We start from the raw sequence: 111,934 nt of genomic DNA on the forward strand, positions 1-111,934 counted from the left end.
AGCCGTGACCGAGGCGCTGGACCGGCTCGAAGCCACCGACAGCGATGGTCTGGCCGCCGAGATGTTTCGCGAATTCTGGACCTATCCGGCGGCACTGGGCGGCCTACTGCTGCTCTGGATCGCCTGGCGGGGACATGGGTGATGGAGATCGCGTTGCTCAGACCTCTCTGGCTGCTGGCCTTGCCGGGTCTGGCCGCCGTGGTTCTGGCTCTGTACCGCCGCCGCGCCCGGCTGGGCGATTGGGAGCAGGTCATTGATGCGCAGATGCTGGTAGCGTTGCGGGTTCTGGGCCGTGTGGAACAGACCGGCACCGCAGCGCGCGGCATGATGGCAATTGCGGCGGCGGGGATTGTGGCGCTGGCCCTTTCCGGCCCCGCATTCGAACGGCGCGACGCGGCGGCCTATCGCAATCTGGATGGCGTGGTGTTTGTACTTGATGCCTCGCTCTCCGCCACCGAGAGCGCGGATTGGCCTGAGCTTCAGACGATGGGGCGCTTCGGCGTTGCCGCCCTGCAAACCCGGCCCGCCGCGCTCATCGTCTATGCGGGGGATGCCTATGTCGCGACCGACATGACGGCGGATACCCTGCAACTGGGCCTGACGATGTCGCTGATCGGGGCGGACACGGTTCCCGACCCCGGCAGCCGCCCCGAGCTTGGCCTCGCGCTGGCCGACCAGGTGCTGCAAGAGGCGCAGGTTCTGGCCGGGGATGTCCTGTTGATCGGTGATGGCGCGGGTATCGGACCCGCCGCACTGTCCACCGCCGCCCGCATCGCCGCGCGCGGCGCGCGGGTATCCGTGGTGATCCCGCAAATCTCGGCGCAGGCCGAAGCCCTCGCACGCACCGGCAACGGCCGGGTCTTTGCCGCCGGGCAAAGCGGGGCGTTGTCGGAATTCCTCGCCGGCTCGGCCCGCGAGCGGCTTGAAAAGCAAGATTACCCGCTGCTCTTCTGGGCCGATTGGGGCCGTTACCTATTGCTGCCCGCACTGCTCATGATGTTGCCGCTGTTTGCGCGGCGCGCCGCATGAGCCCGCCGCGCCTGATAGCCATTGCCGCGCTGGCCGCGCTGATCGGGTCGGCGCTGTTGGGCGGGGGCGCGCCGCTTGGGCGGGTCTTGCTGTCACTCGGGTTGCCCGCGCTCGCGGCCCCGTTGTTGCAGGATCCGGCATGGAAAGGCGTGGCCTTCTATCGCGTGGGGGCCTTCGCGCAGGCGGCGGGCGAATTCCGCACAAGCGGCGACATGCTCAATCTCGGCAATGCCGAAGCCCACGCCGCGCAATATGCCCGCGCGCTCGAAGCCTTTGACACCGCGCGCATGGCCGGAGACCCCGACGCGGACGCCAATTTCGACCTGCTCGCCGCATTTTACGCCGGGCTGGCGCTGGACCCCGAAGCGCCGATTGCCTGGTTCAGCGAAAAGGACGGCGGCGAAGGAGCCGTTGTCAAGTCGTCCATCGCCCAGGGCGGTGCCCGTGCGGCGGGTGCCGGGGACGAGACAACCAATACCGGCGCGCTGCTTGGCCTGCCCGAACTGGCCAGCCATGGCCGCCGGGCGGTGCGCAAGCAATTTGACGACAAGTTCATGGTCGCCAATACCCGCTGGCTGGCGACCTTGCCGGATGTGCCCGGCAAATACCTTGCCGCCCGCATCCGGCACGAGCGCAAGCGGCGCGCCCGGCTGGGGCTGGCGCAACCGGAACCGGAGGACCCGAGATGAGGGCGCTGATCCTCTGCCTGACCCTGATTGCCGGGATGGCACAGGCGCAAACCCGCGCGGTGAACCCCGCAGACCTGCAATTGACCGTGACGATCGAAAACGCCGAGATCACCCCGTATCAGGGCGAAATGGTGCTGCTGACCATTCACGGTGTCTATCGCCGCCATATCACGCTGGAGAACCTCACCCAGCCCGATCTGGACGGTTTCAACTGGATGCAGCTGGGGCAGGATCACTGGTACGAAACCCAGGTCCGGGGCAAGAAGGTCAAGAATTTCAGGCGGCGCATGGCGCTGTTTCCCGAAGCCGCCGGCAAGCTGACCATCGGCCCCTTTGTGCATCACCTGACCCTGACGGACGAGGGCGACGACTGGTTCGACCATGACATTCGTTCAGAGCCGCTGACCCTTGAGGTCAACCCCGCCCCGCCGGTCGAGGGTTGGTGGTTCCCGGTGCGGCGGCTGGAAATCTCGGACCAGTGGTCGAACGCGCCTGACCAGCTGAAGCAGGGCGAAGGGGTCTTGCGGGTGATCCGTGTCACGGCGGTCGGCGCCTCGCCCGACATGATCCCGCCGATGCCTGACCTGATCTCGCCCAGCGCGATGATCTTTGCCCATCCCGAACAGCGATTTGTCGAACTGTCACCGGACGGGCCGGTGTCGATGGCGTTCTGGCGCTGGACCATCCGCCCCGGACATACACGCTCGGCCATTCTCGAACCGCTGACATTCGACTATTTCGATACCACGACGCGCCAGGCCCATAAGGCAATCATAACCGCGCAACGGGTGGCGATGGACGAGGCGGACCTGCCCGAACCGGTACCCCCGCCGCCCCCGGCGCGGCAGCATCCCGCCCTGATGGCCGGCACCGGTGCGCTGACGCTGGTGGCGGGGCTGGCCGCGCTGGTGGTCGGGCGGAGATTTTCCGGGCGCGCATCGCTGTCGGCGGTGGCGCTTTTCAATCCGCTCCATCGCGGGCTGAAACGCGCGGCGCGCCGCCGCGACCTGGCCATGACACGGCGCATGGCCGCCGCCATCCTGCGCGCCGACGGGCCGAACCCGGAGGCATCTCAACTGCTCGGCCGGTTCGACAGTGCCGTGTTCGGTACCGGCCCCCACCCGCCGGATACGACCCGCTTTGCCCGCGAATTCCTGACAACCATGAAAGGCCGATCTCGAACTTCTCCGGGTTGATGCCCGCCACGCCCCATACCTGCGCTGTACGAAGGCCAAGAGCCCCCCAGCGCGCCGCCTGATTGCCGTTTTCTGCTCCCGTCGAGTTGAAGACCGGGACGGTTTGTGTTGTTGCCTAGTCGCAAACAACTTTGCTACGCTCGGTCCGGGGAGGACTATTCGATGAAACATGTTGCAATGGGGCATGACCCTTGCCACATCCAATCCGTGCTGGTGATCGACGATCACCCGCTCTATTGCGATGCGCTGGTGGTTGCGCTGGCGCATGTCTTCGAGGGCTGTCGCATCGAAACCGCCACGACGCTGGGCGACGGGCTCAAGCACCTGAAACCCGGCTTCGAACCCGATCTGGTATTGCTGGACCTCAAGCTGCCCGATGTGACCGGGCTGAGCGGCTTCCTGCGGCTGCGCGAAAAGCTCGCCGATACCCCGATCCTGGTCATCTCGGCGCTGACCTCGGCCGAGATCGTCTATACGCTGATGGATGCCGGGGCCGCCGGGTTCATCCAGAAAGACGTATCGGCACAGGTGCTGCGCGATGCGCTGATCGAAGTGCGCTCGGGGCGCAAATACCTGCCTCCGGAACACCGGCAAACCTATCGTCCGTCCTCGCGCCCCGCCGAAGTTCAGGACATCACCAGCAAGATCGCCGAATTGACGCCGCAGCAGACCAAGATCATGAAACTGATCTGTGCCGGCAAGCCGAACAAGCAGATCGCCTATGAGCTGTCGCTTGCCGAAGCCACGGTCAAGGCGCATATCACCGCTTTGCTGCGCCGGCTCGGGGTGCAGAACCGCACCCAGGCCGCCGTTCTGGTGGAAAGCGCCAGCCTGGGCGGGGCAGATGCGAATGGCGAGGCCGACGCCAGGACCTTTCTGAGCCAGTAGACAGGATCGCCATATGCTTCAGGTGCCCGCGAAGCCAGCCTTTGTCGACACAGCGGTCTCTTACGAAAAGGACGCCGAAACCGCGGTCAGGGACATAGCCGCCCAGCTTGAAACATCGGGTACCTGTTTCCTGCTGGTCTTTGTCCCCGACGGGCTCAGCCTCGACAGGCTCGCGGCGGCGCTGAACGCGCAATTTGCCGGGTTGCCGGTGTTCGGCTGTACCACCGCCGGCCAGATCACGCCGCAGGGATACGAGACCGACGCGCTGCTGGTGCTGTCCTTTCCCAAGGCGCATTTCCGTTGTGCCACGCATCTGGTTTCACCGCTCAAGCCGCTGTCGATCAAGGAAGTGGCCGCGGATGCGCGCCGGCTCTCGGCCCAGTTCCAGAGAACCGCCAATTGGAGCCGGCTGGCCCTGACCCTGTCGGACGGGCTGTCCAAGCAGGAAGACATGCTGGTGGCGGCGCTGCAATCGGGGCTCGAAGACATGCCGGTCTTTGGCGGATCGGCGGGCAACGGGTTGAACTTTCGGGAAACCTCGGTCTTGCACATGGGACGATTTCACAGCAACGCCGCACTTGTGCTGCTGCTGGAAACCGATCTTCAGTTTACCGGCCTCGGGTTCGATCATTTCCTGCCGACCGACAAGCAGATGGTCGTGACCGAGGCCGTACCCGAAGAGCGGCTGGCGCTCGAAATCAACGGCTCGCCTGCCGCCGAGGAATACGCGCGGCTCGTGGGGCTGCGGGTCGATGAGCTGTCTCCACAGGTCTTTGCCGAGAACCCGGTGCTGGTGCGCAATCACGAACTCTATCACGTGCGCGCCATTCAGGGGGTGCAGGATGGCAATGCGCTGTCCTTCCTGTCGGCCATTGACGTGGGCCTGTTGCTGACCCTCGGGCATGGGCAGGAAATCCTGCGCACACTGCATGACGAGCTTGCCCTGGGTGGGTCACAGGGCAAACCGCCCGATTTCATCCTCGGCTTTGACTGTTTCCTGCGCAAGCTCGAGATCGAGCAGAAAGACCTGACCGGACCGGCTTCTGGCATCCTCAAGCGCCACCGGGTGCTTGGCTTCAACACCTATGGCGAGCAGCATTGCGGTGTCCATGTGAACCAGACATTTGTGGGCGTCGCCTTTTACGAACCCAAGAGGCGGGCCCTGCATTGATCAACCCCGATGATCCGCTCGAGGTTCAGGTCGCCAAACAGACCAAGATCATCGACGCGCTGGTGCGCCGCGCCGGTCGCCAGAACGACGTCGGCAATTCCGCCTATTCCGCGTTCCAATCCGCCATTGCGCTGCAGGGGCAGATCTGGGCCAAGACCCGCGACCTGGAACGCGCCTCCAACGAGCTGGAACTGCTGCGCTTTGATCGCGAACAGACGCAAAAGAACCTGTCCGATGCGCTGTCCGCGATGGAGGGCGGATTTGCGCTCTTTACCGATGGCAAGCTCCAGGTCTGCAACGATCTCTTCAAATCGCTGATCCCCGACGTCACCGACCGCATCCTGCCCGGTCTTGACCTGGCCAGCTATTACGACGCGCTCCGCTCGAGCCGATACCTGGCCGATGATGACGAACGCATGCAACAGGTGCTGTCCGAAGCAACCAGCAGTGGCGGCGAGCCGGAGCTGTCGTCCTTCGTGCTGGAATTGCGGGCCGATCGTTGGTTCCAGATCAGCCAGCAGCACACCAACCTCGATAACGTGATCATCCTGCAAACCGAGATCACCGACATCGTGCGCAAGAACCGGCTGGAGAAAGACCAGCTGATCGACATGCAGGCGCATTACCTTCAATCCGCCTTTGACCACATGAATATCGGCATCTGCACCTTTTCGCGCGCCGGCACGGTGATGATCTTCAACGACCGGTTCCGCGACCTGCTGGGCCTGCCGTTTACGCTGGTGCAGAACGGCACGCGGTTTTCGCAGATCCTCGATTTCATCAGCGACAGCTTTCCCGGCGTGGCCGACGAACTGGTCAGCACCGATCGCTGGCTGCGGGGGCTGCGCGAAGACGGGTGCCTGCGCGAACGGTTGCGCCACGCGACGGGCCGGGTGCTTGATCTGCATGTACATCAATTGCCCGACCGGGGTTTTATAGCAGACATCAAGGACGTGACCCTGGAATCCCGCACCACCGAACTGCTTGAAAAACGGGTCGAAGAGCGCACCTCGGAACTGACACAGGCCAATCTTCTGCTGACGGAACAATCCGAGCAACAGGCCAAGGTCGAAGAGCAACTGCGCCTTGCCAAGGAAGAGGCCGAAGCCGCCGTCTCATCCAAGACCCGGTTCCTGGCCGCCGCCAGCCATGACCTGTTGCAACCGATCAATGCCGCCAAGCTGCTGATTTCGACCCTGCGCGACATGGCGCAAGAGACCCGGCTGAACGCCATGGTCGAGCGGCTGGAAGGGTCTTTCAGCTCGATGGAGACGCTGCTGCACGCGCTGCTGGACATTTCGCGCCTCGAAAGCACCGGCTCCGAGCTGAGCCCCAGCGAGTTCTGCCTTGGCACCCTGATCCAGTCGGTCATCGAAGACCAGCAACCCATCGCCGCGAAAAAGGGCGTGCGGCTGGACATGGTGCCCTGCACCGCCTGGGTGCGCAGCGATCAGCGGTATCTGCTCCGGTCAATCCAGAACCTCGTGGTCAACGCGATTCAATACACCGATCAGGGCCGGGTACTGGTCGGCTGCCGGCGGCGGGGCGATCGTGTCGTGCTCGAGGTCTGGGACACCGGCATCGGCATCGCGCACAAGGATCAGAAACGCGTATTCGAAGAATTCACCCGCGCCGAAAACGTACCCGCCGGGTCGGGCATGGGGCTTGGCCTGTCAATCGTGGACCGCACCTGCCGCCATCTCGGGCACAAGGTCGGGGTGCGCTCGAAACCCGGCGTGGGGTCGGTCTTCTCCATCGAGATGGAAGTGGTACTGCATGAACCAAGCCCGCCCCTGCCCGCGCTGAACGGCCATTACGAGCCCGACAGCGCGATGGACCTGATCGCGCTGGTGGTCGAGAACGACCCCGACGTGCTGTTTGCCACCACCCGCAAGCTCGAAAGCTGGGGGGCCAGCGTGCTGGGCGCGCGTTCGACGCAGGATGCCATGCAACTGGTCAGAGATATCGGCGTCGCCCCGGATATCATCCTGGCGGACTACCAGCTTGACGGGGACGACACCGGCGTCGCCACGATCCGCAACATACGTGCCCAGACATCGGCCGATGTACCGGCCATCATGATCACCGCCGAACGCGCCGTGCCGCTGGCGCGGATGGGGGCCGAGGACGATTTCTCGGTGCTGACCAAACCGGTCGACCTGTCGCGACTGCGCCGGATGATCAGCGCCCGAACCCGTTTCGGACCGCCGGACATTTCCGAAGTCACCGACAAAAGTCTCGCATGACAGCGGCAACCGGTAGGTTAGGGTCAGGCGGGGAGGATGCTGTTTATGCGTAAATTCTTGATGATGGCGGCGGCGCTCGTGTCGATCGGAGGGCCGATGACCGCGACCGAAACCGCCGGGCCGGAAACCTATGATCTGCTGTTCAAGACCGGAACGCTGGATGATTTTTCCCGCGATCATCGGCTGGTCTATGACCGCACGGTCCGGAACCGCCTGAAGCCGGAAACCGAAGAGCGCGACACCGGCCAGATCGTTCTGTCGCTTGTCGATGGCCAGGTGCCCGAGGCGCATCTGAAATTCACCCATGACGACAAGTATCGCAATCTCGGCAGTTTTCCCGCCAGCGTCGGCAATCCGATCATCATGTATTTCGTCGAAACCGTGGTACGCGACATGGCGGAATCCGCGGGCGGCAGCCCTTTTTACATCCGCAACCGGGTCAAGGAGGCGCTGGTGCAACCCGCCGAGATCCGCGCGGATCAGGCGATCATCGCCGGCGAAACCGTCGATACGGTCGATGTCACCATGCACCCGTTTCGCGACGACCCGAACGCGGCGCGGATGCAGGGGTTTGACCGGCTGGCAATGACCGTCAGCATGTCCGAGGACGCCCCCGGTTGGTATCTGTCGCTCAGCGCGCAGGTGCCCGGTGCCGATGGCGGCGACCCGGTCTATTCCTCGGTGATGACCTTCGATCATACGGAGCCCGCGCAATGAGGCGCTGCGCGATCCTGCTGGCGGCGGCAATACTGGCGGCACCGCATGTGTCGGCCCAGTCGGTGCAGGAACGGCTGAACGATTACCCCACCGCGGCGCGGGCCGATTATGTCTTTGGCTGCATGGCAACCAACGGGCAGAGCCGCGACGCGCTCTTGAAATGCGCGTGCTCGATCGACGTGATCGCGTCGATCCTGCCCTATTCGAAATATGTCGAGGCCGAAACCGTCCTGTCCCTGCGGCTGACCGGAGGCGAACGCATGTCGATCTTTCGCACCGCCGCCATGGCCAACGCCATCGTTGCTGACCTGCGCCGCGCACAGGCCGAAGCCGAGATCATCTGTTTCTGAAACCGTCGCTCAGGTGTGGCCGGATTTGATCAGCGTCTGCTCGAACACGTTCCCCTCGGTATCGGTGGCGCGGATCCGCAAGGCGGGGGTGCCATTGTCGGCATAGCTGAACCTGAAGACCGGGTTTTCGCTGATCGAGATGCCGCCCTCCATGGTAAACAGCATGTCATCCCCCTGGAACACTTCGAGCGTGTCGATGAAATGCGCCGCGATGAACAGCTGGGTCACCTGGTCGCGCTGCAGGCCCGAGTAGTTCGGATGCCGGATCATGATCTGCGCCTCGCGGCGGACCGGGGACATCAGGGGCGCGTCCTCGAAATACTTCAGCCGCATCTGCCCCATCGAGGCCAGCGCCAGCTCCGGGTCTTTGGTCGCCGGGGCCGAACAGCCGCCGGACGCCTTGACAAAACGGCCATTCATCGCAAGCCCGGCATCGGTCCGGGCGATGACCCGGACGTTGGAATACATGTTCACCCGCACCCGCACCTCCATGTCCAGCGGAGCCATCGACGGGCCGAAACTCAACTCTGCCGCCAGCGGTGCAGGGTTTTCATCGATCACGATGACCGCGCTCTCGATGGCGGCACTGTCGTCAAGCTGCCGGATATGGATCGGAACGGTGGCCGCGTCATGCGCCCGGTACGGGGCATCGACCTCGAACAGTGCGGTGCCGTCGGCGATCGTCTCGTCCCCCACGATATCACCGCGCAGATCCGCCCAGGTCTCGCCATCGTTCAGCGGGTTGCGCGGGGTCGGGGTTTCGGCGAATGCGGGCAAGCTCAGGCTTGCGGCCAGCATCGCGGCACATGCGAATTTCATGGCATCGCTCCTTTCGGATCACGGCAATCGCCAGATGCTATGCCATAAAAACAGGCAAAAATATATAGATCATTGGTCTGTCTGGTTCACAGTTGCGTTCCCCGCCAAGCTGGCAGCGTCGCGAAACAGGGGCTTGGGGGCTGGGCATGTTCGAAGCGATTCTGACGATCTGTCTGCTGGCGGCCGGGACCGACTGCCGGGACGCGCTGTTGCCGGGCTATGAAGCCGCAACACGCGAAGCATGTGACATGGCCCTCGCCGCGACCCCGCCTGACCCGCTTCCCGCGGGGCATGCGCCATCCAGCCCTGCCTGCAAACCCGTCGGTGCGGCGCTGGATTTCACTGAGGTGGCACCGGGTATCTTTGTGCATCTGGGGCAGATTGCCGAACCTGACCGCGGCAATCGCGGCGACATGTCCAATATCGGCTTTATCATCGGGCAGCGCTCGGTTGCGGTCATCGACACCGGGTCGGCCCGATGGGTCGGCGAGGCGATCTGGCGTGCGATACGGGCGCACACCAACCTGCCGGTCAGCCATGTGATCCTGACCCATATGCATCCCGACCATGTGTTCGGTGCCTCCGCCTTTGCCGGGACCGGCGCGCGTATCGTTGGCCATGCCACCCTGAACCGGGCACTGGCGGACCGGCAGGAGAACTACCGGCAAAGCCTTGCCGCGCTGCTTGGCCCCGCATTCCTGGGCACCGCGTCGGTGGTGCCCGACATCACCGTTCAGGACAGCCTTCATATCGATCTGGGCAACCGGGTGCTTGACCTGCGGGCCTGGCCGATCGGGCATACGGGCACGGACCTGACCGTGCTGGATCGCGAAACCGCGATCCTGTTCACCGGCGACCTGATCTTTGAACGCCACTTGCCCGCGCTCGACGGATCGCTGCGCGGCTGGCAATCGGTGCTGACAGAGCTGGCCACCCTGCCCGCGACCCGGATCGTACCGGGCCATGGCGGGCCGGTCCTCGACTGGCCGGACGGGGTGGCGGGGATGCAGCGCTACCTGGGAGTGTTGGAACGGGACACGCGCGCGGCAATCGATAACGGACAGCGGCTTGGCGATGCGGTGCATGATATCGCCGCCTCAGAGGCCCCGCATTGGCAATTGTTCGAAGCGTTCAATCCGCGCAACGCCACCGTCGCCTATACCGAGCTGGAATGGGAGTGAGGTGCCCCCTCCTGCCCGCGCCGGAACCGCTGCGGATCAACCCTCTGCCGCGCTCAGCAACATCTGCGCGATCGCGAACAGCCGCTTTTCCAACAGCACCGGCGTTTCGCAGACATAGGTGAGCGATTGCTTGCGGTCGGTATAGATGCGCTCGTCCCAGTCAAGCTGCGCCTCGAGCGCGTCGATGCGGTCGTAATCCGGGGTCTCGGCAACCAGCAGCGCGTCCATCTCGCTGCGGATTTCACCGATGGTTTCCGACAGGGCGATCTGCGACAACGAATATTTCTCGATCCCTTTCATGATCGTGGTCCGGGTTGCGGCCAGCCGGTCAAAGCTCTGGGAGAACACCGCGCCGAGCAACGCCGGATCAGCCCCGTGCGCGGCAACGAACCCGTCAAGCGCCGGTGCGATCTCGTCCAGCTCAAGCCGGCGCAACGCAAACCGCCCTGCAAGCTCGTCAACCGCGGCGAGGGTGTCCTGCGGCAGCGCACGGTCGTCAATCGGGTGCGGCCACATCAACCCGACCGAAAGACGCTCGACCTTGCGCTGCACGCAAGGCCATGTGGGATCGGAAAAATCCGCCGTGATTCCCGGCGCGCCCAGACAGATGGCGGCACAGGCGATGGACAGGAACCGCTTTGATCGCATCGGCAATCCTCCTCTCCTGCCAGACTAGCGGCGGCGCCATTGCCAAGTCCACCACCCCATACACCAACCAAGGTATGCGTTGTCGGTTTGCCGGGGCTCGCTCATATTCTTATGAGATTCTTATTTGGCGTCTTCGGGCGCAAACTGCTGACGAAGGAAAAATTGATGCGTACGCGAGCTGCGGTGGCAATGGAAGCGGGCAAGCCGCTGGAAGTTATGGAGGTCAATCTCGAAGGGCCGCGCGCCGGCGAGGTTCTGGTCGAGGTCAAAGCGACCGGCCTGTGCCATACTGACGAGTTCACCCGCTCGGGCGCGGATCCCGAGGGGCTGTTCCCGGCGATCCTCGGCCATGAGGGTGCGGGCGTGGTGCTCGAAGTCGGCGAAGGCGTCACCAGCGTTGAGCCCGGCGATCACGTGATCCCGCTCTATACGCCCGAATGCCGCGAGTGCGAATACTGCCTGAACCCGAAAACCAACCTGTGCCAGTCGATCCGCGTGACCCAGGGCCAGGGCCTGATGCCGGACGGCTCCAGCCGGTTCTCGATGCTCGATGGCACGCCGATCCTGCATTACATGGGCTGTTCGACCTTTGCCAATCACACGGTCCTGCCCGAGATCGCGCTGGCCAAGGTGCGCAAGGACGCGCCTTTTGAAAAGATCTGCTATATCGGCTGTGGCGTCACCACCGGCATCGGCGCGGTGATCAACACCGCCAAGGTCGAAATCGGCAGCCGCGCCATCGTCTTTGGCCTCGGAGGCATTGGACTCAACGTGATCCAGGGGCTGCGGCTTGCCGGGGCCGACCAGATCGTCGGCGTCGACCTGAACGCCGGCAAGGTCGAGATGGCCACGCGGTTCGGCATGACCGATTTCGTCAACCCGTCCGAAGTGTCGGGCGATCTGGTGGCGCATCTGGTGGAATTGACCCGGGGCGGGGCGGATTACACGTTCGACGCAACCGGCAATGTCGGCGTGATGCGCACCGCGCTCGAAGCGGCGCACAAGGGCTGGGGCGAGAGCATCATCATCGGCGTCGCCCCCGCCGGTGCCGAGATCAGCACCCGCCCGTTCCAGCTGGTCACCGGCCGTTCGTGGCGCGGCACCGCCTTTGGCGGCGCGCGTGGCCGCACCGACGTGCCGAAAATCGTCGACTGGTACATGGACGGCAAGATCGAGATCGACCCGATGATCACCCACACCATGGGGCTTGAGGACATCAACAAGGGCTTTGACCTCATGCACGAAGGCAAATCGATCCGGGCCGTCGTCGAGTTCTGAGGAGAACATCATGAAGGTCATTTCGGAAAACAGGTGTTTCGGAGGTGTGCAGACCGTCAGCACCCACGCCTCTGACAGCTGTGGCACCGAAATGACCTTTGCGATCTACCTGCCACCACAGGCCGCGACCGCTCCGGTCCCGGTGCTGTGGTACTTGTCCGGGCTGACCTGCACCCATGAAAACGCCATGACCAAGGGCGGATTTCAGGCCCACGCGGCGCAACACGGGGTCGCCCTGGTCTTTCCCGACACCTCGCCGCGTGGCGACGGCGTAGCCGATGACCAGGCCTATGACCTGGGACAGGGCGCCGGGTTCTATGTGAATGCCACCCGCGATCCCTGGCGGGCGAATTACCGGATGTATGATTACGTCCTGTCGGAACTGCGCGGCATCATCACCGACAATTTCCCCGTCATCGACCGCCACGGCGTCACCGGGCATTCCATGGGCGGGCACGGCGCGCTGACGCTGGCCCTGCGCAATCCCGACCTGTTCGACTCGGTCTCGGCATTCGCCCCGATCGCCAACCCGACCCGCTCGGACTGGGGCCGCAAACAGCTGAGCGAATATCTCGGCGATGACGAATCCACGTGGTCCTGCCACGATTCCTCGATCCTGCTGGAAGAACATGGATGGAAGGGCGACATCCTGATCGACCAGGGGGCCAGCGACCAGTTTCTCGACCTGCTCCGCCCCGAAGCGCTGGCGCAGGTGATGGCCAAACGCCGCCAGCCCGGCCTGTTCCGCATGCAATCGGGATACGACCACAGCTATTACTTCGTTTCGACCTTTGCGGGCGATCATGTCGATTGGCACGCAACCCGGTTGAACGCATCCGGAAACTGCCCCGGCTGAAACCGCAAGGGCGCGGCGACCGCGTCATCGCCCTGCGCATCCGAGGCTGACGACAGAAGACCGCCCCGCCAACCGGCGGCAGGCGCGCGAACAGAGGAGGTGACGACACGCAGACATTCCGTCCCGGTAGGAGGTGGACACGAACAGGAACCGGGCAAATACCGCATGTCACGCAGCCATTGGCAATCCCGATGCCGCCGACAACATGCGGAAACCATCATCAAGGGAGTTGAACATGAAAAAGCTATTCGCTTTGACATCGACCATCGCGCTTTGCACAGCCACGCTGGCCAGTGCAAATGACGGGCTGGTGGCCGAGATCGATAATCCAAACCATTGGGCGATCCAGACTGGCGACTACAAGAACCAGCGTTACTCGACCCTGGACGAAATCAACAAGGACAACGTGGGCGACCTGCAGGTCGCGTGGACCTTCTCGACCGGCGTTCTGCGCGGTCACGAAGGCTCGCCGCTGGTGATCGGCGACATGATGTACCTGCACACGCCGTTCCCAAATATCGTCTACGCGCTGGATCTCGCCAACGAGGGCCGGATCAAGTGGAAGTATGAACCCAAGCAGGACCCGGATGTCATTCCGGTGATGTGCTGTGACACGGTGAACCGCGGCGTGGCCTATGCCGAGGGCAAGATCTTCCTGCACCAGGCCGATACCACGGTTGTCGCGCTGAATGCCGAGACCGGCGAAGTCGAATGGTCGGTGGTCAATGGCGACCCGGCCAAGGGCGAAACCAACACCGCCACCGTTCTCCCGGTCAAGGACAAGGTGATCGTCGGCATTTCCGGTGGTGAATTCGGCGTGCGCGGATCGGTAACCGCCTATAACATCGCGGATGGTTCGCTGGCCTGGCGCGCCTATTCGATGGGCCCGGACGCAGACATCCTGGTCGATCCCGAGAACACCACTCATCTGGGCAAGCCCGTGGGCGCGGATTCCGGCACCAACACCTGGGAAGGTGACCAGTGGATGATCGGCGGCGGCACCACCTGGGGCTGGTACTCGGCGGATCTCGAAGAGAACCTGATGTATTACGGCACCGGCAACCCGTCGACCTGGAACCCGGCACAGCGCCCGGGCGACAACCGCTGGTCGATGACCATCATGGCGCGGGACATCGATACCGGCGTCGCCAAGTGGTTCTACCAGATGACGCCGCATGACGAATGGGATTACGACGGCATCAACGAGATGATCCTGACAGAACAGGAGATCGACGGCGAAACCCGCAAACTGCTGACCCATTTCGACCGCAACGGCCTGGCCTATACGATGGACCGCGTGTCGGGCGAATTGCTGGTGGCGGAAAAATATGACCCGGTGGTCAACTGGACAACCGGCGTCGATATGGACCCCGACAGCGACACCTATGGCCGTCCGGCCGTCGTGGCGCAGTATTCCACCGAGCAGAACGGCGAAGACGTGAACTCGACCGGCATCTGCCCGGCGGCTCTCGGCACCAAGGACCAGCAGCCCGCGGCCTACAGCCCCAAGACCCAGCTGATGTATGTGCCGACCAACCACGTCTGCATGGATTACGAACCGTTCCGCGTCAGCTATACCGCCGGTCAGCCTTATGTCGGCGCAACCCTGGCCATGTACCCCGCCCCCGACAGCCATGGCGGCATGGGCAACTTCATCGCCTGGGATAACATCGCCGGCGAAATCAAGTGGTCCCTGCCCGAGCAGTTCTCGGTCTGGTCCGGTGCCCTGGCGACGGCTGGCGACATCGTGTTCTACGGCACGCTCGAAGGTTATCTCAAGGCGATCGATGCCGAAACCGGCGACGAACTCTACAAGTTCCGCACCCCGTCGGGGATCATCGGCAACGTGATGACCTATACCCATGAGGGCAAGCAATATATCGGCATCCTCTCCGGTGTCGGCGGCTGGGCCGGGATCGGCCTGGCGGCGGGCCTGACCAACCCGAATGACGGTCTCGGCGCCGTGGGCGGTTACGCCGCACTCAGCGACTACACCGCGCTTGGCGGTCAACTGACCGTGTTCGCGTTGCCCGACTGATAGATCGGCACGAAACACTGGCTGGCGCGGTTGCCTCGGACGGTCGCGCCAGCCGACAGTTTTGATGGGGAAAAATATGAGAATCGCTAAACGTTTCATCGCTTCGGGCCTGATGGCGGCCCTTCCGCTAGCGGCAATTGCCGCAAACTGGAGCGATCAACCGGTGGACCCGGCCGCCGACTATCCCGAGGTGCCCGTCGCCTATGACGAAGACGGTCGCTATTACACCGATGACGACATTCCCACATTCAACATCGCCGAGGACGGCACGGTCGACTGGCTGACCTTCTCGGGCTTCCGCCGGTACCATGCCGAATGCCATGTCTGCCACGGCCCCGATGGCGAAGGCTCGACCTATGCCCCCAAGATCAAGAATTCCGCCGTCCACATGGGCTATTACGACTTCTACGACGTGGTAGTGAATGGCCGCACGGTCGGCAATTCGGTGATGCCGCATTTCGGCGACAACCCCAACGTGATGTGTTATCTCGACGACATCTACGTCTATCTCAAGGCACGCGGCATGGATGTCATCGCCCGCGGACGACCGGCCAAGAAAGAGGCCAAGTCCGACATGATCCGCGAGGCCGAAGATGCCTGCATGGGCTGACCGGTTCGCCGCCGGAGCCGTTCTGATCGCGGGGCTTGTCCTCGCCGGGACGGCCACGGCGCAAACCTCTGATCTGGTGTCGAAAACCGCGCTGCGGGTCTGTGCCGATCCGGCCAATTACCCGATGTCGGACAAGGACGGCACCGGTTTCGAAAACAAGCTGGCCGACCTGATCGCCGACCGCCTGGGTGTACCGGTGCAATACACCTGGTATCCCATGGCAACCGGTTTTGTGCGCAACACCCTGCGCGCCAACCGCTGCGACATCGTGATGGGCTATGCGCAGGGCCACGAACTGGTGCTGAACACCAATCACTACTACACCTCGTCCTACACGCTGGTGGTGCCCGCCGACGGCCCGCTCGCCGGCGTCACCACGCTGTCCGACCCCACCCTGCAGGACAAGGTGATCGGCATCATCGCCGGCAGCCCGCCCGCAACCCATATGGCCCGCAATGGGCTGATGCTCAACGCCAGGGCCTATAACCTGGTGGTCGACCGCCGCCACGAATCCCCGGCCATCGACATGCTCGACGATCTGGCCGCCAATACCACCGATGCCGCGATCCTCTGGGGCCCGCTTGCCGGACCGCTGGTGAAACGGCAATATCCCGGCCTGACGGTCATCCCCCTGACCTCAGAAACCCTGCCGCCGCGGCTGTTCTTCCGGATCACCATGGGCGTGCGCCAGGGCGAAAAGGTCTGGCAACGCAAACTGAACTCGCTGATCCGCCGCAACCAGTCCGAGATCAATGCCCTGCTCGCCACTGCCGGCGTCCCGCTGCTCAACGACATGGGAACCGAGGCGCTGGACCTGTCACAATGATCCGCATCGCGGCGCTTCTCGGCCTGCTTCTCGCACCGTTTGCGGCCGTCGCACAGGTGGCCGAACCCGACAGCTACCGCATGGATCACTATCGCGCACCGGTGCCCTCCACGCTCGCTGGCGCCACCGTGGTCGATACCGAAACCGCCCACGCCCTCTGGACCGGCGGAACCGTCGCCTTCATCGACGTGCTGCCCCGCGCACCGAAACCCGCGAACCTGCCCGAGGGCACCATCTGGCGGGAAAAACCGCGCCACTCCATCCCCGGCGCAACCTGGTTGCCCAATGTCGGCTACGGCGCGCTCGCGGGGGAAACCCATCGCTATTTCCGCGCCGGGCTCGATGCCGCGACAGGGGGCAACCGCACTCACCCGGTGCTGTTCTTCTGCCTGCAGGATTGCTGGATGTCATGGAACGCCGCGAAACGGGCGCTCGACTATGGCTATGACACCGTCTACTGGATGCCCGACGGCACCGATGGCTGGCTGTTCTTCGACCACCCGACCAAGGAAATCCACCCGCATCCCTGACCCCACCCCTTCATCTTTGGGAAAATACTCCGGGGAGTTTGAGGGGCAGCGCCCCTCATGGGGTCAATAACCGGCCAACGACCTGTGCGCCTTGCTCACCGTCCCATCCGTGTCCGTCATTGTCACATCGATGGTCCGGGTCCGGGCCGGCACCGACAGGCTCACGCGGGGGTTTTCCGACAAGGAAATGCTACCGGTCAGATCGACATAGCCCGCCCCGTCAAGATCGATCCCCACCGTCTCCACATAACGCATGGGGATGAACAGCAACGAGATCTGGTCCATCTGCATCCCCGAATGGCTGGGATGGCTGATATCCACATCCACCTGCCGGTCCCGCAGGGCCGGATCGCCCATCAGGTCCAGCGATGTCCCCGTCCCCTGCAGGGCATCGATTCCGATCCTCATATTCCCCAGCGTCGCCAGAGCCTCCTTGGGATCGGTCCCGGGCGGCGCGGCGCAAGCTCCCTGCCCCGAGGTCTTCACAAAACTCCCGGCCACGAACAACTGCCCATCCGTGGTCTCGGCGACCACATGCAGCGGCGTTGGCCCGTTGATCCGCATCGTCGTCTGGAAATAGAACCGCGGCAGCGGCTGATCGAAACTGAACACCGCCGATACCGGCATCGGGTTCTCGTCCAGAACCAATGTCACCTTGCCCAGCAACCGCCCACGGGGCGCCTCGATCTGCGCGGCGATCAGCGTACGCGCATCGTCGGAGCTGCGATAGGGGCTGTCAATCGCGATGTAATCCGAGCCGTCATGCAATGGGCGCGCGTCGAAAATGCTGGCCGAAAGATCGGGCCAGCCCGGCGCGTCCACCGCTCCGGCGGGCGCGGCCGTGGCCAAACACAACACTGTCGCAACAACCGCATGTTTCATTCTCTCACTCCCTTTCCCACGAACCGGCCAAAGGCGCGCGGCCCGTCCCCGGTCGTGATCTCGTCGGTGACCTGCAACAGCGTCGCATCGATCACGCTGACCGAGTTCGAAAACCAGTTTGCCACCACGACACGGCTTCCGTCTGTCGTGCTGTCGATGCCTTCAGGGTATTCCCCGACGCCAATCGTGGCAACCGCCGCCAATGTGCCAAGGTCGATCACGCTGACCGTATCGGCATATTGATTGCTGACAAAGGCGCGACCGGCGGCGAAAGCGACCCCGTAAGGGCGCGCGCCCACCGGAACCGTCGCCAGCACAGCGCCCGCAGACACGTCCACCACCGACACGTCATCGCTTCCCACATTGCCTACGAACAGCCGCCCATCCGGGGCAAAGCCCAAGCCGAAGGGCCGCGATCCGACCTGCACCCGCCGTGCGAGGGCCAATGTCGCGGTTTCAAAGATCGAGACCGCGTCTGCATCCCGCTCGGCACAGGCCAGCAACCGGCCATCCGGCGAAAGCGCAAGCCCCGCCGGCGCGCTGCCGGTCGCAAGCGTTGCGATCTGTTCCAGTGTGTCCGCGTTCAGAACCCAGACCCGCGCATTATACCAGTCCGAGACAAAGACATGCCGCCGCGCACCGTCCAGCGCGATACCGATGGGGCCGCCATCCAGCACGGTCTCGGCGATCACCCTGTCGGTTGCCGCATCGAACCGTCGGACGGTTTTGCTGTCGGGGGATACGGTATAGAAACGACCCTGCCCGTCCACCACCACCCCGGCGGGCTTGCCCGCAACCGGAATGCGCCGCAATTCGCTGCCGGTCTCCAGGTCCAGCACGCTGACATTGTCGCTGTTCTGGTTGGTCACATAGGCAAAATCCCCCGCTGCCACGCCGGTGGCAACGAGGGAGGGGAGAGCCCAGATAAGGGCCAGGTATCTAGTTGCTGCCGCCAAACCGGGCAGCCAGGGCATCGAGACCGGCCTGATAGACACCGGTTACGGCGGCGATCGCGGCCTCGTCGTTCAATTCGGGCGGCGGATCGTTGTTCGGGTATCCACGATAGAACGCCCCGCGCCATTCGATCTTTGACCCGCCGCCATCCAGCGGGATCACCGTCAGATGCGAGGAATAGTTGGTCACCGGCAGAACTTCGACCAGAACCTCGGTGATCCGGTAGGAATAGCTCATCTTCTCGTCGCTGTACTTGTAGAGGATTTCCGAGATTGTCGGCCCACCCTCTTCGCCCAGCGTCAACACACGGGTTGCATCGATCTCGTTGCCGCCTTCGCCATTGGTGGCGTGGACGGCGGGGTGCCAGCTCATGTCCTGGAAATTGCCGATCACGTCCCAGACCTCTGCCGGGCTGGCCGCGACATCGGTGGTCACGGTGATCTTTTGCCGGGTCGGGCCATGGGCCAGCGCCATGGCCGGGAGCAGCACCCCGATCATCACCACCAGGAATTTCAGATAGCGCATAAGTTCCGTGTCCCTCCCGTTGCGCGGCCCAGGCTCTGTCACCGCCTGCCTCGGCAACCTGCGCGCCGGGTGTTCCATGTTCTTTGCAGGGGTCATGGTAAGTTCCCGCCCGGTTCCCGCAATGAGCCAAAAGTATCGGTTGGGCTGATCCAAGCATCTGGCACTATGTCCCGCAACCCGGCAAAGTGATCGAAAGGGGGGATCGGTTTGCGTTACCTTACAATCCTGATGGCCTGCGTCCTGATGATCGGCGCGTCCACGGCACGGGCGGTCGAGGTCCGCGCCGCCGTCTTTCGCATCGACTATCCGCAGGTTGCGCCGATTTCGCGTTTTGACCTTGCACCTGACGACCTTGGCTTTGCCGGTGCCCTGCTCGCCACCGAAGACAACGCCACCACCGGCGGGTTCCTTGGACATACCTATGCGCTTGAAACCGTCTCGATCGCCCCAAAGGACGCCGATGCGGCGTTTGACGCGGTGCTTGCACAGGGGTTCGACATCCTCGTGCTCATGGCGTCGGCAGAGGATCTGTTGCGGCTGGCGGACAGGGCCGGCCCCGAGCGGCTGGTGGTCAATGCCCTCGCGCGCAACACGGCGCTGCGCGATGACCAATGCCGCGCCAACCTGCTGCATGTGGCCCCCTCCGATGCAATGCTGGCCGACGCCATCACCCAGTTCACCACCTGGAAAAAATGGCCGCGCTGGTATCTGATCCACGGCTCGAACCCGGCGGATCGGGCGCTTGGCGAAGCCTATCGCCGCTCGGCGGCAAAATTCGGTGCCCGGATTGTCGAGGACCGGGAGTTCGAGGATACCGGCGGATCGCGCCGCACCGATACCGGCCATGTCCTGGTCCAGCGTCAACTCCCGGTCTTTACCCAGGATGCCGACGATCATGACGTGGTGATCGCCGCCGATGCCTCGGACGTGTTTGCGCCCTACCTGCCCTTTCATCTGTGGGATCCGCGCCCGGTCATGGGATCGGCGGGGTTGCGCCCGGTGACATTTCACGCCGCGCATGAAGCCTGGGGCGCGACCCAGTTCCAGCGCCGGTTCGAGAAACTGACCGGCCGCTATGTGCGCGAGGAAGACTATCAGGCCTGGCTTGCCCTGCGCGTGATCGGCGAAGCCGTCACCCGCACCGGTGCCGCCGATACCGCCGCCCTGCGCGACTATGTGCTGGGCGACAGTTTCGAACTGGCCGCGTTCAAGGGCCAGAAGGTCACGTTCCGGCCCTGGAACGGACAGATGCGGCAGCCCATCCTGCTCTTTGACGGGCGCATCACCGTCAGCGTTTCACCGCAAGAGGGCTATCTGCACCAGAGATCGCCGCTGGATACGCTCGGACTTGACGCACCCGAATCCGCCTGCACCGCCTTCAACTGATACGGGAGACCCTGGGATGAAGCTTGCCCTTGCCACCTGCCTTGCCGCGCTGATCGCCACCGGCGCCACCGCCAACAACGTCTTTGTCAGCAATGAAAAAGGCAATACCGTCACGGTGATCGACAGCGACACATGGGAGGTTGTCACCGAGTTCCCCGCCGGCAACCGTCCGCGCGGCATCACCATCAGCCCGGATGGCAGCCTGCTATATGTCTGTGCGTCCGACGACGACACCGTGCGGGTCTTTGACACCACGACCTTCGAAGAGCTCTATACCCTGCCCTCGGGGCCGGATCCCGAGCTTTTCGTGCTGCACCCTTCGGGCAACCCGCTTTATATCGCGAACGAGGATGACAACCTCGTTACCGTCGTCGATACCGAGAGCCATACGGTGCTGGCCGAGGTGCCCGTGGGTGTCGAGCCCGAGGGCATGGGCATCAGCCCGAATGCCGCCTTTGTGGTGAACACGTCGGAAACCACCAATATGGCGCATTTCATCGACACTTCGGATTACGTGATCAAGCACAACATCCTTGTCGATCAGCGCCCGCGATATGCGCAATACACTGCGGACGGCACCAAGCTCTATGTCACCTCCGAGATCGGCGGAACGGTCAGCGTCATCGACATCGCCGAGGACGGCACGCCGACCCTGCGCAAGAAGATCACCTTCGAGGTGCCCGGAGTCTTGCCGGAATGGCTGCAACCGGTGGGGGCCAAGGTCACATCGGACGGCAAATGGCTGTTCGTCGCACTCGGCCCCGCCAACCGGATCGCCGTTGTCGACGCCGAGACCGACGAGGTGGTCGATTACATCATCGTCGGCCAGCGGGTCTGGCAGCTGGCCTTTACCCCGGATGAAAAATACCTGATCACCACCAACGGCAATTCCAACGATGTCACGATCATCGATGTCGCCAGTCAAAAGGCACTGAAATCGGTGCAGGTCGGCGAACAACCCTGGGGTGTTGTGGTCACACCGGATCGGGGCGGCTGATCCGCGCGGGGGAACAGATCAGGCAATGCCAGCCCCGTCGAACCGCGCGAGGATCGCCGCGAGACCGGGGTTTTGCACCATTGCGGCGGCCTCTTGCGGAGACACCCATCGGCGCAGACGATGGCGCTCGGGCCAATCCTGCGGCGCGTAAATCCGGGTGACCTGCATCGGGAAAACGTCGACACGACAGGTCGCCCCCCATTTTTCCTGGTGAAACCGGCCGATTGACACACCATCGATCCGGCCATTGATCCCGGCCTCTTCCCAGGCCTCCTTGGCCGCGGAATCCGCTGCGCTCAGGCCGGGTTCGCATATCCCCTTGGGCAGAACCCAGTGGTTTTTCCTGCTCGACGAAATGATCAGAACCTCAAGCCGCCCCGCTTCGCGGCGATAGGGCAAAGCTGCGGATTGCCGGTAATAATAGGCCGGGCGCGCGCGCCGTTCGGACCCGTGAATGTCGGGATAGGGAAAATCCGCCGCCAGCGCCGCCGGGCGGATATGTGCGACAAACCGGCCCGCGCCGCGCCCGGGCGGAAACGCCGTATCCGCAACGCGCAGGTGCAACATATCCCCCGCCGCCATGGTGACCCGTTCCGCGCCCAGATGCCGGGCGATGTTGCGCATCGCGCTCTTGCTGCCGACACAAAGCAGCGGTGCAGAGCCGGTGCCCCCCTTGGCCAGCGCCGCGAGATTGTCGTCTAGCCGTGCTGCCGCCAGCCGGTCATCGGCAATGATACGGTTGGCACTTTGCCCTGCGGCCTTGAGCAGTTTCTCTGCACAGACCATCGCGTCGGCACGTGTCGCCGCCATGACATCGGCCCGGTGCAAGCCCCGCTCGCACAACCATATGCCCAGCTTTTGCGCCCCCCGCTTGCCGACATCTTTCAACTCGCGCGAAACCTGCGAGCCCTGCGCGATCCTGCGTGACGCTCCGGCCCGAACCAACAGCAGATCCCGGGGCATCACCCCCCCCCTTTCAGCTTTGGATGACACTGGCCTTATACCAGCGACAACAGCGCCTCGCACACCTTTTGCGGATCATAGCGGTCGGGCCGGTCCTTTTGCGCAAGGTCAAGGCAGACACAGGGAATGTCATGCGCCTTGCGCAGCCGTTTGATCTCGTCCGCGTCAACCGCGGCGCGGTCGCAGATGACCGCCGTCATCAATGCGCCATTGGCACAGGTCCCGCCGGTATCGGCGCGCAAGGCCCCGAGCAGCACGCCAACCCGGTCAGACAGGTCCATGCCCGGGCATTCCGGATCGGTCCCGAGGCTGGGCAGATAGACCTTGGGCACCCCCCGCTCGGCGATGGAAATCCCGACCTCGCGCGGCATCAGGTTGGCGATCACGCTGGTATATAGGCTGCCCGGCGGGTAACAGATCAGGTCGGCACGTTCGATGAGCCTGCGGTTGCGCTTGGGCAGGACAACCTTGTCGCGCGGCAGGCGTTTCGTCCCCCTGGCAAAAAACAGCTCGCGTATCGGTGCCGGGATCGGCGGTACTTCCTTGCCGGTGATCTGGCGCTGGCCGAGAACGGTGCTGCCATCCTCCAGCGTCGCGCCGATGGCGAGGTTCTTGTCCACGACCGCCCGCACCGTGCCCAGAACCGCAACCATCTTGGACATCAGGAACAGCACCGGCTCCAGCGCCCGGTCATTGGCCAAGTATCCCCCCGCAAGGATCAGGTTCCCCAGACTGGCCCCGGCAAAGGAAAAATCCTCTGGCCGATGGTTCTGGAATACCCGCAACTGTGTCAGGATCAGGCTGCGCATTGGCTGTGAAATCGCCCGCATCAACTCGTGCTGACCGGACAGAACGGTTGCAAACTCGGCCCGCAGAGCAGCGGGTTTGGCATCGGTTGCAAAGCGATAGGTGAACAACCGGTAAATGTCGGGCTGCCCCAGGTCGGTTTCATCCGCCAGCGCCATCAATCGCGACCGCAAATCGCCCACGGCGGGCATATCGAACGCCTCGCGCAGCACCTGCGAACTGCCGCCGCTGTCAAAGGGCGTGATCAGGTGACAGGAATTATGCGTGTAGCGTTTCAGCCGGCGCGCGATGTCATTCAGCGCGCTGCCACCGCTGAAAAACAGCATCCTCGGCCCAAGGCTCGGCAAGCTGGTCGCGCGCGAGATGCGCAACGTGTCCGGGAATTGGACGTTGCGGGTAATCTGTAGCTCTGGCACGTTAAGGATGTCGCCTCTGCTCGACATTGACACATTACTGTTCTCTTGAAGCTATAGTACCGGATGGACAAGACAATGACTAACTTTCTCCGGTCGATACGTCCGACGGCGCGGGCGGTCATTCGGAGAGAAGGGAAACTGCTCGTGCAGATCAAGGAAAAACCCGGCCGGGGCCGGTATCTGACGCTCCCGGGTGGGCGGCAAGACCCCGGCGAAACGCTGCATGACTGTGTCAGGCGCGAATGTGCCGAAGAGATCGGATGCAAGGTACAGGTCGGCCGGTTGCTGCATGTCGCCGAGGTCTTCAAAACGCGTGCGGACGGCCCACGGCATCTGTTGGAACATCTGTTTGAATGCACCGTGCCCGACGGGTATCGCCCGATCATGGGGCCGCATCCGGACAAATCACAGACCGGCACCGCATGGGTAAACCCGGTTGCCGGCGGCGACCGGTTCAGACCGGCCTATGACAAACCCCTGTGCGACCGGGCTGCACCGGTTTACCTGGGGCGTCTGCATGGCTGATCTGCCGCGCGCGGTGGCGGAGAACCTCCGCTTTCTCTGCGCTGAACTCGAAGGACAGCTGAGCAATCTGCAAGCCTATTTCGAAGCGCCCGACGCGGCGCTGGCGCAAAAGGTGATCCTGCGCGCGGGCTATTCCTACAACCTGCTGACGCGGGTTCAGAATGCCGGCCTGCAGGCCCTGTCGCGCAAGCGGGTCAAGGCCAACCGCCGCCTGCTGTTGCAAAACAGCGCCCTGGTCGCGCGCAATCTCGAACTGATCGCCCGCATGGCCCGGCGCAGCCTGGAACATGCCGAAAAGATCGAGCACAAGGAGCTGCTGCGCCCCGAAGCCTATCCCAAGGTCATCAAGTCGGTGCGTAAGAACCTGGGCGAAATCCTGCCCGCCTTTGACGCGCTGGACAGTTCCCGCGCGGTGCGGATCGGTCAGGGCCGCGCCAGGCTGGACGATCTGTATGACCGGCTGTTTCGCACCTACACGCGCGACATGGGCAGATCGAAACACACCTGTGACCTGGCCAACGCCTTGCTGGCCGCGAACGAGATCCACCGTATCGGCGACGCCCTGCAAGGCATCAGCGAAGCGATCCTGTCGGTCAATATCGGCCATCCCGTTCAATTCGAACGCTATTTCGCCTTGCAGGACATTCTATCCGACGGCGATCTGGATGCCAGCCAACTGGAGCTTGAACCGCTGGCCGAGACCCGCTCGGGCAGCGCGATTTCCAGCGTGCGCGGGCTGTCGGACAATGGCGATGAATTCGCCGCCGTATTCAAGGATGGCGAGTTGGACAAGGTGCGCGAAGAGCGGGCCGGCGTCAAAAGCTGGCATTCGATCTATCCCGGCCTTGCGCCCAAGATCCTGTCTTACAAGAAAAGCGGCCAATCCGCCGCGCTGCTGATCGAATACCTGCCCGGCGAGACCTTTGAACATGTGTTGCTGAATGACAGCGACGCGCTGCTGGACGAAGCGTTGGCGGCATTGTCGCGCACCCTGCGCGATGTCTGGAAACGGACGCTGAACCCCGAATCCGCCGAGATGGCATCGATGAAGCAACTCTCGGCGCGGATGCCGGATATCTGGCGCGTGCATCCCGAATTCCGCTCGCGCGCCTCGCGGATCGGCACGCTTGAACTGCCCGGATTTGTCGATCTGGTCGAACGGGCCAAGGCGCGCGAAGCCACGCTTGCCGCGCCGTTCTCGGTGCATATCCACGGCGATTTCAACCTCGACAACGTGATCTATGACGCCTCGGAAAAACAGGTCCATTTCATCGACCTGCACCGCTCGCGTTATATGGACTATGTCCAGGATGTCTCGGTGTTCATGGTGTCGAACTATCGTTTGCAGATTCAGGACCCGGTGATCCGGCGCCGGGTGGCGCGCGTGGCAACGGAATTTCACGCCATGGCGCGAAAATTCGCGAAATCGCGGGACGATGGCTATTTCGAATATCGCCTGGCCCTCGGGCTTGCCCGCTCGTTTGCCACCTCGACGCGGTTTGTTCTGGACAAGGCCCATGCCAACCGGATGTTCGAACGTACACGCTATCTGCTCGAAACCGCGCTGGCCTGCCCCAAGGGCAAGGAACACCGGCTGAAACTGCCCATCAAGGAATTGTTCAATGGATGACATTCGAATCGGCGTGATCGGGATACCCGGCAAGTGGTCGACCGAAGCGCTCGCCGATGCGGTCGCGGCCCGCACCGGCCAGCGCCACGTGATCGATATGGCGCGGGTGTCGCTGGATACCGAAACCGGCGCGCTGATGCATGAGGGGCAGGACCTGTGCGGCTTTGATGCCCTGATCATCAAGAAGATCAGCGAAATCTACAGCCCCCATGCACTCGACCGCCTGGAATTGCTGCGCGTGGCCGAGAACCGGGGCGTGCGGATCTTCAGCCGGCCCGAAGCGGTTCTGCGGCTGATGGACCGGCTGGCCTGTACCGTGTCGCTGCAACTCGCCGGGGCGCCGATGCCGGCAACCGTCGTGACCGAAGATCCCGAGGTCGCGCGCGCCACGGTTCGGCGTTATGGCAAGGCGGTGTTCAAGCCGCTGTTTTCGACCAAGGCACGCGGCATGATGGTGATCGGGGATGATGCCGGGGCCGAGGCGCAGATCTCCGGCTTTGCCGCCGCCAACCCGGTCATGTACATCCAGCGGATGCTGAACCTGTCGGGGCAGGATCTGGGCATGGTCTTTCTGGACGGGGAATACCTGTGTACCTATGCCCGCGTTTCCGCCGGCGACACATGGAACACCACCATTCACAGCGGCGGAAAATACGCGCCCTATACGCCCTCTGCCGAGTTGATCGAGATCGCCCGGCGCGCCCAGGACCCCTTTGGCCTGACCTTTACCACCGTGGACGTGGCCCTGACCGATGACGGCCCCATCGTCTTTGAAGTGTCCGCATTCGGCGGCTTCCGGGGTGTCAGGGACGGCTGCGGGCTGGATGCGGCGGCGCTGTTGGCGGACAGGGTGATCGCGAAGGTGTCGGCATGAGCCTTGTCAGTTGCAACGATGTGCTGGCACAGCTTGACCGAAGCCGCATCGCGGATGCCGCCCCGATCTGGCTGGGGCTTGGCGGGATGCGGATCAGGCTTGTCTGCACCGATCCCCTGAACATGGAACTGCGCCGGTATTTCAGACATGTGATCGCCGAGCCCGGCCCGGTCGATGCCACGGTCGAAGTGCTCGAAGGCCAGACGCTGGCAACTGCCCCCGACTGGGTGGACTGGGCGCGCGAACCGGGAAAATCCGGGCGCAAGGACGTGATATGCGACCTTCAGGATGGGCGTTTGGTGGGCAAGGTGCGCACCGGCGTCACCTTTCTGCAATCGCCCGGCGCGATTATTGCCTTTGGCCCCTGCGCGCGAAATCCGAACCAGATCGTGAACTTCGTCAACACCCAGTTTCTCAACATGTCCCTGCGCGACGGCTGGCAAATCTGCCATGCGGCGGCAGTCACCGACCACACGCGGACGCTGGCGATCGCCGGCATGTCCGGGGGCGGCAAATCCACGTCGGTCCTGCGCCTGATGGACCTGCCCACGCTGGCGTTTGTAACCAATGACAGGCTGCTGGCCCGTGCCGGCCGGCCGGTCCCGGCGGCCCTGGGCATCCCCAAGGAACCCCGCATCAACCCCGGTACGATCCTGCACAATCCGCGCCTGCACGGGATGCTGGATGCGCACAGGTTGACGGCGCTGTCCGAGTTGCCGACAGAAGAGCTTTGGCAACTCGAGGAAAAGCACGACCTGATCGTCGCCGATTTTTACGGTGCCGACCGAGTGAGCCACGCGGCGGCGCTGACCGATTTCTGGGTGCTGAACTGGCACCGGAACAGCGCCGACCCAACCCGTTTGAACGATGTCGACCTTGCCGCGCGCCCCGACCTTTTGGGGGCCATCATGAAGAGCCCCGGCCCGTTCTATCAGAAACCCGGCGGCGCGTTTCTTGCCGATGACGAGCCCTGCTCTGCGGCCGGATATCTTGAGGCCCTGCAAGGGGTCAGGGTGCGTGAAATCACCGGCGGTGTCGATTTCGACCGGGTGTTCGCCGAAGGGGTTGCGCTGTTTGGGGCCGCGCAATGAGCCCGCGCTATGTCGCCCTGATCCGGCACGGGGCCTATCACCAGCGCCCGGCCACGCCGTCAGCGCTGCAACCCTATCCGCTCACCGAAGCGGGGCGTGCGCAGGCGCGGCAATGCGGCGCAACGATTGCGGAACTCCTGCAACGCAACGGCTGGTCACTGGACAAGGTCGCGCATTGTTCAACCGAATTGCGGGCATGGGAAACCGCGCAGCGCGCCGGGCAGGAGCTGGCCACGCGAGGCCATGCGATGGAAACCACCCAGACGCCGTTGCTGTCAGAGCGATCCGTCGGCAGCGCGGCCAACCTGAGCGTCGAAGAGATCGAAGCGGCGCTCGCCGCCGATCCGCGCCACCCCGAACCGCCGGAAAACTGGAAATCCGACAGCGCCTATTGCCTGCCCTATCCGGGTGCCGAATCCCTGATGATGGCCGGGCTTCGCGTCGCGGGTTACCTGCGGGCGGTCGTCGCGGACAAACCGGAGCCGCCCAAGGCGCAGCTGACGCTGATTTTCGGCCATGGCGCGTCGTTTCGGCACGCGGCGTTCCACCTTGGCCTTCTCGGACGCGATGAAATCGCCGGGCTGAGCATGTATCACGCCCGCCCGTTACTCCTCTGTTACAACGCTGCATCAGGATGGGAACACTTTGGCGGAGACTGGAAACACCGGTCCCGCTCCAGTTTGGAACCAGACTAGAGGACCGGGCAGTTGGTCGATTTGGCAGTACAGCAAGGGGACAGGGCACCCCTGCTCCCGACGGTTTTCGATGATTTGTCCCAACTGGCCCGCCTGCCCACCGATTGCGCCAGATGGCCGCTTGACCAGGCGCATTCCGCCGGCGGCACACATGCCAGCCTGCAAGACCTGCAACACAGCCTGCGCCGCGCCGCCACCCACGGCCCGTGGGAATGGCCCCGTCGTCCGCTAGTCTTTGTCTCGGACCCCCATGCGGATGCCGAAGGTTTTCTGCGGTCTCTGGTGGCCGCCGGCACCATCCGGCGACGGGGCCCCGGCACGCAAGATTTCGAACTGACCGATTTCGGACGGGGGTGCGAGATCATCATCGGCGGCGATTGCCTGGACAAGGGGCCAAGCAATCTCGACCTGCTGGATGCGATCGCGGCGCTTTATGACGCGGGGGCCGATCTGCACCTGCTGGCCGGCAATCACGACCTGCGGCTGGTTGTTGCGCTGGCGGCGCTGCGCAACCCGCGCGACCCGCTGGCCGGGCACCTGTTCGTGCGGATGGCGCGCAAGGCCGTGCCGCTGTTTCGCGAGATCTGCGAGCGCTATGACGTGTTTGACACCGATACCCCGATCCCGGACAAGGCCGAATGCCGCGCGCGGCTCTATCCCGGTGCCGATTGGGCAGCGCAGTTTCCCAAGGCCGCCGCGCCCTATCTGTCGTCCGACGCCATCGACAGCGAATGCCGCAAGCTGCGCGCCAAGATGGCGGGTTTCGACGCCGAGATCGCCAGGTCCGGCCTGACCCTGCGCCAGGTCTATGCCGCCGCGACCTATTGCGAGCGCCTGTTCTTTGCGCCGGACGGGGCGTATCGCTGGTTCTATGACCGCATGGATGTGCTGAAACGCAGCGGTTCGATCCTGTTCATCCATGCCGGGCTGTGTGACGCGCTGTGCGACGTGGTCTCGCGCGGTGATTGGGAAAGGGTGAATGCCGGGTTCCTGAACGACGCGCGGCGCGCCCCCTTTGCATTCTATTTCGGCAAGATCGCCAACCTCGTGCGGACCAAGTACCGGGCGACCGATGGCGCGCTTACCGATGCCGGCGTCATGAACCTGCATCGCGCGGGGGTGAAAATGGTCGTTCAGGGTCATGTCAACAACCACGCCGGCCAGCGGTTGCTTGCCAAGCGCGGATTGCTACACTTGGAAGGCGACGTGACTCTTGATCGCGCCTCGCGCAGCCTTGAAGGGCTTTCCGGGATTGGCGTCGGTGCGACTTTGATCTATCCAACCGGGGACGTCGTCGGGCTGAGCGCGGACTTTCCCAAGGCCAAGCTGTTTCAGCCCGACAACATTCGCTGGGAAAACGCGTAGATCATGGCCAATTCTGACGGAAAGTTCCTGCACGAGTCGTTGCAAGACCGCAAATCCGTGAAATCATTGCTCGAAGCCCTGACCAAAGCCATAGGCAAGGGCGAAATCACCCTGAGCGATGGCGATGATGATCTTGGCTTGCCGCTCGATGATTTGCTGACCCTGCGCATCAAGGCCAATCGCTCGGACGGGAATTGCGTGGTGAATATCAGGCTGTCCTGGTCCGAAGACAGCCAGGCCCCGCGAGACAGGGGCAAGCCCTCGATCCAATAGCCCTGCCGCGCCGCAACCCGCGCTATAGCCAGTCGCGCAGGATCGGGATCAGCGGGATGTCGGCGGGCGGCATGGGATAATCCCGCAACTTTTCCGGCCGCACCCACGCCAGCGCCTGCCCTTCCACCGATCGCGGGATGCCCTCCCATTTGCGACAGGCAAAGAGCGGCATGAGCAGGTGAAAATCGTCATAGCTGTGGCTGGCAAAGGTCAGCGGTGCAAGGCACGAAGCCCAAGTGTTGATCCCGATCTCTTCCTCAAGCTCGCGGATCAACGCGGCCTCCGGCGTTTCGCCCGGCTCGACCTTGCCGCCGGGAAATTCCCATAGCCCGGCCATCGACTTGCCTTCGGGGCGCTGGCCCAGCAGCACCCGCCCGTCAACATCGATCAGCGCAACGGCAGATACCAGAACGGTTTTCACGAGCGGTAATCCGCGTTGATGTCGATATAGCCATGCGTCAGATCACAGGTCCACACGGTCGCCGCCCCATCGCCAAGCCCCAGGTCAACCGCAATCAAGAGCGACTGGCCCTTCATATGCGCCGCGGCGTCCTCTTCGCGATAATCGGGGCTGACCCAGCCTTTTTCCGCTACAAGCGTGTCGCCAAACCGGATGCTCAGCAGGTCGCGATCGGCGGCGGCTCCGGATTTTCCGATCGCCATGACCACCCTGCCCCAGTTCGGATCTTCGCCCGCAATGGCCGTCTTGACCAGCGGCGAATTGGCGATGGCCATGCCGTGCACCTTGGCATCGGCATCCGACGCGGCACCGGTCACGCGGATTTCCACGAACTTGGTCGCCCCCTCGCCATCGCGCACAACCTGATGCGCAAGGTCCAGCATCACCCGGTGCAGTGCCGTTTCAAAACCGGCATCGTCGCCAGCCTCGACCCCCGACGCACCGGTGGCGCAAAGCATCAGGCTGTCGCTGGTCGAGGTATCGCTGTCCACCGTGATGCAGTTGAAGGTCAGATCGTTCAGCCCGGACAACAGGGCCTGCAAACGGTCCTGTCCGACCATCGCATCGGTAAAGATGTAAACCAGCATCGTCGCCATGTCCGGGGCGATCATCCCCGAGCCCTTGGCGATGCCGGCGATGCTGACCGCTTGCCCGTCGATCTCGACCTGCGCGCTGGCCCCCTTGGCAAAGGTATCCGTGGTCATGATCGCCTTCGCCGCATCCTCGATGCGGTTGGCATCCAGCCCGTCATTCAATTCGCTCAGCTTGTCGACGATCCGCGCATGCGGCAGCGGCTCCCCGATGACGCCGGTTGAGGCCGTGAACACACGTTCGGTCGCAACGCCGCTGATGCGGGCCACGGCATCGGCGATTTCCCGCACCGAGGTCTGGCCATAATGCCCTGTAAACGCGTTTGAATTTCCCGAATTTACCAGGATCGCCGCAGGTCCGTCCGAGGCACCGCCAAGCTTGGACTGGCAATCGAGAACCGGGGCCGAACGCGTCGCGGAGCGGGTAAACACCCCCGCCACCGAGGTTCCGGGATCAAGAAGCGCCAGCATCACATCGGTGCGGCCCTGGTATCGGACCCCCGCGGCGACGGTCGCAAACCGCACGCCGTCGATCACGGGCAATTCGGGAAAATGCGCGGGCGCCAACGGAGAGCGAGAGGTGATATTGGCCATGCGATCAGTTTCCGATCAGCCCGAGATCCTTGATCATCTCGGGTTTCAAACCGTCAACGACCGGGCGCTCGATCTTGGCCTTGCTTGTGAGGTCCTCGATCCGGTCCTCCAGCGCGTTCTGGCGCAGTTCGGCGAGCAGCTCGTCGGCCACGGCGTCAAGCTCGGGCGCTTCCTTGTCACGCTTGTCGTTCAGGATGATGACGTGCCAGCCAAACTGTGTCTGCACCGGCTCCGACACCTGCCCCACGTCAAGCGTGCTCACCGCCGCCTGGAATTCCGGCACCATCTGGCCATCGCTGAACCAGCCCAGCTCGCCGCCATTCGGGCCGGACGGACCGGTCGACTTGGCCTTGGCGGTCTCGGAAAAATCCGCGCCGCCGTCCAGCTCGGCCTTGATCGCATCGGCATCCTCCCTGGTTTCCACCAGGATATGCGACGCGTTGAATTCGGCATCGCCCTTGCCGTCGGCATATTTCGCATCATAAGCGGCGCGAATGTCGTCTTCGCCGCCCACATCGGCCATCGCGGCTTCGATCGCATCCGCTGCCAACAGCGACCGGCGCTCGTTCTCCAGCGACAGCGTCACCACCGGCGGCTCATCGCCAACGCGGGATTGGACAAGCGCGGTCTGCTGGATCAGCTGGTCGAGAATGGCATTGTAAAGCACATCCGCCGGAACCTGTTGATATTGCTCGGGCAACGTCGCGCCCGCCATGATCACATGCCCCAGCGTGATCGCTTCGCCATTGACACTGGCGACAACCGTTTCCGCATTCGGCCCCGAGTCGGCCACCGCCGCGGTCGAAATCGCGGCGCTCAGGGCCAGAACCGGCAGAAATGTGAGGTGTTTGGGCATGAAATCTTCCTATTCATGGGCCACGGCGGGGCGCGGCGTTGACACTGTTTCACCCGACCCTTACATCGCCTTGTGGCCTATGCAGCGCCGTCTTTCTGCCGTGTATCTATGGGTTGCAGGCATGACGGGCAAGACTGCACCAAAGAGTAAAAGTCAGATCGGCTGGAGTGATCATGCTGGGATTCGGAACAATCGCCAAAAAGGTGTTCGGCACACCGAACGACCGCAAAGTCAAGGCGACACGCCCCTTGATCGAACGCATCAACGCGCTGGAAGCGGAATTCGAGAACCTGTCCGATGACGGTCTTAGGGACAAGACCCAGGAGCTGTCCAAGCGCGCCCGGGACGGCGAGAGCCTGGACGATCTGCTGCCCGAAGCCTTTGCCAATTGCCGCGAGGCCGCCAAACGGGCCCTGGGCCTGCGCGCCTTTGACGTGCAGTTGATGGGCGGGGTGTTCCTGCACCAGGGCAATATCGCGGAAATGAAGACCGGCGAAGGCAAGACGCTGGTTGCCACCTTTCCCGCCTATCTGAACGCGCTGACCGGCAAGGGTGTGCATGTGGTCACCGTCAACGACTATCTTGCCAAGCGGGACGCGGAATGGATGGGCAAGGTGTTTACCGCGCTTGGCCTGACCTGTGGTGTCGTCTATCCCCAGCAGCCCGAGGCCGAGAAAAAGGCCGCCTATGCCGCCGATGTCACCTATGCCACCAATAACGAGCTGGGCTTTGACTACCTGCGCGACAACATGAAGTCCGACCTGGGTGAAGTGTTCCAGAAGCAGCACAATTTCGCCATCGTCGACGAGGTCGACAGCATCCTGATCGACGAGGCCCGCACCCCGCTGATCATCTCGGGACCGGCCGAGGACCGCTCGGAACTCTACGTGACCATCGATGCGGTGATCCCGTCGCTGACCGACGATCACTTTACCATCGACGAAAAGACCCGCAACGTGACCTTCACCGACGAAGGCAACGAATTTCTCGAACAGCAGCTGCACAGCCGCGGTCTGCTCGAACCGGAACAATCGCTCTATGACCCCGAGAGCACGACCATCGTGCACCACGTCAATCAGGGTCTGCGCGCGCACAAGCTGTTCCAGAAAGACAAGGATTACATCGTCCGCGACAACCAGGTGGTCCTGATCGACGAATTCACCGGTCGCATGATGGTTGGCCGCCGCCTTTCGGAGGGTCTGCACCAGGCCATCGAAGCCAAGGAAGGGGTCAAGATCCAGCCGGAAAACGTGACCCTGGCCAGCGTCACGTTCCAGAACTATTTCCGCCTCTATGACAATCTGTCCGGCATGACCGGGACCGCCGTCACCGAGGCCGAGGAATTCCAGGAAATCTATGGGCTCGGCGTGCTCGAAGTGCCCACCAACAAGCCGATCGCCCGCGTCGATGAAGACGATCAGGTCTATCGCACCGCCCGCGAAAAGCACGAAGCGATCATCAAGGAAATCGAAAAGGCCAATGCAAACGGCCAGCCGGTTCTGGTCGGGACCACGTCGATTGAAAAATCTGAGATGCTGGCGCAACTGCTGAGCAAGGCCGGGATCAAGCATAACGTTCTGAACGCGCGCCAGCACGAACAGGAAGCCCAGATCGTTGCCGATGCGGGGCGGCTGGGTGCGGTGACCATCGCCACCAACATGGCCGGTCGCGGGACCGACATTCAGCTCGGCGGCAATGTCGAATTGAAGGTGCTCGCCGCGCTGGAAGAGAACCCCGATGCCGATCCGGTCGAACTGCGCAGCGCCGAAGAGGCCCGCCATGCCGAGGAAAAACAGAAGGTGCTGGATGCGGGCGGCCTTTTTGTGATGGCTTCCGAGCGCCACGAAAGCCGCCGTATCGACAACCAGCTGCGCGGTCGCTCGGGTCGTCAGGGGGATCCGGGGCGCACGGTGTTCTATCTCAGCCTCGAAGACGACCTGATGCGGATCTTTGGGTCTGACCGGTTGGACAAGGTCCTCTCGACGCTGGGCATGAAGGAAGGCGAGGCGATTGTTCACCCCTGGGTCAACAAGTCGCTCGAACGGGCGCAGGCCAAGGTCGAAGGCCGCAACTTTGACATGCGCAAGAACGTGCTGAAGTTCGACGACGTGATGAACGACCAGCGCAAGGTGATCTTTGGCCAGCGCCGCGAAATCATGGCCGCCAAGGACCTGTCGGAAATCACCGCCGACATGAGATACCAGGTCATCGACGATCTGATCGACACCTATATGCCGCCAAAGTCCTATGCAGATCAGTGGGATACCGAACGGCTTTATGCGCAGGTCATCGAAAAGCTGGGCGTTGACGTACCGGTCATGGAATGGGCCGCCGAAGAAGGCGTGGATGACGATGTGATCCGCGAACGCCTGGTCAAGGCCACCGACGAGCTGATGGCGAAGAAGGCCGTCGATTTTGGCCCGGACTCGATGCGCAACATCGAGAAACAGATCCTGCTGCAAACCATCGACACCAAGTGGCGCGAGCACCTGCTGACGCTGGAGCACCTGCGCTCGGTTGTGGGGTTCCGGGGCTATGCGCAGCGCGATCCGCTCAACGAATACAAGACCGAGGCGTTCCAATTGTTCGAGGGCCTGCTCGACGGGCTACGTGAAACGGTGACGGAAAACCTCGCCAAGATCCGGCCGCTGACCGAAGAAGAGCAGCAGCAGATGATGGCACAGATCGCCGCGCAGCAGGCACAGCTGAACCGGGCCGCGCCGACGCCGGAGGAGCCGGTACAGGAGGACGCGGCGGTTGAACCGGGCGAACCGCTGCCCGGGTTTGACGAAAACGACCCGACGACCTGGGGCAATCCCGGCCGCAATTCGAAATGCCCCTGTGGCAGCGGCAAGAAGTTCAAGCATTGCCACGGCAGGGTGCTCTGACACCACGCGGTCAGAGATAGCCCTGCGCGCGGAAACTCAGCTCGCTGGATTTGCCGATGATCAGGTGGTCGTGCAATGTCAGGCCAAGCGCGTCACCCGCGGCCTGGATTTGCCGCGTCATGTCGATATCCGCCTGCGACGGTGACGGATCGCCCGACGGGTGGTTATGCACCAGGATGAGCGCCGACGCGTTCAGTTCCAGTGCGCGCTTGGCCACCTCGCGCGGATAGACCGGCACGTGATCCACCGTGCCGGTGGCCTGTTCTTCATCCGCGATCAAGACGTTCTTGCGATCAAGGAACAGCACGCGAAACTGCTCGGTCTCGCGATGGGCCATCGTGGTATGGCAATAGTCCAGAATGGCGTCCCAGCTTGAGATCACATGCCGTTGCAAAACCCGCGCGCGCGCCATCCTGTGCGCCGCGGCTTCGACGATCTTGAGATCGGTGATCACCGCCTCGCCCACGCCTCTGACCTCTGCCAGGCGTTCGGGTGGCGCGGACAGAACCCGGTTGAAATCCCCGAATTGCGCGAGCAGCGCATGCGCCAGCGGCTTCACGTCGCGGCGCGGGATCGAACGGAACAACACCAGTTCCAACAGCTCGTAATCGGGCATCGCCGCCGCCCCACCCTCAAGGAAACGGGCGCGCAGGCGCTTGCGATGGTCCGCGATATATGACGGCAACTTGCCCGCAGGCAGGGGCTGAACCGGGGCCTCGTCGCCCTCAAACAGCGATCGGGTTTCATGAAATGCGCGCCGCTGGGTCATGCCGCAAGCCTGGGCCTGCCAGGTGAACATTCCGTTAACCCCATCCGATGCAGCAGAACGAAAAAGGACGCCAACCGCGGGGCTGGCGTCCGATTGCACGTCATTGGCCGCGCAACAGGGGTTGCTCAGCCCTTCATGCCGTCCCAAAAGGATTTCACCGAGGAAAAGAACGAGTTGGACTCCGGGTTGTTGTCCTCGCCCAGCTCTTCAAACTCGCGCAGCAATTCCTTCTGACGGCTGGTCAGGTTCACCGGCGTTTCCACCGCCAGCTCGATGAACATGTCGCCAGTGCCGCCGCCGCGCAGCGCCGGCATGCCCTTGCCCCGCAGGCGCATCTGGCGGCCCGACTGGCTGCCCGAGGGGATCTGGACGCGGCCGCGACCGCCATCGATGGTGGGCACCTCGATCGCACCGCCAAGCGCCGCCTTGGCCATGCTGACCGGCACTCGGCAATAGAGATTGGTGCCGTCACGTTCGAACAATTCGTGCGCCTGAACCTCGACAAAGATATAGAGATCGCCCGGCGGTCCGCCGCGCATGCCCGCCTCGCCCTCGCCAGCCAGGCGAATGCGGGTGCCGGTCTCGACGCCTGCGGGGATGTTGACATTCAGCGCCCGGTCCTTTTCGACCCGCCCCTGGCCACCGCAAACCTTGCAGGGATTCTTGATGATCTGCCCAAGACCGGAACAGGTCGGACAGGTGCGCTCAACGGTAAAGAACCCTTGCTGTGCGCGCACCTTGCCCATGCCCGAGCAGGTCGGGCAAGTGGTGGGCTCGGCACCGCCTTCTGAGCCATTGCCGTCACAGGCCGAACAGGCCACCGCAGTGGGCACGTTGATGGTCTTCTGAATGCCGGCAAAGGCATCTTCCATGGTAACGCGCAGGTTATAGCGCAGGTCGGCACCGCGCGCGGCGCGACGACCGCCGCCGCCCCGCTGACCGCCCATGAAGTCGCCGAACAGGTCGTCGAACACGTCAGAGAAAGCAGAGGAGAAATCGCCGCCCCCAAAGCCCTGACCGGGATGGCCACCGCGTCCGCCACCCATGCCGCCCTCGAACGCGGCGTGACCGAACCGGTCATAGGCGGCTTTCTTGTCCGCGTCCTTGAGAACTTCGTAAGCCTCGTTGGCCTCTTTGAACTGGCTCTCGGCATCGGGATTGTCGGCATTCCGATCCGGGTGCAGTTCCTTGGCCTTCTTGCGATAGGCCTTTTTGATTTCGTCGGACGAAGCGCCCTTGGTCACGCCAAGCACGTCATAGAAGTCGCGTTTTGACATTCTGTTGTCCTCCTGTCTGAACGTCAGAGGGCCGGCGCCGCGTTCGGGCCGGCCCATCCAGTTTCAAACAAGCGCCTTATGCACGCTTGTTATCGTCCAGATCCTCGAACTCGGCATCGACGATGTCATCCTCGCCCGGACCCGCGTCGGCGGCTGCCGGCTCTTCTTCCGAGTCCTGGCTGGCCTTGTAGATGGCTTCGCCAAGTTTCATCGCCGCTTCGGTCACGTTCTGGATGCCGGATTTGATCTTTTCGGCATTCTCGCTTTCCAGCTCGTCCTTGAGCGCGGCAATCGCCAGTTCGATCGCTTCGATGGTGGTCGGGTCGACCTTGTCGGAATGCTCTTCCATCGACTTTTCGGTCGAGTGGATGAGGCTCTCGGCCTGGTTCTTGGCATCCACCAGCTCGCGGCGGGCCTTGTCTGCCTCGGCGTTTTCCTCGGCGTCCTTGACCATCTTTTCGATGTCGTCATCCGACAGGCCGCCCGAGGCCTGAATGGTGATCTTCTGTTCCTTGCCGGTGCCCTTGTCCATCGCGCCCACCGACACGATGCCGTTGGCATCAATGTCAAAGGTCACTTCGATCTGGGGCATGCCGCGCGGGGCCGGCGGAATGTTCTCAAGGTTGAACTGGCCAAGGATCTTGTTGTCGGCGGCCATTTCGCGTTCGCCCTGGAACACCCGGATGGTCACGGCATTCTGGTTGTCTTCGGCGGTCGAGAAGATCTGCGACTTCTTGGTCGGGATCGTGGTGTTGCGATCGATCAGGCGGGTGAACACGCCACCCAGCGTCTCGATACCCAGCGACAGCGGGGTCACGTCGAGCAGCACCACGTCCTTGACGTCACCCTGCAGAACGCCGGCCTGAATGGCGGCACCCATGGCAACCACTTCGTCCGGGTTCACACCCTTGTGCGGCTCTTTGCCAAAGAACTTGGTGACTTCTTCCACGACCTTGGGCATGCGGGTCATGCCGCCGACCAGAACGATCTCGTCCACGTCCGAGGCGGACAGCCCGGCATCCTTCAGTGCCGCCTGGCAGGGCTTGAGCGAAGCCTTGATCAGGTCGCCGACAAGGCTCTCCAGCTTGGCACGGGTCAGCTTCATCACCATGTGCAGCGGCTGGCCGCCCTTCGGGTCCATCGAGATGAACGGCTGGTTGATCTCGGTCTGCGAGCTGCTGGACAGTTCGATCTTGGCCTTTTCAGCGGCTTCCTTGAGACGCTGAAGGGCCATTTTGTCCTGGGTCAGGTCGACGCCGTTTTCCTTTTTGAATTCACCCGCCAGATAGTTGACGATGCGCATGTCAAAATCTTCACCACCCAGGAACGTGTCGCCATTGGTGGATTTCACCTCGAACAGACCGTCATCGATTTCCAGAATGGTCACGTCGAAGGTACCGCCGCCAAGGTCATAGACCGCGATGGTGTGGGTGTTTTCCTTGTCCAGACCATAGGCCAGCGCGGCCGCGGTCGGTTCGTTGATGATGCGCAGCACTTCGAGGCCGGCAATCTTGCCCGCGTCCTTGGTGGCCTGACGCTGGGCGTCGTTGAAATAGGCCGGAACCGTGATGACCGCCTGGCTGACCTCTTCGCCAAGGTAGGATTCCGCGGTTTCCTTCATCTTGCCCAGAATGAAGGCCGAGATCTGGCTCGGCGAATATTTTTCGCCCTTGGCCTCGACCCAAGCGTCACCATTGCCGCCGTCGATCACCGAGAAGGGCAGGTTTTTCTTGTCCTTGGCCAGGTCCGCATCGTCGTTGCGACGGCCAATCAGACGCTTGACGCCGAAAATGGTATTGTCGGGGTTGGTGACGGCCTGGCGTTTTGCCGGCTGGCCAACCAGGCGTTCGTCATCCGTGAAGGCGACGATCGAGGGGGTGGTCCGGGCGCCCTCGGCGTTTTCGATCACGCGGGGCTGGCTTCCGTCCATGAGGGCAACACAGCTGTTGGTGGTGCCCAGGTCGATTCCGATTACTTTGCTCATCTTGGTTTTGATCCCTAGCTGTTTCAAGGCGATGACCCGAGGCCTGAACCCGTTATGGCATCCCGACCCCGATTGTTTTGCGCGACAGCGGGTCCCGCCATGGCGCGTCCCGGCGTATATAGGGAGCAGAAATGCGGCCTGCAACCGTCGTTGCGCGCCTGTATTCACGAATCTTGGCAGAATTTTGAACCGGTTTGTCAAGGAAGGGAGAACGGGTGGTGAGCTGTCTTGAAATGCGCGGCTTTGAGATATGGAAAGGCATGTTGCGACAGGCCGAGCAGGAGGCGGTCGTGGCCGCGGTGCGCGAGGTGGTCAAAGCCGCGCCGTTGTTTCAACCGCAAACACCCTATGGGCGGCCGATGTCGGTGCGGATGACATCGGCGGGGCGTTTCGGATGGCACTCTGACCGAAGCGGCTATCGCTATGCGCCGCGCCATCCCAGCGGCGTGACATGGCCACCGGTTCCCGAAGAGATCCTGGCGATCTGGCGACAGGTCACCGGGCTCGAACGCCAGCCGGATTGCTGTTTGATCAACTGGTATGGCGAAGGGGCACGCATGGGGTTGCACCAGGATCGCGACGAGGCCGATTTTTCCTGGCCGGTGGTTTCCGTGTCGCTGGGAGATGACGGGCTGTTTCGCATCGGCAACCGGACGCGGGGCGGCTCGACCGAGTCGGTGTGGCTGACATCGGGGGATGTCGTGGTGATGGGCGGCGATGCGCGGCTGACCTATCACGGCATCGACCGCATCCGGTACCGCTCGTCCCGGTTGTTGCCGAAAGGGGGACGGCTGAACCTGACGTTGCGGGTTGTGACCTGAGCGGGTGCGGATCGGCGCGGGCGGATGATGAGGGGCGCAGCCCCTCAAACTCCCCGGAGTATTTGCCCAAAGATGAAAGGGCGGCCGGTCAGCGGCGGGCCGACCAGCTGATCGAGACGTGACGGCGGGTGTAGAATTCGCCCATGAGACCGATCACGATGAAGACAACGCCGAGCCACCAGGCATAATGCCAATTGCTGAAATGCGGATTGTAATTGATGAAGACGAAGCCGCGCGCCTGATCGATGGCGTGAAACAGCGGGTTCCAGTCGAACATGGCCAGCATGTAGCCCGGCAGCGTGTTGGCGAGAAACATCTTGCCCGAGGCGATCATGTTGGCGCGTTGGTAGATCGTGACCATGATGCCGACCGCCAACGGGAACCACGGCCTGAGCACCAGGAAGATGAGACCGACCCCGCATCCCGTGAACCAGGCGAGCAGCAGCATTCCGAAGGCGGCGGCGGGCTGATCGATTTCGATCGGGGTGAAGCCGATATGGTAGACGAGGAGGATGAGGAACATCGACAGTGTCTGGACATAGAGCGATGCCAGCGCCGCCGCCGATATGGAGACAATCGTGTTCATCGGGGCATGTTGCATCAGCGCCGAGTTCGGCCCCTCGGCCCCGGCCACCGCGCCCACCGCCTTGGTATGACAGATGAACAGGAAGATGCCGGACATGACATAGAGCAGGAAATCGCCGCGCACCGCCGAGCCGCGCAGGCCCAGGACCACGAACAGAAAATAGAAGACCAGCACGAAGACCACGATCTGCAACATGTTCAGCAGGATCGCCACCAACGCGTTGTTGTGGCGTTTGCGCACGTTCCTGGCCACCGCGTGATAGATCAGCGCGGCGATCTGCGCGGCGCCGGCCAGCCGGGATTTGCCTCTGGATTGAACGAACATTGACCTGTGATCCTGTGACGCCGGCAAACTTGCCACGGAAATCTTGCCGAACCGTTGCGCTGCGATCATAAGGGGCGCAGACGTGCTTATCAACAAACCGCATCGGAGTAACCCGAGTGACCCATGAAGAGCTGATCCCGGTCATCCGCCGCCTGTCCATCGAGGCAGGGGCCAAGATCATGGAGATTTACAATTCGGATGATTTCGACGTGAAGGTCAAATCCGATGACAGCCCGGTGACCGAGGCCGACGAAGCGGCGGATGCGCTCATTTCGGCAGGGCTGCGCGCCGCGTTTCCCGACGTGATGCTGGTGACCGAAGAGCAAGCCGCCAGCCACAGCGCCAAGGGCGATACCTTTCTGATTGTCGATCCGCTGGACGGCACCAAGGAATTCATCCACCGCCGCGGTGATTTCACGGTGAACATCGCGCTGGTCGAGAATGGTGTGCCGACGCGCGGCGTGGTCTATGCCCCGGCCAAGGGGCGTATGTTCTATACCCAGGCGGATGGGCAATCGGTCGAAGAGACCGGCGCGCTGGACCCCGGAACCGTCGGCCCGCTCAGCCCGATCACGGTCGCGACGCCCGATAATGACGCGCTGATGGTGGTGGCGAGCAAGTCGCATCGCGATCAGGCGACGGACGACTATATCGGCAAATATGGCGTGAAAGACATGAAGAGCGCGGGATCGTCGCTGAAGTTCTGCCTTGTCGCCACCGGTGAGGCCGATCTCTATCCCCGCGTGGGGCGCACGATGGAATGGGACACCGCCGCCGGCCACGCGGTGTTGCAGGGGGCGGGTGGCAAGGTCGTGCGCTTTGACGATCACAGCCCGCTGACCTATGGCAAGGATGGCTATGCCAATCCGTTCTTCATCGCCCATGCCCCCGGCGTCACGCTGAAGAGCGCCTGATGGGGGTACTGGTTGCCATTCCCGCGCGCTATGCGTCGTCGCGGTATCCGGGCAAGCCGCTGGTGGGGTTGACCGGGGCAAGCGGCACGTCCCGGACATTGATCGAACGGTCCTGGCGGGCGGCGCAAGCGGTCTCTGGGGTCGATCGGGTGGTGGTTGCCACCGATGACGATCGCATTCGCGCCGCCTGCGAAGGATTCGGCGCCGAGGTGGTGATGACTTCATCGGATTGTGTCAACGGAACCGAACGCTGTGCCGACGCGCATGCAGCGCTTGGCGGTGGCTATGAGATTGTCGTCAACCTGCAGGGTGATGCCCCGCTGACCCCCCACTGGTTCATAGAAGACCTTATCCGGGGATTGCGCGCCGCTCCGGATGCGGGCGTTGCAACGCCAGTTCTGCGGTGTGACGGGGCGGCCCTGAACGGGTTTCTCGCCGATCGCAGGGCCGGGCGCGTGGGCGGCACCACGGCGGTGTTTTCCGCCGACAAAAGCGCGATGTATTTTTCCAAGGAAGTCATCCCTTTTACCGCCCAAACCTATGCCGATGACGCCGAGACCCCGGTGTTCCATCATGTCGGTGTCTATGCCTATCGGCCCGAGGCGCTGGCCGCATACCCGGCCTGGCCGGTCGGCCCGCTGGAACGGCTGGAAGGGCTTGAGCAACTGCGCTTCATGGAGAACGGCGGCAAGGTGCTCTGTGTCGAGGTCGAGGCGCGGGGCCGGCAGTTCTGGGAGCTGAACAATCCCGAGGACGTGCCACGCCTTGAGACCATGATGAAACAGATGGGGCTCGACTGACGGATCGGGCCGGCGTTGGGCATGATTGAGATTGCGGATAAAACACCCTAGAGTTGCATCGATAATCCGCCGAACCAGACCCGAAAGCAGCGGATTTATGCAAAATGACGGCATATGGTGAGATTTCCCCTTTTGACGCCCTATCGTTTCATGTGTTTTGTATCAGCGAGCGCTTCGGGGCTTGCATTGGCGGGCATCGCTGCAATGTATATCCGCGATGACCCGGCGGATATATTGGCCGGGCGGAAACCTGGGGCATGTGACGACCGCAAGCGGATCGTGTATAACAAGGCCGACGCTGTCCAAGTGTAGAAATTATTGAGCTGAGAGACATCCATGGGCAAGAAAGTAACGAAAGCAATTTTTCCGGTTGCAGGCATGGGCACGCGGTTCCTGCCGGCGACCAAATCGGTGCCAAAAGAGATCATGACGCTGGTTGACCGTCCCCTGGTTCAATATGCCATCGACGAAGCGCGCGCCGCCGGGATCAAGGAATTCATCTTTGTCACTTCCAAGGGGAAGGGCGCGCTGGAAGATTACTTTGACCACTCTCCGGTGCTCGAACAGGAGCTGCGCCGCAAGGGCAAGAGTGAGCTTCTGGATATTCTCAAGGCCACCAACATGGAAAGCGGCGCAATCGCCTATATCCGCCAGCACCGGGCCCTTGGGTTGGGCCATGCGGTGTGGTGTGCGCGCCGGCTGATTGCCAATGAACCCTTTGCGGTCATCCTGCCCGATGACGTCATCGCCGCCGAGACCCCCTGCCTGCAACAGATGGTCGAAGCCTACGAGGAAACCGGCGGCAACATGGTTGCGGCAATGGAAGTCCCGCCCGAGGCCGCGTCGGCCTATGGTGTGCTTGATCTCGAGGAAGATCAGGGGTCGATCGTCAAGGTCAAGGGCATGGTCGAGAAACCCAAGCCCGCCGAAGCACCGTCGAACCTTGCGGTGATCGGCCGCTATATCCTCAGCCCGTCGATCCTGCGCAACCTCAACAAGATGAAGGAAGGTGCCGGCGGCGAGATCCAGCTGACCGACGCAATTGCCCAGGATATCGGCTCCAGCAACTCGGTCTATGGTTTCCGGTTCAGGGGCCAGCGGTTCGATTGCGGCTCCAAGGCGGGCTTCTTGCAGGCCACCGTGGCCTTTGCATTGGCGCGCGATGATCTGCGCGACGATCTCTCGCGTTACCTGCGCGATATCGTTCAACTGGACAAGGCGGCCGAATAGGCCCTGCGAGGATCGAAAATGAACACCGTTCTGGTGACTGGTGGCGCCGGTTATATCGGGTCACATGCCTGCAAGGCATTGAAAGCCGCGGGCTATGTTCCCGTGACCTATGACAATCTCGAGACCGGCTGGCAGGATGCGGTCAGGTTTGGCCCGTTCGAGCGCGGCGACCTGCTGGACCGGGCGCGGCTGGACGAGGTGTTTGCCACCCACAAGCCCATCGCCGTCATGCATTTTGCCGCGCTCAGCCAGGTGGGCGAAGCGATGAGCCAACCGGGCCGCTATTGGCGCAACAATGTCGAGGGGTCGCTGACCCTGATCGAGGCGGCGGTCGCGGCGGGATGCCTGGATTTCGTGTTTTCCTCGACCTGTGCCACCTATGGCGAACATGACAACGTGGTGCTGGATGAAAACACGCCACAGGTGCCGCTCAATGCCTATGGGGCATCCAAGCGGGCCATCGAGGATATCCTGCGCGATTTCGAGGCCGCCCATGGGCTGCGCCACGTGATCTTTCGCTATTTCAACGTGGCGGGGGCGGATCCCGAGGCCGAAATTGGCGAACATCACCGCCCCGAGACCCATCTCATCCCGATCATGCTCGAGGCGATTGACGGCAAGCGCGATGCGCTGACCGTGTTCGGAACCGACTATGACACGCCGGACGGCACCTGCATTCGCGACTATGTGCATGTCAGCGACCTGGTGGATGCCCATGTTCTGGGCCTGCAATGGCTTGGGGATGGCAAGGGCAGCAAGGTGTTCAACCTCGGAACCGGCAGCGGGTTTTCCGTGCGCGAGGTGATCGATCATTCCCGCTCGGTGACCAATCGCGAGGTGCCCTATGTCATCGGTCCGCGCCGGGCCGGCGATGCGACCAAGCTGGTTTCGGGCTCAGTGCGGGCCGAGCAGGAGCTGGGCTGGACCCCCTCGCGCTCTGACCTGCGCACCATGATCGCCGACGCCTGGCGCTGGCACGAATCGGGGCATTACGACAAGTGACACCATGAGCGGCGGCAACGCCCGGATCGGTCCCGGTGCAGCCTATCGCCTGCGCTGGCGGCGGCGTGGCCTGTTGTGGCGGTCGTTTCGCAGCCGCCATCAACTTCGCCCGGTCCATGACCGCACGGCCCGGATCACCCCCGCCGCGATCCTGGCCATCAGCACCATCCGGAATGAGATCGACCGCCTGCCGTGGTTTCTTGACCATCATCGCAAGCTGGGCGTCGATCACTTTCTGATCGTGGACAATGCCAGCGATGACGGCTCTGGCGAATTTCTCGCCGCGCAGCCGGATGTCTCGCTCTGGAGCACCGATCACAGCTATCGTGACGCGCGTTTCGGGCTGGACTGGATGACATGGCTTCAGATGCGCCATGCGGATGGCCATTGGTGCCTGATGCTCGACGCGGACGAGCTGTTTGTCTACGCCCATCACCAAAGCTGCGGCCTGCATGAGCTGACCCGCTGGCTCGCGGCGCAGGGGCATGACGTGTTCGGCGCGCTGATGCTCGACCTTTATCCCAGGGGGCCGCTTGCGGGGCACACCTATCGCGCCGGTGACGATCCGCTTGCCACCCTGTCCTGGTTCGATCCCGCCCCCTACCGGGCGCAGCGCCAGCAGCCGCTTGGCAACCTCTGGGTCCAGGGCGGTATGCGCGAGCGGGTGTTCTTTGCCGACTCCCCGCGCCGGTCGCCGACGCTGAACAAACTGCCGTTGGTGCGCTGGTCGCGGCGCTATGCCTATGTCAATTCCTGTCACGCGATCCTGCCCCGCCGCCTGAACTTTGGCTATGACGGGCCGGGTTCGGGGATGCCCTGCGGGGTTCTGCTGCACACCAAGTTCCTGCCCCAGGCGATGCACCGCGCCGCCGTCGAAAAACAACGCGGCCAGCATTTTCACGAACCCGGCGAATTCGCGCGATATTACGACCAGGTGGCCGCCGGGCCCGATTTGTGGTCGCCCGGCTCGGTACGGTTCGAAGGCTGGCAACAGCTCGAAGCCCGTGGATTGATGCAGTCCGGGGGCTGGTAAGGGTGGCGCTCGCCTCCAAAAGGTGACAATTTCTCTAAAGCTCCCCGTAAGTTTCTGAAAATTCTTTGATATGGCTAACCAAACAGTGACAATTGGACAGGTATGTCGGAACTGGCAAGTGTCATACGGTAACAGCATGTCATCACGTCGGGAGCGCGCCGGGTCATGAGCCTGTGGACGTCCTATCGCATGAGATTGCGGCGCAGGCGCCGGTTGCTGCGTTGCCTGCGCAAATCGCGCGAGCTGCGCCCGGTACAGGACAACACCGCCGCGATTCGGCCCGACGACATCCTTCTGGTCAGCATTTTCCGCAACGAAGGCGTCAGGCTGCCCTATTTCCTGAAATATTACCGCGATCTCGGGGTCGATCACTTCCTGTTCGTGGACAATGACAGCAATGACACCACCGCCGAATTGCTCGCCGGGGCGGCGGATATCTCGGTCTGGCATACCCGTCACAGCTACAAGAAGTCGAATTTCGGCACGGACTGGCTGAACTACCTGCTGCGCAAGCATGGCCATGGGCATTGGACACTGGTGGTCGATCCGGATGAGTTCTTTGTCTATCCATTCTGCGATACCCGCCCCTTGCGGGCGCTGACCGACTGGCTTGGCGCGTCGTCGATCAAATCCTTCGGGGCCATGCTGCTGGACATGTACCCGCGCGGACGGCTGGACGCGCTGCATTACGAACCCGGCCAAAACCCGATGGAAATCGCCGAGTGGTTCGACAGCGGGAACTACACGCTGAAGCGCAATCCCGAATTTGGCAACCTGTGGATCCAGGGCGGGCCGCGCAGCCGCATGTTCTTTGCCGACAATCCGGACAAGGCCCCCGCGCTGAACAAGATTCCCCTGGTCAAGTGGAACCGCCGCTATGCCTATGTCAGTTCGACCCATATGCTGCTGCCGCGGGGGCTGAACCTGGTCTATGATCAAGGCGGCGGCGAAAAGGCCAGCGGTGTTCTGCTGCACGCCAAGTTCCTCGATAATTTTGCGGACAAGGCCACCGAGGAACTGAGCCGCAAGCAGCACTATTACGGGTCGGTCGAATACCGGGCCTATCTCGACAGGCTCGAAGACGGTGCCGGGCCGTGGAACGAGTGGAGCGAGAAATACATCAACTGGCGGCAGATCGAGATCCTCGGCCTGATGTCCAAGGGCAACTGGACATGAGCGTCGGCATTGCCATGCTGGTGCATACGGCGCTGGACCGTGTCGAGCAAGTCGCGCGGCACTGGGCGGCCGCCGGTTGTCCGGTGGCGCTGCATGTGGATTTGAACGTGGAGCGGGATGCCCATGACCGGCTGGTGCAGGCCCTGGCCGATCAACCGATGATCCGGTTCTGCAAACGGCACCGCTGCGAATGGGGGCGGTGGGGTATCGTCGCGGCGTCGCAATCGGCCAGCGAAATGTTGCTCGCCGAGTTCGACGATCTTCACCATGTCTACCTTGTCTCCGGGTCCTGCCTGCCGTTGCGCCCGGTGAGCGAGCTGGTCGAGTATCTCGCGGCGCGCCCGCACACCGATTTCATCGAAAGCGCGACCACCGCGGATGTGCCCTGGGCCAAGGGCGGTCTTCAGCAGGAACGGTTCACGCTGCGATTTCCCTTTTCGTGGAAGCGGCAGCGCGCCTTGTTCGACCGCTATGTGCGCCTGCAACGCCGGTTGGGTCTGCAGCGCAAGGTGCCCGATGGGCTGGACCCGCATATCGGCAGCCAATGGTGGTGCCTGACGCGCCAGACCCTCGCCGCGATCCTGGGCGATCCGAACCGTGCCCGGTATGACCGGTATTTCCGCAAGGTCTGGATCCCCGATGAAAGCTATTTCCAGACGCTCGTGCGCCGCTATTCCACCGAAATTGAAAGCCGCTCGCTGACGCTCTCCAAGTTCGACCACCAGGGCAAACCGCATGTATTCTATGACGATCACCTGCAATTGCTCAGGCGATCGAACTGTTTTGTCGCACGCAAGGCCTGGCCGCATGCAACCCGGCTTTACGCCACTTTCCTGAACAATTCCGGCCCGCAGAACGCCGCGGAACCCAACCCGGCCCGGATCGACCGGGTCTTTGCACGGGCGGTTGAACAGCGGACCCGGGGGCGTCCCGGGCTCTACATGCAGAGCCGGATGCCGCACCGCGGGGCAGTGAACGCGCCAACTTCGAACCCATATTCGGTGTTTCAGGGCTTTGCCGAACTGTTCGACAATTTCGAAGACTGGCTTGGCAGAAGCACCGGCACCCAGGTTCACGGCCACCTGTTCGCACCGGACCGCGTCGCGTTTGCCGGGCGTGGTTCCGTCTACAATGGCGGCCTGAGCGACAGCGCCGCCAAGCGGGACTATGCGCCCGAGACCTTTCTGACCAGCCTGATCTGGAACACGCGGGGCGCGCGGCAATGCTTGCAGTTCGGCCCCGCCGACAGGCAGGCCATCGCGCCCTTCATCGCGCAGGACCCGAACGCCCGGATCGCCGTCATCACCGGGGCCTGGGCCATTCCGCTGTTTCACTCCGATCGTAACTTTGCCGAGCTGCGCCGGCGTGCGGCCAAGCTGCAAAAGATCGAGACACGGCAACTGGCCGTGCTAAGATCGAAAGAGGCCAAGGCGCAGGCGCGCATCTGGTCGCTTGCCGAATTCATGGAGGCACCGATGGAGGCCCTGCAGGACATCGTGGACGAGATTGGCCAGCACAACAACCGGACCCTGACCGAGGCACCGCAGATGGCGGACCTCGCGGGCTTTGGTCAGTTCCTGCAAAAGCTCAAGAATCAGGGGATGCACCCGCATCTGACCGGTGATTTCCCCCTGGAGGACCCGCCCGCCATCCGGCCCAAACGCCCCAGCAAACCCTACCTGGTCCAATAGGGCGCGATGACGGCCATGTTCGACTATTTCGTGCTGTTCGCAGAGATGCGCACCGGGTCCAATTTCCTTGAAACCAACCTGAACGCGCTGGCCGACATTCACTGTCACGGCGAGGCGTTCAACCCGAATTTCATCGGTTATCCCCGCCGCAACGAGGTTCTGGGCATGTCGCTGGCCGAGCGCGACGCCGCTCCGCAAGAGCTGATCTCGACCATGCGCGCCGCCCCCGGAGGCCTGCACGGGTTTCGCTATTTCCATGACCATGACGCACGGGTGTTTGACACGATCATCGATGATGCGCGCTGTGCCAAGATCATCCTGACCCGCAATCCGCTGGACAGCTACGTTTCATGGAAAATCGCCGCCGAGACCGGGCAATGGAAACTGACCGATGTGAAGCGGCGCAAGGAAGCCATAACCCATTTCGACCCCGAGGAATTTGATCGCCATCTGGATGCGGTACGCGGCTTTCAGGAAAAGATCCTCAAGCGCCTCCAGATCAGTGGCCAGACGGGGTTTTACCTGTCTTATGACGACCTGCGCGATGTCGATGTTCTGAATGGGCTGGCCGCCTGGCTGGGCTCGGAGGGCCGCCTTGCCCGGCCCGATCAGAGCCTGAAGCCGCAAAACCCGGCCCCGCTGGCCGAGCGCGTCGACAATCCCGACGAGATGGAGCGCGCGCTGGCGCGGGCCGACTATTTCCAACTGTCGCGCACCCCGAATTTCGAACCCCGCCGCGGCCCCGCGGTGCCGCGCCACGTGGCAGCGGCCAAGGCTCCGTTGTTGTTCATGCCGGTGCCGGGCGGGCCGATTGCCGAAATCACCCGCTGGCTGGCCGCCCTGGACGGCGTGACCACCGACGCGCTGCAAACCGGGATGAACCAGAAACATCTGCGCCAATGGCTCAGGGCCCACCCCGACCATCGCGGTTTCACGGTGCTGCGTCACCCGCTGGCGCGCGCCCATTCGGTGTTTTGTGCGGCGATCCTGTCGGACGGTCCGGATGCCGACCCCAGGATGCAAGAGGGGCTGGCGCGCCAGTTCAAACTGAAACGCCCGCGCAACGGAGTCTGGTCGACCGTGCAAGACCATCGCCGGGCGTTCATGGTGTTCCTGGATTTCGCGCGGGCCAACATGGCCGGCCAGACCGCGCTTGCCCCCCACCCCGCGCTTTGCAGCCAGGCGGGCGCGCTGTCGGGCTTTGCGGAATTCGCCCCGCCGGACCTGATCCTGCGGGAAGAGGAATTGCCGCGCCTGTTGCCGGTACTGGCCGATCTGGCCGGCTATGGCCCCACAACGCCTCCCCTGCCCGGTCTATCGCCGGATGAACCATTTGCGCTTGCCGATATATGCGACGCCGCATTGCAGAAAAAAGCCGCGCAGGTTTACCGGCGCGACTATCTGCTATTTGGATTTGAAGACTGGCGCGCGGCTCAGGCCGCCTGAACCGACTGCGCTTCGGACAATAACGCGTAGAGCGTCGTGACATCCAGATTGGCCCGCAGCTTTGAGCACAGTGCTGGCTCGCGCAGGGTCCGCGACACCAGCGCAAGCGCCTTGAGGTGCTCGACCCCGGCATCTTCGGGCGCAAAGAGCGCAAAGGCGATATCCACGGGCTGACGGTCAACCGCACCGAAATCGATGGGCTTTTCAAGCATGACAAAGGCCCCGACGACCTGGCTCAGCCCTTCCATCCGCGCGTGCGGCAAGGCAACGCCATGGCCCACACCGGTTGGGCCAAGGCTTTCACGTTCCAACAGAGCGTCCACAGTCATGGCAGCATCCAGCCCGTATGCGTTATGGGCCACGTCACCGATTTCCTGGAACAGCCGCTTCTTGCTCGATGCGGCCGAGAAAACCTTGACGGCCTCGGGCCTGAGGATGCTGGTCAACTCCATGTCTCACTGTCTCCGCTTGGGCACCGTCAGGCGCCACAGGGTAATGTCTTGCCGCTCAGGGGTCGATCCAGCCGATATTGCCATCTTCGCGGCGATACACGACGTTCAGCCCTTCCTTGCCTTCGTTGCGGAAAATCAGCACCGGTGCGCCTGCCAGCTCCATCTGCATCACCGCTTCCCCCACAGATAGCGACGGTATCTGGGTTTCCATCTCGGCAACGATGATCGGCTGGAGCGTGTCAGGTTCGGCATCCTCGGCCTGCTCTTCCGACGCGAGGATATACGAGGACGCGCCAAAGAGTTCAACCGGCTGTGAACGGTCCCGGTGATGATCTTTCAGCCTCCGCTTGTAGCGGCGCAGCTGCTTTTCCATTTTTTCGGAACAGGCCTCGAACGCCGCGTATATCTCATGCGCATGCGCCTTGGCGGTTGCATTCAGACCGGTCGACAGATGAATCGTTGCTTCACAGACATACTCGCTCGCCGAGCGGGAAAAGATGACATTGGCACCGGTCGGCCGCTCGGCGTATTTTTCAACCACCGCATCCAGATCGGTTTTGACGTGTGTTTGCAGGGCCTCGCCAATATCGATCTGTTTTCCGCTGATTTGGTAACGCATATGTTCTCCTTCTCTGTTTCAACCGGCAACGCGGCACTGAATGGCCGCGAAGAAGTCAGGTCCGGTTGAGGGGGGCAGGCAATCGGTCTGCTTGGTGAGTGCGTATGGTGCCTTCGGGGAAGAGCATATCGGAGACTGCATCAAACAGGAGTGTTGCCATACCCCATTTGAGGCGACACTCGGGGTCGGTGTCAATGCAAAGCCGCATCAATAATGTCGGAAATGGCATGTGGCGGAACGAATCCTGCGCCAGCTCAGTAGATCCTGAAATTTTCGCCCAGATAGACGCGGCGGACGTTTTCATTCTCGACCACTTCCGCCGGGGTTCCCGACATCAGGACCTGCCCGTCATGCAGGATATAGGCCCGGTCAACGATCTCCAGCGTCTCGCGCACGTTGTGATCGGTGATGAGCACGCCAATCCCGCGTTTCTTGAGATCGGCGACCAGATGCCGGATATCGCCGACCGAGATCGGGTCGACCCCGGCAAAGGGTTCGTCCAGCAAGAGGTATTTCGGATTCGCCGCAAGACAGCGTGCGATCTCGACCCGCCGCCGTTCGCCGCCGGACAGGGCCAGCGCCGGGGCGCGCCGCAGATGTTCGATGGAAAAATCCGACAGCAGCTCTTCCAGACGTTCCCGGCGCTTGTGGTGGTGCCGCACCGTGATGTCGAGCACCGCCGAAATATTGTCTTCGACGCTGAGGCCGCGAAAGATCGACATTTCCTGTGGCAGATACCCGATCCCCAGCCGCGCGCGCCGGTACATCGGCAACCCGGTCACCGCCTGCCCGTCGATCGACACGCTGCCGGCTTCGGGAATCACCAGCCCCGCGATCGCATAGAACGTGGTGGTCTTGCCCGACCCGTTGGGCCCGAGCAGCGCCGCAACCTCGCCGCGGTTGACCGCCATGGTCACATCGCGAATGACCAGCTTCTTGCGATAGGATTTGCGCAGCCGCTCGATCCGCAGGCCGGATTCGCCGTCGGTCACGGTCAGGGCTGGCGTGCTCATTCCGATTTTTCCGGAATCAGGATGGTCTTGACCCGGCCCACCATGTTGGCGGTGCCATCGGTCAGGTTCACGGTCATCTTCTCGGAGGTGAGCGCATTGGCCCCCTGCGTCAAAAGCACATCGCCGGTCATCACGACCACACCGCTGTCGATGGTGTAATCCGCGCGCTCGGCACTCGCCGCGTCCGGGCCATTGACCAGAACCACGTCACCCACCGCCTCCAGCCGCGCGACGCCGCCGGTGGCCTCGGCATAGATCACCAGAACCCGTTGCGCGGACAGCTTCATCTCGCCCTGCCCGACCAGCACATTGCCCTTGAACTCGGCGGAACCGTCCGCCTGATTTACATCCAGCGTATCCGACGTCACCTCGACCGGCAGGGTGGGATCGGCCTTGATCGCGCCAAACGCAACCTTGGTGCCCTGTGTCTGGGCCATCGCGGCGCCCGGGGCGAGCGCGACGCACAGGAGGAGGGCAGCAATACGGTTCACTTATTATCTTTCTAACTGTTTCGGGTCGTATATCAGCTTAACGCCATTCTTGAAAAGCATATGCAGGTCCCCATCACCGCTTTTTGCCGAGAACGCCATGCTGCCGGCGGTGAAATCGCCCATCGGGCCCGAACCGGTCACGGTTCCGGGCGCGTTGCCCGAGATACCGTCGAGCGCCGCGTTCAGCACTTCGGTCAGCATCTCGAGCCCGGCCGAGGTCTTGATGCGGACATTGCCGGTGAACCGGGCCATGTCGCCCGCCGAGGCAAGCGTTCCGGAATCCGATCGCAGGGTGATCAATTGCCCCCCCGCGGTCTTGAGCCGCGCGCTCAGGTTGTCCGCATCCCCCGGGGTGGTGTCGCTGCCGGGTCGGGCGCTGTCGGCGGTGACGATGATTTCCTCGCCCTTTGCCGTGGTGCCGGAAAAGAAAGGGTGCGTGACCTGCTGCCCCTTGGTGCGGGCCGTGACATCGGCCTCGGTGAACGGAATCGTCGCCACCTGATCCTGGCTGCGCGAGAACAGGAACAGGGTCGCAAGAATGGCCAGCGCCGACAGGGGCAAGAGCACCCGCAGGATGGCAACGGTGCGCGAATATCGATCCACCGACGCCCCCGGCTCAGCCCAGACCGACCCGCAGGCAGTCATGGATATGCAAGAGACCAAGCGGCGTGGCCGGACCGTCCGGATCAACCACGAACAGGCAGGTGATCTTTCGCTGGTTCATCACGGCGACCGCCTCTTCGGCCAGGGCGTCGGGGCCGATCACGGTTGGATTCGGTGTCATCACCTCGCCCGCCTGATGGCCCAGCAGCCCCTCCATCTTGCGCCGCAGGTCGCCATCGGTGATGATCCCGGCCAGCGTACCGTCCCCGTTGCGGACACCGGCCACGCCAAAGCCCTTCTGGCTGATTTCAATCAGGGTATCGCTCATCGGGGCGACGGTATCGACCAGGGGCAGAGCCGCGCCCTTGTGCATCAGGTCGCGTACCTTGGACAGGCGCGCACCCAATTTGCCACCCGGGTGAAACTCGCGGAAGTGCTCGGGCGTGAAGGCGCGATGCTCCATCAGCGCAACCGCCAGCGCATCGCCAAGCGCCAGCGTCATGGTCGTCGAGGTGGTGGGCACGATACCGGTGCCGCAGGCCTCTTGCGCCGCAGGCAGCACCAGCGCGACATCGGATTGCCGCAGCAAGGTCGACTCCGCGCGGCTCGCCACCCCGATCAACGGAATGCCGAACCGGCGGGTATAGGCCACCAGGTCGGCAAGTTCGGGCGTTTCGCCCGAATTGGACAGCACCAGCGCGACGTCACCCTGCGCCATCATGCCAAGATCACCATGGCTGGCCTCGGCGGGATGCACGAAATGCGCCGGCGTGCCGGTGCTGGCAAAGGTCGCGGCGATCTTGCGGGCGATGTGGCCGGATTTGCCCATGCCGCTGACAATGACCCGGCCGCTTGCCCCCAGGAGCAATTCGATGGCCCGATCGAAATCTCCGTTCAGGCTCTGCTCAAGCAGCGACAGCGCCTCGGCTTCGACACGGATGACGCGGCGCGCCGTGGTTTGGAATGTGCTGCTCATGAGTGCGCGAAGATGTCGGTTTCGGGCCAGCCCGCAAGGTCGAGCCGTGACCGGGTGGGCAGGAAATCGAAACAGGCCTGCGCGATCTCGCTGCGCCCCTCGCGCGCCAATCGCTTGTCCAGTTCCGCGCGCAGGCGGTGCAGGTGCAGCACATCGGAAGCGGCATAATCAAGCTGGGCCTCGGTCAGGTCCGCCGCACCCCAATCGCTCATCTGCTGTTGCTTGGAGATATCCACACCGATCAATTCCTGGGTCAGGTTCCGCAGGCCATGCCGGTCGGTATAGGTCCGCACCAGCCGCGAGGCGATCTTGGTGCAATAGACCGGTGCCGCCAGCGCACCGAATGCATGATACATCGCCGCGATGTCGAAACGCCCGAAATGAAACAGCTTGAGCACATTGGCATCTTTCAGCATCGCACAGAGATTGGGTGCCTCGGTCTGGCCCTTGGCCACCTGCACGATATGCGCCTCTCCGTCGCCGCCAGACATCTGGATCACGCAGAGCCGGTCGCGATGCGGGTTCAGCCCCATGGTCTCGCAATCGATGGCGACAACCGGCCCCAGGTCAAGCCCGTCAGGCAGGTCGTTCTGATAAAGATGATTGGCCAAGCTGTTATCCTCTGAAACACCGCGTACACGTTTCCGCCGAAATAGGCGGTTTGCGGTGCAAACTCAACTGCCGCAGGGTCACGCGCGGCAACAACTGGCCCATCTGCCGGCTGTTCCGCTAAGGTCGAACCGTCAGGAATGGAGGAACCGGATGCGCGCCTATGATCGTGAAGACCTGCTGTTTCAACTCTGGGAGGTCGCCGGCCTGTCCGATCTGCTCGCCGGCACCGATATCGACCGCGAGACGGTGAACGGAATCCTCGACACGGCGGACCAGGTGGCAAGCGATCATTTCCTGCCCATCGGCCGCCAGATCGACGAGACCGAGCCCGCCTTTGTCGATGGTCGCGCGATTCTGCCCGATGCGGTCAAACCCGCGGTGGACGCCTTTGTCGATGCCGGGTTCATCGCCGCCGGTTTTGCGCCCGAACATGGCGGCATGGGCCTGCCGGAAACCGTGCACCAGGCGGCCGCCTTTATCCTGGCGGCATCGAACGTGTCGCTGTCGGGCTATGGCATGCTGACCGTGGGCGCGGGCCGGCTGATCCAGAGTTTCGGGACAGACGCGCAGAAACGCACATGGCTTGCCCCCATGGTCGAAGGGCGGTTTTTCGGCACCATGTGCCTGAGTGAACCGCAAGCGGGATCGTCGCTGTCGGATATCACCACCCGTGCGGAACCGACCGGAGACGGGCGGTATCGCATCACCGGGCGCAAGATGTGGATCTCGGGCGGCGATCATGAGTTGAGCGAGAACATCGTCCACCTCGTTCTGGCCAAGATCCCCGGCGGCCCGGCGGGCGTCAAGGGAATTTCGCTGTTCATCGTGCCCAAGCGGCACCTCGATGGCAGCGGCAACGACGTGACCCTGGCCGGGCTGAACCACAAGATGGGCTACCGTGCGACAACCAACTGCGCGCTGAACTTTGGCGATGCCGGCGCGTGTTTTGGCGAGCTGCTGGGTGCGCCGCACAACGGGCTGGCGTATATGTTCCAGATGATGAACGAAGCGCGGATCGGGGTTGGCATGGGGGCCACCGCGCTCGGACAGGCCGGGTTCCAGGCCTCACTGGCCTATGCCCGCGACCGTCCGCAGGGGCGCGCTCCGGGCAGCAAGGATCCGTCCGCCCCACAGCGCGCCATCATCGAACATGCCGATGTGCGCCGGTTGCTGCTGGCACAGAAAGCGCATGTCGAACCGGCGCTGGCGCTTGCGATTTTCTGCGCCACGCTGGTGGACCGGGAACGCCGGGGCGAAGGCGATCTGGCCGCCCTGCTTGGCATGTTGACGCCCATTGCGAAATCCTGGGCGTCGGAATTCTGCCTTGAGGCCAACAAGCACGCGATCCAGGTGCTGGGAGGGGCCGGCTATACGCGCGACTACCCGGTCGAGCGATATTATCGCGACAACCGGCTGAACCCGATTCACGAAGGGACACATGGCATCCAGGGCATGGACCTGCTGGGGCGCAAGGTGTTGATCGATGGCGGTGCCGGCTTCGCCCGGGTCATGGCCGCGATCCGGGCGGATATCGCCGCCGCAAAGGACAGCGAGTTCGCCAATCCGCTTGAGCAAAATGTTCAACGGCTTGAGCAGGTTACACAGCGACTCGCCGGGTTGGTCGCCGCCGATCCGGACCGTGGCCTTGCCAACGCAACCCTCTATCTCGATTGTTTCGGCCATGTGGTCATGGGCTGGATGTGGCTGCGGATCACGATGGCGGCCACGCGGGTCGCGGCGCGCGATGGCGCGCGCGACTTCCTGACCGGCAAACACCAGGCCGCGCGGTATTTCTATCGCCGCGAGCTGGTGCGAACGCAGGGTTGGGCCGAGACCCTGATGGCCAATGACGCCAGCGCCCACGACATGCAGGACAGCTGGTTCTAGCGCGGACGCACGGCACCCGGCCCCTGTGCGCGGCGCAGGATCAGCGTCAGCCGGTCAAAGCTGTTGCGGACCTCGTCCGGTTCGGGCCGGGCAAAGAACGCGTCCAGCTCGGGCCAGACCTTGACCGCCTGGTCGAGCACCGGGTCGGTGCCTTCGGAGTAGAGACCCGCCTTGATCATGACTTCGGATTGCTCATAGGTGCCGAGCAGCTTGCGCACCTCGCCGATGGTCTCGTTCTCGGCCTCGCTCGCCGCGTCCGGCAGGCTGCGCGACACCGACTTGCCCACATCGATGGCAGGGAAACGGCCGCGTTCCGCAATCTCGCGGTTCAGAACCACGTGCCCGTCCAGCACGCCGCGCATGATATCGGCGATGGGCTCGTCCATGTCCGAACCGGCGACCAGCACGCTGAACACGGCGGTGACATGCCCTTGCCCCAGCCGCCCCGGCCCGGCGCGTTCGCACAACGCGGTGATTAGGGGCGTGACCGACGGGGGGAACCCGCGCAGCGCCGGGGCTTCGCCCCCGGCGACCGCGATTTCGCGATGCGCTTCGGCAAAGCGCGTCACCGAATCGGCGAGAAACAGGACATTGCGGCCCTGGTCGCGGAAATGCTCGGCAATCGCCATGGCAGACCAGGCACAGCGCCGCCGGGTCAGCGCCGACTGATCCGAGGTTGCGGCGACAACCACGGCGCGTTTCATCCCCTCGGGGCCCAGCACCCGGTCGACAAAATCATTCACCTCGCGCCCCCGCTCACCGATCAGCGCGATCACCACGATATCGCTGCTCATGTGGCGCGCCAGCGTTGCCAGCAAAGTCGACTTGCCCACCCCGGAACCGGCAAACAGGCCAATCCGCTGCCCCTCGACAATCGGCAACATGGTGTTCAGCACCGCCAGCCCGGTCCCCACGCGCGCGCCCAGCGGCATGCGTTCGACCGCCGGCGGCGGCGCAGCCATGATATTGCGCACCTCCTGCCCGCGCAGCAGAGGTTTGCCGTCCAGCGGCGCGCCATAGGGATCGACAACGCGGCCGACCCAATGATCCCCCGGCGCAAATCCGGGCATCGGGTACAGAACCGCCCGGTCGCCGATCGCCACCCCATCCGCCGCGCCATCGGGCAGCATGTGAACGATGTCCTGATCGATCTGAAGAACCTCGCCCGCCAGCTCCGGCCCCGGCTTCCGGCGCAACAGCAGATGATCGCCAATATGGGCCTCTTGCGCGATTCCCGCGATCTGCACCGCGCCGCCGCGGACGCCGACAACCCGCCCGACCGGACGCGCGAGCTCGGCATCGGCAAAGGCCTCGCCCAGCAATTTCAGATCAATCGTCACGTTGCGATCTCCTTTTGTTCACCGACAACGCTTTCTTAAAGGAATCAGGGTTAAGCCTTGATTGAAATTGATCGAGGGAGAAGCCCCGATGTTCCAAGGGTTGAACGTCTTTAAAGCTGCGCACGCCATGGCAACACATGCCGGAGAACGCCAGGCGCTGGTGGCGCAGAACATCGCCAACGCCGATACGCCCGGCTACAAGGCGCGCGACATGCACAGCTTTGCGCAGGTCTTTGACGGCGAAGCGGCAAGCGGGATGCGGGCAAGCCGTGCGGGCCATTTGAACGCACAGGATGGCAGCAGCGGCCGCCCCAGCTTTGAAAGCGAATCGCCCACCGACCCCAACGGAAACTCGGTCTCTGTCGAACTCGAGATGATGAAGGGCGTCGAGATCAAGCGCGAGCATGACCGCGCCCTTGCCATCTACAAATCCGCCCTCACGGTGCTGCGCACCAGCCTTGGCCGCGCGTGAGGAGGATTGACGGATGAGCGAGTTTTCCAACGCCCTTTCGGTTTCGGCCCACGCACTCAAGGCCCAGGCCACCCGGCTGCGTCACGTGTCCGAGAATATTTCCAATGCCGACACGCCCGGCTATCGCCGCAAGTCGGTCGCCTTTGAAACGACCCGTGGCCCCGAAGATACCGAGCTGCTCACGGTCGGGCGCGTCCAGCTTGACAAATCCGCGCTGGACCGGGTGTTCGATCCGGCCCACCCGATGGCGGATGAAACGGGCCACTACGACGGCTCGAATGTCGACCTGATGCTCGAAATCGCCGACGCCCGCGAGGCGCAGCGAAGCTACGAAGCTAACCTGAAAATGTTCGATCAGACCCGGCAGATGTCCGCCGGGCTGATGGATTTGTTGCGCAAGTAAAGGAGTTCCAGAATGGATATTCGCAGCCTGTCAGCCGTGCAGAATTATGGCGCGGCCCGTCCCGCGACCCAACCCGACCCGGAGGGCGGGGCCGGGGCACAACTGAAATCCGCGTTCCAGGATTTCGCCGCAACGATGCAGCAAGGCGAAACCACCGCCATGGCCTCAATGGCGGGCGATGCCGACCCCCATGCGCTGGTTCAGGCGCTGGCGCAGACGGAACTGGCCGTGGAAACCGCCATCACCGTGCGCAACAAGGTGGTCGAAGCCTACCAGGAAATCCTGAGAATGCCGGTCTGACATGCTGAGTGAAGGCGTCTTTTTCGACACGTTGCGGCAGGGGCTGTGGATCGGTGTCACGATTTCGATCCCGATCCTGACCGTGGCGCTGGTCACCGGGCTGATCATCGGCCTGTTCCAGGCGCTGACCTCGATCCAGGAAATGACGCTGACCTTCGTGCCCAAGCTCGCGGCGATCGTCGTCGTGTTCTGGCTGTCGATGGGCTTCATGACCCAGACGCTCGTGTCATTCTTTGACGGGCAGATCATCCCGCTGATTATTGGAGGTAGCTGATGGAAGCCGCCGGATACGTAACCCTTTCCCGCCAATCCGGGCTGATGAACGAGATGCGGATCATCGCCAACAACATCGCCAATGCCGCAACCAGCGGGTATCGGCAGGAAGGTCTGGTCTTTTCCGAATATGTCCAGGCCCGCGAGGACCAGTCCTCGCTGTCGATGAGCCGGGCGCGCATTCGCAACACCTCGCATGAACAGGGCGCGCTGACCCAGACCAATGGCAGCTTTGATTTCGCGATCGAGGGAGACGGCTTCTTTCTGATCGAAACCCCGGCGGGCGAACGCTTGACCCGGGCGGGCAGCTTTTCTCCAAATGCCGATGGCGATCTGGTGACGATGGATGGCTATCGCGTGCTTGATGCAGGCGGTGCTCCGGTCTTTATCCCGCCCGATGCCAAGGGGATCAGCGTCGCTGCCGATGGCACGCTGAGCGCGGATGGCCGCCTGTTGGGCGAGATCGGGCTGGTTCAGCCGACCGACCCGCTCGGGCTGGTGCGCGAAGACGGCGTGCGCTTTCGCGCGGAGGGCGGGGTCGAGCCCGCCGCGAACGCGACAGTCCTGCAAGGCTTTGTCGAGGGATCGAACGTCAACCCGATTCTGCAGGTCTCGCGCATGATCGAAGTCCAGCGCGCCTATGAAATGGGGCAGAGCTTTCTGGAAACCGAAGACCAGCGCATCCGCAATGCGGTCAAGACGCTGATCAAGTGAACTGAACAAAGGAGAGCCTGATGCGGGCCTTGAAGATTGCTGCCACCGGGATGAGCGCACAGCAGCTGCGCGTCGAAACGATTTCCAACAACCTCGCGAACATGAACACGACCGGCTACAATGCCCGCCGCGCCGAGTTTTCCGACCTGCATTATCAGCAGGTGTCGCGCGCCGGGACCGTCAATGCCTCGGACGGAACCGTTTTGCCGACCGGCATCCAGCTGGGCCTGGGCGTGCGGCCAAGTTCGGTGACCGTGCATCTTGCACAGGGCGCGCTCGAGGCCACAGGTAACGATCTGGACGTGGCGATCGAGGGCAAGGGATATCTTGAACTGACGCTGCCCAACGGCAATTCCGCCTATACGCGGGACGGCAGCCTGAAGCGTTCGGCCGAGGGCGTGATCGTAACGTCCGACGGCCATGCGGTCGCGCCGGAAATTGTCATCCCCACGGATGCGCGCAGCATTTCGATTAACGCCGCGGGCGAGGTTTACGCCTATTTCGACGACGCCGCGGAAGGGCAGCTGCTGGGCCAATTGTCCATCGCGGGTTTTTCGAACGCCAAGGGGCTGGAAGCGATCGGCAGCAACCTCTTTCTTGAAACCGAAGCCTCCGGGCCTGCGCTGGTGTCGACCCCGGGCGAAGATGGGCTCGGCACCTTGCGCCAGGGGTACCTGGAGGCCAGTTCCGTCGACGCCGTGCGCGAGGTCACCGAATTGATCGAGGCGCAGCGTGGCTATGAAATGAACGCCAAGGTCATCTCGGCAGCCGACCAGATGATGGGCGCGACCACCCAGGTGCGATGATGAAACGGCTGATCCTTGCCATCCTGATGCTGGCGGCCCCCGATCTCGGGGCCGAGATCCTGGTGCCTGTGCGTACCATCCGGGCCAAGGAGATCATCGGCGCGGCGGATTTCGTCACCAAGGATGCCTCGGTCGCCGGGGCGCTGACCGATCCGCACGAGTTGATCGGTCAGGAGGCGCGGGTGGCGCTATATCCGGGCCGCCCGGTACGCGCCCGCGATGTCGGCCCGCCCGCCATCGTCAGCCGCAACGACATCGTGACGCTGGTTTTTGTCCAGGGTCCGCTGCGGATCATGACCGAGGGGCGCTCGCTGGGCCGGGGCGCCGTCGGAGAAACCATCCGGGCGATGAACCTATCATCGCGCACAACCGTGACCGGACGCATTCAAAGCGACGGCAGCATCGAGGTATACTGATGAAACCAAAGAAATTTACCGGGTTGCTCGCCTGTTCCGGGCTGATCCTCGTTTCCGCCTGCGGGCGCATGGACCACCTGGGCAAGCCGCCTTCGTTTTCCGAGAACACCGAGACCACCGAACATGTGGCGATGCTGATGCCGGGGCTGCCGCTCCAGACCCAGCCCCACCGCACGGTGGACCGATCCTCGCTCTGGAGCGCCACGCCGCAATCATTGCTTGGTGACCGGCGGGCCGTGCGCAAGGGCGACATCATGACGGTTGTCATCGAGATCGATGAAAAGGCCGAGATCAGCAATGACACCGCCCGTTCGCGCAGCGGCGAGGAAACGATGGAGGTGCCGAACCTGCTGGGCCTGCCACAGCGGCTGGACGAAAAGCTGCCTGAGGGCGCGTCGATGGCCGATGCGGTCGGGCTTGGCTCGACCAGCGCGACACAGGGCAAGGGCTCGGTCAAACGCAAGGAAAAACTGACCCTGCGCATCGCCGCGACCATCATCGATGTCCTGCCCAACGGCGTTCTGGCCATTTCCGGGTCCCAGGAATTGCGGGTCAATTTCGAGCTGCGCGAGTTGCTGGTGACCGGATATGTGCGGCCCGAGGATATCTCGCGCCAGAACGAGATCACCTATGACAAGATCGCGTCGGCCCGCGTGTCTTATGGTGGGCGCGGACAGATCACCGACGTGCAACAGCCGCGCTACGGGCAACAAATCCTCGACACGGTTCTGCCGTTCTAAAGAGAGAGACGCAATGCTCAAGATACTACCCTTGCTGCTCTTGCTCATCGGCGCCGGTGCCGGAATCGCGGCGGGCCATTTCATGGCCCCCGAACCCGTGCACGACGACGCCGAAGCCGAAAAAGCGGATCCGAAAGAGCACGAGGAGGACATCCAGCCAACCGAATTCGTCAAGTTGAACAACCAGTTCGTGGTGCCCGTCGTACAGTCTGACCGGGTGGCGTCGCTTGTGGTCATGTCGCTCAGCCTCGAAACCCAGGCCGGCGCGCGAGAGCGGGTGTTCGAGCGCGAACCCAAGCTTCGGGACCTGTTCCTGCGTGTTCTCTTCGACCATGCCAACATGGGCGGATTCGACGGGGCGTTCACCCGGCCCGGAAAGCTCGACGTGCTGCGGCAGTCGCTCGCGGACGTGGCCCATAAAGAACTGGGCGATGACGTTGCCAGCGTGCTGATCACCGACATCGCACGCCAGGACAACTGAGCCGCAGCCGCGCTCAGCGTGGCCCCCAGAGCCATCTGATGAGCCGCGCGAGGTCAGCCCGAACCGGTGCTGGCCTCAACTGTCGCCATGATCCTGCAGCAAACGTTCAAGCTGCGCCTTGCGTCGTTCCGCGGCGTGATCGGCCACCGCCCTGGCATGCATGTCTTGCACCGCGTTGCGCCGGCCAAACGCCTGACGAATGCGATCCATCACCACCGATTTGCGGGCCAGCACCTGCGACAGCTCGATATTGAGCTGCTTGCGGCTACGCACCAGCCACGCCTGCCACAGCAGGTCGGCACCGATGGTCTGCATCGGCATGTCGGCCGCCAGCGCAGACCGCTCGGCCTCGGCCTGCGCATCAAGCTGCGCGAGCGCCCCGCGTATCCGCGACTCTTCCTGCAACAGCGTCTGAACCTTGCGGTATTCCGCAAGGTACATCGCTTCGGTCACCTGTGACATCTGTGCCAGCTTGTCCCGCTTCATCCAATCCCTCCGCGCGCCCGTTGACGCATCTGTTCGGCGAACCGAATGGCGGCCGCAACGGCCATGTAATGTTCCTCGGCAATTTCCTGCCCCAGATCGACCGTCGCATGCAGCGCGCGCGCGGTCGGCGGGTCCGAATGGATCGGCACGCTTGATGCCTGGGCGGTTTCCCGGATGCGGGCCGCGACTTCGTCGACCCCCTTGGCGACACAGATCGGCGCGGCACCGGGCTTGCGGCTCCATTTGAGGGCAACCGCGTAATGGGTCGGGTTGACGATCACCACATCCGCCGTCGGCACATCCGACATCATCCGGTTCATGGCGATTTCCTGACCCCGCTGGCGACGCTGCTGCTTCATGTGCGGATCGCCCTCGGCCTCCTTGGATTCGTCGGTGATCTCCTTGCGCGACATCATGTTCTTGCGCAGGTGTTCCTTGTGTTGCCAAACCGCGTCGACCCCGCCGATCGCAAGGGCGATCACCAGAACCAGGAACAGGAATTCGATACAAAGCTGCAACAGCTGCGACACCGCGATCATCGCGCTGGTGCCGGTGATCGCTACGATGTCAGTCAGCCGCCAGTCGAGAAACAGGCCGAGACAGACCGAGTAGAGGACAAGCTTGCAAAAGCTCTTGAAGAATTCAAAGAGCCCCGAGCGCCCGAACTTGTTCTTTGCGTTTGCAATGATCGAAATGCGCGACAGTTTGGGCTTGATCTTGGACGGGGCAACCACAAAGGCACGCTGTGCCAGAACCGCCAGCAAGACAAGCGAAGCCGGGATCAGGAACCACGGTGCCAGGGCCTTGCCGAGCGTCATCAGCAAGCCACCGACCGGCGCGCTCGCCGGTCCTTCAAGCATCAGCGTCCCGAGGCGATCCGGTTGATCCAGCAACACCATCAGCGCCGTGCCCAGCGTGTGCAGCGATCCGGCCCCAACCGCCATCCCCGCCAGCAACAACCCCGCATACGAGGCCGCCACCAACAGATCATTGGATTTGGCGACCTCACCCTTTTCGCGCGCTTTCTGGAGCTTTTGCGGCGTCGCCTCGTGGGACTTTTCCGCCTCTTCCTGCTGATCGCCGCTCATTGCGCGGGCCCCAACGGGTCCGCCATGAACATCATCAGCGCTTCGACCCAGACCGACAGCAGGATCGGGGTGCAGAGAAACAGCATGAAAATGCCGCCAAGCGTGATCACCGGCGCGCCGACAAAGGCCACCATCAATTGCGGCATCGCCCGGTTGATGACGCCCAGCGTGAGGTTGTAGAGCACAGATGTGATGACGAACGGTGCCGCCAGCATGAACGCAAGCGAGAAGGCCTGCGAGATCCGGCCTACGCCCCAGGCCGACAGGTCACGGCCGGGGATGAAACCACCTGCGGGAAACACCTGGTAGGAATAGATCATCAACTCGGCCGCACGCACATGCAGACCGGCCATCACCGCAAGCGCCAACCCGCCAACGACCATCACGTAGCCCATCGCAGGAATCGGCTCGACCGCGGCCCCGCCAAGAATCTGCGACAACGAAGTTGACTGGGCGGCGATGGACCCGGCGGTGTGCAAGGCCAACACAAAAAGCCGCACTCCAAGGCCAAGCGCCAGCCCGACGACAACCTCGGTCAGGGTGAACCGGGCCAGCACCAGCGGATCGGGCGGAGCCGGCTGGACCGGCACGGCGGGCATGATGATCATGGTAAAGGCGATGGCGATGCCCAGCTTGACGCGCATCGGCACCGCAGTCTCACCAAATGCAGGCAACACGGTGACCATCGCCGACATCCGCAGGAACACCACGATCCCGTGCCAGAGCGTCGCCGACAACAGCGGCAACAGGTCGGTCAGCGCGGCGATCACGCCGCGACCATTCCGACCAGGGCGGGGCGGGCCTCAAGGCCGATTTCCTCAAAGGACAGCACCGGATTGGCAATGCCCCGCGCCTTGAGGATGGTGCGCAGGAACCGGCGTCGCCGGGTCGAGGTGACAACGGCGGGAAACAGCCCCTGGTGCGAGGTCTGGCTCAGCCGTTCGGACACCCCGTCAGCCAGCTTGTTGAACAATTCCGGCGGCAGCGCGATGTCCAGCCCCCCCTGCTTGGTTTCGACCTGGTAGGTCAGGAACGTGTCCTCCCATTCCGGGGCGAGTTGCACGAGGGGGATGCTGCCATCGTCCCGCTTCAACTCCGACACCAGCTGAAAGCCCATGCGTTGGCGCACATGCTCGCAGATCGCTTCGGGCTGGGTCGTGCTCAGGCGGGCTTCGGCGATCGATTCGAGGATCAGCGGCATGTTGCGGATCGAAACGCGCTCCTCGAGCAACAGGCGCAGAACCGCGTGCAGCGTGTCGATCGGCACCTTGTCTGGAATGATCTCGTCCAGCAGCTTGCGATTGGCCTCGGCGCGCCCCGGATCGGACAGCATTGTCATTTCATTCAGCAGACGCCGCAAGGACTTGAGCGTCAGCAGACGCGCGAAATTCTGCTTGATCACCTCGAGCAGATGCGTTGCGAGAATTTCCGGCGGGCAGACGATGGTTGCGCCCACCAGGGCGGCGGATTCTTGGTCCTTCGGGGCAATCCAGCGCGCCGGCGCCCCATAGACCGGCTCGGTGACATCGGTGCCTTTGGGCAGCGATTGCTGATCCTCGGGCATGAGCGCCAGAACGAGGTCCGGATGCAGCGCGCCGCGCGCCTGCTCGACCCCTTGCACCCGGATCACATAGGTTCCGACCGGCAACTCCGGTTGGTCCGTCAACCGGATGTCAGGCAGGATCAAGCCAAAAACCGTGGCCACATGGGTGCGCATGTTCCCGATCCGCGTATCAAGCCCGGTCCCCGGATCAAGCACCATGCTGACAAGATCGGGCGCAAACTCCAGGTGAACATCGTCAAGATCGAGCACATCGCCCAATGCCTTGCGTGCGGGTTCCGGACTGTCGACCGGCTCATCATCCGTGTCACCCGCCCGCGCGCGCCGATGCATGGCATAGGCGGCAAATCCGAGAATGCTGCCCCCCGCCATGAATGGCAAAAACGGCAATCCGGGTACGAGGGCAAACAGGGACATCAGCACGGCAACCGTCGCCAGGGCCGCGGGATGTTTGCCAAGCTGGTCGAACATCGCAAGATCGGTGGCCCCGCGATTGCCACCCCGCGCCAGCAACAGGGCGGATGCGATCGAGATGATCACCGCCGGGATTTGCGACACCAACCCGTCGCCAACCGTCAGGATCGCATAGGTTTCGAATGCCGAACCAATCGGCATCTGGTGTACGACAACCCCCATCACGAGCCCCATCACGAGGTTGAGCAACGTGATAAGGAGGCCGGCAATTGCATCACCTTTGACGAATTTCGACGCGCCGTCGAGCGACCCGAAAAAGGTGGTCTCCTGCTGTTCCCGTTCACGCCGTTCGCGGGCCTCGGTATGATTGATCGCACCCGCCGACATGTCACTGTCGATGGCCAGCTGCTTGCCCGGCATGCCATCAAGCGCGAACCTCGCGCCGACCTCGGCCATGCGCGCGGCCCCCTTGGTGATCACCATGAAATTCACGATCAACAGGACGCCGAACACAACCAGCCCGAGGAACACGCTGCCGCCCATGACAAATTGCGCAAAGCCCTCGATCACGTCACCGGCGGCATTCGGCCCGGTATGCCCTTGCCCGATGATCAGCTTGGTCGATGACACGTTCAACGACAGGCGCAACATCAACGATGCCAGCAATATCGTCGGAAAGGCGGAAAAATCCAGTGGGCGTTCGATGAACAACGTGACCGTAAAGATCAGGATAGCGAGCCCGAAAGAGGCGGCCAGCCCTACATCCAGCACCCAGGCTGGCATCGGCAGGATCATCATGACGATCACGGCCATCAGCGCCAGCGCCAGAAGGACGGTGGGGTTGAAAATGTCGTTGGTCGAGAATTTCGGCATCACGGCAACCTTAGTTGAGCAACACGAATGAGCGCACGCCCGCACCCGAGATCGGGACAAGCGATCCGAGCCGCGCGGTCCCACCGGATATCAGCGGTGCCGGCGCACCACTGGCAAAGACCGATGCCGGGGCCTGCGTCGCTGTGGTTCTATCGGCCACGGGCCGCATCTCACCCGCAGTTTCCGAGCGGATCCGGTCGAAACGGGCGGCATAGGTTCTGGCGTGTTTCTGGGTTCGCGAGTGATATGCACCAGCGGCGGCGGACCAATCTCCAAACTCCAGAAACAGTTCTCGCAGGAACTTTGCCGCATAGTCCGCGTTCATCACCGGATCGAACATATCGTCAATCGATCGAAATGCGGCACCGTGCCATTTGTAGTTCACCTGGAAACACCCGACATCAAAGCTGCGCGCGCCCCGTTTGAAATGGCGGAACACATAGGCGCGGGCCTCATCCTCGGTGGCGAACCATTTGCCGGCCCCCTCCATGTTGACGGTCCATGGCCAGGGTTCGAGTCGCCCATCGGCCGTGCGTCCGGTCTCAGCGCGTGAAATGGCTTGCAACACATCATAAGGCACGTCGCGCGACCGTGCGGCAAGCTGCGCGGCACGATCACAAAGCTGTGCGGTAACCGCCGCGCCCTGGGCTGCACCCGCCGACCCTGACAGCCAGCCGGTCCAAAGCAAGGCGATCAACATCAGGGGCACATGGGCCCAAAACCGGCACGTTGCGATGCGCCGCGAATTCATAGGGTAATCAGGCATTCTGCCCCTTCCCAGCGTGGTTTCTTCACGCATCCGACGCTAGGCACAGCGTATTGAGATTCGGTTATCGCGCATCTTAATTCGCCGAGCGGCCAGGCTTCGCAGCGGTTCGGCGTTACTCGGCTGTATCGGTGACTTGCAGCACACCCAGAATCTCGTCGATGCCCGAGCGCGCGCTTACGCTTTCATCCAGCAGCGATCTCGCGCTTGCCAATGGCGGCAGCGCGCCCTCGGGTTCGACTTGCCCGGCCAGTTGCGACGACAACTGGGCAAGACGCCCGTAGCGAGGCTCCTGAGTATCGGCCGACCTGTCCCATGCCTCGCCCAACCATAGGTTTCGCGCCGCGATTTCGGGGCGCTCCGCCTCGAGCAGCACCTGCCCGGCAGTTTCATAATCGCCATTCGCCCGCATGGCCCGCGCCCGGATGTCGGCGGCTTCTGGAGTGCTGACATTCAACACCTCGATCATAGCCCGATGGGGCAGTTCGTTGGCCAGCGCGATTTCCGCACGCAGCAACCGATCCGCAACAGACAGGTTGCGCGACTTTCCCTGCTCAAGGATTGCAAATGCCTGTTCTGGAAAGCCAAGGTCAAGCAAGCGCTTGGCCAACCTGGTTTCCAGCGGTGCAGCGAGCGTACCTGCCCCGGCCTGACCCACGGGCAAAGCAAAGGTCAGGAATGTCACGTCATCCGCATTCTCTGTCAAGAGTTGCAGCACCGGATGCAACGCGGCGCGCGCCATTTCCTCATCGGAGATCATTTCCAGAACCTCGAAGGCCTGATCGAAGCGACGGGTCATGGCCAGCGACATTGCATGCACCCGGCGAAGTTCTGGCCCCATGTCCCCCATGCGGTGTTCTGCGGCGTAGCTGGCGGCAAGTTCGGGCATGTCAGGCTGCAAGGCCTTTCCCTCGGCATAGTGCAGATCCACAAGCTTGATCAGCGCCTCGGGTGACACATCCGAATCCGAAGCCACAACGGTTTCGATCCTGGCAACCGCCGCTTCGGTGTTGCCTTGCGCATCCTCGATCTCGGCTTCGGCCAGATCATGCGCGGGGCCACTCGAATCCGTGCTGCGATCAATCGCACGCAGGATCGCGCCAGCGAGGTCATGATCCCCCAAGGCATTGAATTGACGCCCAAGTCTCGGCCCGAGCTGTTGGCGCAGATGGCGTGGCAGATGGACAAAGCCCTGTAACACGGCTTCCCCTTCAATCTCTTCCTTTTGGACGGGACCCGCGAGCGCCGACCAAAGCGCATGATTGGCGGAGCACGAAGATTGCCCACGCAGTGGATTGGCAGCCTTCACCGGGTGGGCATCCATGATATCCGCCAGGACCGGGAAAACGTCGGCCCCATGATCGGGATCCGCGATCAGGTCAAGAACGGCCTTGGCTTCGGCACCGAACCCAAAATGGATATATGTCTTGGCCAGGTCAGTGGCGATTTCGGCATCTGGCTGGTCAAACTCTCCAAACAACTCTGCACGCAGCGCGCCAATCTGGTCGGAAAATGGCCGTTCATCCGCCCAGCTCGGTACGGAAACGAGATCGTCTGACAGGCACTCATGCGCCGGAGCCAACTGATTCAACGCGCCGGCAACCGTCGCAAGATCCCGGTCGATCACGGTCATCATTGCCATGTTACTCTCACTCCGCGCCGGGGCGACGGCAGGCTGCGTCTCGACCGACGGAGGCGGCGCATCCTGTGGCTTCAGTTCGACGACCGGCGTGAGCAATCCTTGCAACGCAGCCCGCTGAATCTGCGCGAGCAAGCGTTGCTCTGGCAGATTGGTTGCGGTGGCAACGCCAAGAGCCGGCTGCTTGGTGCCGGCCGAAGTCACGGTTTCATTGCGCCTTTCGTCCAGGGCTATCCGTCGATCCGGTAGCGCCACGCCTTCTCCAAGTTGAAATCTGTAGGCCGCAAGGTCTCGCGGCAAGGATCCGGGGCCAAAGCGAAACGCTGGTGTCTTGGCATCGCGAATATCGATAACCAGATAGCTGCCCGATTGTACGAATCCTTCGACTTCGCAATTGCAACTCAGCGCCAGATCCAACGGCGCGCCCTTTTCCTTTTGCGACACTCCGATCAATCGTTTACGTGGGATTTTGTCAAAAACCTGGCTCAGATCGAACTCGATATCCGGCTGTGCCACATTGATCTGCGCCTGATGGTCAAGGCGATTGATCGACCAGTCGGTGCCGCTCTGAAGCCTGAAGACGAGACGGGAAAAGGTTTCATGCTCGCCCGATTGGACCGGCACGGGCTGAGCCCAAACGACCGGTGCCGCCAAGTGCAGAAGCACGGAAACCAAAGCGATCCGGATCATGCGGCATCCTGCTTGACGGCCTTGAGCGCCTGTTCCAGCTCGGTGAAATCAGGGCGGCAATGCGATGGCGTATTCTGGCGCCCCACTTCGATACAGATCGCCGCGGCGTGGTTGTGAAGGTTTGCAATCAGGACCTCGCGGATCAGCAGATAGAAATGATTGTCCTCTTCCACCACTGTCTTGACCCGCGCCGCAAAGGGGCCAACCAGGCCATAGGCCAGGAAAACACCGAGGAACGTACCCACCAACGCGCCGCCGATCAGCTTGCCCAGCACTTCCGGCGGCTGATCGATCGAGCCCATCGTCTTGATCACCCCCAGAACCGCCGCCACGATCCCCAGAGCCGGCAGACCGTCGGCGACAGTTTGCAAGGCATGGCTGGAATGCAGGGCATGGTGAAGATTGGCCTCCATTCGCTTGTCCAGCACTTCTTCGACCTGGTGCGGGTCGTCATAGTTCATCGATGCAGAGCGCATGGTGTCGCAAATGAGGTTCACCGCTTCGCCATCAGCTTGAATTTTCGGGTATTTCGAAAAAATCGCCGAGCTCTCCGGGTCTTCGATATGCTGCTCCACGTCGACCGGATTCTGTCGGGCGATCCGGATCAGTTCAAACAACAGGCAGAGCAGATCACTATAGTCCTGTGGCTTCCATTTCGGCCCCTTGAAGACCTTGGCAACATCCTTGGCGGTGTGTTTGATCGCAGCCATGTCGTTGCTGATCAGGAACGCACCGACAGCCGCGCCACCGATCATGATCATTTCAAACGGCAAGGTCTTGAGGATGATCCCCATCTTGCCGCCCGCAAGAAGATAACCGCCGAACACCATCCCAAAGATCGTGACGATACCGATTATGCCAATCATAGCGCGACTCCGTGTTTCATGAACTTTGGCCAGTGTGGCGCGTCTGCCTTAACAAACGTTCACCGGCCGTGTTTATTCCTTGGGAACCGTGGCATTGCGCCCAGCGAGGACCACACTGATCGAATAGGCTGCCATCGGGCTCAGGCCTGCCATCACCTCTGCCGCGGCGTCGGGCCGCATACGGGCCAGGAAGCCGGCAGCGAACTCGGGTGCCATCGTCTCGAACAAGGCTGCCGCCTGTTTCGGTTTCATCTTCTGGTAAACGTCGGTCAAACGTCCCAGATCCTCTTCAGTTGCGCCATCCGCGAGCGCAAGCGTTGCCGAGAGCCGCTCCTCTGCACCAATCAGCGCCTCCAATCGCCGCTCGATCGCCTCTTCGGCAATTTCCAGCGCCTTCATGCGGTCCTGGATCTGCGCCTCTCGCGTATCGAGGGCGTGCTCGCGTTCGCGAAGCGCGTCGATCAGGGTTTGCAGTTCCGCCGAAGTCGGGGCTACCGTTCGCGCGATCGCCGAGTCCGCGGGCATTTCCTGATCCTGTTCGGGGAGCGATTCGCGGGCAATCGCGGGACCGGCCTGCAATCCAATCCGGACCAGCGCCGAGCCAATCAGCAGGACCGATATGACCGCCAGCGTCCCGCCGCGCACACGCGGCAGCTTTACCGTGACTTTCATTGTCGCGCCCCCTGTTGCGCCCTATCGTGCCGCACGAACATCGGCCCCGCCGGGTGCGCGGTTTCTACGCTTTCAGGTTTCGCCGGAGCCTCGGGCGGCGGCGCATCCGGAAGATCGTGCATGGATGCCATCATGAGTTCCAAGCGCGCGGCAACCGCCTCGGCCCGCCCCGTCAAATCGTCCAGCGCCGCATTCGAGCCGTCGGACGCGGCACGGGCGCTTGCAAGCGTTTTACTCAGATCATCGACCTGGGCGGACAGCACCGCAACCGCGCCACCGACGCCTTTTTCAAGATCATTGAACCTGTTCAACCGGCGCGCGAGAACAAAGCAGTAGAGCCCAGCCCCCAATGCACCCGCGACCAGAAAGATATCTGCAACCAGTTCCAACTTTGCCTCCTAGTTCAGCACAAATTCCATGACCAGAAGGTCACGCACACGGCCCTGCCCCGCCACGACCTGCACCCGCCGTAACATCTGGCCCCGCAGCTTGGTCAGCGCCTCTGGCCGGTCGAATTCCGCAACATCCAGCGCGCGCAGATAGCTGTTCAGAACATCGATGATTCTGGGCAGCAGCAGCGCGACATCTTCGCGATAGGCCCCGTTGACTTCCAACTGGCTGCGAAACCGCAGGTGACGCACATATGTGTTTCCCGCGAGCGATATCGTAATCGGCTCGACTTCGACGAACGCGATGTCGGGCAGGGGTTCGGCGGGCTCGGTTGCGGGCGCGTGGGCCTCTTCCGATTCGCCCTTGCCGAACAACAGCCCCGACGAACTGGCATAGAATCCGCCGCCCGCCCCCGCGATCGCGAGCGCAAGACCCAGTATCAACGGCAATTTCTTCGATTTGACCGGAGCTTCCGGTGCCTCTGCTACGGCATCCGACATGACAATTCCTATCGTTTCGTACGGTGTCTTCATAACCGTGCAGGAACTAACCGATTGTTAAGGCCAATCGATCAAACAGGAGAGAACGTTGGCAGAACGTCGGCGACACGGAGGATTATCGTGCAGCAGATCAAGACGATTTGGGTCGAACTCGACAGACGCAAGCAGATTGTGGTGATTCTCGCCACTGCGGCGGTGATCGTGACACTGGTGGTAATGTCGCGGATGGCGGCGGCACCTTCCATGAAACTCTTGTATGCGGGGCTCGAGAACGGCTCTGCTGGGGATGTGGTGCGCGCGCTGGAGCAACGCGGGACACTTTACGAAGTGCGCGGCGGATCGATCTATGTGCCTGCGGAGAATCGCGATGAGTTGCGGATGACCCTCGCCAGCGAAGGTCTGCCGGCCAATGGCGGGCGCGGCTATGAATTGCTTGATTCGCTGAACGGATTCGGCACGACATCACAGATGTTCGATGCCGCCTACTGGCGCGCCAAGGAAGGTGAGCTTGCCCGTACCATAGTGGCCAGCCCGCATGTGGCCCATGCCCGCGTGCATATCGCACACAACAGTTCCGGGCCGTTTCAGCGCAGCGTCGATCCCACCGCGTCCGTGTCTCTCGTTCCGGCGGGCTCACCCGTGACCCCGGCCCAGGCGAATGCGCTCAGGTTCCTGGTGGCTTCGGCGGTTGCCGGCCTCACCGTGGAAAATGTCGCGATCATCGATTCCAACGGAACCCTGATCGGCTCTGCGGATACAACCGCTTCGGCCAATACCGCAGATGATCGCGCCCTGCTGCTGCGCGACAGGGTTTTGCGGTTGGTCGAAGCGCGTGTCGGGGCCGGCAACGCGGTGGTCGAGGTCAGCGTGGACACGGTTACACAGACCGAATCGATCCGGGAACGCCGGTTCGACCCGGAAGGGCGCGTCGCCATCAGCACCGACACCGAGGAACGCACCGATTCGTCGACCAACGCCGCGGGCGGCGATGTCACCGTTGCGTCGAACCTTCCGGACGGAGACGGGGCCGCCGGTGAAGGCTCCAAGGCACAGGGCAGCGAAACCCGTGAGCGCATCAATTACGAAGTATCCGAAACCGAACACGAGATTCTGCGCGGTCCCGGCGACATCCGCCGTCTGACGGTCGCGGTTCTGGTCAACGGGCTGGATGTAACCGACGAGGCCGGCAACACCGCGTTCGCCCCGCGCCCCGAGGAAGAACTCACCGCCCTGCATGACCTCGTGGCTTCGGCGGTTGGCTATGACGAATCGCGTGGAGACGTGATCACCCTGCGCTCGATGGAACTACCCGCCGCCGCACCGATGGGGACCGCGGCCGCCGGGGGCATGCTCCAGGGGCTGGACCTCGATATCATGTCGCTGATCCAGATGGCGGCGCTGGCCCTCGTGGCACTGGTGCTCGGGCTCTTCGTGGTTCGCCCGATCCTGAGCAACACCCGGAGCCTGAGCGATGGCGATTTCGCGGCACTCCCCCCCGCCGCGCCCGACGCAACCGGCGGAGAGGATCAGGGACCTGTCCTGACCGGCGAGATCGCGGACGGCCCCGGCGACCGTTTCCAGCCCGCGGCGCTGACTGCGAATCAGCCCGAGTCCGACGGTACGCTGCCCGCGCTGGCCGGGGCCGAGGATTCCCCGGTTGAACGGTTGCGATCGATGATCGGAGAACGTCAGGAAGAAACCGTCGAAATCCTGCGCAGTTGGCTTGAGGAAAGCGAGGAGAAGGCATGATGGCAATCGCACATCTCTTGGAAGATTTCAGCGTTATCGACCGCCCGGAGCAGGCGACCACCGAAATGAGCGATGGCGCTGTCGAGGACATCCGCCTCGCCTCGTTTGAACAGGGGTACACGGCGGGATGGGACGACGCCCTGCGCGTGCAATCCGAAGACAAGACCCGGGCGCTCGCCGCGCTTGCCCAGAATCTCGAGGATTTTTCCTTCACCTATCAGGAAGCGCTGGCACAGATGACCAAGGCGGTTGAACCGGTGTTCCGTGCATTGCTGCAACAGGTACTCCCGGAAGCCTTGCGGGAAAGCGTGGGCGGCCAGATTGTCGAACAATGTCTTGCCCTGGCGCGCGACCAGGTGGAACAGCCGGTAGTGCTGGTTGTGCCCACGGGCACCGGTGCCGCGCTCAAGCCCATCCTGCAAAAGGAATTGCCGATGCAGCTCGCGATCCGCGAAAGCGCCGAGATCGCGCCGGGACAGTTCCAGCTGCGGATCGGCGAAAGCGAACGGGAAATCGACACCGCGCAATTGCTGGCATCGCTGACCGGGTCGGTCGATGCGTTCTATCACACACTCACCGAGGATTCGCTTTATGGATAACGCTTCCGATGCCCGCCCCCAAGCCAATGGACAGGCCAATCCGTTTGTCTCTGTTCCGATCGAAATCACCGTGTCGGTCGGCAAGGCACGACCGCTGATCCGGGAACTGGTGAGCCTTGGCGAAAACGCGGTTCTGACGCTGGACAAGCGGATCGAAGACCCGGTCGAGCTGTTCGTCGGCGACCGCCTCGTCGCCCGTGGACAGCTCGAAGAGCTGGGTGGGGACAATGCCGGGCAGCTTGCGGTTCGCCTGACCGAGATTGCCGATTTCCAGAGCGGCCTGGGATGAAACGCGCGCCAATCTGGCTGTTGATCGTCGCGGCAGCCATGATCCTGCCCCAGCCGGCGCTGGCGCAGGAGCTTTCTTTGTCGCTCGGCGATGGCGGGTCGATCTCGGCGCGTTCGATCCAGTTGATCCTGCTGATCACGGTTCTCAGCCTAGCACCGGGGCTGGCGATCATGATCACCTGCTTTCCGTTCCTCGTGACGGTGCTTGCGATCCTGCGTCAGGCGATCGGCCTGCAACAATCGCCGCCGAACATGCTGATCGTCAGCCTGGCGCTGTTTCTGACCTATTTTGTCATGGAGCCGGTATTTACCGAAGCCTGGGAAACCGGCATCAGCCCGCTCATCGAAGAGCAGATTGAGGTCGAAACCGCGCTCTCGCGCAGCCTCGAACCGTTCCGGGTCTTCATGTCCGACCGCGTCGATCCCGACACCTTTGTCGCGATGGCCGAGTTGCGCCCCGATGCCGCGTCGATCCAATCCGGGCCCGACGCTCCGCTATCCGTTCTGGTGCCCAGTTTTCTGCTCTCGGAAATCGCCCGCGCCTTTCAGGTGGGCTTTCTGGTGTTCCTGCCATTCCTCATCATTGACCTCGTCGTGGCGGCGATCCTGATGTCGATGGGGATGATGATGGTCCCGCCCGCCATCGTGTCATTGCCATTCAAGCTGGCGTTTTTCGTCGTGGCCGACGGTTGGAGCCTGATCGCGAGCGCGTTGGTGCGAAGCTACTTCCCATGACGATGCGACGGCAAACAATAGGTCTGGCGCATTCCTGCTACCTTGCCTAGCCTTGGGCGCGGCGTATCGGGAACAGCGGAGAGGCTATGGCAGAAATACGCGATCTCAAGCTCCTGGTCTCGCTGGCCCGGCACAAGCACTTTTCCCACGCCGCCGAGGATTGCGGAATTTCCCAGCCCGCGTTTTCCGCCCGCATTCGCAAGATGGAGGATGAATTCGCCATTCCCCTCGTGCGCCGGGGCAACAAGTTTCTCGGCTTTACCCGCGAAGGCGAAGTGGTTCTGAAATGGGCGCGGCGTCTGCTCAACGACGCGGAAGGGATGCGGCAGGAAATCGACGCCCTGCGCAACACGCTGCGCGGCAAGCTGGTGGTGGGCACCGTCCCGACGGCCTTGCCCTTTGCCGCCATCGTCTCGTCACATCTGCGCAAGGCGCATCCCGACCTGTCGCTGGAGCTGCAATCGCTGTCGTCGCGCCAGATCGAGTTGCGGCTCAACGACTACACGCTCGACGCCGGGCTGACCTATGTGCAGGAGGCCGATCCCGACCATACCGAAACGCTCTACAACGAAAGCTATGTTCTGATCGCCCCGGCGCATATGGCTCCGCGCTCCGCAGGGCAGGCCCGCTGGAGCGAAGCGGCGGCCCTGCCCCTGTGCCTGCTGACCCCCGACATGCGGAACCGCCAATTTGTCGACGAGATTTTTCAGCGGATCGGGGCCACGCCGAACATCGTCATGGAGGCCAACGGCTTTACCGCGCTGCTGGCGCAGGTCGTGAGCGGCAATGCCGCAACCATCGCCCCCAAGGGTGTCGCGGAAACCTATTTCTCTGCCCGCACCGCCACCCGACTGGACCTGGTCGAGCCGTTCCGCACCCAGGCGATTGGCCTGTCGATCCGGGACCAGCAACCGGACACACCGATCATCCGGGCATTCCGGCGGGCGGTGCAGAAGGCATTATAACCAAAACAGATGGTGCGTTCTAAAATCGCGATTTGACCAAATATTGGCGACTTGGGATACCAAGACCCAAATCAGGGAGTCGCCAATGACCATCATGAACACCAAACCCGGCGTCTGGAAATCCGGCAAGGGCAAGGGCCGCCGCACCCCCAAGGGACGCCAGTATGAAGATGGCGCGCTTGCGGATGTCCGCCGCTTGCTGGGTGACGGCCCGGTGCGGCGCGACATGCTGATCGAGTATCTGCACCTGATCCAGGACGCGTATGGCCATCTCTCTGCCGCCCATCTGCGCGCCCTGGCCGAAGTGATGCGCCTGTCGCAGGCCGAGATTTACGAGGTCGCCACGTTCTATGCGCATTTCGACGTGGTCAAAGAGGGCGAAACCCCGCCGCCCGACCTGACCATCCGGGTTTGCGACAGCCTGTCCTGCGAGCTCGCCGGGGCGCAGCAAGTGCGCACCGCCCTGGAAAGCGGGCTTGATCCGGCCAATGTGCGGGTCCTGCGCGCGCCCTGCATGGGGCGGTGCGATACCGCTCCGGTACTGGAAATCGGTCACAACCACATCGACCACGCAACCCCGGAAAAGGTTCTGGCGGCGATCAAGGCCGACGATACCCACGCCCATCTCCCCGACTACGAGACATTCGAGACCTACCGCGAATCCGGGGGCTATGCCGCCCTTGCAGAGCTGCGCAATGGCAGCGCCACGCCGGACGAGGTCCAGGACAGGCTGCTGGCCTCGGGCCTGCGCGGACTGGGCGGGGCGGGGTTCCCCTCCGGGCGGAAATGGTCGTTCGTGCGCGCCGAATCCGGGCCGCGCTATCTTGCGGTGAATGGTGACGAAGGCGAACCCGGAACCTTCAAGGATCGCTATTACCTGGAACGCACCCCCCATCTGTTCCTCGAAGGGATGCTGATCGCCGCCTGGGCGGTCGAAGCCGAAACCTGTTTCATCTACATGCGCGACGAATACCCGGCGGTGCTGGAAATCCTGCGCCGCGAGATCGCCGCGCTGGAGGCCGCCGGGCTGGTGCCGGCGGGGTATATCGATCTGCGGCGCGGGGCCGGGGCCTATATCTGTGGCGAAGAAAGCGCCATGATCGAGAGTATCGAAGGCAAACGCGGCATGCCACGCCATCGCCCGCCCTATGTGGCGCAGGTGGGCATCTTTGATCGCCCGACCCTCGTGCATAATATCGAAACGCTCTACTGGGTGGCCCGGGTCTGCCGTGAAGGCCCGGAAGTCTTGAACGGCACCGAGCGGAACGGTCGCAAGGGGTTGCGCAGCTATTCGGTGTCGGGCCGCGTGCGCAATCCGGGCGTTCACCTGTTGCCTGCCGGATCGACCATTGCCGACATCATCGACGCCTGTGGCGGCATGCTCGAAGGCCATGTGTTCAAGGCCTATCAGCCGGGCGGGCCATCCGCCGGGCTGCTGCCCGCGCATATGGATGACATCCCGATGGATTTCGACACGCTGCAACCGCATGGCAGCTTTATCGGCTCTGCCGCGATCGTGATCCTGTCCGACCAGGACCGGGCGCGGGATGCGGCGCTGAACATGCTGAAATTCTTCGAAGACGAAAGTTGTGGGCAATGTACGCCCTGCCGGGTCGGCTGTGAAAAGGCGGTCAAGCTGATGCAGGCTGACAGCTGGGACCAACCGCTGCTCGAGGAACTGTGCAAGGTGATGGTCGATGCCAGCATCTGCGGACTTGGACAGGCGGCCCCCAACCCGATCCTGCTCACGATGAAACATTTTGCGGACGAGGTATAATCATGGCCGATACGATCACCTTTACGCTGGACGGCAAAGAGGTTAGTGCCGAACCGGGCATGAGCATCTGGGAAGTGGCCAATGGCCGTGGTTTGCAAATCCCGCACCTGTGCCACAAACCGGCCACCGGCTATCGCCCCGACGGCAATTGCCGCGCCTGCATGGTCGAGATCGAGGGCGAGCGCACACTGGCCGCCTCCTGCATCCGCGAACCGTCCGAGGGCATGGTTGTCACCACCAACAGCGCCCGCGCGACTTCGGCCCGCAAATTGGTGATGGAGATGCTGGTCACCGATCAGCCCCAGCAGGATCAGGCCCACGACCGCGCCAGCCATCTGTGGGACATGGCGGCCGCGCAGGGGGTTTCGGCAAGCCGTTTTCCCAGGCTGGAAGAGAGCCGCGTGCCGCTGCTCGACAACAGCCACGTGGCGATGAACGTCAACCTGGATGCCTGTATCCAATGCGGACTTTGCGTGCGCGCCTGCCGCGAAGTGCAGGTCAATGACGTGATCGGCATGGCCGGGCGCGGGCATGATGCCTATCCGGTGTTTGATTTCGGTGATCCGATGGGGGCCTCGACCTGTGTCGCCTGCGGTGAATGTGTACAGGCCTGCCCGACCGGCGCGCTGATGCCGGCGGCGGTTCTCGACGTGAACGGTCACGGCAGCAGCGCCGAAATCGACCGCGAGGTCGAAAGCGTCTGCCCGTTCTGCGGGGTTGGGTGCCAGTTGTCCTTCAAGGTGCGCGATGACAAGATCGCCTGGGTCGACGGGGTCGAAGGCCCCGCCAACGAAAACCGCCTCTGTGTCAAGGGCCGGTTCGGGTTCGACTATATCCACCACCCGCACCGGCTGACCAAACCATTGATCCGGCGCGAGGATGCCCCGGCCAAGGGGCTGAACGTCGACCCGGCCAACCCGCTGACCCATTTCCGCGAGGCGACCTGGGAAGAGGCGCTGGATTTCGCGGCGAACGGGCTCAGGGGGCGCGGCACCGAAATCGCCGGTTTTGGCAGCGCAAAATGCTCCAACGAAGAGGCCTATCTCTTCCAGAAACTGATCCGGCAGGGCTTTGGCCATAACAACGTCGATCATTGCACCCGCCTGTGCCACGCCAGTTCGGTTGCCGCATTGCTGGAAAACGTGGGCTCGGGGGCCGTGACCGCGACGTTCAACGAAATCGAAAACGCCGATGTCGCGATCATGATCGGCTGCAACCCGCTGGAAAACCACCCGGTTGCCGCGACCTATTTCAAACAATTCGCCAAGCGCGGCGGCAAGCTCATCGTGATGGACCCGCGCGGTGTCGGGCTCAAGCGGTTTGCCTCGCATATGCTGCAATTCCGGCCTGGAACCGATGTTGCCATGCTGAACGCGATCATGAACGTGATCGTGCAGGAACGACTTTATGACGAGCAGTACATCGCCGGTTTCACCGAGAACTGGGACGCGATGAAAGATCATCTTGCCGATTTCACCCCGGAAAAGATGGCACCGCTCTGCGGAATCGAACCCGACGTGCTGCGCGATGTGGCGCGCACCTTTGCCGGCGCGAAATCGGCGATGATCTTCTGGGGCATGGGCGTGTCCCAACACATCCACGGCACCGACAATTCCCGCTGCCTGATTTCGCTGGCGCTGATGACGGGACAGGTCGGTCGCCCCGGTGCCGGGTTGCATCCGCTGCGTGGCCAGAACAACGTTCAGGGGGCCAGCGACGCCGGGTTGATTCCGATGTTCCTGCCCGATTACCAATCGGTCGAGAATGACGGGGTGCGATCCGCCTTTACCGAGGTCTGGGGTTCGGAGGATTTCTCCAACAAGAAAGGCCTGACGGTGGTCGAAATAATGGACGCGATCCATGCGGACGAGATCAGGGGCATGTATATCCTGGGTGAAAACCCGGCCATGTCCGACCCCGACGCAGAGCACGCGCGCGCCGCATTGGCCAAGCTCGATCACCTCGTGGTGCAGGACATCTTCCTGACCGAGACCGCGAACTATGCCGATGTGATCCTGCCCTCTTCGGCCTGGCCCGAGAAAACCGGCACCGTGACCAACACCAACCGGCAGGTCCAGATGGGCCGCCCCGCCGTTCCGCCGCCCGGTTCCGCGAAAGAGGACTGGTGGATTACCGTGCAGCTGGCGCAACGGCTGGGGCTGAACTGGTCCTATACCCACCCGCGCGAGGTTTTCGCGGAAATGTCGCTGAACATGCCCAGCCTCGACAACATCACGTGGGAGCGGCTGGAGAAAACCGCCGTCACCTATCCGAGCCTCACGCCGGACGATCCCGGCCAGCCCATCGTCTTTGCCGACGGCTTCCCGCGCGCGGACGGGCGGGCCCGGTTCACCCCGGCCAGCGTGATCGCGCCCGCGGAAACCCCGGACGCGGATTACCCGATGATCCTGACCACGGGACGGCAGCTTGAGCATTGGCACACCGGCTCGATGACCCGGCGCGCCAGCGTGCTGGACTGGGCGGAACCCGAGGCCAATGCGTCGCTGCACCCGCAAACCCTGCGCAAGCTGGGCGTGGAGCCGGGCGGGATGATCAGCCTGGAAACCCGTCGCGGCCGGATCGAGATCATGGCCCGCGCCGATCGTGCGGTTGCCACGGACATGGTGTTCCTGCCCTTTGCCTATGTCGAGGCGGCCGCCAATATCCTGACCAATCCAAAGCTTGATCCCTATGGCAAGATCCCCGAGTTCAAGTTCTCGGCCTGCCGCGTCAGCGCCATCCCCGCTTCCCATAGCACGGCGGCGGAATAGCACCGGGCCGATTGTGCGGCCTTGTGGGCCTCGTCCGTTATGGCGGGGCCCCTTGCAATCGTCCTCTGTGCCTGTTTCATGACGGGACCACGCAAATCGCACCTGCCATGAGGACATGACCGGATGAGCGCCCCTCTCTTTTCCCTGCCCCCGATACCCGGCATCCCGGTGCGCGGCGAAACCGCGACCTATCCCATCGGGCGGATATTCTGTGTCGGGCGCAACTATGCCGCCCACGCCGCCGAGATGGGGGTCGAGGTGGATCGCGAAAAGCCGTTCTATTTCACCAAGTCGCCCGCCTCTGCGGTACTCAGCGGAGCCAGCGTGCCCTATCCTGCGGGAACCGGCAATTATCACCACGAGATGGAGCTGGCACTGGCCATCGGCACGCCGGTGTTCATGGCCACCCCGGAACAGGCACGCGGTGCGATCTATGGGTATTGCTGCGCGCTCGACATGACGCGGCGCGACCTGCAACTGAGCGAACGCGCCAAACAGCGCCCGTGGTCGCTGGGCAAGGATGTCGAGAACTCCGCCGTATTCGCCCCGATGACCAAGGCCGCCGACATGGCCGCGATCGAAGATCAGCGCATTCACCTTTCGGTCAATGGCGACATCCGGCAGGACGGCAGGCTTTCGGAACTGATCTGGAAACTGGACGAGATCATCGCCCACCTGTCAGGGTTCTACCACCTGCGCCCCGGCGACCTGATCCTGACCGGAACGCCAGCGGGCGTTGGTCCGGTCGCGGCCGGGGATGTCATCGAAGGCGGAATCGACGGGCTCGATCCGATCAAGCTGACCCTGACGCAGGCGGCATAGGGCGCCTCGCCCACGACCGGCAAGACCGGTGTTTCAGGCGGCGCAACAATGCCCGGCAATCAGGGGATTTGCCCGCGTACCTGCCGCCAACATGACCCGGGAATGACGGATTGGCGGAAATGTCCGATGGTGTCGTTATTGCCGTTCCTCGGCAAATCGTCCTACAACCGGTGTACGAATAATTCAGGGAGAGAGTTTATGATCAGTCGGAGAAATCTGCTGAATGTGGTGGGTGCGGCGGCCGTGACCGCCATGTCGACCGCAATCGCCGCGACATCCGCCACGGCACAGGATGTCACGTTGAAACTGCACCAGTTCCTGCCGGCGCAGGCCAATGTGCCCAAGCTGATCCTGGATGTCTGGGCCGACAAGATCGAGGCGGAGTCGGACGGGCGCATCAAGATCGACCGCTACCCGTCGATGCAGCTGGGCGGCCGGCCGCCCGAATTGATGGACCAGGCCGTTGACGGGGTCGCCGACATCGTCTGGACCGTGGTGGGCTATACGCCGGGTCGCTTCCCCGGCACCGAGGTGTTTGAACTGCCGTTCATGATGACCAATGCCCGCGCCGCCAGCCGTGCCTTTTGGGAAATGTTCGAAAAACACTGGAAAGACACCGATTTTCAGGACGTGCACATTCTTGGCGCATGGGTGCACGGCCCCGGCATGTTCCACACCAAGGACCCTGTCGCCACGCCCGAAGACCTGCGCGGCATGAAAATCCGGGGAGGGTCGCGGTCGGTCAACTCGCTCTTGTCCGAGCTGGGTGCAACCCCGGTCGGCATGCCCGTTCCGGCAATCCCCGAGGGTCTGTCCAAGGGCGTGATCGACGGCACAACGATCCCGTGGGAAGTGACCCCCGCGCTGAAGGTGCCCGAACTGGTCAAGAACCACACCGAGTTCACCGGCAACGCGCTCTATGTGCTGACCTTTGTGCTCGCCATGAACAAGGATAAATACGAGAGCCTGCCGGATGATCTGAAAAAGGTGATCGACGATAATTCGGGCCTGGAATTTTCGGTCTTTGCCGGCGGCACCCAGGCCGACTCGGATGGTCCCGCGCGCCAGATCGCCGTCGACATGGGCAACAACATCATCACGCTGGATGCCGAACAGACCGCAATCTGGAAGGACGCCAGCCAGCCGATCTATGATGAATGGGTCGCGGACATGGATGGCAAGGGGATCGACGGTCAGGCGCTGATCGATGAGGCCCGCTCGCTGATCGAGCAATACACCGAATAAACCGGCAATCGCCGGATCGGGTCGCCGCGTACACCATGCGGCGGCCCGATTTACCCCGCGACGAACAGGGTGGGACTATGCACAAGTTGATGATGGGCCTGGCCCGTTTCATGGCGGTTCTGGGCGGCATTGCCCTGAGCGCCCTCATCCTGCTGACCTGTGTGTCGATCGCGGGGCGTCTGCTGAACGGCCTGTTTCACAAGGATTTCATGCAGAACCTATTGCCCGGCTTTTCGAACTGGATGATCGAGATCGGTGTCGGCCCGGTCAATGGCGATTTCGAACTGGTCGAATCCGGTGTTGCCTTTGCCATCTTTGCTTTCATCCCCCTGTGCCAGATCACGGCGGGGCACGCGTCGGTCGATATCTTCACCAGTAAGCTCTCGGTCGGCGTCAATCGCTTTCTGCGCATGCTCACCGAGGCCGTGTTCGCGGCGGTTCTGATCCTGATCGCGGTCAAGCTGTATGACGGAATGGCCAGCAAGATGCGCTATGGCGAAACCAGCTTCCTGCTGCAATTCCCGATCTGGTGGGCCTATGCCGCCAGCCTGTTCGGGGCCGTGATCTCGGCGATTGTCGGTATCTATGTCGCCGCGATCCGGGTCTATGAATTCGCCACCGGCCGGACAATCATCACCGAAGGCATGGAGGCCGAGGCATGAGCGCGCTTGAAATCGGCATCGCGTCCTTCCCGGCGCTCATGGTCCTGATCTTTCTGCGGGTGCCGATCGGTCTCGCCATGTTTGTTGTCGGGCTGGTCGGGCTGGTGATCGTGACCGACGGCACCAACGTGCCCTTCTCGCGCCTCAAGAACGAAACCTACACGACCTTCTCCAGCTATTCGCTGAGCATCGTGCCGATGTTCCTCCTGATGGGGCATTTCGCGACGCTGGGCGGCATGTCATCTGCGCTGTTCCGCGCCGCCGAAGGGTTTCTGGGCCACCGCAAGGGCGGTGTGGCCATGGCCGCGATCGGGGCCTGTGCGGGCTTTGGCGCGATCTGTGGCAGCTCGCTGGCAACCGCGGCCACGATGGGGCGCGTCGCCCTGCCCGAGCTGCGCCAATATGGCTATGCAGGTGGGTTTTCGACCGCCACGCTGGCGGCGGGCGGAACCCTGGGCATCCTGATCCCGCCTTCGGTGGTGTTGGTGATCTACGCCATTCTCACGGAACAGAACATCGCCAAACTGTTCCTCGCGGCCTTTGTTCCCGGCCTGCTCGCGGCGCTTGGCTATGTGGTCGCGATCTCGATCTATGTGCGTCTGTACCCGGATTCCGCCGGAACGCGCCCCCCGGTTCCCTATGCCGAACGGTTCGCGGCACTGCTGCGGGTCTGGCCCGTCTTGCTGGTCTTCGGGCTCGTGGTCGGCGGCATCTATCTGGGCTGGTTCACCCCCACCGAAGGCGCCGCCGTCGGGGCCGCCGGCACCGGGCTGATCGCGTTCCTGAATGGCGGGCTGACCCTTTCCACGTTGTTCGAGAGCTTTCTGGTCACGGCCCGGTCCACCGCGATGGTGTTCTTCATCGTGCTGGGCGCAGGGTTCTACAACGGCTTCCTGGCCCTGACACAGGTGCCGCAGGAATTGTCGAACTATGTCGTGAGCCAGGGGCTGAGCCCCTGGGTCGTGCTGTCGCTCATCCTCGTATTCTACCTGCTGTTCGGCTGCCTGATGGACAGCCTGTCGATGATCCTGCTGACCATCCCGATCTTTTTCCCGGTGATCAGCGCCCTTGATTTCGGGATGAGCCCCGAACATGTGGCGATCTGGTTCGGCATCCTCGTGCTGATCGTGGTCGAGGTCGGGCTGATCACCCCGCCGGTTGGCATGAACCTGTTCATCATCAACGCGATGGACCGCAAGACGCCGATGGTCGACACCTACAAGGCGGTGCTGTTCTTTGTCGGCTCGGATTTGGTGCGCGTGGTGATCCTGGTGATGTTCCCGGCAATTACATTGTTCCTCCTTCCCGGCTGATCGGTTGCAGGGCCGGCCAAACGTGGAATGTGAAGGTCAGGAATCTAAGACTTTTGCCGATTTGGCATGTCGTGATAGGCTCGGAATCACGAGGGACTTATTTTCGCCTCAGAACCGGGATATTTTCCCGAGCACACGAGTATCGGAGTTGTTATGTACATTAGCCGTCAAATTGCCGAAGCACCGCGCACCGCCGCACTCACCAACGAGATTTCCAAGCTGAACGGTCCCTGCATCGGCTGTACCGAGTGCAATGGCCTGTGCAAGGAGTTGATCGAGGCACTGGTGGTGCCCGACATGATCCTGTCAAAAGGGCAAAAACCCCAATAGGCTCAGGCCTGACTGTATTTCGCGTTACTGCGGGTCAAGTGGCTGGCGGTCTTGCTTCCGACGGGACGCGCAACAGGGATGCGCGGGATTCGGACGCAAATTCACGCCGGTAAAGCACCGCCGTGGTCACAACCACTGCGACCATCAATGCGACCGGCCCCAGCAGCCACGCCACCGATGCCAGCGCGAAATACACCGAACGCATCGCCCTGTTATAACTGCGCGCCGCAGTGATGTTGACATCCGCGGCCTGTTCCGCACGCGGATAGGTGCAGGGATCGTCGGGATCGTTGGGCACCGACGCCATCAGCACCGCGCAATAGCCGAACAGGCGATGTGACCAGACGAATTTGAGAAACGCGTTGGCCAGCAGCGCCACCACCAGCAACACCTTGACCTCCCACACGATTGCCGGTGCATTGCCGTGGGTCAGGTCCGTGACCAGACCGGCAAGCTGTTCCGTATTGCCCATCAGGGCCAGTGTCCCACCGATGGCAATCATCGATGCCGATGCGAAAAACGCCGTTCCCTGCCGCAGGTTACCGATCAGTTGCGCGTCAAACACCCGTGGCTCGCGCGAGATCATGTTGCGCATCCATTCCCGCCGGAAACCCATCATCAGGATAGACACCGATGGCTGCCCCCTGGGCGGCGATTCGATGCGCCAACCGATCCACAAAATCGCCAGGACCAGCCAGAACAGCGCGGCCAGATCGAGCGGGGAGAACAGGTTGAAGGTCTGTATCGCGGTCATGACGCGACACTAGGGCGCTTCCAAATCACTTGCCAGCTCCTAAAATTGGTAATATAACTTTACCAAAATGGAGAACCGCATGGAAATGCCCGCCCCCAATCCCGCCGTTCTGGCCCGCAAATCCCGTCTGATCGAACGGCTGTCCGGGGTGCTGCCCGACGATGCGCTGATCCATGAACTGGCCGAGACCCGCGCCTATGAATGTGACGCGCTGACGGCCTATCGCTGTCCGCCGATGCTGGCGGTTCTGCCTGCCACCACGCGCGAGGTGTCGGACATCCTGCGCATTTGCCACGAAGAGGGTGTGCCGGTGGTCCCAAGGGGAGCCGGCACGTCTCTGGCGGGTGGATCGCTGCCGACCGCGGACAGCGTCATCCTGGGCGTGGCCCGCATGAACGAGGTTCTGGAAACCGACTATGACAACCGCATCATCCGCGTGCAGTCCGGGCGCACCAACCTGTCGGTCACCGGCGCGGTGGAAGAGCAGGATTTCTTTTACGCCCCTGACCCGTCAAGCCAGCTGGCCTGCGCGATTTCGGGCAATATCGCGATGAATTCGGGTGGCGCGCATTGTCTGAAATACGGCGTCACCACCAACAATCTTCTGGGCGTGACCATGGTGATGATGGATGGCACCGTGGTGGAAATCGGCGGCGGGCATCTGGATGCGGGGGGGCTTGACCTGTTGGGGCTGATCTGCGGTTCCGAAGGTCAGCTTGGCGTCGTCACCGAGGCAACGCTGCGCATCCTGCGCAAGCCCGAAGGCGCGCGGCCCGTCCTGATGGGGTTTGACGACAACGAGGTCGCCGGGGCCTGCGTGAGCGACATCATCAAGGCGGGCGTTCTGCCCGTGGCCATCGAATTCATGGACCGGTTGTGCATCCGCACCAGCGACGCCTTTGCCAATGCCGGCTATCCCGATTGCGAGGCGCTGTTGATCGTCGAGGTCGAAGGCTCGGAGGCCGAGATCGACGCACAGCTGGCCCGGATCGTCGAGATCGCCAGGCGCCACAACCCGGTCGAACTGCGCGAGAGCACATCACCCGAGGAAAGCGCGCGCATCTGGTTGGGCCGCAAGAGCGCCTTTGGCGCGATCGGACAGATCAACGATTACATGTGCCTGGACGGAACCATCCCGGTATCCGCCCTGCCCGAGGTGCTGCGCCGGATCGGCGAGCTGGCCCGCGACATCGGCCTTGAGGTCGGAAACGTGTTTCATGCCGGTGACGGCAACATGCATCCGTTGATCCTGTTTGACGCCAACAAGCCCGGCGATCTGGAACGCTGCGAGACGCTTGGCGCGGAAATTCTCAAGCTCTGCGTCGACGTGGGTGGCTGCCTGACCGGAGAGCACGGGGTGGGCATCGAAAAGCGCGACCTGATGTTGCACCAGTACAGCCCCGAGGATCTCGAGGCGCAGATGGCGGTCAAGGATGTGTTTGACCCGGCCTGGCTGCTCAATCCCGCCAAGGTGTTTCCGCTGTCGGAATCCGAGGCCCGCCGCACCGCCGCAGCCGCCGCCTGAGCGGGCGCCATCATCACATTCCCCGTCGAAACGACCAGGACAGAACCACCATGACACCCATAGAAAACGAGGCCGATCTGGCCGGGATGATTGCCGGCGCGCGCGAACCGCTGGCCATTCGGGGCGGCGGCACGCGCGGAATAGACCCTGCGGGAAACTTGCTCGCAATCTCGGGCCTCACCGGGGTTGATCTCTACGAACCGGGCGCGCTGACGCTGGTGGCGGCGGCGGGCACGCCGGTTGCCGATCTGGATCGCCTGCTTGCCACCGAGAACCAGCGGCTGGCGTTCGAACCGATGGATCACCGCCGGCTGCTCGGCACAACGGGCGAGCCGACAATCGGCGGGGTTGTCGCCGGCAACATCTCGGGGCCACGCCGCATACAGGCAGGCGCATGCCGCGACTTTCTGTTGGGAGTACGCTATGTCGACGGCACCGGGACGGTCATCAAGAATGGCGGCCGCGTGATGAAGAATGTGACCGGCTATGATCTTGTCAAGCTGATGGCGGGCAGCTGGGGAACGCTTGGCGTGCTGACACAGGTGTCGCTCAAGGTGCTGCCGCGCGCGCAAACGCAAGCAACGCTTGAGGTATCGGGCACCGGCCTGACCGGGGCGATCCGCGCCATGTCCGCGGCCCTTGGCTCGCCCTACGAAGTGTCCGGCGCGGCCTATGATCCGTCCGAAGACACCGTTTTCATCCGCATCGAGGGGTTTGCCGACTCGGTCGCCTATCGTCTTGGCCGTCTGAATGCCCTGCTGAACAGCCACGGCACGGTCACAACCACCGAAGATGCCCAGACCTCGGCGACCCAGTGGAACCGCATTCGCGATGTCGAACCGTTTGCAGGCACGCCCGGCGATGTCTGGCGGCTCTCGGTCAAACCCTCGGATGCGCCGGGGATATGCGACAGGCTGGATGCCGATGGGCTGTTGCTGGATTGGGGCGGCGGTCTGATCTGGGCGCGTGTCCCTTCGGGAACCGACCTGCGCGGGCGCGCCGGAGGGTTTGGCGGCCATGCCACGCTGGTCCGCTCCGATGCAGAGACCCGCGCAACGCTGGGCATGTTTCAGCCGGAACCCGCCCCGCTCGCGGCAATCAGCGCCGGGTTGCGCGCTCGGTTTGATCCGCGCGGTATCTTCAATCCGGGCCTGATGGGGAGAACCTGAGCCATGCAGACAAGCTTCACCTCCGCCCAGCTCGACGATCCGGCGATCCAGCGCAGCAACGAGATCCTGCGGTCCTGTGTGCATTGCGGCTTTTGCACCGCGACCTGTCCGACCTACCAGGTGCTCGGCGACGAACTCGACAGCCCGCGTGGCCGGATTTACCAGATCAAGGACATGCTGGAAAACGAACGCGTGCCGGATGAACGCACGGTCCTGCATATCGACCGCTGCCTGAGCTGCCTGGCCTGCATGACCACCTGCCCCTCGGGAGTGCACTATATGCATCTCGTGGACCACGCCCGCGCCTATATCGAGGAACGTTACAAACGTCCGTTCAGCGACCGCGCGCTGCGCTGGATACTGGCGCGCATCCTGCCCTATCCCACCCGGTTTCGGCTGGCGCTGCTTGGGGCAAAGATCGGGCGGCCCTTTGCGCGGTTGATGCCCGATGCACGGCTGCGCGCGATGATCGCCATGGCCCCCAAGACCATCCCCCCGGTCAGCCGCAATGACGATCCCCAGAGTTTCGCGCCTACCGCCCCCCGACGCATGCGCGTGGCGCTGATGACCGGATGCGCGCAAAAGGCGCTGAATACCGACATCAACGACGCCACCATCCGCATCCTGCGCCGCTTTGGCTGCGAAGTGGTCGTGGCCCGCGGTGCCGGGTGCTGCGGGGCGTTGACCCATCACATGGGCAAGACCGGTGAAAGCCACGACGCCGCCGCCCGAAACATCCGCGCCTGGGTGGCCGAGATGGATGGCGACGGGCTGGATGCCATCGTGATCAACACCTCGGGATGCGGCACCACGGTCAAGGATTACGGCCATATGTTCCGCAATGATCCACTTGCCGCCGATGCCGCCCGCGTGTCGGCCATCGCGATGGATGTGAGCGAGGTTCTCATCCGGCTGGAATTGCCCGAGTCCGGCCCCAAGGACATGGTGGTCGCCTATCACGCCGCCTGTTCCCTGCAACACGGACAACAGATCAAGACCCACCCCAAGACTCTGCTGAAACGTGCGGGCTTTACCGTGGTCGAACCCGCCGACAGCCATCTGTGTTGTGGATCGGCGGGCACCTACAACCTGATGCAGCCCGAGATCTCGGCCAAGCTCAAGGCCCGCAAGCTGCGGACGCTCAATGCGAAATCGCCCGACATCATCGCCGCCGGCAATATCGGTTGCATGATGCAGCTTGGCTCGGGCACAGATGTGCCCATCGTGCACACGGTCGAGCTGCTGGATTGGGCGACCGGCGGACCACGCCCCCCCGCCCTGACGGCGCAGCCCCGCGGCGAGGCGGCGGTGCCGATCCTCAGGTAAGGCTTGCGAACGCCCCAGTTTCGCCGCAACACTGGAATATCCCTTGTCTGGATACCTCGTGGGAGTGGTTGCTTGCGTCACTGGTTTCTCTGCCTCATGCTGCTGTTGCTCCCGCTCGCGGGGGCGGCACAGGATAGCGTGCTCGAACGTCTGGAAACTTCGGAATCGGGTCGCCAATGGGATGCGGTCGGTCGGCTCGACATCAACGGCGCGGGGTTCTGCACCGGGGCGTTGATCGCGCCCGACCTCGTGCTGACGGCGGCGCATTGCCTGTTCGACAAGCCGACCAAGACCCGGATCGATCCCGGCTCTTTCGAGTTTCTCGCCGGATGGCGCAACGGGCGCGCCTCGGCCTATCGGCAGGTGCGACGCGCGGTGGTCCATCCCGACTATGTCTATGATCAGGACGTGACCTCGTCGCGGGTGCGCAATGACCTGGCCCTGCTGGAGCTGCATCAACCGATCCGCAACACCACCGTCGTGCCCTTTGACACCACCGAACACCCCCGCCGCGGTGACGAGGTTGGCGTGGTGTCCTATGCCCGCGACCGGGCCAATGCCCCGTCGCTGCAACAGGTCTGCAAGGTGATGGCCCGTCAGGAGGGTATGTTGATCATGTCCTGCGATGTCGATCATGGCTCGTCCGGCGCGCCGATCTTTGCCATTTCCGATGGCCGCCCGCGCATCGTTTCGGTGGTGTCCGCCAAGGCCGAGGTCAAGGGACAGCGGGTGGCGCTTGGCACCGATCTCGCCGAACCGCTGGCGCATCTGAAATCGCAACTTGAGAGCGGCCACGGCTTTGCCGTGCCCAACGCCCCCAGAACCAAACGCATCACGGTTGGCGGCGCACGGCGCGACATCGGTGCCAAGTTCATCAGCCCATGACCACGGCGCGCGGATACCGGTTTCTGGCGGTCCTTGTGCTGATGCTCCTGCCCTCGCTAATCGCCGCGCAGTCAACCGGGCTGGCACGGCTGAACGACCGCGACGATCTTTTGGGATGGGAGGCTGTTGGCCGGCTCGACATCAGCGGTCGGGGCTATTGCACTGGCACGCTGATTGCTCCGACCCTTGTGCTGACGGCGGCGCATTGCGTCTTTGACGCGAAGAGCAAGCAGATGCACGCTACCGATACCCTGACCTTTCGCGCCGGCCTGCGCGACGGGGTGGCCATCGCCGAACGCGGGGTCGCGCGCATTGCCGTGCCCCGGGGCTATGATCCCGCGATGACCCAATGGCTCGACCGGGTCCGCAACGACATTGCCCTGCTGGAGCTGCAGGATCCCATCGTCAGCAGCGATGCGGATCCGTTCGTGCTGCATTCGGGCCAGGGTGTCGGCACCACCGTCAGCGTCACCTCGTATGGCCAGGGTCGCTCGCAGGCCCTGTCCCGACAACGTCGCTGCAACATCGTGGCAGATGCCGATGACCTGATGGCGTTTGATTGTGATGTGACCTTTGGGTCGTCTGGGGCACCGGTTTTCGCCAAGGTCGGATCGCGCGGGCGCATTGTCTCGGTGATTTCGGGCGGCGCCACGCTCGAAGGCCGCAAGGTCGCCGTGGGGCCAAGCCTGGCCACCATCGTCGACCGGCTCAAAGCACAGCTGCGCAATGCCCCGCGCGCCCAGCCTGACCGCATCCGCCGACTGTCGGTCGGCGACCGGAACCAATCGACCGGTGCGAAATTTATCCGCAACTGAAGGTCTTGAAACCGCGAATGCGCCCCCCACATCCTTGTCATCGGAACGCCATATCGGGTTCCGGTTTGCACTCGGGTCCGTCCATGATGGAGGGCCTTCGGAAATCGCTCGATGAATGAGGATGACACCATGCGTAACTTTGATTTTGCACCGCTGCACCGCGCCACCGTGGGCTTTGACCAGATCGCCGATCTGATGGATCGCGTGATGACAAACGATGTCGGCCAGTCCAGCTATCCCCCCTACAACATCGAAAAGACCGCCGCCGATTCCTATCGGATCTCGATCGCGGTTGCCGGCTTTTCGGACAGTGACCTGAGCGTCGATGTCAAGGAAAACGCCCTTGTCGTGGCGGCCCGCAAGGCCGAGGATGACGCCGATCGCACCTATCTGCATCGCGGCATTGCCACCCGCGCGTTTGAGCGCCGCTTCCACCTGGCCGAGCATGTGCGCGTCACCGGTGCCAGCCACGCGGACGGCATGTTGCATATCGACCTGGCCCGCGAAATTCCCGAGGCGCTGAAACCGCGCCGTATCGAGATCACCAGCGTCAACAACCAACCGGTGGCAACCGACGTGGTTGACGCCAAAGCTGTGAACTGATCGTCCTTCTGACCTACCTCGGATTGACGATACGCCCCGCACCCGGTCAGACAGGTGCGGGGTTATTCTTTTATGTCAGAGCCTTACCCGCATTTCGCCAAGGTTACGTACGGCCCCGTAACCGCGCAGGGTGACGGGTGGCCCGTCCAGCCGCATATCCGGCACCAGCCGCACCAACGCCTTGACCGCCTCTTCCAGCTCGATCCGGGCGAGCGCTTCGCCAAGACAGCGATGCGGCCCGCCGCCAAAAACCGGGTGCAAACGCGGATGATCCTGGCGGGTCATGTCGAACCGGTCCGGGTCCGCGTAAACTTCGGGATCGCGCAGCGCGGTCAGCATCGACACCGCCACAAAGCTGCCTTTCGGGATGAGAAAGCCGTCAAGCTCGCGCGCCTCTAGCGTGATCCGGGGCAAGGAGCCGATCACCGGATCATAGCGCAGCCCCTCCAGAACCGCGGACGCCGCCCAACGCTCGGGGTCTTGCACCAGCATCGCCCATTGCTCGGGATGCGAGAGCAGTTGCGACACCGTCGAGGCCAACGCGGCACGCGTCGTGTCGGACCCGGCCAGCACCAGCGCCGCAAGCTGTGCGCGTATCTCGTCTTCGCCCAGAGGCCCGTCCGCGACCCGCGCAAGATAGCTGCTCAGGAAATCCGCCTCGGGTCTGGCCCGGCGTTGCGCGATCAGCCCGGCAACATAGCTGTCGAGCGCGGCCATGTCCTTGTCCGACTCGGCGCGGATCTCGTCCGGGCAATGCGACAGCCCGCGAATGGCGGAATAAACGTGGCGCGCGAATGCGCCGGTATCGGCCTCCGAAGCCCCGATCAGCGCCGCGATGACCTGCGCCGGATAGGGACCGGCAATCGCCTCGATGAAATCGACCGCCCCCGCCCCGCGCCAGGGCGCGATCAGGCGGGCAACGCGGCGTGCAATATCGGGCCGCAATTGCGCGATCACCTTGTTGGCAAAGCTGCGCACCAGCGGCCCCCGCCTGTTGCGATGGGTCTGGCCGTTGGAAAACAGCAGGGCGTTGCGCTGGAACTCGAACATCGGACCATCGCGCACCCCCGAAATGAACATGCCCTCCAATTCCAGCTGGCGGGTCCAGCGATCGTCGTTGATGATCTCCATGTTGGCGAGCGAGAACCCTGAAACGATCCCCAGGCGGCTGCGCGCCCACGGCCCCTGGGCCCAGGCGGCGGCCATGTATTCATGATCGGTCTGGCCCTCGATATAGGCCGGGAAATCGGGGATAACGCGTAGGGGTTCGGGCATCGGGTGCCTCAAGGCTGGCTGCGGCTGGAAACCAGCCTAACTGGAACCGCGCAAAAAGCAGCCCCGACCCTACGTAAGCATCCGGATCGGGGCCGGTGTTCACTGCGCCGCGAGGCTCTGGGCAAGCCGCATGAGCTGGACCGCTTCGCTGCGGTAGCCATAGGGGTCCGCCCCCTTGCCGGAGGAGGCCAGTTCGATAGCCTCGTCATAGCCCCAGCTCCCGAGGTAACGGCCGCCACGCAGCAGCTGTCCGAACCCGGCGATTGCCGTCGCAAATGCAGTGTCCGGTTGCGCGGCCATATCGGCGGTGATTGCCGTTTCGATCAGCTGGCTGGCCCCGCTGCCCGGTGCCTTGTAGCGCAACCACAGAAAACCCAGTTCATCGCTCGTGGAACCGGTCTCGGTTGCCCCATATCGCAGGGGCTCGCTCAACCGCGCGGGCGAGCCGACAGGGGTAATCTCATAAAGTGCGGTCACCGCATGACCCGCCCCGATATCGCCGGCATCCACCTTGTCATTGTTGAAGTCCTCGCGCCGCAGGGCACGGGTTTCATATCCGATCAACCGGTATTCGGCGACTGTCGCAGGGTTGAACTCGACCTGTATCTTGACGTCATCGGCAATCGGGAACAGCGCGCCGGTCAGTTGATCAACAAGCACCTTCTGCGCCTCGGCCAGCGTGTCGATATAAGCCGCCTGCCCGTTCCCGTTCTGCGCCAGCGCCTGCATCGTCGCATCGTCCAGATTGCCGCGACCGAACCCCAGAACGCTGAGATAGGTGCCACCCTGTCGCTTGTCCGCGATGAAATCCTGCAACGCCGACGGGTCGGACAGGCCGACATTGAAATCCCCGTCCGTGGCCAGGATTACCCGGCTGACCTCGCCCTCCTGCGCCATCGCGGCGGCGGCGGCATAGGCCTGTTGCAGCCCGGCCTGCCCGGCGGTGCTGCCCCCGGCATCCAGCCGGTTCAACGCCGCCATGATGGTCTGCCGCTCCGAGGCCGGGGTCGGCTCCAGGACCTGCCCCGCGCTGCCCGCATAGGTGACGATGGCAACCTGATCCTGCGCCTGCAACTGTCCAAGCATCAGCGCAAAGGATTGCTTGAGCAGCGGCAGCTTGTTCGGCTGGTTCATCGACCCCGAAGTGTCGATCAGGAACACGAGGTTCAGCGGCGGGCGCTCTGCAATATCGGGCAACGCCCCTTGGATGCCGATATGAACCAGCCGCGTATCCGGGTTCCAGGGGGTCGCGCCCACCGAGACCGTCGGTTGAAACGGCGCTTCACCAACCGGCGCGGGATAATTGTACGGGAAATAGTTCACCAGTTCCTCGATCCTGACCATGTCCGCCAGCGGCAAACGCCCCTGCATCAGGGAATTGCGCACCACCGAATAGGATGCGGTATCCACATCGATCGAAAACGTCGAAACCGGATGTTCCGCGGTGATCCGCAGCGGGTTGCTGTCGGCATTCGCAAAGGCTTCGGTCGTGGCGTCGGGCGGCGAGATCAAATCGGGCGGTGGCATAAGTGCGATGGCCTGTCCCATTTCCGCCGATCCGGCGGGCGCGGCGAGCGACTTGGACATCCGGCGCACCGGGGATGTGGCCTCCGCCATGAATTCCTCTGCGATCCCGGCAGGCGGCTCCTGTACGATCTGCACGCTGTCGCTCGCGGCCTCCTGGGCATCCTGCGACGCAATCGCGGGGGAGGGATCGAAACGCGGGACATCGCCGGGGGCCAGGCTATCCCGCATCGGGCTCAGCGCCACAAAGGCAACGGCGACAATCGCGGTGGTTGCGGTCAACCCCGCACGAGAGGTCAGTGTATTCAGCATGATCTTTACTCCTGTCCAAAGGCTCGCTTTCGAACCATCGGACATGGGACGCGCGGCAGGCCGCGATCCTTGGAGCGCCTCGAAATTTTTCCGTGCCAGAGCCAGATGCGCCGCCTTGGTTGCGGCATCAGGTTCGGGTGTTGCCGCGCGCATCGCGGCTCCGAGATCGTCAAGATCATCGCTCATGCCTGCTCCTCCTCTGCCCGCCGCGCCCGCAGTTTCCGTTTCACTTCCGACATGCGCCAGCTGATCGTCCCCTCCGACACGCCAAGGATTTCCGCCGCCTGCGCATGGGTCATGTCATCCAGAACCAGCGCCAGCGTATCGCGCAAATCATCGGCAAGGCTGCCCATCGCATCGGTCAGCCAATCCACCCGCTGCGCCGTTTCCGCATCAGCCTCGCGGCGGGCGAGCTCCCAGATGCCCCACCCATCAGCGGCGCGCAGATGCGTGGCCTGTTTGCGCCGGCGGTCATGGGCCGCATTCACGACGACCCGGTACAACCAGGTGGTGAACCGCGCCCTTGCGTCGAAACGGGCGATCTTGGCCGGCAGCGCGGCGCAGATATCCTGGGTCAGATCTTCGGCCTCGGCACGCGATCCGGTCAGCCGAAAGGCAAGGTGAAACATCCGGTCATAGCAGCGGTCGAGCAACGCGGAAAACGCCGCCCGGTCCCCCCGCGCGGCCGAAATGGCCAGGTCTTCGTCACTTACATCCATGCGCATCACATAGACTGTGACGTGCGCGGGCGGTCAATCCTTGGCGGCAAAGCCAAAAAAGCCACTTTTTTTCCGCAAAACGCATCGGGGCGCCGCAATGGGCGCCCCGACCAATCTCATGCCAGGCCAGCTTCAGACCGACAGGCAGACATATTTCATTTCGAGGTAATCCTCGATGCCGTGATGGCTGCCTTCGCGGCCCAGGCCCGACTGTTTGACGCCGCCAAAGGGTGCGACCTCGGTCGAGATGATACCGGTATTGACGCCGACGATACCATATTCCAGCGCCTCGGCGACCTTGTAGACGCGGCTCAGGTCCTTGGCATAGAAATACGCGGCAAGGCCAAAGATCGTGTCATTGGCCATGTCGATCACCTCGTCCACGTCATCGAACTTGAACAGCGGAGCCAGCGGGCCAAAGGTTTCTTCCTTGGCAACGGCCATGTCCTGCGTCACGCCTGTGACCACGGTGGGTTCAAAGAACGTGCCGCCCAGTTCATGCGCCTTGCCGCCGGTCAGCACCGCGCCCCCCTTGGACGTGACATCGCCGAGATGCTCGAGCACCTTGTCCACCGCTTCGCTGTTGATCAGCGGGCCGGTGGTCACACCTTCGGCAAGACCGTCGCCGACCTTGAGATTCTCCACCGCGACCTTCAGCTTGGCGGCAAAGGCGTCATAGACCCCGGACTGGACATAAATCCGGTTGGCGCAAACGCAGGTCTGGCCATTGTTGCGGAACTTGCACATCATCGCGCCTTCGACGGCGGCATCGAGATCGGCATCGTCAAAGACGATGAACGGCGCGTTGCCGCCCAGTTCCATCGAGCATTTCATCACCTGGTCCGCCGCCTGCTTGAGCAGGATGCGCCCGACCTCGGTGCTGCCGGTAAAGGTCAGTTTGCGGATCGCCGGGTTCTCGCAGAACTCCTTGCCGATGGCGCTTGCCGACGACGAGGTGACCACGTTGAACACGCCCGCGGGGATACCTGCCCGCTCGGCCAGCACCCCCATGACCAGCGCCGAAAGCGGTGTTTCCTTGGCGGGACGGGCCACAAAGGAACACCCGGCCGCCAGCGCCGGGGCCGCCTTGCGGGTGATCATTGCGTTGGGAAAGTTCCAGGGCGTGATCGAGGCCGCAACGCCGATCGGCTGTTTCATCACCATGATGCGCTTGTCGCGCTGATGGCCGGGGATGGTTTCGCCGTAGATCCGCTTGGCCTCTTCGCCAAAGAACTCGATGAACGACGCGCCATAGCCGATTTCGCCGACCGCCTCGGCCAGCGGCTTGCCTTGCTCGGCTGTCAGGATGCGACCCAGGTCCTGGGCGTTCTCCATCATCAGGTCGAACCATTTGCGCAGGATACCCGCACGTTCCTTGCCGGTCATCGCCGCCCATTCCTTCTGGGCCGCTTCGGCCTGGGCAATCGCGTCCGCGACCTGCTCGCGGCTCAGGTCGGCAACCTCGGCGATCACGTCGCCACGCGCGGGGTTGGTGACGGCAAAGGTGCCATTGTCACCATCGACCCAGGCGCCGCCGATATAGGCCTTGGTCACCAGCAGTTCGGGGTCATTCAGTAGGGATTTGAGGTCGGTTGTCGTGTCAAGCATTGAAGTGCCCTCCCGCAAGAAAAATTACTCGCGCACGCAAATCAGGTGAGGCAAGCTTTGTCCAGACCACATTACGGGGAAACCGGATGGAACTTGACGATGCCTACGCAAACGGGGCGTATATCGACGATGCGGCCGCCTATCCGCCCCGCTGGGCAAGCGCCGCAAGCGGGTTTCGCGCGGCGCTTGGCGCGCGCGCCGAGATTGCCCTGCCCTATGGCCCCGCTGCGCGACAGGTGCTGGACCTGTTTCACCCCGAAACGCCGCCAATGGGCACGGCGATCTTCGTTCATGGCGGCTATTGGCTGAAATTCGACCGCAGCTCGTGGTCACATCTGGCCCGCGGCCTGCTTGCAAGGGGCTGGGCGGTTGCGATGCCGTCCTACGATCTGTGCCCGGCAGTGCCGATTGCGACCATCACGCGCCAGATCGCGCAGGCGGTTCAATATGTTGCCCGCCACAGCACCGGGCCGCTCTCGATCGCCGGTCATTCCGCCGGCGGGCACCTGAGCGCACGCATGTTGGACCGGGCGCTGATCCCGGCGGAGGTAGCGGCGCGCTTTCGGACCATCCTGCCGATTTCGCCCCTGTCCGACCTGCGCCCGCTGCGGCGGACCTCGATGAACGCCGATTTCCGGATGACAATGGCTGATGCCACCGCCGAGAGCCCCATTCTGATGCAGAACCGACATGATGCCCGGGTCGCGATCTGGGTCGGTGCAGACGAGCGCCCCGCATTTCTGGATCAGGCGCGCTGGCTGGCCGAGGCATGGGACATTCCCCATGTGATCGCGCCGGGCAGGCACCATTTCGATGTGATCGACCTGTTGCAGGATGCCGACTCGGACCTGGTTGATATGCTCACCGCGCCGTGATCCCGGCTTGCGCGCGCCATTGCCAGTGCCACCAGCCGAGGCGCGCCCCTGTCTTCGATGACCGGTTTGGCGTTTTTCATCAGGCGTCTGGCAAAGGCCCTCTGCCTGCCGGGGGGCGGCAGGGGGCGGCTTGGCACATCGCCTTCGAAACGCCACGCCAGATCGGGGCATTGCGACCTGATCTCGGCAACCGCATGTGGCCCCAGGGCGATACAGGCCTGATCCCCGGCGAACAACGCTTCGGCGGGTGCTCCATTGGCCATAACAACCTCGTGCCGGTCGCATAGAAAATGCCAGTAGGCGATCTGCTCCAGGTCCTCGGCGAGCGCGATTCCCGGCAGCCCGACCAGCTTTTTGGCCGCGATCAGAACCTGGCTTACCCCGAACATGCGCGCGGCAACGGGCGAGCAGGACAGCACGCGGTGCTGCTGTGACACGACAAGGTCGCGCGCGGGCAACCCGGCCCCCAACGCACCCGCCGCGATCCGGACCGGGCGCATGGCCCCGGTCGCGGCGACACGGCGCGAACCGATCCAGCGAATGGCCCGCTGACCCCCGTCAACACAGGACACCATATCGCCGGCCGCCAGGCTTTCGACCGGTCTGCAGCCCATCGGCGTGGCAATTTGCGTTCCCTGCGCGAAACACACCGCGAAATTGCCGGTCTGACGGTCCGCTACAAAACCGCTCACGTCCGAGTCGACCGCCACCCTGTCAAGGGTCAACGATTGGATCGGCTTGGCCTGAAGCGCGCGTTGATCGTCATTGGCGGTGAATTCCGGCGCCAGATAGCTGTTGCCGTCAGTGTCCTGAAAGATCACCGCGCTGATATTGGCGGTCGAGCCATCGGCATAGGTAATCGTCGCCCAATAGGCCGCGACACCGTCAAATTCCTGATCCGGGCCGTCATCTATGCGAAAGGTTTCTGAGGTGGTGTTGGCCATGTCATAGACACGATCATCACCACTGCGATAACTGTTGCTGCCCGGCGACAGGGTCTGGATCTGCTCTAGCAGCGGTGCATCTTCCGAGCCAAAGGTCAGCCCGACAAGATCGCTCGCCCCCTCGGCATTGTTGTTGCCTTCGACCGTGTCGAGGTCTGCCGTCCTCCCGAGGGAGATCACATTGAATGTTGTCGCCATACCGAACCTACTCGTACCACATCCGGGTTTCGCCGATGTCCCGGCCATTGTTTGGAGAAACGCCTGAGCGGGGTTTCCCGGTCGGACCAGTTGAGCGCCACCGGTTTAAGGTTCGCTGAATCCAAGCCGCGTGATGTCCGCAGGAATTGAATCAAAACGGTCATGTCCCGGGCTTGCGGGTCACCGCCCTGCCAATGTCGCGCGCCAGCGACAAAAGACTTGTCAGCCGGACCGATATTGGCAACCTATGCCGTATTCCGGTCGATGGCGTCGCCCGGTAGAATCGCTTGCATCGTCCTGAACGCCGGGACCTTTCTGCAAAGGAGGGTCAATCATGACCACACGTCCGGAAACCTATCGATTTCACAACGGCGACAAGGCCGCTCTCCCCTTTGACACCGAGGAATACCAGGCCCGGATTGCCGAGTTGCGCGAACGGATGGAGGCCACCGGGGCGGCGGCGGCAGTCTTTACCTCGATGCACAATATCGCCTATTATTCGGGCTTCCTCTATTGCGCCTTCGGGCGGCCCTATGGGCTGGTGGTAACCGAGGAAGACTGTGTGACCGTCAGCGCGGGCATCGATGCCGGGCAGCCCTGGCGGCGCAGCTTTTGCGACAATGTCACCTATACCGACTGGCAGCGCGACAATTTCTGGCGGGCGGTGGCCTCGGTCACGGGTACCGGCAAGGTGATCGGCTATGAAGGCGACCACCTGACCCTGATGCAGCGCGACAAGCTCGAGGATTTCCTGCAACCGCTTACCATGGTTGATCTGTTTGAAACCACGATGCGGCAACGCATGCACAAGAGCGCGGCCGAGATCGCGCTGATCCGCCAGGGGGCACAGGTTGCCGATCTGGGCGGCCATGCGATCCGCGATGCCATCCGTGCGGGCGTCCGCGAAATCGACGTGGCAATGGCGGGGCGCGATGCCATGGAGGCCGAGATCGCCAGGCGGTTCCCCGATGCCGAATACCGGGACACCTGGGTGTGGTTCCAGTCGGGGCTGAACACCGACGGCGCGCATAATCCGGTAACGGGGCGGGTTCTGGAACGCGGCGACATTCTGAGCCTCAACGCCTTCCCGATGATCTCGGGCTATTACACCGCGCTGGAACGGACCCTGTTCGTACAAGAGGTCGACGCCGCCAGCCTGGCCTTCTGGCAGGCAAATATCGCGGCGCATGAATACGGCATGTCGCTGTTGCAGCCGGGCGCGCGCTGTTCCGAGATCACCCAAAAGATCAATGCCTTTCTCGAAGAGCGCGACATGCTGCAATACCGCACGTTCGGCTATGGGCACTCGTTCGGGGTTCTGAGCCATTATTACGGGCGCGAAGCGGGGCTGGAACTGCGCGAAGACATCGACACCATCCTGGAACCGGGCATGGTGATCTCGATGGAACCGATGCTGACCATTCCAAACGGCCAGCCCGGTGCCGGCGGCTATCGCGAACATGACATCCTCGTCATTACCGACACGGGCAACGAGAATATCACCGGCTATCCCTATGGGCCGGATTTCAACGTGGTCGGCTGACGACCAAGGTCGCGGCGGGCGGGTCCTGGACCTCCCCGCCGTCCGGGATGCAGGGGCCTTGGGACATGGCCATGGGGATAACGATACAATCAACGGTTGCATCACGCTTTCCGTTTTCCTGAAATCTGATATAATGTGCCTCGTCCGAGGCCATCGAACGGTCAGGTGCCATTTTGCACCGGCCTGCCTCTCGCGTCCTTTGGCCGGATTGGGTTTGCCGCCGGCGAGATCAGATTTCGAGGTTTGAAACATGTTGTTTTCCCACAGGAACTTGCAAATGGGCACGCTGGCGGCGGGACTGCTTGCCATCGGGTTGGTCGCCTGCGACCCGGCGATGACCGACGAGCCGGTCTATCTGGACCAGGGGTGGTCCGAAGAACTGCGCCAACAATTCTATTTCACGCCGCAGGGCTCTCGCATGATGCCCAACGCGTGGTTTCGCGCCCTGGAAACCGCCACCGGCGATGGACGTTTCAGCGACCCGGCCAACCTTGCCAGATACGGGCTGATCGCGGCGGTGGGCGAGCATGAGCTGAACCCCGATGGCTATCCCGTGGGCTTTGCCATCGATCCCGCTCCGGGCGCACCGGGTGTGGGGCCGGCGGTCGGGTTGACCTGCGCCGCCTGTCATACATCGTCTGTCACCGTACAAGGGCGGTCGGTCCGGATCGACGGGGCACCGGCGCATTTTGATTTTGACAGTTTCTTTCAGGATCTCGCCCGCGCGGTTCAGCTGACGCTGGTCGACGAAGAACGGTTCGAGCGGTTTGCCGGTGCCGTCCTGGGCGACACGCTGACCCCCGAGACCGCCGCCCGGCTCAAGTCAGGTTTTGCCGCCTTCCAGGTCGACTTCACCGCCGAAGCCGCCCTGCGCCGCCCGGCGCTGCAATCGGGGTACGGACGGGTGGACGCGCTGACCCAGATCGTCAATTCCCTCGCGGTCCGGGATCAGAACGTCACCGCCAACCTGTTCCCGGTCGAAGCCCCGACAAGCTATCCGGCCTTGTGGTTGGCGCCGCACCTGGAATTCGTGCAGTGGAGCCCCATCGCCGCCAGCCCCATCGGCCGCAACAGCGGCGAGGTGCTGGGCGTGTTTGGCCATGCAAACCTGAACGCGGCGGCGGGTGATCCCTATGGCTCGACCATCCTGCTCGACGAGCTTGCGGCGATGGAAGCCTGGCTGACCGATCTTGCGCCGCCGGCGTGGGATCCGGAGTTGATGGGCCAGATCGACAGCGACAAGGCCACCGAGGGCAAGGAGCTGTTCGACAAGAATTGCGCGGGCTGCCACAATATGCCCCCCTATCGGCGCACCGACCCCGCCAGGAACTTCTTTGGCAAGGATTTCATCGAAATCGGCCGGGTGAATTACCGCGCCGTCGGCACCGATCCGGCCTATATCGAATCGCTGCTGTTCCGGCTCGTGCGCACCAATGACGTGACCGCTCCCGGCCTTGGGGATCACCCGGTTGTCCCGGCGGCGCGGTTCTTTCTGTCCACCGTGTCCAGGGTGGTTGGCAAGGCCATGGCGGATCAGGGGATCGGTCAGGACCAGCAGGCCGCGCTGCATGGCTTCCGGTTCTCCAAGGGCGACGATGGCAAACCCGTCCCCTATGGTCCGGGCAAGGAAACCCTGGCCGAGCTCAAGGCCCCGACGCTTGCCGGGGTCTGGGCCACCGGGCCCTACCTGCATAACGGCTCGGTTCCGACAGTTTACGAACTGCTCTCGCCGGTATCGGAACGCCGCGCCGTGTTCTGGACCGGTGGGCGCGAGATCGACCGCGAGCGGCTGGGCTTTGTCAGCGACGAGGCCGCGGGCCTGTTCCGGTTCGACACGGCGCTGCGCGGGAACGGCAACATGGGCCATGAATACCCCAAGGATGGCCTGACCCCGGACCAACGGCTGGCGATCATCGAATACCTCAAGACCCAGTGACCGAATAAAGGGCGGCCCCGGCACAGGCCGCTTTTCTTTCCGTCAATGATTTGCAAGACTTTCCCCAATTGTGTAGTGCGGCCAATGTAAATCGCCGTAACATACCCTATATACACGCGACGGGATATCAAACGGAGAGACGGTGATGGCTGATTTCGAGGACATGGTGCGCGAGTCCCAGGCCCAGGTGGCAAAGGGACAATCCGAGATCAAGGCCATGACCAGCAGGATCGAGGCCGCCCGCGCCAAGATCGAGGCCGGCGAGGATGCCAGCATCGACATCGAAAACGCCACGCTGGACGATGTGCATGCCCATACCGACGTGATGACCGCCAATATCGCGGAACTGATCATGGGGCTTGACGACGTGACCAGCGCGTTCTCCAAGGATTTCGACGAAATGCGTTCGAAAACCGGGTGGGAGAGCTTTGTCGGCATCTTCAGCAGCGCGAAGTCGGAATCGATGCGGCAGGAACGCATGCGGATGGCCAATATCGACGACAAGTTGCAGGACCTGATCGGCAAGTCGGACGTGATCGTCAAGCTGCTGGAGGGGCAGTTGGCGGTCTTGAACGACCAGAAAGATAAGGTGGAAACCAACCTTGCCAGCACGCTGGACGAGCGCGAAAGCACCGTCGGCGCGCTGGAATCCGTGCGTGCCGAGATTCTGGGCATGGACCCCAGGATCATCGAGCTGGAAAACAGGATCAGCGTCGAGCAGGACGCGGCCGCGCGCACCAAGCTTGAAACCGAACTGGCCGAGCTCAACGCGAAATACAATACGCTGGTGCAGGACGAACAGGTCAAGCTGGCCAAATCGCAGACCCTTGAACGTTATATCGAAAAAGGCAAATCCTGGGTCGACAGCCTGCAGAACCAGGCGGCGACGCAGATGGTCCTGATCAACAAGCTGCAAACCGACACGGCGCAGCGCGTTGTGCTCTATGATGCGCTGACCAAATCGCTGAAGACCGCGCAACAGCAGGACGTGGCGCACCGGATCAACGAGATTGGCGTCAAGACCGACCAGGAAGCGCAAACCGCCATGGCCGCCATCGGCACCGCGACCAACCAGAAAATGGCCGATATGCTGGAAGCGCATGAAGACCACATGGTGTTCGCCCGCGACGTGCTCGAGAAAAAGGCCAAGGCCGACGAACGCTTTGCCCGGCGGTTCGCGGCGATTGTCGAGAAGCATGACAAGAACCTGTACGGGGGCTGACGGGCGGTGATCGACGCGCCGGATCATGATCATGTCGGGCTGACGGACCTGTTTGCCAGCCGCCGCTATTTCCGCAAGTTCGAGGCAATTACCGGGCATCTGACCCGCGTGGCCGCGACGATGGAGACCGAGGGCACGCTGGGCAAGACCGAATTGCGGCTGCTGACGCGCTATGTGATGGCGCTGACCTTCACCTTTCGGGCACTGTCGATGAAATACCTGCTGGTCGGGCGCGACACCGGGCGGTTCTTTGGCTCGCTCACCATTGACGAACACGAAAGCGGCTTTCCCGTCGCGACCGAATTGATGACAATGGCCAATGATGCGCAGCAGGCAGACAAGCACCTGGCCAACCTGCCCTCCGAAACCGCGCTCAAGGACGAGATGGTGCGGGTGATTGTCAGCCAACGCCAGATCCCGACCAAGCTGCAATTCGCGCTGTCCCAGCGGCTCTATTACCAGGAATTGCTTCGGGGAGAGCTGTTCTGGGCACAGAATGATCCCGACTGCGTCTGGCTTGGTGACATCAGCGCCGACCGGCGGCGGTTCCTGTTGCACTGGGCCGTCTATGACAGCCAGGTCAATCTGCCCGTGGTCTACCTGATGGAGGTCGAGGATACCGGGCGTACCGCGCTGCCCAAGGACCAGCGGCGCTGGCCCGGCGTGCAGGCGCATCTGATCGCCCAGAGCCTTGGCGGGCTGAAACTGCTGACCATCGCGCAGGGGTTTGACGGGGATTTTGCCGATCTGCACCCCAAGCGGCTGCGCCGGTTCCACTTGGGTCCGATGTATTCCAGCGCCTATACCCGGCAATCCGGCCCCCTGCCCGAGGTGCTGGCCAATGCGGCGGCCCCCGAGGGTCAGGATTGGGCGCTTGTCTGGACCGCCGAGGACTTGCAGAGCGAACACGTGATCCAGGAACGCGCCGGTTGGTTTTCAAAGGTCGAGCGCCAGGTCTTTGCACTTGATCCCTTTTCCGGGCGCGGAGCGGAAACCGGTGCCACGCGCACCGAACGCGCGATTATCCTGCCGCAGCGCCCGTTCCAGGTCCTGGCCGAGCGCAACCCGCCGGGATTTGCCGATGTCCGGAAATTCGTGGTCGGCGCAGGCGGGCGGGTTCTCAGGTACTGACCCCGGCTTGTCCGCCGCTGAATCGCAAGACAAGCGCCGCGCGATGATGTTACGGTTGCCGGTATCCGGCCGCCGACAAAGCGCGAATTGCCGGCCTGACCAATTAGACGAGGGGAAATCGATGACCGCGAACAAGCTCCGTACCACCCAGGGAAACGGCCGCAGATATGACAGTATTCTCGATACGATCGGCAACACCCCGACAATCCGCGTCAACAACCTTGGCCCCGAGGGGGTCAATCTCTTTGTCAAGTTCGAGGCCTTCAACCCCGCCGGATCGGTCAAGGATCGGCTTGCGGTGAACATCATCGAAGCGGCGGAACGCGACGGAACGCTGAAACCCGGCCAGACCGTGGTCGAAGCGACAAGCGGCAATACCGGGATCGGCCTTGCCATGGTTTGCGCGCAAAAGGGCTATCCCCTCGTTGTCACCATGGCCGACAGCTTTTCGGTCGAACGCCGGAGGCTGATGCGGATGCTGGGGGCCAAGGTCGTGCTGACGCCGCGCGCCGAAAAGGGGTTTGGCATGTACCGCAAGGCGGTCGAACTCGCCGAAGCGCATGGCTGGTTCCTTGCACATCAGTTCGAGACCAAGGCCAACGCGGAAATCCACGCCGCAACCACGGCGCAGGAAATCCTTGGGGATTTTGACGGCGCGGCGCTCGACTATTTCGTGACCGGTTATGGCACGGGCGGCACGCTGACCGGTGTCGCGCGGGTGCTGCGCGACAAGCGCCCCGATACCAGGATCATCCTGTCCGAGCCGGCCAACGCGGCGCTGATCGGCAGCGGCATCCCCACCGAACGCGATGCCACCGGCGCGCCGACCTCGGGCCATCCGGCCTTTGAACCGCACCCGATCCAGGGCTGGACCCCGGATTTCATCCCGGCGGTCCTGCAGGAATCCATCGACAACGGAAACTATGACGACCTGCGCCCGGTGCCCGGCCCCAGGGGCATCGAATGGGCCCGCAAGCTCGCCAGCCAGGAGGGTATCCTGACCGGTATCTCGGGCGGCGCGACATTTGCCGTCGCCATGGACATCGCGGAACAGGCCGCGCCGGGCGCAAACATCCTTTGCATGCTGCCCGATACCGGCGAACGCTATCTCTCGACCCCGATGTACGAGGACATCCCGGAAGACATGTCAGAAGAGGAAATCAAGATTTCCCGCTCGACCTCGGGGTATCAGCTGGGCTGATCCACCACTCCGATACGGGCGCTCGGCAATGAGGCTGCCGGCCTTTCAGGAAACGCGCGAACAGATCGAAAGGCCGGCACCACGCTCCCGGACGGCCAGCGCCGCCCGGGAGTGTTTCTTGAAGAACTATTCGCCGCCGCCCAGCTGGTGAACATACACCGCCACCGCGCGGATTTGCGCCTCGGTCAGGCGGGTGTTCCACGCGGGCATCACGCCATACCGGCTATAGGTCACCGTATCGAGCAACGAGTCGTAATCGCCGCCATAGAGCCAGATGGCATCGGCCAGGTTCGGCGCGCCCTGTTCGCGATCCCCGGTCCCGTCATCGCCGTGACAGGCGGCGCAATTATCGGCGAAAACCTCGGCGCCCGCCGCGAGTTTGCCCGCATCCCGCGGTGTCCCCGACAGCGACATCACATAGTTCACAACCTGGTCGAGCTGTTCGGGTTCCAGGATCTCGTCACGGCCAAAGGCGGGCATCTCGGAATAGCGGGCATCTTCGTCATCCTCGTTGCGGATGCCATGGGCGATGGTGGTATAGATCGCCTCGATGTCGCCGCCCCACAGCCAATCGTCATCCAGCAGGTTGGGATAGCCCTTGGCACCGGCCGCCCCGGACCCGTGACATTGCGCGCACCAGGTGCGGAACACCGCCCCGCCGGCAGAGACTGCATAGGTATCGAGGTCCGCATTGGCCGGGATCGCATCCAGCGGCACTTCGACCAGCCGGGTGTTGATCGCGGCGTTGCCCTCGTCGACCGCCGCGATCTCTTCGGTCACCGCCCCGCGTGACGACCAGCCGAGAATGCCGGCGGTCGCACTGTTGATCATCGGCCAGGCCGGATAGGCGATCGTATAGGCGATACCCCAGATGATGCAGGCATATAGCGACCACAGCCACCAGCGGGGCATCGGGTTGTCGAATTCCTCGATCCCGTCCCAGCTGTGGCCCGTGGTATTCGGATCGCCTTCGAACTTCTGCGATTTCTTGCTCATTTCCGCGCCTCCTCGGATGTGGCGGGTTTGTTCTCGTGCCGGAACGGGATGTTGGAGGTGTCCTCGTAGGTTTTCGTGCTGCCCGGCCGGAACACCCACAGGACGATCCCGACAAAAAAGACGAACAGAAACAAGAGCATCCAGCTATCGGCGATCTGGCGCAGCAGAGTATAGAGTTCCATCGGCCCCTCCTAGCGGTTCGCGTCGGGCGTGAAGGTCGAGAAATCGACCAGCGTCCCCAGCATTTGCAGGTAAGCGATCAGCGCATCCGCCTCGGATATGCCCGGCTGGCCATCGAAATTGCGTACCTGCGCGCCTGGATACCGTTCGAGCATGGCGTCGTAGTCGCTGTCCGGATCGGCCTGTGCCCGGAAATCCGCCGCCGCGTTGTCAAGCATCTCGTCGGAATAGGGCACACCCACCATGCGATGCGTCCTGATCAGGTCGTCGATATGGTCGGGTTCGATCAGGTTGCGTTCGAGAAAGCCGTATTTCGGCATCACCGACTCGGGCACGACCGATTGCGGATCGCGCAGGTGATCCACGTGCCATTCGTCGGAATAACGCCCGCCAACCCGCGCCAGGTCCGGCCCGGTGCGCTTGGACCCCCATTGGAACGGATGGTCATACATCGACTCGGCGGCAAGGCTGTAATGCCCATACCGTTCGACCTCGTCGCGCATGGCCCGGATCATCTGGCTGTGACAGACGTAACAGCCCTCGCGGATATAAACATCGCGCCCGGTCAGTTCGAGCGGCGAATAGGGCCGCATGCCTTCCACCTCTTCGATCGTGTTCTCAAGGTAGAACAACGGTACGATCTGGACGATGCCCCCGATGGTCACGACCAGAAAGCTGAAGATCAGCAGCAGCGTCGCGTTGGTTTCCAGGATTTTGTGCTTGTCGAGAATTGCCATGGTCCTGGCCTCCTTATTCGGCCGGAATGGCTGTGGCAGCAACGGCTTCCTTGGCCGGGGCAGACCGCACAGTCATCCAAAGGTTGTAACACATGATGAGAGCACCACCGAGGAACATGACCCCGCCCAGCCCGCGCACCACGTACATCGGGAATTTGGCGGCCACGGTGTCGGCGAACGAGTTCACGAGGAAACCGTTGGCATCCACTTCGCGCCACATCAGGCCCTCCATGATACCGGTCACCCACATGGACGCCGCGTAGAGCACGATTCCGATGGTCGCGAGCCAGAAATGCCAGCTGACAAGCGACAGAGAATAGAGGCGTTCACGCTTCCACAACACGGGCACCAGGTAATACAGCGCGCCAAAGGTGATCATGCCGTTCCAGCCCAATGCACCGGAGTGCACGTGCCCGATGGTCCAGTCGGTATAATGCGACAGGGCGTTCACCGCACGGATCGACATCATCGGCCCTTCGAAGGTGGACATGCCGTAAAAGCCGACCGAAATCACCATCATGCGGATCACCGGATCGGTGCGCAGCTTGTCCCACGCCCCCGACAGCGTCATCAGCCCGTTGATCATGCCCCCCCAGGACGGCATCCAGAGCACGATCGAAAACACCATGCCCAGCGTCGTCGCCCAGTCGGGCAGCGCCGTGTAATGCAGGTGATGCGGACCGGCCCAGATATACAGAAAGATCAGCGCCCAGAAGTGAATGATCGACAGCTTGTAGGAATAGACCGGGCGCTCGGCCTGTTTCGGAATGAAATAATACATCATCCCGAGGAACCCGGCGGTCAGGAAAAAGCCAACCGCATTGTGCCCGTACCACCATTGCGTCATGGCATCCTGTACGCCCGAGAAGACCTGCACCGATTTGGAGCCCCAGATCGACACCGGGATCGACAGGTTGTTGACCACATGCAGCATGGCAACCGTCACGATAAAAGACAGGTAGAACCAGTTGGCCACGTAGATATGCGGCTCTTTGCGCTTGACGAGCGTTCCAAGGAAAATCGCCAGATAGGCCAGCCAGACCACGGTCAGCCACAGGTCGACATGCCATTCCGGTTCGGCATATTCCTTGGACTGGGTCGAGCCCAGCAGATAGCCGGTCGCCGCCAGCACGATAAACAGCTGATAGCCCCAGAACACGAACCACGCGAGATTGCCGCCCCAGAGTCGCGCCGCGCAGGTGCGCTGGACCACGTAGAACGACGTCGCGATCAGCGCGTTGCCGCCAAAGGCAAAGATCACCGCCGATGTATGCAGCGGGCGCAGCCGGCCGAAATTGGTGAACCCCTGCGCCCAGTCGAGGTTGAGCTGTGGAAAGGCCAGCTGAAACGCGATGACGACCCCGACGAGAAAACCGACAACGCCCCAGAAGGCGGTGGCAATGACCCCCGCGCGCACGACCGAATCGAAATACTCTGTCTGTGGCGCGGCGGCGGGTTCGGGTTCATCGGTGCGGCGCACAGTGTACAGGAACAGCCCGCCGGCCACGAGCATCACGATGACGCCGTGGACCATATAGGCCGTATCGCGTGCGTAGTTGATCGCGATCATCGATATCAACGTGATCAGACCAAGCACGACAAGCTTGATGTAATTCGACATGTTTCGTCCCTTTGGTCGTGCCCGCACGATTCGGTCGCCGCGCGGACATGGGTTTGGCTGGGCATTTGATGCAGAACCGCAACCGGAACCGCATTGATCTGCATCAATACAAACGACGCGCTTCTGTGACAGCGTCCACG

Annotated in this window: 110 protein-coding genes and 1 pseudogene (1 of these 111 only partly in view); 69 read left to right on the forward strand and 42 right to left on the reverse strand. The window is 62.9% G+C overall.

Features of this window, described 5'->3' with window-relative positions; genetic code table 11:
• The 9 genes from ACP15R_RS05630 to ACP15R_RS05670 all read left to right on the forward strand — a co-directional run.
• Window positions 1-142, forward strand: partial view of a VWA domain-containing protein gene (locus ACP15R_RS05630; protein WP_424985411.1) — the 3' portion only. 815 nt of this gene lie to the left of the window's left edge; the window shows 142 of its 957 coding nt (coding positions 816-957); the start codon falls outside the window, past its left edge; the stop codon is at window positions 140-142.
• Window positions 142-1,029, forward strand: coding sequence for a hypothetical protein (locus tag ACP15R_RS05635; RefSeq protein WP_424985412.1), 888 nt, complete (start codon window positions 142-144; stop codon window positions 1,027-1,029). The genes ACP15R_RS05630 and ACP15R_RS05635 overlap by 1 nt, the downstream gene beginning before the upstream one ends.
• Window positions 1,026-1,718 (forward strand): hypothetical protein, encoded by a 693-nt coding sequence (locus ACP15R_RS05640; protein ID WP_424985413.1) that lies wholly within the window; start codon window positions 1,026-1,028, stop codon window positions 1,716-1,718. The genes ACP15R_RS05635 and ACP15R_RS05640 overlap by 4 nt, the downstream gene beginning before the upstream one ends.
• Entirely contained in the window at window positions 1,715-2,914 is a 1,200-nt protein-coding gene (locus ACP15R_RS05645; protein WP_424985414.1) for a hypothetical protein, read from the forward strand. Before ACP15R_RS05640 ends, ACP15R_RS05645 begins: the two co-directional genes overlap by 4 nt.
• Window positions 2,915-3,076: 162 nt before the next feature.
• Window positions 3,077-3,802, forward strand: a complete 726-nt coding sequence (locus ACP15R_RS05650; protein ID WP_424985415.1) for a response regulator — start codon at window positions 3,077-3,079, stop codon at window positions 3,800-3,802.
• Between the two features lie 13 nt (window positions 3,803-3,815).
• Window positions 3,816-4,973 carry an FIST N-terminal domain-containing protein gene (locus ACP15R_RS05655; RefSeq protein WP_424985416.1) on the forward strand — a complete coding sequence of 386 codons (1,158 nt, stop codon included), beginning with the start codon at window positions 3,816-3,818 and terminating at the stop codon, window positions 4,971-4,973.
• Window positions 4,970-7,219, forward strand: coding sequence for an ATP-binding protein (locus ACP15R_RS05660; RefSeq protein WP_424985417.1), 2,250 nt, complete (start codon window positions 4,970-4,972; stop codon window positions 7,217-7,219). Before ACP15R_RS05655 ends, ACP15R_RS05660 begins: the two co-directional genes overlap by 4 nt.
• Window positions 7,220-7,264: 45 nt before the next feature.
• Window positions 7,265-7,936, forward strand: coding sequence for a hypothetical protein (locus ACP15R_RS05665; protein ID WP_424985418.1), 672 nt, complete (start codon window positions 7,265-7,267; stop codon window positions 7,934-7,936).
• Window positions 7,933-8,286 (forward strand): hypothetical protein, encoded by a 354-nt coding sequence (locus ACP15R_RS05670; RefSeq protein ID WP_424985419.1) that lies wholly within the window; start codon window positions 7,933-7,935, stop codon window positions 8,284-8,286. The genes ACP15R_RS05665 and ACP15R_RS05670 overlap by 4 nt, the downstream gene beginning before the upstream one ends.
• 9 nt (window positions 8,287-8,295) lie before the next feature.
• Here ACP15R_RS05670 and ACP15R_RS05675 read toward each other — a convergent pair whose 3' ends face one another.
• A complete protein-coding gene (locus tag ACP15R_RS05675; RefSeq protein WP_424985421.1) occupies window positions 8,296-9,105 on the reverse strand; it encodes a quinoprotein dehydrogenase-associated SoxYZ-like carrier in 810 nt (269 codons plus the stop codon).
• 146 nt (window positions 9,106-9,251) lie between these two features.
• Here ACP15R_RS05675 and ACP15R_RS05680 point away from each other — a divergent pair, with 146 nt between their 5' ends.
• Entirely contained in the window at window positions 9,252-10,286 is a 1,035-nt protein-coding gene (locus tag ACP15R_RS05680) for a quinoprotein relay system zinc metallohydrolase 2 (RefSeq protein WP_424985422.1), read from the forward strand.
• A 36-nt stretch (window positions 10,287-10,322) separates the two neighbouring features.
• On the opposite strand, the gene ACP15R_RS05685 is transcribed toward ACP15R_RS05680, so the two are convergent.
• A complete protein-coding gene (locus ACP15R_RS05685) occupies window positions 10,323-10,934 on the reverse strand; it encodes a hypothetical protein (protein WP_424985423.1) in 612 nt (203 codons plus the stop codon).
• A 165-nt stretch (window positions 10,935-11,099) separates the two neighbouring features.
• Here ACP15R_RS05685 and ACP15R_RS05690 point away from each other — a divergent pair, with 165 nt between their 5' ends.
• The 6 genes from ACP15R_RS05690 to ACP15R_RS05715 all read left to right on the forward strand — a co-directional run bounded on the left by ACP15R_RS05690 (window position 11,100) and on the right by ACP15R_RS05715 (window position 17,072).
• Entirely contained in the window at window positions 11,100-12,212 is a 1,113-nt protein-coding gene (locus ACP15R_RS05690) for an S-(hydroxymethyl)glutathione dehydrogenase/class III alcohol dehydrogenase (RefSeq protein WP_424985424.1), read from the forward strand.
• 10 nt (window positions 12,213-12,222) lie between these two features.
• Window positions 12,223-13,068, forward strand: coding sequence for an S-formylglutathione hydrolase (gene fghA / locus ACP15R_RS05695; RefSeq protein ID WP_424985425.1), 846 nt, complete (start codon window positions 12,223-12,225; stop codon window positions 13,066-13,068).
• Between the two features lie 235 nt (window positions 13,069-13,303).
• Window positions 13,304-15,106, forward strand: coding sequence for a methanol/ethanol family PQQ-dependent dehydrogenase (locus tag ACP15R_RS05700; RefSeq protein WP_424985426.1), 1,803 nt, complete (start codon window positions 13,304-13,306; stop codon window positions 15,104-15,106).
• Window positions 15,107-15,182: 76 nt separating this feature from the next.
• Window positions 15,183-15,716 carry a c-type cytochrome, methanol metabolism-related gene (locus ACP15R_RS05705; RefSeq protein ID WP_424985427.1) on the forward strand — a complete coding sequence of 178 codons (534 nt, stop codon included), beginning with the start codon at window positions 15,183-15,185 and terminating at the stop codon, window positions 15,714-15,716.
• Complete coding sequence (locus ACP15R_RS05710) at window positions 15,700-16,542, forward strand: substrate-binding domain-containing protein (protein WP_424985428.1); 843 nt, start codon at window positions 15,700-15,702, stop codon at window positions 16,540-16,542. The genes ACP15R_RS05705 and ACP15R_RS05710 overlap by 17 nt, the downstream gene beginning before the upstream one ends.
• The gene (locus ACP15R_RS05715) at window positions 16,539-17,072 is read left to right on the forward strand and encodes a PQQ-dependent catabolism-associated CXXCW motif protein (RefSeq protein WP_424985429.1); all 534 of its coding nucleotides are present in this window, start codon (window positions 16,539-16,541) and stop codon (window positions 17,070-17,072) included. Before ACP15R_RS05710 ends, ACP15R_RS05715 begins: the two co-directional genes overlap by 4 nt.
• 63 nt (window positions 17,073-17,135) lie before the next feature.
• Here ACP15R_RS05715 and ACP15R_RS05720 read toward each other — a convergent pair whose 3' ends face one another.
• From ACP15R_RS05720 to ACP15R_RS05730, 3 genes are read right to left on the reverse strand one after another with little or no spacing between them, the layout of a single operon-like run.
• Complete coding sequence (locus tag ACP15R_RS05720; RefSeq protein WP_424985430.1) at window positions 17,136-17,954, reverse strand: quinoprotein dehydrogenase-associated SoxYZ-like carrier; 819 nt, start codon at window positions 17,952-17,954, stop codon at window positions 17,136-17,138.
• Window positions 17,951-18,928, reverse strand: a complete 978-nt coding sequence (locus ACP15R_RS05725; protein ID WP_424985431.1) for a hypothetical protein — start codon at window positions 18,926-18,928, stop codon at window positions 17,951-17,953. Before ACP15R_RS05725 ends, ACP15R_RS05720 begins: the two co-directional genes overlap by 4 nt.
• Window positions 18,894-19,433, reverse strand: a complete 540-nt coding sequence (locus ACP15R_RS05730; protein WP_424985432.1) for an SRPBCC family protein — start codon at window positions 19,431-19,433, stop codon at window positions 18,894-18,896. Before ACP15R_RS05730 ends, ACP15R_RS05725 begins: the two co-directional genes overlap by 35 nt.
• Window positions 19,434-19,640: 207 nt before the next feature.
• On the opposite strand from ACP15R_RS05730, the gene ACP15R_RS05735 reads away from it, so the two are divergent.
• A complete protein-coding gene (locus ACP15R_RS05735) occupies window positions 19,641-20,819 on the forward strand; it encodes an ABC transporter substrate-binding protein (RefSeq protein ID WP_424985433.1) in 1,179 nt (392 codons plus the stop codon).
• 16 nt (window positions 20,820-20,835) lie between these two features.
• Window positions 20,836-21,816, forward strand: coding sequence for a YVTN family beta-propeller repeat protein (locus tag ACP15R_RS05740; protein WP_424985434.1), 981 nt, complete (start codon window positions 20,836-20,838; stop codon window positions 21,814-21,816).
• A gap of 18 nt (window positions 21,817-21,834) precedes the next feature.
• On the opposite strand, the gene ACP15R_RS05745 is transcribed toward ACP15R_RS05740, so the two are convergent.
• Window positions 21,835-22,779, reverse strand: coding sequence for an NUDIX domain-containing protein (locus ACP15R_RS05745; RefSeq protein WP_424985435.1), 945 nt, complete (start codon window positions 22,777-22,779; stop codon window positions 21,835-21,837).
• Window positions 22,780-22,814: 35 nt separating this feature from the next.
• The gene (locus ACP15R_RS05750; protein ID WP_424985436.1) at window positions 22,815-24,029 is read right to left on the reverse strand and encodes a GAK system CofD-like protein; all 1,215 of its coding nucleotides are present in this window, start codon (window positions 24,027-24,029) and stop codon (window positions 22,815-22,817) included.
• A 48-nt stretch (window positions 24,030-24,077) separates the two neighbouring features.
• Here ACP15R_RS05750 and ACP15R_RS05755 point away from each other — a divergent pair, with 48 nt between their 5' ends.
• The 7 genes from ACP15R_RS05755 to ACP15R_RS05785 are packed head-to-tail and all read left to right on the forward strand — an operon-like array spanning window position 24,078 to window position 30,455.
• Window positions 24,078-24,527, forward strand: coding sequence for an NUDIX domain-containing protein (locus tag ACP15R_RS05755; RefSeq protein WP_424985437.1), 450 nt, complete (start codon window positions 24,078-24,080; stop codon window positions 24,525-24,527).
• A complete protein-coding gene (locus ACP15R_RS05760) occupies window positions 24,520-26,157 on the forward strand; it encodes a phosphotransferase (protein WP_424985438.1) in 1,638 nt (545 codons plus the stop codon). Before ACP15R_RS05755 ends, ACP15R_RS05760 begins: the two co-directional genes overlap by 8 nt.
• Window positions 26,150-27,031, forward strand: coding sequence for a GAK system ATP-grasp enzyme (locus ACP15R_RS05765; protein ID WP_424985439.1), 882 nt, complete (start codon window positions 26,150-26,152; stop codon window positions 27,029-27,031). Before ACP15R_RS05760 ends, ACP15R_RS05765 begins: the two co-directional genes overlap by 8 nt.
• Window positions 27,028-28,122: an HprK-related kinase B gene (locus tag ACP15R_RS05770; protein WP_424985440.1), complete on the forward strand. Its 1,095-nt coding sequence runs from the start codon at window positions 27,028-27,030 to the stop codon at window positions 28,120-28,122. The genes ACP15R_RS05765 and ACP15R_RS05770 overlap by 4 nt, the downstream gene beginning before the upstream one ends.
• Window positions 28,119-28,817 carry a histidine phosphatase family protein gene (locus ACP15R_RS05775; RefSeq protein WP_424985441.1) on the forward strand — a complete coding sequence of 233 codons (699 nt, stop codon included), beginning with the start codon at window positions 28,119-28,121 and terminating at the stop codon, window positions 28,815-28,817. Before ACP15R_RS05770 ends, ACP15R_RS05775 begins: the two co-directional genes overlap by 4 nt.
• A 12-nt stretch (window positions 28,818-28,829) precedes the next feature.
• A complete protein-coding gene (locus ACP15R_RS05780; protein ID WP_424985442.1) occupies window positions 28,830-30,182 on the forward strand; it encodes a metallophosphoesterase family protein in 1,353 nt (450 codons plus the stop codon).
• A 3-nt stretch (window positions 30,183-30,185) separates the two neighbouring features.
• On the forward strand, window positions 30,186-30,455 hold the full coding sequence (locus ACP15R_RS05785) for an amphi-Trp domain-containing protein (RefSeq protein ID WP_424985443.1): 270 nt from the start codon (window positions 30,186-30,188) through the stop codon (window positions 30,453-30,455).
• 22 nt (window positions 30,456-30,477) lie between these two features.
• Here ACP15R_RS05785 and ACP15R_RS05790 read toward each other — a convergent pair whose 3' ends face one another.
• From ACP15R_RS05790 to ACP15R_RS05800, 3 genes are read right to left on the reverse strand one after another with little or no spacing between them, the layout of a single operon-like run.
• Entirely contained in the window at window positions 30,478-30,876 is a 399-nt protein-coding gene (locus ACP15R_RS05790; RefSeq protein ID WP_424985444.1) for a (deoxy)nucleoside triphosphate pyrophosphohydrolase, read from the reverse strand.
• Window positions 30,873-32,099 (reverse strand): bifunctional glutamate N-acetyltransferase/amino-acid acetyltransferase ArgJ, encoded by a 1,227-nt coding sequence (gene argJ, locus ACP15R_RS05795; protein WP_424985445.1) that lies wholly within the window; start codon window positions 32,097-32,099, stop codon window positions 30,873-30,875. Before argJ ends, ACP15R_RS05790 begins: the two co-directional genes overlap by 4 nt.
• A 4-nt stretch (window positions 32,100-32,103) precedes the next feature.
• Window positions 32,104-32,955 carry a peptidylprolyl isomerase gene (locus ACP15R_RS05800; RefSeq protein ID WP_424985446.1) on the reverse strand — a complete coding sequence of 284 codons (852 nt, stop codon included), beginning with the start codon at window positions 32,953-32,955 and terminating at the stop codon, window positions 32,104-32,106.
• A 173-nt stretch (window positions 32,956-33,128) separates the two neighbouring features.
• On the opposite strand from ACP15R_RS05800, the gene secA reads away from it, so the two are divergent.
• The gene (gene secA, locus ACP15R_RS05805) at window positions 33,129-35,843 is read left to right on the forward strand and encodes a preprotein translocase subunit SecA (RefSeq protein ID WP_424985447.1); all 2,715 of its coding nucleotides are present in this window, start codon (window positions 33,129-33,131) and stop codon (window positions 35,841-35,843) included.
• A gap of 10 nt (window positions 35,844-35,853) precedes the next feature.
• Here secA and radC read toward each other — a convergent pair whose 3' ends face one another.
• From radC to dnaK, 3 genes are all read right to left on the reverse strand, one after another.
• Window positions 35,854-36,642 (reverse strand): RadC family protein, encoded by a 789-nt coding sequence (radC, locus tag ACP15R_RS05810; RefSeq protein ID WP_424985448.1) that lies wholly within the window; start codon window positions 36,640-36,642, stop codon window positions 35,854-35,856.
• Window positions 36,643-36,737: 95 nt separating this feature from the next.
• Window positions 36,738-37,889 (reverse strand): molecular chaperone DnaJ, encoded by a 1,152-nt coding sequence (dnaJ, locus tag ACP15R_RS05815; protein WP_424985449.1) that lies wholly within the window; start codon window positions 37,887-37,889, stop codon window positions 36,738-36,740.
• Between the two features lie 76 nt (window positions 37,890-37,965).
• On the reverse strand, window positions 37,966-39,873 hold the full coding sequence (gene dnaK, locus ACP15R_RS05820) for a molecular chaperone DnaK (protein WP_424985450.1): 1,908 nt from the start codon (window positions 39,871-39,873) through the stop codon (window positions 37,966-37,968).
• Window positions 39,874-40,091: 218 nt separating this feature from the next.
• Between dnaK and ACP15R_RS05825 the strand changes: the two genes are divergently transcribed.
• Window positions 40,092-40,694, forward strand: coding sequence for an alpha-ketoglutarate-dependent dioxygenase AlkB family protein (locus ACP15R_RS05825; protein ID WP_424985451.1), 603 nt, complete (start codon window positions 40,092-40,094; stop codon window positions 40,692-40,694).
• Between the two features lie 88 nt (window positions 40,695-40,782).
• Here the strand turns inward: ACP15R_RS05825 and ACP15R_RS05830 are convergent, their stop codons facing one another.
• Window positions 40,783-41,604: an ABC transporter permease gene (locus ACP15R_RS05830; protein ID WP_424985452.1), complete on the reverse strand. Its 822-nt coding sequence runs from the start codon at window positions 41,602-41,604 to the stop codon at window positions 40,783-40,785.
• A 116-nt stretch (window positions 41,605-41,720) separates the two neighbouring features.
• Between ACP15R_RS05830 and cysQ the strand changes: the two genes are divergently transcribed.
• From cysQ to ACP15R_RS05870, 8 genes are all read left to right on the forward strand, one after another.
• Window positions 41,721-42,518: a 3'(2'),5'-bisphosphate nucleotidase CysQ gene (cysQ, locus tag ACP15R_RS05835; protein ID WP_424985453.1), complete on the forward strand. Its 798-nt coding sequence runs from the start codon at window positions 41,721-41,723 to the stop codon at window positions 42,516-42,518.
• Window positions 42,518-43,318 (forward strand): 3-deoxy-manno-octulosonate cytidylyltransferase, encoded by an 801-nt coding sequence (locus ACP15R_RS05840; RefSeq protein WP_424985454.1) that lies wholly within the window; start codon window positions 42,518-42,520, stop codon window positions 43,316-43,318. Before cysQ ends, ACP15R_RS05840 begins: the two co-directional genes overlap by 1 nt.
• Window positions 43,319-43,654: 336 nt before the next feature.
• Entirely contained in the window at window positions 43,655-44,548 is an 894-nt protein-coding gene (gene galU / locus ACP15R_RS05845; protein ID WP_424985455.1) for a UTP--glucose-1-phosphate uridylyltransferase GalU, read from the forward strand.
• A gap of 18 nt (window positions 44,549-44,566) precedes the next feature.
• The gene (gene galE, locus ACP15R_RS05850; RefSeq protein WP_424985456.1) at window positions 44,567-45,550 is read left to right on the forward strand and encodes a UDP-glucose 4-epimerase GalE; all 984 of its coding nucleotides are present in this window, start codon (window positions 44,567-44,569) and stop codon (window positions 45,548-45,550) included.
• A gap of 4 nt (window positions 45,551-45,554) precedes the next feature.
• Window positions 45,555-46,583, forward strand: a complete 1,029-nt coding sequence (locus ACP15R_RS05855; RefSeq protein ID WP_424985457.1) for a glycosyltransferase family 2 protein — start codon at window positions 45,555-45,557, stop codon at window positions 46,581-46,583.
• A gap of 165 nt (window positions 46,584-46,748) precedes the next feature.
• Window positions 46,749-47,759, forward strand: coding sequence for a glycosyltransferase family 2 protein (locus tag ACP15R_RS05860; RefSeq protein ID WP_424985458.1), 1,011 nt, complete (start codon window positions 46,749-46,751; stop codon window positions 47,757-47,759).
• Window positions 47,756-49,450, forward strand: coding sequence for a beta-1,6-N-acetylglucosaminyltransferase (locus ACP15R_RS05865; protein WP_424985459.1), 1,695 nt, complete (start codon window positions 47,756-47,758; stop codon window positions 49,448-49,450). Before ACP15R_RS05860 ends, ACP15R_RS05865 begins: the two co-directional genes overlap by 4 nt.
• A gap of 6 nt (window positions 49,451-49,456) precedes the next feature.
• Window positions 49,457-50,896, forward strand: coding sequence for a hypothetical protein (locus ACP15R_RS05870; RefSeq protein ID WP_424985460.1), 1,440 nt, complete (start codon window positions 49,457-49,459; stop codon window positions 50,894-50,896).
• Here the strand turns inward: ACP15R_RS05870 and ACP15R_RS05875 are convergent.
• The 7 genes from ACP15R_RS05875 to ACP15R_RS05905 all read right to left on the reverse strand — a co-directional run bounded on the left by ACP15R_RS05875 (window position 50,884) and on the right by ACP15R_RS05905 (window position 55,661).
• Window positions 50,884-51,348 carry a PTS sugar transporter subunit IIA gene (locus tag ACP15R_RS05875; protein ID WP_424985461.1) on the reverse strand — a complete coding sequence of 155 codons (465 nt, stop codon included), beginning with the start codon at window positions 51,346-51,348 and terminating at the stop codon, window positions 50,884-50,886. The genes ACP15R_RS05870 and ACP15R_RS05875 overlap by 13 nt on opposite strands.
• Before the next feature lie 55 nt (window positions 51,349-51,403).
• Window positions 51,404-51,967 (reverse strand): ribosome hibernation-promoting factor, HPF/YfiA family, encoded by a 564-nt coding sequence (gene hpf, locus ACP15R_RS05880; protein ID WP_424985462.1) that lies wholly within the window; start codon window positions 51,965-51,967, stop codon window positions 51,404-51,406.
• 254 nt (window positions 51,968-52,221) lie between these two features.
• Window positions 52,222-52,980, reverse strand: coding sequence for an LPS export ABC transporter ATP-binding protein (gene lptB / locus ACP15R_RS05885; protein WP_424985463.1), 759 nt, complete (start codon window positions 52,978-52,980; stop codon window positions 52,222-52,224).
• Window positions 52,977-53,417, reverse strand: coding sequence for an LptA/OstA family protein (locus tag ACP15R_RS05890; protein ID WP_424985464.1), 441 nt, complete (start codon window positions 53,415-53,417; stop codon window positions 52,977-52,979). Before ACP15R_RS05890 ends, lptB begins: the two co-directional genes overlap by 4 nt.
• Window positions 53,418-53,474: 57 nt before the next feature.
• Window positions 53,475-54,074, reverse strand: coding sequence for a hypothetical protein (locus tag ACP15R_RS05895; RefSeq protein WP_424985465.1), 600 nt, complete (start codon window positions 54,072-54,074; stop codon window positions 53,475-53,477).
• Between the two features lie 13 nt (window positions 54,075-54,087).
• Window positions 54,088-55,050: a KpsF/GutQ family sugar-phosphate isomerase gene (locus tag ACP15R_RS05900; RefSeq protein ID WP_424985466.1), complete on the reverse strand. Its 963-nt coding sequence runs from the start codon at window positions 55,048-55,050 to the stop codon at window positions 54,088-54,090.
• Window positions 55,047-55,661 (reverse strand): ribonuclease D, encoded by a 615-nt coding sequence (locus ACP15R_RS05905; protein WP_424985467.1) that lies wholly within the window; start codon window positions 55,659-55,661, stop codon window positions 55,047-55,049. Before ACP15R_RS05905 ends, ACP15R_RS05900 begins: the two co-directional genes overlap by 4 nt.
• A gap of 151 nt (window positions 55,662-55,812) precedes the next feature.
• Here ACP15R_RS05905 and ACP15R_RS05910 point away from each other — a divergent pair, with 151 nt between their 5' ends.
• Complete coding sequence (locus tag ACP15R_RS05910; RefSeq protein ID WP_424985468.1) at window positions 55,813-57,549, forward strand: acyl-CoA dehydrogenase; 1,737 nt, start codon at window positions 55,813-55,815, stop codon at window positions 57,547-57,549.
• Here ACP15R_RS05910 and ACP15R_RS05915 read toward each other — a convergent pair.
• Entirely contained in the window at window positions 57,546-58,889 is a 1,344-nt protein-coding gene (locus tag ACP15R_RS05915; RefSeq protein ID WP_424985469.1) for a FliI/YscN family ATPase, read from the reverse strand. The two genes, ACP15R_RS05910 and ACP15R_RS05915, sit on opposite strands and share 4 nt — an antisense overlap.
• A gap of 88 nt (window positions 58,890-58,977) precedes the next feature.
• Between ACP15R_RS05915 and ACP15R_RS05920 the strand changes: the two genes are divergently transcribed.
• The 9 genes from ACP15R_RS05920 to ACP15R_RS05960 are packed head-to-tail and all read left to right on the forward strand — an operon-like array spanning window position 58,978 to window position 63,494.
• Window positions 58,978-59,361 carry a FlgB family protein gene (locus ACP15R_RS05920; protein WP_424985470.1) on the forward strand — a complete coding sequence of 128 codons (384 nt, stop codon included), beginning with the start codon at window positions 58,978-58,980 and terminating at the stop codon, window positions 59,359-59,361.
• 13 nt (window positions 59,362-59,374) lie between these two features.
• Window positions 59,375-59,764 carry a flagellar basal body rod protein FlgC gene (gene flgC, locus ACP15R_RS05925; RefSeq protein WP_424985471.1) on the forward strand — a complete coding sequence of 130 codons (390 nt, stop codon included), beginning with the start codon at window positions 59,375-59,377 and terminating at the stop codon, window positions 59,762-59,764.
• A gap of 12 nt (window positions 59,765-59,776) precedes the next feature.
• Entirely contained in the window at window positions 59,777-60,064 is a 288-nt protein-coding gene (gene fliE / locus ACP15R_RS05930; protein ID WP_424985472.1) for a flagellar hook-basal body complex protein FliE, read from the forward strand.
• A 1-nt stretch (window position 60,065) separates the two neighbouring features.
• A complete protein-coding gene (locus ACP15R_RS05935) occupies window positions 60,066-60,338 on the forward strand; it encodes a flagellar biosynthetic protein FliQ (RefSeq protein WP_424985473.1) in 273 nt (90 codons plus the stop codon).
• Window positions 60,338-61,051 carry a flagellar hook-basal body complex protein gene (locus ACP15R_RS05940; RefSeq protein WP_424985474.1) on the forward strand — a complete coding sequence of 238 codons (714 nt, stop codon included), beginning with the start codon at window positions 60,338-60,340 and terminating at the stop codon, window positions 61,049-61,051. The genes ACP15R_RS05935 and ACP15R_RS05940 overlap by 1 nt, the downstream gene beginning before the upstream one ends.
• 20 nt (window positions 61,052-61,071) lie before the next feature.
• Complete coding sequence (gene flgG, locus ACP15R_RS05945; protein ID WP_424985475.1) at window positions 61,072-61,857, forward strand: flagellar basal-body rod protein FlgG; 786 nt, start codon at window positions 61,072-61,074, stop codon at window positions 61,855-61,857.
• Window positions 61,857-62,273 (forward strand): flagellar basal body P-ring formation chaperone FlgA, encoded by a 417-nt coding sequence (gene flgA / locus ACP15R_RS05950; RefSeq protein WP_424985476.1) that lies wholly within the window; start codon window positions 61,857-61,859, stop codon window positions 62,271-62,273. Before flgG ends, flgA begins: the two co-directional genes overlap by 1 nt.
• Window positions 62,273-63,013, forward strand: a complete 741-nt coding sequence (gene flgH / locus ACP15R_RS05955; protein WP_424985477.1) for a flagellar basal body L-ring protein FlgH — start codon at window positions 62,273-62,275, stop codon at window positions 63,011-63,013. The genes flgA and flgH overlap by 1 nt, the downstream gene beginning before the upstream one ends.
• Window positions 63,014-63,026: 13 nt before the next feature.
• Window positions 63,027-63,494, forward strand: coding sequence for a hypothetical protein (locus tag ACP15R_RS05960; RefSeq protein ID WP_424985478.1), 468 nt, complete (start codon window positions 63,027-63,029; stop codon window positions 63,492-63,494).
• A 75-nt stretch (window positions 63,495-63,569) separates the two neighbouring features.
• Here ACP15R_RS05960 and ACP15R_RS05965 read toward each other — a convergent pair whose 3' ends face one another.
• The 10 genes from ACP15R_RS05965 to ACP15R_RS06010 form a co-directional block, all read right to left on the reverse strand.
• Window positions 63,570-63,980 carry a hypothetical protein gene (locus ACP15R_RS05965; protein ID WP_424985479.1) on the reverse strand — a complete coding sequence of 137 codons (411 nt, stop codon included), beginning with the start codon at window positions 63,978-63,980 and terminating at the stop codon, window positions 63,570-63,572.
• Entirely contained in the window at window positions 63,977-65,068 is a 1,092-nt protein-coding gene (locus ACP15R_RS05970; RefSeq protein WP_424985480.1) for an EscU/YscU/HrcU family type III secretion system export apparatus switch protein, read from the reverse strand. Before ACP15R_RS05970 ends, ACP15R_RS05965 begins: the two co-directional genes overlap by 4 nt.
• Window positions 65,065-65,838, reverse strand: coding sequence for a flagellar biosynthetic protein FliR (locus tag ACP15R_RS05975; protein ID WP_424985481.1), 774 nt, complete (start codon window positions 65,836-65,838; stop codon window positions 65,065-65,067). The genes ACP15R_RS05970 and ACP15R_RS05975 overlap by 4 nt, the downstream gene beginning before the upstream one ends.
• Window positions 65,835-67,916, reverse strand: coding sequence for a flagellar biosynthesis protein FlhA (gene flhA / locus ACP15R_RS05980; RefSeq protein ID WP_424985482.1), 2,082 nt, complete (start codon window positions 67,914-67,916; stop codon window positions 65,835-65,837). The genes ACP15R_RS05975 and flhA overlap by 4 nt, the downstream gene beginning before the upstream one ends.
• A gap of 10 nt (window positions 67,917-67,926) precedes the next feature.
• Window positions 67,927-68,682, reverse strand: a complete 756-nt coding sequence (locus ACP15R_RS05985) for a transglycosylase SLT domain-containing protein (RefSeq protein ID WP_424985483.1) — start codon at window positions 68,680-68,682, stop codon at window positions 67,927-67,929.
• A gap of 115 nt (window positions 68,683-68,797) precedes the next feature.
• The gene (locus tag ACP15R_RS05990) at window positions 68,798-71,011 is read right to left on the reverse strand and encodes a tetratricopeptide repeat protein (RefSeq protein WP_424985484.1); all 2,214 of its coding nucleotides are present in this window, start codon (window positions 71,009-71,011) and stop codon (window positions 68,798-68,800) included.
• The gene (motA, locus tag ACP15R_RS05995; protein WP_424985485.1) at window positions 71,008-71,877 is read right to left on the reverse strand and encodes a flagellar motor stator protein MotA; all 870 of its coding nucleotides are present in this window, start codon (window positions 71,875-71,877) and stop codon (window positions 71,008-71,010) included. The genes ACP15R_RS05990 and motA overlap by 4 nt, the downstream gene beginning before the upstream one ends.
• Before the next feature lie 72 nt (window positions 71,878-71,949).
• On the reverse strand, window positions 71,950-72,549 hold the full coding sequence (locus ACP15R_RS06000) for a MotE family protein (protein WP_424985486.1): 600 nt from the start codon (window positions 72,547-72,549) through the stop codon (window positions 71,950-71,952).
• Window positions 72,546-72,938, reverse strand: a complete 393-nt coding sequence (locus tag ACP15R_RS06005) for a hypothetical protein (protein ID WP_424985487.1) — start codon at window positions 72,936-72,938, stop codon at window positions 72,546-72,548. The genes ACP15R_RS06000 and ACP15R_RS06005 overlap by 4 nt, the downstream gene beginning before the upstream one ends.
• 9 nt (window positions 72,939-72,947) lie before the next feature.
• Window positions 72,948-73,439, reverse strand: a complete 492-nt coding sequence (locus tag ACP15R_RS06010; protein ID WP_424985488.1) for a flagellar basal body-associated FliL family protein — start codon at window positions 73,437-73,439, stop codon at window positions 72,948-72,950.
• 120 nt (window positions 73,440-73,559) lie between these two features.
• On the opposite strand from ACP15R_RS06010, the gene fliF reads away from it, so the two are divergent.
• The 12 genes from fliF (at window position 73,560) to ACP15R_RS06070 (ending at window position 86,695) form a co-directional block, all read left to right on the forward strand.
• Window positions 73,560-75,188, forward strand: a complete 1,629-nt coding sequence (fliF, locus tag ACP15R_RS06015) for a flagellar basal-body MS-ring/collar protein FliF (protein WP_424985489.1) — start codon at window positions 73,560-73,562, stop codon at window positions 75,186-75,188.
• Window positions 75,188-75,787: a hypothetical protein gene (locus tag ACP15R_RS06020; RefSeq protein WP_424985490.1), complete on the forward strand. Its 600-nt coding sequence runs from the start codon at window positions 75,188-75,190 to the stop codon at window positions 75,785-75,787. The genes fliF and ACP15R_RS06020 overlap by 1 nt, the downstream gene beginning before the upstream one ends.
• Complete coding sequence (locus ACP15R_RS06025) at window positions 75,780-76,076, forward strand: FliM/FliN family flagellar motor switch protein (RefSeq protein WP_424985491.1); 297 nt, start codon at window positions 75,780-75,782, stop codon at window positions 76,074-76,076. The genes ACP15R_RS06020 and ACP15R_RS06025 overlap by 8 nt, the downstream gene beginning before the upstream one ends.
• The gene (gene fliP, locus ACP15R_RS06030; protein ID WP_424985492.1) at window positions 76,073-76,810 is read left to right on the forward strand and encodes a flagellar type III secretion system pore protein FliP; all 738 of its coding nucleotides are present in this window, start codon (window positions 76,073-76,075) and stop codon (window positions 76,808-76,810) included. The genes ACP15R_RS06025 and fliP overlap by 4 nt, the downstream gene beginning before the upstream one ends.
• A gap of 86 nt (window positions 76,811-76,896) precedes the next feature.
• A complete protein-coding gene (locus ACP15R_RS06035; RefSeq protein WP_424985493.1) occupies window positions 76,897-77,775 on the forward strand; it encodes a LysR family transcriptional regulator in 879 nt (292 codons plus the stop codon).
• 85 nt (window positions 77,776-77,860) lie between these two features.
• Window positions 77,861-79,552: an NAD(P)H-dependent oxidoreductase subunit E gene (locus tag ACP15R_RS06040; RefSeq protein WP_424985494.1), complete on the forward strand. Its 1,692-nt coding sequence runs from the start codon at window positions 77,861-77,863 to the stop codon at window positions 79,550-79,552.
• A gap of 2 nt (window positions 79,553-79,554) precedes the next feature.
• Window positions 79,555-82,323 carry a formate dehydrogenase subunit alpha gene (gene fdhF, locus ACP15R_RS06045; RefSeq protein ID WP_424985495.1) on the forward strand — a complete coding sequence of 923 codons (2,769 nt, stop codon included), beginning with the start codon at window positions 79,555-79,557 and terminating at the stop codon, window positions 82,321-82,323.
• A 123-nt stretch (window positions 82,324-82,446) separates the two neighbouring features.
• Window positions 82,447-83,145 (forward strand): fumarylacetoacetate hydrolase family protein, encoded by a 699-nt coding sequence (locus ACP15R_RS06050; protein WP_424985496.1) that lies wholly within the window; start codon window positions 82,447-82,449, stop codon window positions 83,143-83,145.
• 198 nt (window positions 83,146-83,343) lie between these two features.
• Window positions 83,344-84,390, forward strand: coding sequence for a TRAP transporter substrate-binding protein (locus ACP15R_RS06055; RefSeq protein ID WP_424985497.1), 1,047 nt, complete (start codon window positions 83,344-83,346; stop codon window positions 84,388-84,390).
• A 77-nt stretch (window positions 84,391-84,467) separates the two neighbouring features.
• On the forward strand, window positions 84,468-85,052 hold the full coding sequence (locus ACP15R_RS06060; protein WP_424985498.1) for a TRAP transporter small permease: 585 nt from the start codon (window positions 84,468-84,470) through the stop codon (window positions 85,050-85,052).
• A complete protein-coding gene (locus ACP15R_RS06065; protein ID WP_424985499.1) occupies window positions 85,049-86,365 on the forward strand; it encodes a TRAP transporter large permease in 1,317 nt (438 codons plus the stop codon). Before ACP15R_RS06060 ends, ACP15R_RS06065 begins: the two co-directional genes overlap by 4 nt.
• A gap of 153 nt (window positions 86,366-86,518) precedes the next feature.
• Window positions 86,519-86,695 (forward strand): hypothetical protein, encoded by a 177-nt coding sequence (locus ACP15R_RS06070; RefSeq protein WP_424985500.1) that lies wholly within the window; start codon window positions 86,519-86,521, stop codon window positions 86,693-86,695.
• A 34-nt stretch (window positions 86,696-86,729) separates the two neighbouring features.
• Here ACP15R_RS06070 and ACP15R_RS06075 read toward each other — a convergent pair whose 3' ends face one another.
• Window positions 86,730-87,449 carry a DUF599 domain-containing protein gene (locus tag ACP15R_RS06075; RefSeq protein ID WP_424985501.1) on the reverse strand — a complete coding sequence of 240 codons (720 nt, stop codon included), beginning with the start codon at window positions 87,447-87,449 and terminating at the stop codon, window positions 86,730-86,732.
• 79 nt (window positions 87,450-87,528) lie between these two features.
• On the opposite strand from ACP15R_RS06075, the gene ACP15R_RS06080 reads away from it, so the two are divergent.
• The 6 genes from ACP15R_RS06080 to ACP15R_RS06105 all read left to right on the forward strand — a co-directional run bounded on the left by ACP15R_RS06080 (window position 87,529) and on the right by ACP15R_RS06105 (window position 93,772).
• The gene (locus ACP15R_RS06080; protein WP_424985502.1) at window positions 87,529-88,974 is read left to right on the forward strand and encodes an FAD-linked oxidase C-terminal domain-containing protein; all 1,446 of its coding nucleotides are present in this window, start codon (window positions 87,529-87,531) and stop codon (window positions 88,972-88,974) included.
• A 50-nt stretch (window positions 88,975-89,024) separates the two neighbouring features.
• The gene (locus ACP15R_RS06085; protein WP_424985503.1) at window positions 89,025-90,143 is read left to right on the forward strand and encodes an FAD-binding protein; all 1,119 of its coding nucleotides are present in this window, start codon (window positions 89,025-89,027) and stop codon (window positions 90,141-90,143) included.
• Window positions 90,144-90,146: 3 nt separating this feature from the next.
• Window positions 90,147-91,469, forward strand: coding sequence for a glycolate oxidase subunit GlcF (gene glcF / locus ACP15R_RS06090; RefSeq protein ID WP_424985504.1), 1,323 nt, complete (start codon window positions 90,147-90,149; stop codon window positions 91,467-91,469).
• Window positions 91,470-91,541: 72 nt separating this feature from the next.
• Complete coding sequence (locus ACP15R_RS06095; RefSeq protein WP_424985505.1) at window positions 91,542-92,354, forward strand: trypsin-like serine peptidase; 813 nt, start codon at window positions 91,542-91,544, stop codon at window positions 92,352-92,354.
• Window positions 92,351-93,169 carry a trypsin-like serine peptidase gene (locus tag ACP15R_RS06100; protein WP_424985506.1) on the forward strand — a complete coding sequence of 273 codons (819 nt, stop codon included), beginning with the start codon at window positions 92,351-92,353 and terminating at the stop codon, window positions 93,167-93,169. Before ACP15R_RS06095 ends, ACP15R_RS06100 begins: the two co-directional genes overlap by 4 nt.
• 129 nt (window positions 93,170-93,298) lie before the next feature.
• Window positions 93,299-93,772, forward strand: a complete 474-nt coding sequence (locus ACP15R_RS06105) for an Hsp20 family protein (RefSeq protein WP_424985507.1) — start codon at window positions 93,299-93,301, stop codon at window positions 93,770-93,772.
• A gap of 75 nt (window positions 93,773-93,847) precedes the next feature.
• Here ACP15R_RS06105 and ACP15R_RS06110 read toward each other — a convergent pair whose 3' ends face one another.
• From ACP15R_RS06110 to ACP15R_RS06125, 4 genes are all read right to left on the reverse strand, one after another.
• On the reverse strand, window positions 93,848-95,047 hold the full coding sequence (locus ACP15R_RS06110; RefSeq protein ID WP_424985508.1) for a cytochrome P450: 1,200 nt from the start codon (window positions 95,045-95,047) through the stop codon (window positions 93,848-93,850).
• 99 nt (window positions 95,048-95,146) lie between these two features.
• The gene (locus tag ACP15R_RS06115) at window positions 95,147-97,069 is read right to left on the reverse strand and encodes a vWA domain-containing protein (RefSeq protein ID WP_424985509.1); all 1,923 of its coding nucleotides are present in this window, start codon (window positions 97,067-97,069) and stop codon (window positions 95,147-95,149) included.
• Window positions 97,066-97,602 (reverse strand): RNA polymerase sigma factor, encoded by a 537-nt coding sequence (locus ACP15R_RS06120; RefSeq protein ID WP_424985510.1) that lies wholly within the window; start codon window positions 97,600-97,602, stop codon window positions 97,066-97,068. The genes ACP15R_RS06115 and ACP15R_RS06120 overlap by 4 nt, the downstream gene beginning before the upstream one ends.
• A 132-nt stretch (window positions 97,603-97,734) precedes the next feature.
• Complete coding sequence (locus ACP15R_RS06125; protein WP_424985511.1) at window positions 97,735-99,210, reverse strand: NAD-dependent succinate-semialdehyde dehydrogenase; 1,476 nt, start codon at window positions 99,208-99,210, stop codon at window positions 97,735-97,737.
• An 86-nt stretch (window positions 99,211-99,296) separates the two neighbouring features.
• Between ACP15R_RS06125 and ACP15R_RS06130 the strand changes: the two genes are divergently transcribed.
• Window positions 99,297-100,085: an alpha/beta hydrolase gene (locus tag ACP15R_RS06130; protein ID WP_424985512.1), complete on the forward strand. Its 789-nt coding sequence runs from the start codon at window positions 99,297-99,299 to the stop codon at window positions 100,083-100,085.
• 236 nt (window positions 100,086-100,321) lie between these two features.
• Here ACP15R_RS06130 and ACP15R_RS06135 read toward each other — a convergent pair.
• Window positions 100,322-101,275, reverse strand: a pseudogene (locus ACP15R_RS06135) (Hint domain-containing protein); the annotation flags it as partial.
• Between the two features lie 286 nt (window positions 101,276-101,561).
• Here ACP15R_RS06135 and ACP15R_RS06140 point away from each other — a divergent pair.
• From ACP15R_RS06140 to ACP15R_RS06160, 5 genes are all read left to right on the forward strand, one after another.
• Window positions 101,562-102,770, forward strand: a complete 1,209-nt coding sequence (locus tag ACP15R_RS06140; protein WP_424985513.1) for an aminopeptidase P family protein — start codon at window positions 101,562-101,564, stop codon at window positions 102,768-102,770.
• Between the two features lie 277 nt (window positions 102,771-103,047).
• A complete protein-coding gene (locus ACP15R_RS06145) occupies window positions 103,048-104,706 on the forward strand; it encodes a di-heme-cytochrome C peroxidase (protein WP_424985514.1) in 1,659 nt (552 codons plus the stop codon).
• 145 nt (window positions 104,707-104,851) lie between these two features.
• The gene (locus tag ACP15R_RS06150) at window positions 104,852-105,928 is read left to right on the forward strand and encodes a hypothetical protein (protein WP_424985515.1); all 1,077 of its coding nucleotides are present in this window, start codon (window positions 104,852-104,854) and stop codon (window positions 105,926-105,928) included.
• Between the two features lie 6 nt (window positions 105,929-105,934).
• Window positions 105,935-107,059: a hypothetical protein gene (locus ACP15R_RS06155; protein ID WP_424985516.1), complete on the forward strand. Its 1,125-nt coding sequence runs from the start codon at window positions 105,935-105,937 to the stop codon at window positions 107,057-107,059.
• 121 nt (window positions 107,060-107,180) lie between these two features.
• A complete protein-coding gene (locus ACP15R_RS06160) occupies window positions 107,181-108,260 on the forward strand; it encodes a PLP-dependent cysteine synthase family protein (RefSeq protein ID WP_424985517.1) in 1,080 nt (359 codons plus the stop codon).
• Window positions 108,261-108,386: 126 nt separating this feature from the next.
• Here the strand turns inward: ACP15R_RS06160 and ccoP are convergent, their stop codons facing one another.
• Genes ccoP through ccoN form a run of 4 tightly spaced genes read right to left on the reverse strand, consistent with a single transcriptional unit; the run spans window position 108,387 to window position 111,686 of the window.
• Window positions 108,387-109,256 carry a cytochrome-c oxidase, cbb3-type subunit III gene (ccoP, locus tag ACP15R_RS06165; protein WP_424985518.1) on the reverse strand — a complete coding sequence of 290 codons (870 nt, stop codon included), beginning with the start codon at window positions 109,254-109,256 and terminating at the stop codon, window positions 108,387-108,389.
• Complete coding sequence (locus ACP15R_RS06170) at window positions 109,253-109,438, reverse strand: cbb3-type cytochrome oxidase subunit 3 (protein WP_424985519.1); 186 nt, start codon at window positions 109,436-109,438, stop codon at window positions 109,253-109,255. Before ACP15R_RS06170 ends, ccoP begins: the two co-directional genes overlap by 4 nt.
• Before the next feature lie 9 nt (window positions 109,439-109,447).
• Entirely contained in the window at window positions 109,448-110,173 is a 726-nt protein-coding gene (gene ccoO, locus ACP15R_RS06175) for a cytochrome-c oxidase, cbb3-type subunit II (protein ID WP_424985520.1), read from the reverse strand.
• Window positions 110,174-110,186: 13 nt separating this feature from the next.
• On the reverse strand, window positions 110,187-111,686 hold the full coding sequence (gene ccoN / locus ACP15R_RS06180) for a cytochrome-c oxidase, cbb3-type subunit I (protein WP_424985800.1): 1,500 nt from the start codon (window positions 111,684-111,686) through the stop codon (window positions 110,187-110,189).
• Between the last annotated feature and the right edge of the window lie 248 nt (window positions 111,687-111,934).

It is taken from the genome of Microbulbifer sp. S227A (assembly GCF_049800935.1).

Excerpts from the sequence above, each read along its gene's own strand:
- ACP15R_RS05635 (WP_424985412.1), top strand. The coding sequence starts at position 142 with ATGGAGATCGCGTTGCTCAGACCTCTCTGGCTGCTGGCCTTGCCGGGT.
- ACP15R_RS05640 (WP_424985413.1), top strand. The coding sequence starts at position 1,026 with ATGAGCCCGCCGCGCCTGATAGCCATTGCCGCGCTGGCCGCGCTGATC.
- ACP15R_RS05645 (WP_424985414.1), top strand. The coding sequence starts at position 1,715 with ATGAGGGCGCTGATCCTCTGCCTGACCCTGATTGCCGGGATGGCACAG.
- ACP15R_RS05650 (WP_424985415.1), top strand. The coding sequence starts at position 3,077 with ATGAAACATGTTGCAATGGGGCATGACCCTTGCCACATCCAATCCGTG.
- ACP15R_RS05655 (WP_424985416.1), top strand. The coding sequence starts at position 3,816 with ATGCTTCAGGTGCCCGCGAAGCCAGCCTTTGTCGACACAGCGGTCTCT.
- ACP15R_RS05665 (WP_424985418.1), top strand. The coding sequence starts at position 7,265 with ATGCGTAAATTCTTGATGATGGCGGCGGCGCTCGTGTCGATCGGAGGG.
- ACP15R_RS05670 (WP_424985419.1), top strand. The coding sequence starts at position 7,933 with ATGAGGCGCTGCGCGATCCTGCTGGCGGCGGCAATACTGGCGGCACCG.
- ACP15R_RS05675 (WP_424985421.1), bottom strand. The coding sequence starts at position 9,105 with ATGAAATTCGCATGTGCCGCGATGCTGGCCGCAAGCCTGAGCTTGCCC.
- ACP15R_RS05680 (WP_424985422.1), top strand. The coding sequence starts at position 9,252 with ATGTTCGAAGCGATTCTGACGATCTGTCTGCTGGCGGCCGGGACCGAC.
- ACP15R_RS05685 (WP_424985423.1), bottom strand. The coding sequence starts at position 10,934 with ATGCGATCAAAGCGGTTCCTGTCCATCGCCTGTGCCGCCATCTGTCTG.
- ACP15R_RS05690 (WP_424985424.1), top strand. The coding sequence starts at position 11,100 with ATGCGTACGCGAGCTGCGGTGGCAATGGAAGCGGGCAAGCCGCTGGAA.
- fghA (WP_424985425.1), top strand. The coding sequence starts at position 12,223 with ATGAAGGTCATTTCGGAAAACAGGTGTTTCGGAGGTGTGCAGACCGTC.
- ACP15R_RS05700 (WP_424985426.1), top strand. The coding sequence starts at position 13,304 with ATGAAAAAGCTATTCGCTTTGACATCGACCATCGCGCTTTGCACAGCC.
- ACP15R_RS05705 (WP_424985427.1), top strand. The coding sequence starts at position 15,183 with ATGAGAATCGCTAAACGTTTCATCGCTTCGGGCCTGATGGCGGCCCTT.
- ACP15R_RS05710 (WP_424985428.1), top strand. The coding sequence starts at position 15,700 with ATGCCTGCATGGGCTGACCGGTTCGCCGCCGGAGCCGTTCTGATCGCG.
- ACP15R_RS05715 (WP_424985429.1), top strand. The coding sequence starts at position 16,539 with ATGATCCGCATCGCGGCGCTTCTCGGCCTGCTTCTCGCACCGTTTGCG.
- ACP15R_RS05720 (WP_424985430.1), bottom strand. The coding sequence starts at position 17,954 with ATGAAACATGCGGTTGTTGCGACAGTGTTGTGTTTGGCCACGGCCGCG.
- ACP15R_RS05725 (WP_424985431.1), bottom strand. The coding sequence starts at position 18,928 with ATGCCCTGGCTGCCCGGTTTGGCGGCAGCAACTAGATACCTGGCCCTT.
- ACP15R_RS05730 (WP_424985432.1), bottom strand. The coding sequence starts at position 19,433 with ATGCGCTATCTGAAATTCCTGGTGGTGATGATCGGGGTGCTGCTCCCG.
- ACP15R_RS05740 (WP_424985434.1), top strand. The coding sequence starts at position 20,836 with ATGAAGCTTGCCCTTGCCACCTGCCTTGCCGCGCTGATCGCCACCGGC.
- ACP15R_RS05745 (WP_424985435.1), bottom strand. The coding sequence starts at position 22,779 with ATGCCCCGGGATCTGCTGTTGGTTCGGGCCGGAGCGTCACGCAGGATC.
- ACP15R_RS05750 (WP_424985436.1), bottom strand. The coding sequence starts at position 24,029 with ATGTCGAGCAGAGGCGACATCCTTAACGTGCCAGAGCTACAGATTACC.
- ACP15R_RS05755 (WP_424985437.1), top strand. The coding sequence starts at position 24,078 with ATGACTAACTTTCTCCGGTCGATACGTCCGACGGCGCGGGCGGTCATT.
- ACP15R_RS05760 (WP_424985438.1), top strand. The coding sequence starts at position 24,520 with ATGGCTGATCTGCCGCGCGCGGTGGCGGAGAACCTCCGCTTTCTCTGC.
- ACP15R_RS05765 (WP_424985439.1), top strand. The coding sequence starts at position 26,150 with ATGGATGACATTCGAATCGGCGTGATCGGGATACCCGGCAAGTGGTCG.
- ACP15R_RS05770 (WP_424985440.1), top strand. The coding sequence starts at position 27,028 with ATGAGCCTTGTCAGTTGCAACGATGTGCTGGCACAGCTTGACCGAAGC.
- ACP15R_RS05775 (WP_424985441.1), top strand. The coding sequence starts at position 28,119 with ATGAGCCCGCGCTATGTCGCCCTGATCCGGCACGGGGCCTATCACCAG.
- ACP15R_RS05785 (WP_424985443.1), top strand. The coding sequence starts at position 30,186 with ATGGCCAATTCTGACGGAAAGTTCCTGCACGAGTCGTTGCAAGACCGC.
- argJ (WP_424985445.1), bottom strand. The coding sequence starts at position 32,099 with ATGGCCAATATCACCTCTCGCTCTCCGTTGGCGCCCGCGCATTTTCCC.
- ACP15R_RS05800 (WP_424985446.1), bottom strand. The coding sequence starts at position 32,955 with ATGCCCAAACACCTCACATTTCTGCCGGTTCTGGCCCTGAGCGCCGCG.
- secA (WP_424985447.1), top strand. The coding sequence starts at position 33,129 with ATGCTGGGATTCGGAACAATCGCCAAAAAGGTGTTCGGCACACCGAAC.
- radC (WP_424985448.1), bottom strand. The coding sequence starts at position 36,642 with ATGTTCACCTGGCAGGCCCAGGCTTGCGGCATGACCCAGCGGCGCGCA.
- dnaJ (WP_424985449.1), bottom strand. The coding sequence starts at position 37,889 with ATGTCAAAACGCGACTTCTATGACGTGCTTGGCGTGACCAAGGGCGCT.
- dnaK (WP_424985450.1), bottom strand. The coding sequence starts at position 39,873 with ATGAGCAAAGTAATCGGAATCGACCTGGGCACCACCAACAGCTGTGTT.
- ACP15R_RS05830 (WP_424985452.1), bottom strand. The coding sequence starts at position 41,604 with ATGTTCGTTCAATCCAGAGGCAAATCCCGGCTGGCCGGCGCCGCGCAG.
- ACP15R_RS05840 (WP_424985454.1), top strand. The coding sequence starts at position 42,518 with ATGGGGGTACTGGTTGCCATTCCCGCGCGCTATGCGTCGTCGCGGTAT.
- galU (WP_424985455.1), top strand. The coding sequence starts at position 43,655 with ATGGGCAAGAAAGTAACGAAAGCAATTTTTCCGGTTGCAGGCATGGGC.
- galE (WP_424985456.1), top strand. The coding sequence starts at position 44,567 with ATGAACACCGTTCTGGTGACTGGTGGCGCCGGTTATATCGGGTCACAT.
- ACP15R_RS05855 (WP_424985457.1), top strand. The coding sequence starts at position 45,555 with ATGAGCGGCGGCAACGCCCGGATCGGTCCCGGTGCAGCCTATCGCCTG.
- ACP15R_RS05860 (WP_424985458.1), top strand. The coding sequence starts at position 46,749 with ATGAGCCTGTGGACGTCCTATCGCATGAGATTGCGGCGCAGGCGCCGG.
- ACP15R_RS05865 (WP_424985459.1), top strand. The coding sequence starts at position 47,756 with ATGAGCGTCGGCATTGCCATGCTGGTGCATACGGCGCTGGACCGTGTC.
- ACP15R_RS05870 (WP_424985460.1), top strand. The coding sequence starts at position 49,457 with ATGACGGCCATGTTCGACTATTTCGTGCTGTTCGCAGAGATGCGCACC.
- ACP15R_RS05875 (WP_424985461.1), bottom strand. The coding sequence starts at position 51,348 with ATGGAGTTGACCAGCATCCTCAGGCCCGAGGCCGTCAAGGTTTTCTCG.
- hpf (WP_424985462.1), bottom strand. The coding sequence starts at position 51,967 with ATGCGTTACCAAATCAGCGGAAAACAGATCGATATTGGCGAGGCCCTG.
- lptB (WP_424985463.1), bottom strand. The coding sequence starts at position 52,980 with ATGAGCACGCCAGCCCTGACCGTGACCGACGGCGAATCCGGCCTGCGG.
- ACP15R_RS05890 (WP_424985464.1), bottom strand. The coding sequence starts at position 53,417 with ATGGCCCAGACACAGGGCACCAAGGTTGCGTTTGGCGCGATCAAGGCC.
- ACP15R_RS05900 (WP_424985466.1), bottom strand. The coding sequence starts at position 55,050 with ATGAGCAGCACATTCCAAACCACGGCGCGCCGCGTCATCCGTGTCGAA.
- ACP15R_RS05910 (WP_424985468.1), top strand. The coding sequence starts at position 55,813 with ATGCGCGCCTATGATCGTGAAGACCTGCTGTTTCAACTCTGGGAGGTC.
- ACP15R_RS05920 (WP_424985470.1), top strand. The coding sequence starts at position 58,978 with ATGTTCCAAGGGTTGAACGTCTTTAAAGCTGCGCACGCCATGGCAACA.
- flgC (WP_424985471.1), top strand. The coding sequence starts at position 59,375 with ATGAGCGAGTTTTCCAACGCCCTTTCGGTTTCGGCCCACGCACTCAAG.
- fliE (WP_424985472.1), top strand. The coding sequence starts at position 59,777 with ATGGATATTCGCAGCCTGTCAGCCGTGCAGAATTATGGCGCGGCCCGT.
- ACP15R_RS05935 (WP_424985473.1), top strand. The coding sequence starts at position 60,066 with ATGCTGAGTGAAGGCGTCTTTTTCGACACGTTGCGGCAGGGGCTGTGG.
- ACP15R_RS05940 (WP_424985474.1), top strand. The coding sequence starts at position 60,338 with ATGGAAGCCGCCGGATACGTAACCCTTTCCCGCCAATCCGGGCTGATG.
- flgG (WP_424985475.1), top strand. The coding sequence starts at position 61,072 with ATGCGGGCCTTGAAGATTGCTGCCACCGGGATGAGCGCACAGCAGCTG.
- flgA (WP_424985476.1), top strand. The coding sequence starts at position 61,857 with ATGAAACGGCTGATCCTTGCCATCCTGATGCTGGCGGCCCCCGATCTC.
- flgH (WP_424985477.1), top strand. The coding sequence starts at position 62,273 with ATGAAACCAAAGAAATTTACCGGGTTGCTCGCCTGTTCCGGGCTGATC.
- ACP15R_RS05960 (WP_424985478.1), top strand. The coding sequence starts at position 63,027 with ATGCTCAAGATACTACCCTTGCTGCTCTTGCTCATCGGCGCCGGTGCC.
- ACP15R_RS05965 (WP_424985479.1), bottom strand. The coding sequence starts at position 63,980 with ATGAAGCGGGACAAGCTGGCACAGATGTCACAGGTGACCGAAGCGATG.
- ACP15R_RS05970 (WP_424985480.1), bottom strand. The coding sequence starts at position 65,068 with ATGAGCGGCGATCAGCAGGAAGAGGCGGAAAAGTCCCACGAGGCGACG.
- flhA (WP_424985482.1), bottom strand. The coding sequence starts at position 67,916 with ATGCCGAAATTCTCGACCAACGACATTTTCAACCCCACCGTCCTTCTG.
- ACP15R_RS05985 (WP_424985483.1), bottom strand. The coding sequence starts at position 68,682 with ATGCCTGATTACCCTATGAATTCGCGGCGCATCGCAACGTGCCGGTTT.
- ACP15R_RS05990 (WP_424985484.1), bottom strand. The coding sequence starts at position 71,011 with ATGATCCGGATCGCTTTGGTTTCCGTGCTTCTGCACTTGGCGGCACCG.
- motA (WP_424985485.1), bottom strand. The coding sequence starts at position 71,877 with ATGATTGGCATAATCGGTATCGTCACGATCTTTGGGATGGTGTTCGGC.
- ACP15R_RS06000 (WP_424985486.1), bottom strand. The coding sequence starts at position 72,549 with ATGAAAGTCACGGTAAAGCTGCCGCGTGTGCGCGGCGGGACGCTGGCG.
- ACP15R_RS06010 (WP_424985488.1), bottom strand. The coding sequence starts at position 73,439 with ATGTCGGATGCCGTAGCAGAGGCACCGGAAGCTCCGGTCAAATCGAAG.
- ACP15R_RS06020 (WP_424985490.1), top strand. The coding sequence starts at position 75,188 with ATGGCAATCGCACATCTCTTGGAAGATTTCAGCGTTATCGACCGCCCG.
- ACP15R_RS06025 (WP_424985491.1), top strand. The coding sequence starts at position 75,780 with ATGGATAACGCTTCCGATGCCCGCCCCCAAGCCAATGGACAGGCCAAT.
- fliP (WP_424985492.1), top strand. The coding sequence starts at position 76,073 with ATGAAACGCGCGCCAATCTGGCTGTTGATCGTCGCGGCAGCCATGATC.
- ACP15R_RS06035 (WP_424985493.1), top strand. The coding sequence starts at position 76,897 with ATGGCAGAAATACGCGATCTCAAGCTCCTGGTCTCGCTGGCCCGGCAC.
- ACP15R_RS06040 (WP_424985494.1), top strand. The coding sequence starts at position 77,861 with ATGACCATCATGAACACCAAACCCGGCGTCTGGAAATCCGGCAAGGGC.
- fdhF (WP_424985495.1), top strand. The coding sequence starts at position 79,555 with ATGGCCGATACGATCACCTTTACGCTGGACGGCAAAGAGGTTAGTGCC.
- ACP15R_RS06050 (WP_424985496.1), top strand. The coding sequence starts at position 82,447 with ATGAGCGCCCCTCTCTTTTCCCTGCCCCCGATACCCGGCATCCCGGTG.
- ACP15R_RS06055 (WP_424985497.1), top strand. The coding sequence starts at position 83,344 with ATGATCAGTCGGAGAAATCTGCTGAATGTGGTGGGTGCGGCGGCCGTG.
- ACP15R_RS06060 (WP_424985498.1), top strand. The coding sequence starts at position 84,468 with ATGCACAAGTTGATGATGGGCCTGGCCCGTTTCATGGCGGTTCTGGGC.
- ACP15R_RS06065 (WP_424985499.1), top strand. The coding sequence starts at position 85,049 with ATGAGCGCGCTTGAAATCGGCATCGCGTCCTTCCCGGCGCTCATGGTC.
- ACP15R_RS06070 (WP_424985500.1), top strand. The coding sequence starts at position 86,519 with ATGTACATTAGCCGTCAAATTGCCGAAGCACCGCGCACCGCCGCACTC.
- ACP15R_RS06075 (WP_424985501.1), bottom strand. The coding sequence starts at position 87,449 with ATGACCGCGATACAGACCTTCAACCTGTTCTCCCCGCTCGATCTGGCC.
- ACP15R_RS06080 (WP_424985502.1), top strand. The coding sequence starts at position 87,529 with ATGGAAATGCCCGCCCCCAATCCCGCCGTTCTGGCCCGCAAATCCCGT.
- ACP15R_RS06085 (WP_424985503.1), top strand. The coding sequence starts at position 89,025 with ATGACACCCATAGAAAACGAGGCCGATCTGGCCGGGATGATTGCCGGC.
- glcF (WP_424985504.1), top strand. The coding sequence starts at position 90,147 with ATGCAGACAAGCTTCACCTCCGCCCAGCTCGACGATCCGGCGATCCAG.
- ACP15R_RS06100 (WP_424985506.1), top strand. The coding sequence starts at position 92,351 with ATGACCACGGCGCGCGGATACCGGTTTCTGGCGGTCCTTGTGCTGATG.
- ACP15R_RS06105 (WP_424985507.1), top strand. The coding sequence starts at position 93,299 with ATGCGTAACTTTGATTTTGCACCGCTGCACCGCGCCACCGTGGGCTTT.
- ACP15R_RS06110 (WP_424985508.1), bottom strand. The coding sequence starts at position 95,047 with ATGCCCGAACCCCTACGCGTTATCCCCGATTTCCCGGCCTATATCGAG.
- ACP15R_RS06115 (WP_424985509.1), bottom strand. The coding sequence starts at position 97,069 with ATGAGCGATGATCTTGACGATCTCGGAGCCGCGATGCGCGCGGCAACA.
- ACP15R_RS06120 (WP_424985510.1), bottom strand. The coding sequence starts at position 97,602 with ATGGATGTAAGTGACGAAGACCTGGCCATTTCGGCCGCGCGGGGGGAC.
- ACP15R_RS06125 (WP_424985511.1), bottom strand. The coding sequence starts at position 99,210 with ATGCTTGACACGACAACCGACCTCAAATCCCTACTGAATGACCCCGAA.
- ACP15R_RS06130 (WP_424985512.1), top strand. The coding sequence starts at position 99,297 with ATGGAACTTGACGATGCCTACGCAAACGGGGCGTATATCGACGATGCG.
- ACP15R_RS06140 (WP_424985513.1), top strand. The coding sequence starts at position 101,562 with ATGACCACACGTCCGGAAACCTATCGATTTCACAACGGCGACAAGGCC.
- ACP15R_RS06145 (WP_424985514.1), top strand. The coding sequence starts at position 103,048 with ATGGGCACGCTGGCGGCGGGACTGCTTGCCATCGGGTTGGTCGCCTGC.
- ACP15R_RS06150 (WP_424985515.1), top strand. The coding sequence starts at position 104,852 with ATGGCTGATTTCGAGGACATGGTGCGCGAGTCCCAGGCCCAGGTGGCA.
- ACP15R_RS06160 (WP_424985517.1), top strand. The coding sequence starts at position 107,181 with ATGACCGCGAACAAGCTCCGTACCACCCAGGGAAACGGCCGCAGATAT.
- ccoP (WP_424985518.1), bottom strand. The coding sequence starts at position 109,256 with ATGAGCAAGAAATCGCAGAAGTTCGAAGGCGATCCGAATACCACGGGC.
- ACP15R_RS06170 (WP_424985519.1), bottom strand. The coding sequence starts at position 109,438 with ATGGAACTCTATACTCTGCTGCGCCAGATCGCCGATAGCTGGATGCTC.
- ccoO (WP_424985520.1), bottom strand. The coding sequence starts at position 110,173 with ATGGCAATTCTCGACAAGCACAAAATCCTGGAAACCAACGCGACGCTG.
- ccoN (WP_424985800.1), bottom strand. The coding sequence starts at position 111,686 with ATGCTCGTGGCCGGCGGGCTGTTCCTGTACACTGTGCGCCGCACCGAT.